The organism is Nocardia anaemiae NBRC 100462 (assembly GCF_001612725.1).
Lineage (GTDB): Bacteria > Actinomycetota > Actinomycetes > Mycobacteriales > Mycobacteriaceae > Nocardia > Nocardia anaemiae.
Window position 1 is genome coordinate 1 of record NZ_BDAZ01000067.1, and the last position, 87,878, is coordinate 87,878.

General features: G+C 65.6%; 73 protein-coding genes and 7 pseudogenes. 40 read left to right on the plus strand and 40 right to left on the minus strand.

Annotation, left to right across the window (positions count from 1 at the left end; translation table 11 throughout):
* Positions 1–334 precede the first annotated feature (334 nt).
* A complete protein-coding gene (locus NA5_RS31430; RefSeq protein WP_063813708.1) occupies positions 335–2,011 on the minus strand; it encodes an ISL3 family transposase in 1,677 nt (558 codons plus the stop codon).
* A gap of 461 nt (positions 2,012–2,472) precedes the next feature.
* Between NA5_RS31430 and NA5_RS31435 the strand changes: the two genes are divergently transcribed.
* Both NA5_RS31435 and NA5_RS31445 read left to right on the plus strand, forming a co-directional pair.
* Positions 2,473–3,729 (plus strand): tetratricopeptide repeat protein, encoded by a 1,257-nt coding sequence (locus NA5_RS31435; protein ID WP_062992638.1) that lies wholly within the window; start codon positions 2,473–2,475, stop codon positions 3,727–3,729.
* Between the two features lie 757 nt (positions 3,730–4,486).
* Positions 4,487–6,292: an IS481 family transposase gene (locus NA5_RS31445; protein WP_084484565.1), complete on the plus strand. Its 1,806-nt coding sequence runs from the start codon at positions 4,487–4,489 to the stop codon at positions 6,290–6,292.
* Between the two features lie 485 nt (positions 6,293–6,777).
* On the opposite strand, the gene NA5_RS31450 is transcribed toward NA5_RS31445, so the two are convergent.
* Positions 6,778–7,167, minus strand: a complete 390-nt coding sequence (locus NA5_RS31450) for a MerR family transcriptional regulator (RefSeq protein WP_062992717.1) — start codon at positions 7,165–7,167, stop codon at positions 6,778–6,780.
* Between the two features lie 114 nt (positions 7,168–7,281).
* On the opposite strand from NA5_RS31450, the gene NA5_RS31455 reads away from it, so the two are divergent.
* Positions 7,282–7,941 (plus strand): class II aldolase/adducin family protein, encoded by a 660-nt coding sequence (locus NA5_RS31455; protein ID WP_062992718.1) that lies wholly within the window; start codon positions 7,282–7,284, stop codon positions 7,939–7,941.
* On the plus strand, positions 7,941–8,327 hold the full coding sequence (locus tag NA5_RS31460) for a carboxymuconolactone decarboxylase family protein (RefSeq protein WP_062992642.1): 387 nt from the start codon (positions 7,941–7,943) through the stop codon (positions 8,325–8,327). The genes NA5_RS31455 and NA5_RS31460 overlap by 1 nt, the downstream gene beginning before the upstream one ends.
* 473 nt (positions 8,328–8,800) lie before the next feature.
* On the opposite strand, the pseudogene NA5_RS40825 reads toward NA5_RS31460, so the two are convergent.
* A pseudogene (locus tag NA5_RS40825) lies at positions 8,801–8,941 on the minus strand (IS256 family transposase); the annotation flags it as partial.
* Positions 8,942–9,368: 427 nt separating this feature from the next.
* On the opposite strand from NA5_RS40825, the gene NA5_RS31465 reads away from it, so the two are divergent.
* On the plus strand, positions 9,369–9,608 hold the full coding sequence (locus tag NA5_RS31465) for a hypothetical protein (protein WP_157110737.1): 240 nt from the start codon (positions 9,369–9,371) through the stop codon (positions 9,606–9,608).
* 323 nt (positions 9,609–9,931) lie between these two features.
* On the opposite strand, the pseudogene NA5_RS31470 reads toward NA5_RS31465, so the two are convergent.
* A pseudogene (locus tag NA5_RS31470) lies at positions 9,932–10,511 on the minus strand (three-helix bundle dimerization domain-containing protein); the annotation flags it as partial.
* A 449-nt stretch (positions 10,512–10,960) separates the two neighbouring features.
* On the opposite strand from NA5_RS31470, the gene NA5_RS31475 reads away from it, so the two are divergent.
* Complete coding sequence (locus tag NA5_RS31475; RefSeq protein ID WP_084484567.1) at positions 10,961–12,421, plus strand: cytochrome P450; 1,461 nt, start codon at positions 10,961–10,963, stop codon at positions 12,419–12,421.
* Between the two features lie 15 nt (positions 12,422–12,436).
* Here the strand turns inward: NA5_RS31475 and NA5_RS31480 are convergent, their stop codons facing one another.
* The 12 genes from NA5_RS31480 to NA5_RS31535 form a co-directional block, all read right to left on the minus strand.
* Positions 12,437–13,276, minus strand: a complete 840-nt coding sequence (locus NA5_RS31480; RefSeq protein ID WP_062992648.1) for a hypothetical protein — start codon at positions 13,274–13,276, stop codon at positions 12,437–12,439.
* On the minus strand, positions 13,273–14,010 hold the full coding sequence (locus tag NA5_RS31485) for an ABC transporter ATP-binding protein (protein ID WP_062992650.1): 738 nt from the start codon (positions 14,008–14,010) through the stop codon (positions 13,273–13,275). The genes NA5_RS31480 and NA5_RS31485 overlap by 4 nt, the downstream gene beginning before the upstream one ends.
* A 15-nt stretch (positions 14,011–14,025) precedes the next feature.
* Entirely contained in the window at positions 14,026–14,505 is a 480-nt protein-coding gene (locus NA5_RS31490) for an MTB12 C-terminal domain-containing protein (RefSeq protein ID WP_062992651.1), read from the minus strand.
* Between the two features lie 107 nt (positions 14,506–14,612).
* Positions 14,613–15,356, minus strand: coding sequence for an SAM-dependent methyltransferase (locus NA5_RS31495; protein ID WP_245672484.1), 744 nt, complete (start codon positions 15,354–15,356; stop codon positions 14,613–14,615).
* A gap of 813 nt (positions 15,357–16,169) precedes the next feature.
* The gene (locus tag NA5_RS31500) at positions 16,170–17,237 is read right to left on the minus strand and encodes a hypothetical protein (RefSeq protein WP_157110738.1); all 1,068 of its coding nucleotides are present in this window, start codon (positions 17,235–17,237) and stop codon (positions 16,170–16,172) included.
* An 898-nt stretch (positions 17,238–18,135) separates the two neighbouring features.
* Positions 18,136–19,827 carry a hypothetical protein gene (locus NA5_RS31505; RefSeq protein WP_062992657.1) on the minus strand — a complete coding sequence of 564 codons (1,692 nt, stop codon included), beginning with the start codon at positions 19,825–19,827 and terminating at the stop codon, positions 18,136–18,138.
* 453 nt (positions 19,828–20,280) lie between these two features.
* On the minus strand, positions 20,281–20,577 hold the full coding sequence (locus NA5_RS31510; RefSeq protein ID WP_062992659.1) for a DUF6506 family protein: 297 nt from the start codon (positions 20,575–20,577) through the stop codon (positions 20,281–20,283).
* A 30-nt stretch (positions 20,578–20,607) separates the two neighbouring features.
* Positions 20,608–21,549, minus strand: coding sequence for a LysR family transcriptional regulator (locus NA5_RS31515; RefSeq protein WP_063813712.1), 942 nt, complete (start codon positions 21,547–21,549; stop codon positions 20,608–20,610).
* 38 nt (positions 21,550–21,587) lie between these two features.
* A complete protein-coding gene (locus NA5_RS43335; protein WP_062992661.1) occupies positions 21,588–21,953 on the minus strand; it encodes an aldehyde dehydrogenase family protein in 366 nt (121 codons plus the stop codon).
* Positions 21,954–21,988: 35 nt separating this feature from the next.
* Entirely contained in the window at positions 21,989–22,453 is a 465-nt protein-coding gene (locus NA5_RS40835; RefSeq protein WP_157110739.1) for a glycosyltransferase family protein, read from the minus strand.
* An 826-nt stretch (positions 22,454–23,279) separates the two neighbouring features.
* Positions 23,280–24,896 carry an outer membrane protein assembly factor BamB family protein gene (locus NA5_RS31530; RefSeq protein ID WP_218020200.1) on the minus strand — a complete coding sequence of 539 codons (1,617 nt, stop codon included), beginning with the start codon at positions 24,894–24,896 and terminating at the stop codon, positions 23,280–23,282.
* 517 nt (positions 24,897–25,413) lie between these two features.
* Positions 25,414–26,346 (minus strand): NADP-dependent oxidoreductase, encoded by a 933-nt coding sequence (locus NA5_RS31535; protein WP_062992666.1) that lies wholly within the window; start codon positions 26,344–26,346, stop codon positions 25,414–25,416.
* A 206-nt stretch (positions 26,347–26,552) separates the two neighbouring features.
* Here NA5_RS31535 and NA5_RS31540 point away from each other — a divergent pair, with 206 nt between their 5' ends.
* The gene (locus tag NA5_RS31540; protein ID WP_307188890.1) at positions 26,553–26,888 is read left to right on the plus strand and encodes a winged helix-turn-helix transcriptional regulator; all 336 of its coding nucleotides are present in this window, start codon (positions 26,553–26,555) and stop codon (positions 26,886–26,888) included.
* Between the two features lie 595 nt (positions 26,889–27,483).
* On the opposite strand, the gene NA5_RS31545 is transcribed toward NA5_RS31540, so the two are convergent.
* The gene (locus tag NA5_RS31545) at positions 27,484–28,275 is read right to left on the minus strand and encodes an IclR family transcriptional regulator (RefSeq protein ID WP_062992669.1); all 792 of its coding nucleotides are present in this window, start codon (positions 28,273–28,275) and stop codon (positions 27,484–27,486) included.
* Positions 28,276–28,343: 68 nt separating this feature from the next.
* Between NA5_RS31545 and NA5_RS31550 the strand changes: the two genes are divergently transcribed.
* From NA5_RS31550 to NA5_RS31605, 12 genes are all read left to right on the plus strand, one after another.
* The gene (locus NA5_RS31550) at positions 28,344–29,156 is read left to right on the plus strand and encodes a 2-keto-4-pentenoate hydratase (protein ID WP_062992670.1); all 813 of its coding nucleotides are present in this window, start codon (positions 28,344–28,346) and stop codon (positions 29,154–29,156) included.
* On the plus strand, positions 29,157–30,071 hold the full coding sequence (locus tag NA5_RS31555; RefSeq protein WP_062992671.1) for an acetaldehyde dehydrogenase (acetylating): 915 nt from the start codon (positions 29,157–29,159) through the stop codon (positions 30,069–30,071).
* The gene (gene dmpG / locus NA5_RS31560; protein ID WP_062992672.1) at positions 30,068–31,093 is read left to right on the plus strand and encodes a 4-hydroxy-2-oxovalerate aldolase; all 1,026 of its coding nucleotides are present in this window, start codon (positions 30,068–30,070) and stop codon (positions 31,091–31,093) included. Before NA5_RS31555 ends, dmpG begins: the two co-directional genes overlap by 4 nt.
* On the plus strand, positions 31,090–31,869 hold the full coding sequence (locus tag NA5_RS31565) for a 2-keto-4-pentenoate hydratase (RefSeq protein ID WP_062992673.1): 780 nt from the start codon (positions 31,090–31,092) through the stop codon (positions 31,867–31,869). The genes dmpG and NA5_RS31565 overlap by 4 nt, the downstream gene beginning before the upstream one ends.
* 152 nt (positions 31,870–32,021) lie before the next feature.
* The gene (locus NA5_RS31570) at positions 32,022–32,765 is read left to right on the plus strand and encodes an IclR family transcriptional regulator (RefSeq protein WP_245672485.1); all 744 of its coding nucleotides are present in this window, start codon (positions 32,022–32,024) and stop codon (positions 32,763–32,765) included.
* Between the two features lie 95 nt (positions 32,766–32,860).
* A complete protein-coding gene (locus NA5_RS31575) occupies positions 32,861–33,298 on the plus strand; it encodes a carboxymuconolactone decarboxylase family protein (protein ID WP_062992675.1) in 438 nt (145 codons plus the stop codon).
* On the plus strand, positions 33,295–34,275 hold the full coding sequence (locus NA5_RS31580; protein WP_084484570.1) for a VOC family protein: 981 nt from the start codon (positions 33,295–33,297) through the stop codon (positions 34,273–34,275). The genes NA5_RS31575 and NA5_RS31580 overlap by 4 nt, the downstream gene beginning before the upstream one ends.
* On the plus strand, positions 34,272–35,087 hold the full coding sequence (locus NA5_RS31585) for a sugar phosphate isomerase/epimerase family protein (RefSeq protein ID WP_062992676.1): 816 nt from the start codon (positions 34,272–34,274) through the stop codon (positions 35,085–35,087). Before NA5_RS31580 ends, NA5_RS31585 begins: the two co-directional genes overlap by 4 nt.
* 45 nt (positions 35,088–35,132) lie before the next feature.
* Entirely contained in the window at positions 35,133–36,497 is a 1,365-nt protein-coding gene (locus tag NA5_RS31590) for an MFS transporter (RefSeq protein WP_062992677.1), read from the plus strand.
* Positions 36,498–36,518: 21 nt separating this feature from the next.
* Entirely contained in the window at positions 36,519–36,983 is a 465-nt protein-coding gene (aroQ, locus tag NA5_RS31595) for a type II 3-dehydroquinate dehydratase (RefSeq protein ID WP_062992678.1), read from the plus strand.
* Positions 36,980–37,837 carry a shikimate dehydrogenase gene (locus tag NA5_RS31600; RefSeq protein WP_062992679.1) on the plus strand — a complete coding sequence of 286 codons (858 nt, stop codon included), beginning with the start codon at positions 36,980–36,982 and terminating at the stop codon, positions 37,835–37,837. The genes aroQ and NA5_RS31600 overlap by 4 nt, the downstream gene beginning before the upstream one ends.
* 251 nt (positions 37,838–38,088) lie before the next feature.
* Entirely contained in the window at positions 38,089–38,691 is a 603-nt protein-coding gene (locus NA5_RS31605) for a phospholipid scramblase-related protein (protein WP_062992680.1), read from the plus strand.
* Positions 38,692–39,063: 372 nt separating this feature from the next.
* Here the strand turns inward: NA5_RS31605 and fxsT are convergent, their stop codons facing one another.
* Positions 39,064–41,199, minus strand: coding sequence for an FxSxx-COOH system tetratricopeptide repeat protein (gene fxsT, locus NA5_RS31610; protein ID WP_157110740.1), 2,136 nt, complete (start codon positions 41,197–41,199; stop codon positions 39,064–39,066).
* Between the two features lie 56 nt (positions 41,200–41,255).
* Positions 41,256–41,702: a Het-E N-terminal domain-containing protein gene (locus NA5_RS31615; protein WP_157110741.1), complete on the minus strand. Its 447-nt coding sequence runs from the start codon at positions 41,700–41,702 to the stop codon at positions 41,256–41,258.
* A gap of 360 nt (positions 41,703–42,062) precedes the next feature.
* Here NA5_RS31615 and NA5_RS31620 point away from each other — a divergent pair.
* From NA5_RS31620 to NA5_RS31630, 3 genes and pseudogenes are all read left to right on the plus strand, one after another.
* Positions 42,063–42,503 (plus strand): annotated as a pseudogene (locus NA5_RS31620) (transposase); the annotation flags it as partial.
* 286 nt (positions 42,504–42,789) lie between these two features.
* Complete coding sequence (locus NA5_RS31625; RefSeq protein WP_443093752.1) at positions 42,790–43,971, plus strand: IS110 family RNA-guided transposase; 1,182 nt, start codon at positions 42,790–42,792, stop codon at positions 43,969–43,971.
* 16 nt (positions 43,972–43,987) lie between these two features.
* Positions 43,988–44,533 (plus strand): annotated as a pseudogene (locus tag NA5_RS31630) (IS256 family transposase); the annotation flags it as partial.
* Positions 44,534–44,626: 93 nt separating this feature from the next.
* Here NA5_RS31630 and NA5_RS31635 read toward each other — a convergent pair.
* Complete coding sequence (locus tag NA5_RS31635) at positions 44,627–46,141, minus strand: transposase (protein ID WP_218020201.1); 1,515 nt, start codon at positions 46,139–46,141, stop codon at positions 44,627–44,629.
* 123 nt (positions 46,142–46,264) lie between these two features.
* On the opposite strand from NA5_RS31635, the pseudogene NA5_RS40840 reads away from it, so the two are divergent.
* From NA5_RS40840 to NA5_RS31645, 3 genes and pseudogenes are all read left to right on the plus strand, one after another.
* Positions 46,265–46,519: pseudogene (locus NA5_RS40840) on the plus strand (transposase); the annotation flags it as partial.
* A 475-nt stretch (positions 46,520–46,994) separates the two neighbouring features.
* Complete coding sequence (locus NA5_RS40845; RefSeq protein WP_157110742.1) at positions 46,995–47,162, plus strand: hypothetical protein; 168 nt, start codon at positions 46,995–46,997, stop codon at positions 47,160–47,162.
* Positions 47,162–48,271 carry a glycosyltransferase gene (locus tag NA5_RS31645; RefSeq protein ID WP_169811390.1) on the plus strand — a complete coding sequence of 370 codons (1,110 nt, stop codon included), beginning with the start codon at positions 47,162–47,164 and terminating at the stop codon, positions 48,269–48,271. The genes NA5_RS40845 and NA5_RS31645 overlap by 1 nt, the downstream gene beginning before the upstream one ends.
* A gap of 206 nt (positions 48,272–48,477) precedes the next feature.
* Here the strand turns inward: NA5_RS31645 and NA5_RS31650 are convergent, their stop codons facing one another.
* Together NA5_RS31650 and NA5_RS31655 are read right to left on the minus strand one after the other, a co-directional pair.
* Positions 48,478–49,335 carry a fumarylacetoacetate hydrolase family protein gene (locus NA5_RS31650; RefSeq protein WP_062992686.1) on the minus strand — a complete coding sequence of 286 codons (858 nt, stop codon included), beginning with the start codon at positions 49,333–49,335 and terminating at the stop codon, positions 48,478–48,480.
* Positions 49,332–50,213, minus strand: a complete 882-nt coding sequence (locus NA5_RS31655; RefSeq protein ID WP_063813714.1) for an amidohydrolase family protein — start codon at positions 50,211–50,213, stop codon at positions 49,332–49,334. Before NA5_RS31655 ends, NA5_RS31650 begins: the two co-directional genes overlap by 4 nt.
* A 41-nt stretch (positions 50,214–50,254) precedes the next feature.
* Between NA5_RS31655 and NA5_RS31660 the strand changes: the two genes are divergently transcribed.
* Complete coding sequence (locus tag NA5_RS31660; RefSeq protein WP_062992687.1) at positions 50,255–50,923, plus strand: FadR/GntR family transcriptional regulator; 669 nt, start codon at positions 50,255–50,257, stop codon at positions 50,921–50,923.
* Between the two features lie 22 nt (positions 50,924–50,945).
* Here NA5_RS31660 and NA5_RS31665 read toward each other — a convergent pair whose 3' ends face one another.
* The 5 genes from NA5_RS31665 to NA5_RS31685 are packed head-to-tail and all read right to left on the minus strand — an operon-like array spanning position 50,946 to position 57,186.
* Positions 50,946–52,178 (minus strand): aldo/keto reductase, encoded by a 1,233-nt coding sequence (locus NA5_RS31665; RefSeq protein WP_169811391.1) that lies wholly within the window; start codon positions 52,176–52,178, stop codon positions 50,946–50,948.
* 2 nt (positions 52,179–52,180) lie between these two features.
* Complete coding sequence (locus tag NA5_RS31670) at positions 52,181–53,206, minus strand: ABC transporter permease (RefSeq protein ID WP_062992688.1); 1,026 nt, start codon at positions 53,204–53,206, stop codon at positions 52,181–52,183.
* Positions 53,203–54,723: a sugar ABC transporter ATP-binding protein gene (locus tag NA5_RS31675; protein WP_245672487.1), complete on the minus strand. Its 1,521-nt coding sequence runs from the start codon at positions 54,721–54,723 to the stop codon at positions 53,203–53,205. Before NA5_RS31675 ends, NA5_RS31670 begins: the two co-directional genes overlap by 4 nt.
* 31 nt (positions 54,724–54,754) lie before the next feature.
* Entirely contained in the window at positions 54,755–55,837 is a 1,083-nt protein-coding gene (locus tag NA5_RS31680) for a sugar ABC transporter substrate-binding protein (RefSeq protein WP_062992690.1), read from the minus strand.
* Positions 55,834–57,186: an enolase C-terminal domain-like protein gene (locus tag NA5_RS31685; protein ID WP_062992691.1), complete on the minus strand. Its 1,353-nt coding sequence runs from the start codon at positions 57,184–57,186 to the stop codon at positions 55,834–55,836. The genes NA5_RS31680 and NA5_RS31685 overlap by 4 nt, the downstream gene beginning before the upstream one ends.
* Before the next feature lie 179 nt (positions 57,187–57,365).
* On the opposite strand from NA5_RS31685, the gene NA5_RS31690 reads away from it, so the two are divergent.
* Both NA5_RS31690 and NA5_RS31695 read left to right on the plus strand, forming a co-directional pair.
* A complete protein-coding gene (locus NA5_RS31690) occupies positions 57,366–58,169 on the plus strand; it encodes an SDR family NAD(P)-dependent oxidoreductase (protein WP_062992692.1) in 804 nt (267 codons plus the stop codon).
* Entirely contained in the window at positions 58,166–59,410 is a 1,245-nt protein-coding gene (locus NA5_RS31695) for an alpha-hydroxy acid oxidase (RefSeq protein ID WP_062992693.1), read from the plus strand. Before NA5_RS31690 ends, NA5_RS31695 begins: the two co-directional genes overlap by 4 nt.
* A 124-nt stretch (positions 59,411–59,534) precedes the next feature.
* Here the strand turns inward: NA5_RS31695 and NA5_RS42935 are convergent, their stop codons facing one another.
* Both NA5_RS42935 and NA5_RS31705 read right to left on the minus strand, forming a co-directional pair.
* On the minus strand, positions 59,535–63,392 hold the full coding sequence (locus tag NA5_RS42935) for an ATP-binding protein (RefSeq protein ID WP_062992694.1): 3,858 nt from the start codon (positions 63,390–63,392) through the stop codon (positions 59,535–59,537).
* A 153-nt stretch (positions 63,393–63,545) separates the two neighbouring features.
* The gene (locus tag NA5_RS31705) at positions 63,546–64,247 is read right to left on the minus strand and encodes a hypothetical protein (RefSeq protein WP_062992695.1); all 702 of its coding nucleotides are present in this window, start codon (positions 64,245–64,247) and stop codon (positions 63,546–63,548) included.
* Positions 64,248–64,544: 297 nt separating this feature from the next.
* Here NA5_RS31705 and NA5_RS31710 point away from each other — a divergent pair, with 297 nt between their 5' ends.
* Both NA5_RS31710 and NA5_RS31715 read left to right on the plus strand, forming a co-directional pair.
* The gene (locus tag NA5_RS31710) at positions 64,545–67,103 is read left to right on the plus strand and encodes an ATP-binding protein (protein ID WP_084484573.1); all 2,559 of its coding nucleotides are present in this window, start codon (positions 64,545–64,547) and stop codon (positions 67,101–67,103) included.
* 432 nt (positions 67,104–67,535) lie between these two features.
* Positions 67,536–67,862, plus strand: coding sequence for a hypothetical protein (locus tag NA5_RS31715; RefSeq protein ID WP_157110743.1), 327 nt, complete (start codon positions 67,536–67,538; stop codon positions 67,860–67,862).
* Between the two features lie 125 nt (positions 67,863–67,987).
* Here the strand turns inward: NA5_RS31715 and NA5_RS31720 are convergent, their stop codons facing one another.
* From NA5_RS31720 to NA5_RS31735, 4 genes are all read right to left on the minus strand, one after another.
* The gene (locus NA5_RS31720; protein ID WP_062992698.1) at positions 67,988–69,091 is read right to left on the minus strand and encodes an ABC transporter substrate-binding protein; all 1,104 of its coding nucleotides are present in this window, start codon (positions 69,089–69,091) and stop codon (positions 67,988–67,990) included.
* Positions 69,091–70,869 carry an ABC transporter permease gene (locus tag NA5_RS31725; RefSeq protein WP_169811392.1) on the minus strand — a complete coding sequence of 593 codons (1,779 nt, stop codon included), beginning with the start codon at positions 70,867–70,869 and terminating at the stop codon, positions 69,091–69,093. Before NA5_RS31725 ends, NA5_RS31720 begins: the two co-directional genes overlap by 1 nt.
* Positions 70,866–71,981: an ABC transporter ATP-binding protein gene (locus tag NA5_RS31730; RefSeq protein WP_062992699.1), complete on the minus strand. Its 1,116-nt coding sequence runs from the start codon at positions 71,979–71,981 to the stop codon at positions 70,866–70,868. Before NA5_RS31730 ends, NA5_RS31725 begins: the two co-directional genes overlap by 4 nt.
* 178 nt (positions 71,982–72,159) lie before the next feature.
* Entirely contained in the window at positions 72,160–73,266 is a 1,107-nt protein-coding gene (locus tag NA5_RS31735) for a PrpF domain-containing protein (protein ID WP_174555295.1), read from the minus strand.
* Positions 73,267–73,460: 194 nt separating this feature from the next.
* Here NA5_RS31735 and NA5_RS31740 point away from each other — a divergent pair, with 194 nt between their 5' ends.
* Positions 73,461–74,423, plus strand: coding sequence for a LysR family transcriptional regulator (locus NA5_RS31740; protein WP_084484574.1), 963 nt, complete (start codon positions 73,461–73,463; stop codon positions 74,421–74,423).
* A 190-nt stretch (positions 74,424–74,613) separates the two neighbouring features.
* On the opposite strand, the gene NA5_RS31745 is transcribed toward NA5_RS31740, so the two are convergent.
* Positions 74,614–75,534: a helix-turn-helix transcriptional regulator gene (locus NA5_RS31745; RefSeq protein WP_062992700.1), complete on the minus strand. Its 921-nt coding sequence runs from the start codon at positions 75,532–75,534 to the stop codon at positions 74,614–74,616.
* Between the two features lie 160 nt (positions 75,535–75,694).
* Here NA5_RS31745 and NA5_RS31750 point away from each other — a divergent pair, with 160 nt between their 5' ends.
* The 4 genes from NA5_RS31750 (at position 75,695) to NA5_RS31770 (ending at position 80,224) form a co-directional block, all read left to right on the plus strand.
* Entirely contained in the window at positions 75,695–76,288 is a 594-nt protein-coding gene (locus NA5_RS31750) for a short chain dehydrogenase (RefSeq protein ID WP_062992701.1), read from the plus strand.
* A gap of 472 nt (positions 76,289–76,760) precedes the next feature.
* Entirely contained in the window at positions 76,761–77,624 is an 864-nt protein-coding gene (locus tag NA5_RS31755) for a DUF8832 domain-containing protein (RefSeq protein WP_062992702.1), read from the plus strand.
* A gap of 137 nt (positions 77,625–77,761) precedes the next feature.
* Positions 77,762–79,141 carry an MFS transporter gene (locus tag NA5_RS31760; RefSeq protein ID WP_062992703.1) on the plus strand — a complete coding sequence of 460 codons (1,380 nt, stop codon included), beginning with the start codon at positions 77,762–77,764 and terminating at the stop codon, positions 79,139–79,141.
* Positions 79,142–79,735: 594 nt separating this feature from the next.
* On the plus strand, positions 79,736–80,224 hold the full coding sequence (locus NA5_RS31770) for a PaaI family thioesterase (protein ID WP_062992725.1): 489 nt from the start codon (positions 79,736–79,738) through the stop codon (positions 80,222–80,224).
* Positions 80,225–80,327: 103 nt separating this feature from the next.
* On the opposite strand, the gene NA5_RS31775 is transcribed toward NA5_RS31770, so the two are convergent.
* From NA5_RS31775 to NA5_RS43340, 3 genes and pseudogenes are all read right to left on the minus strand, one after another.
* Complete coding sequence (locus NA5_RS31775) at positions 80,328–80,561, minus strand: DUF3263 domain-containing protein (RefSeq protein WP_062992705.1); 234 nt, start codon at positions 80,559–80,561, stop codon at positions 80,328–80,330.
* A 29-nt stretch (positions 80,562–80,590) separates the two neighbouring features.
* On the minus strand, positions 80,591–80,782 hold the full coding sequence (locus NA5_RS42565; RefSeq protein ID WP_062992706.1) for a transposase: 192 nt from the start codon (positions 80,780–80,782) through the stop codon (positions 80,591–80,593).
* Between the two features lie 79 nt (positions 80,783–80,861).
* A pseudogene (locus NA5_RS43340) lies at positions 80,862–81,134 on the minus strand (transposase); the annotation flags it as partial.
* Between the two features lie 272 nt (positions 81,135–81,406).
* Here NA5_RS43340 and NA5_RS31785 point away from each other — a divergent pair.
* The 3 genes from NA5_RS31785 (at position 81,407) to NA5_RS31795 (ending at position 83,347) form a co-directional block, all read left to right on the plus strand.
* Positions 81,407–81,835, plus strand: coding sequence for a hypothetical protein (locus NA5_RS31785; protein ID WP_157110745.1), 429 nt, complete (start codon positions 81,407–81,409; stop codon positions 81,833–81,835).
* A gap of 45 nt (positions 81,836–81,880) precedes the next feature.
* Entirely contained in the window at positions 81,881–82,606 is a 726-nt protein-coding gene (locus NA5_RS31790; protein WP_062992708.1) for a hypothetical protein, read from the plus strand.
* Between the two features lie 69 nt (positions 82,607–82,675).
* Positions 82,676–83,347: a tetratricopeptide repeat protein gene (locus tag NA5_RS31795; protein WP_062992709.1), complete on the plus strand. Its 672-nt coding sequence runs from the start codon at positions 82,676–82,678 to the stop codon at positions 83,345–83,347.
* A gap of 665 nt (positions 83,348–84,012) precedes the next feature.
* Here NA5_RS31795 and NA5_RS31805 read toward each other — a convergent pair.
* Positions 84,013–84,311: pseudogene (locus NA5_RS31805) on the minus strand (AMP-binding enzyme); the annotation flags it as partial.
* A gap of 62 nt (positions 84,312–84,373) precedes the next feature.
* Complete coding sequence (locus NA5_RS31810) at positions 84,374–84,757, minus strand: winged helix-turn-helix transcriptional regulator (protein ID WP_062992726.1); 384 nt, start codon at positions 84,755–84,757, stop codon at positions 84,374–84,376.
* An 87-nt stretch (positions 84,758–84,844) separates the two neighbouring features.
* Here NA5_RS31810 and NA5_RS31815 point away from each other — a divergent pair, with 87 nt between their 5' ends.
* Positions 84,845–85,825 (plus strand): zinc-dependent alcohol dehydrogenase family protein, encoded by a 981-nt coding sequence (locus tag NA5_RS31815; RefSeq protein WP_062992712.1) that lies wholly within the window; start codon positions 84,845–84,847, stop codon positions 85,823–85,825.
* Between the two features lie 83 nt (positions 85,826–85,908).
* Here the strand turns inward: NA5_RS31815 and NA5_RS31820 are convergent, their stop codons facing one another.
* On the minus strand, positions 85,909–86,703 hold the full coding sequence (locus NA5_RS31820) for an SDR family NAD(P)-dependent oxidoreductase (RefSeq protein WP_062992713.1): 795 nt from the start codon (positions 86,701–86,703) through the stop codon (positions 85,909–85,911).
* Between the two features lie 143 nt (positions 86,704–86,846).
* On the opposite strand from NA5_RS31820, the gene NA5_RS31825 reads away from it, so the two are divergent.
* Entirely contained in the window at positions 86,847–87,737 is an 891-nt protein-coding gene (locus tag NA5_RS31825; protein ID WP_062992714.1) for a manganese catalase family protein, read from the plus strand.
* Positions 87,738–87,878: the final 141 nt, after the last annotated feature.

The following is an 87,878-nucleotide window of genomic DNA, read 5'->3' on the forward strand; positions in this document are numbered from 1 at the left end:
TCACTGCACCGAAAGTGCGCCAGAGCCACTTTCTCATGGCCACGCACAAGCGAGAAGGTAAGCAGCAAAACCTGGCATCGGCTAACCAACCGAGTCTGGCGGCGACACCTGTGGTTCCTCACGGACGTCGGATCTTCTATCAATGGGCTCGCCGACACGCCCCGCCAGCTCGAGAGACTCTGGGGACCCCACTTCGACCACGAGGTATTCAAGACACAACTGGACGGCCTGCGGGGGTTGGCAACTCTGTGATGCTCACACGCTTCGCTGCATATTTGGTGATCTCATGGCAAACCAGTGGTCCCTTCACGCGGTTCTGACGCGGTTAGCGTGATCACTTCGAAGGCCGCCGAATTTCCGAGGTAGATCCGAACTCGTTGTGGCTGAGCAGTATTCGCTTCCGGAGCAGGTCCAGGTTTGATCTACCAAAGCACTGCCTCTTGAGTGCCTTGACCTTGTTCACGGTGCCCTCAGTTGGGCCATTGCTCCAGTGCAAGGTGAGTCCGGCAGTGACAGCGGCGAAGTCGTGCTCGAGGCCGATAGCGAAGGAGTGCATTGCGGGCAGGTCATCGGCACGGACGCTTGCGATCCACTCCGGGAGGCGGTCGCCGCGCCGGTCGCGCATGAGGACCGCGAACGCACCGACGTGACGGCGGGTGGCGGCAAGTTCGGGACAGCAGGTCAGGATCGTGGTGAGTTGGCGTGTTTCGGCATCGGGCAGGGTGTCGGGGTCACGGGTGATCCAGCTGGTCACTGCACGGATTCTCGGTTTCGGTGGCGAGAGGGCCGGTCGAGCCGATGGTTTGCTGGCCTGGTAAGGCCGCAGGAAGCGGTAGACGTTGTTGGGGCTGCCGCGGTAGCCGAGCTCGCGCAGTTCGGTGATCAAGGCGGCGATATTGGTGTGTCCGGCATTCCAGCGGGTGAGCAGATGCGGCACGAACTCGTCGATCATGCTGGCGCGAGATGTCACGGTGGCGATGACGTCCTCCGGGCTGGCGGCGAGAGCGTACCGGCGAGCGGTTTTCCGATCGATATCGAGTTCTTTGGCGATGGTGCGCAACCCTTTCCCCTGCGCGCGCAGCCGTTGCACCGCTTCGAACCGTTCGGCGGTGCGCGCATGCAATCCCGCGTATCCGCCACCGCGCGGGCTCTCGGGCAGCAGCGCCGTGTCTTCGGTGGTCTCGCTCGTGGTGGCCTTGCCCGTGTCGGTTCCAGGAGTATGGTGGGTAGCGTCGATGGGATCCGGACTGGCAGTTGATGATTCGGTGAGACAACCACGATGCGCCACAACTGTCTTCTCCACGGCTTGGCACAAGTTCTGCCACAAGTGCCAGCGGTCCGCGCATTGAGTGGCCTGCGGTGCGCCGCGGCGCGCCGCCTCGCTGTAGGCTCCGGACCGGTCACGGGTGATCACCTCGACTTCCGGGTGCCGCGACAGCCATGCCGCCAGCGGGTTGGCCTCGCGCCCGTCTAGCACGTCGATGGGCCGGTGGGTGGCCATGTCCAGCAGGATGGTGGCGTACCTGCGGGAGCGTTTGACGGCGAAATCGTCGACCCCAAGCACGGTGATCGCACCGACCGGCGGATCGGGTTGTGCCCGGATCAGCCGCAAAAGGGTGTCCCGGCTGCCCGGCAACCCCAGCTGAGCTGCCAGCCGAGCCCCGGCGCGTCCGGCCAGCGCTACCGCGATCCTGGTGAGCATCGCGGTCAGCTGGTCGGTGCGCCGTGACCGTTTCACCGTGAGCCCGTCGACTTGTTCAGCGAAAGTCTTTGCCTGACAGTCGGTATTCACGCAGAAGAACCGTCGCGCCATCAGCCGCAGGACCATCTTTCGCCCGGCGACAGCAGCGTCGGCAAGCCGACGGCGATAGCGGGAATGCACACGGGCCGAGGAGGTTCCGCATCCGCTGCACCGGGCCGTCGGGGTGGCAACCACAGCATCCACGAGCACGGTGCCGGCTTCGGTTCGGACATCCAGAATCAGCAGATCGCCCAAGTGCGGCAACAACATTCGAACAACATCAACGCACGCCTCCTACTTTCACCCATGTCGGGCCGGATCTTGGTGTGACGCGCCGAGCAGCAAGATCACGCTAACCGCGTCAGAACCCTTCACGCTGGCAGGCGACAAATCCTGGTGACTTGGCGAGCTCGCTTGTAGCAGCGCAGGGACTGATCAGCGCGCGGATATCGCTGGCAGGTAGCCGTCAACCTGTGATCAGGTAGCGGACTACTCGCGATTCTCGTAGCTCACTGATGTCAGGTGTAGATAGCCTTATTGACGGGGCTCTATACCATTTGCGAAGAGGTTACCAGTTGTGGTCGATCATGCCGTGGAGGCCACAGAGCCACCAAGCGTGGGTATATCGAAGCGCGCCGTAATCCCGCCGGACCCACGCCCGGGCGTTCGTGACGCAGTCCAGTATCTGCAATACCGTATGGAAGCAGTCGAGATATCGAGTGAGGGTGGAAATGGCATCCGGAGACTCGACGCGAGATGCGCTCGAACACCGCGACCCCGTTGATGTGATCGTCAGGCGCGCTCGAACGCTGCTGCATCGGGGCAGACCCAAAGCGGCCGAACATGCACTGCGCGTTGCCCTGATACGCGAGCCCCAGCACGTCGAGTCGCACGCAGTTCTGGCGATCGCCCTATCAAGGCAGAACGAGCACGCCGCGGCGCTTGCAGAGGCGAAGGAGGCGATCCGGCTTGCGCCACATTGGTGGTACCCGCACTACGTCGCGGGCACCGTCCTGCACGGAGCACACCGCAAGGACGACGCGCTACGCGCGGCGCGCGCCGCACAATACTTCGATCCGAGAGTTCCTGCGATTTGGACCTTGCTGGCAAGAATACATATGGCCAGGGAGGAGTGGCGGCTGTCCGCTCAGGCCGCCAGGGCGGGGCTGACCCACGACCCGCACAACGCCGAGCTCGTCAGCCTTATGACGATGGCGCTCTCCGAAATCGGAGCGCCAGGGGCAATGGCCAGTGCGGCGCAGGCGGTGCGACTGGATCCGGAAGACCCGCTCGCGCATTTCGCCTACGGATACGCCGCCATGGCGACCCGCGATATCGACAAGGCCGTAAGTGCCTTCCAGGAAGCGCTGCGCCTCGATCCGTCCATGGACGTGGCACGGCAGCAGCTCGTCGAGGCGCTAAAACGACGAAACCCTGTCTATCGCGGCATGGTCTGGCTGCAAAAAGAAAACATGGGTGAGGCGATAGCTCCGCTTGTCGCCAAGACTCTCCACTGGGGCCTTCTGTGGGCGATCTGCTGGGCGCAGTGGACAGTCGGCGCCCTCCTTACCTGGCGGCTGTCCCGCGACACCGAGCATCGTCAGATTCTGCGCGGCAACGACCTTCACGCCGCGTGGCTCAGCCTTCTTGCTCTTGCCGTCGGCGCGGTGATGCTGGTCGGGGGCATCGCGTACAACCACCCAGAGACCGGGATCGCCGCCGCGGGGCTGGCGACGCTCGCACTCGTCACCCCGATCCAGGAGACCTTCGCCACCCCCACCCAGCCCGCGCGACGTATCCTCGGTTGTTGGACCATCCTCCTCGTGGCGGCGTTGGCAACCTCGTTGGGCATCGCGGTGATACCAGCAAGCCCAGACGAGCTCGGCGCGTCCCCCGTCCTTGTGATGTTGGCAGCGCTGGCGAGCGTATGGGTAGCGCACACGATCCGGCGGGTTTTCAAACGGCGGCATAGACGGCTCACGCTCTGATCGGCATACGAAAATTCGACTGAGTCATGCGCCGACGCCGCGTGCCGCAGCCGGTTCCAGGTCGAGCGCGGTACATTTCGTCGATTTCGTCCATTGGGAGACGCGGCCTAACCCTGCAACGGCAACTGGCCCAGGAAGAGGAGCAACTGCAGCGGCTGCGCACAGCTCTCTGCCGGGAAATTCATCGGCGCGAATTCGAGGTATCGATCTCGGATACAAGCCCACCTTCGAGGCGGTAGGCCGTGTACGCGAATTGCATCGTTACGCCGTCGCGCCAGTGGCCCAGCCAGGCACTTGGGCAAAGTCTCGTGGAGCTTGGGCACATCGTCGGTCAGATCTATGACCGGGATCGGCGGAACGATTGTCCGCACGGTCAGCGTCGGCCACACGTCCAAGTAGTTGTTAGAACTGAGCTCCCAGTCGGTGGTGTAGTCGCCGGTGACGATAACCCACGACGTGCACAGTACTCGACCGCAAACTAGCCGGAGGTAGAAATGTCCCCGCGGATCAGTCGGGTCGTCATCGTAGTCCTTCGCGCCCGCCTGATTCTCCCACTCGAATAGTCCAACTCCGAGGCCACCTTCTCCGCACGGACACCCCAGGTTCGGCCAGTCACCGTCCCGGAAGGGTCGCGCCAGTTTGCGAATGTTCTTCTGCATGTCGTAGAGCATGTCGTGTGAAGGCTCAGGACCCGGTTGTCTTGGCGTGCTCGTGACCTTGTTGACAAGTTCGGGCCGGGTTGCGATGCTTTCGGCTCGTGCTGCTTGGTGAGGGTCCCGAGGATCGGGATTGGTTGGTAGAGCATCGTTTTCGTGCCGTGCTGGAGGTGCAGGAAGGCTCCCCGGTCGCCGAGGTCGCCGTCCGTTATGGGGTGTCTCGGCAGGCTGTTTACAAATGGAAGTCCAAATACCAGGCGGGCGGGGTGGAGGCTCTGCGCACGGCGTCGAGCCGGCCGCGGACGAGCCCGACCCGAATCCCGGCCGAGGTGGAAGCACTGGTGTGCGAGATGCGGCGGGCGCATCCGCGTTGGGGCGCACGGCGGATTGCATTCGAGCTGACCCTGGCCGGAGTGCCTTCGGCGCCGTCACGGGCGACGGTGCATCGGATCCTGGTCCGCAACGGCCTGATCCGGCACCAGCAGCAGCGGCACCGACGCAAGTATCGGCGCTGGCAGCGGGAAGCGCCGATGCATCTGTGGCAGTTGGATCTGGTAGGCGGCATCCACCTTGCCGATGGACGCGAGTGCAAGATGCTCACCGGAATCGACGATCACTCCCGGTTTGTTGTCGTCGCCACTGTGCTTGCGGTGCCCTCCGGGCGGGCGGTAGCCGACGCATTTCTGAAGGCGATGCGTGTCCATGGCGTGCCGTCGGAAGTGTTGACCGACAACGGCAAACAGTTCACCGGACGGTTCACCCGGCCGCGGCCGGCGGAGGTGTTGTTCGAACGGGTCTGCCGTGAGAACGGCATCACGACCCGGTTGACCAAGCCGTCGTCTCCGACCACGACCGGGAAAATTGAGCGGTGGCATCAAACCTTGCGGCGCGAACTTCTCGATCCCGCAGGGGTTTTCACGGACTTGCCGACCGCGCAGGCGGCGATTGCCGCCTGGGTTCACACCTATAACCACGCCCGGCCCCACCAGGCACTGGACATGGCCACACCCGCCAGCCTGTTCCGGCCTAGCGCCCAACCCGAACAGCGGGACGTCGACACCGTGCTGCCACCGATCGCGGAGCTTGCCGCCTACCCAATCTCACCCGATCTCGTTGCCCGCGAACCGAAGCCGACCCTGGTGCTGGCCCCCTCGGCGGGTGCGGTCGAGTTCGACACGGTGATCGCCGCCAGCGGCATGCTGCCGCTGATTCCGAATATCCAGCGCATCCGGATGGGCGCCGATCGGGCCGGGCAACGCGCTCACGTCTGGGTCGACGAACACACCGTCCACATCCTTATCGACGGACAGCTGGTAAAGACTGCAGCATCCAATCTCGACGCCGACCACATCCGTCAGTTGCGCATGCGCGGAGCCCGCCCTGCCGGTCCACCGCCGGCAGGGCGATCGCTGGAACGCGAAGGCACCCTGGCCGCGGGCGACGTCGTCGAGGTCGATCGCACCGTGGACGTCAACGGCGCGATCGATCTCGCCAAACGCCGACTCAAGGTCGGCACCGAGCTTGCGGGCCGGAAGGTGACCCTGCGCCTGGACGGCCACCTCGTCCACGTCGTCGACAACGGCGTGCTCGCGAAACCGCTGCCCTCGCCGATCCCCGCCGAGGACCGCACCAATATCCGTGGCGCGCGGCTCGCGACCTCGCAACTTCCGCCACCAGCCCAGGGGTCCATCAGCGTCGAACGGATGGTTCCCGCTGACGGGGTGGTCATGGTCGCCCGCCAACGACTGCGCATCGGCCGCACCTACGCCGGGCAGATCGCCACCATCCATGTCGAAGACACCCATTTCCGGATCACCTGCGGCGCCGCCGAAGTGGCATTGCACCCACGCACCACCGAATACCCCGTCAGGCGCTGGAAAGCCAAAATCCATTCCGCCCGAATCTAATCCGCACGTCCACCACGTCCTGAGACCTTCAACCAGGTCCTGAGCGCCCTGCGTCACCGAGGTCTTGAGCCCTCACACAACCCGGGAATTACGTGAACGAAAACCAGCTCAACCTGCGGATTTCCGTGAACGCCGACACGCTCGTACGCTGACCATCGCACACATAGGGTCGTGGGCTGGTTTGAATGATCCGGAGACCGCTGGCTGAGCCGACGACGCGATAGACGACATCGCCGTGTTCGCTCCTTCGGATGAAGCGGGCCCTGCCTAGTTGGACTGTATCTCACGTCGATGCGATTTCGTTTCCCGTGTGTCGGGATGGGTAGTGCTGCATGATGTTTCGTCGTTGCTGGCTTGTCGTCCAGGCGGTTGGTGCCCGACGAGTTGTGAGAGTTGACCGAACCGCTGCTGCCGAAGTTCACCCCTCGAGCCCACACCGACGGCGGCACAGTGGCGCGACTCGCACTGGCAGAACACTCCGCGGACTACGTCGAATCGTGCTGCGGAGACTGCCACGTCGCTATCTGTGCTCGGAACGTCGGGCACGTCACGATGTCCAGCTTGCTGCACTGGACGGCGTGGGCCAGGAGTTCATGGGCGTGCTGGAGCTCGACGATGCGGCGCTCGATCTCGACGAGCTTGGCGGTGAGCATCGTCTTGCGCTGCGGCCGGTCCTGCTGGAACTCGCGAATCTCGTCCAGGCTGAGCCCGGCCGTTTGGCACTTGCGCAACAGCACGATCCGGTCCGCGGCCTCGGCCGGATAGCGTCGCTGCCCACCGCGCCGTTCGGGCTCCGGCAAGAGGCCGTGCCGCTCCCAGTACCGGATCGCCGAGGCCGGGACTCCGGTGCTCTCGGCGAGCTGACCGATGGTCATCACGGCCTGTTCCTCCTCGTCCGACCCGACGCTTGACTTGAACCCAAGTTTAAGGCGCACGGTGGTTCACCGGTGGCAACCGACCGCCGACAACCGAATCAGGAAGGTCCGATCATGACGGGAACACCGGAAATGACACCCCAGGCCCAGCAGATCGCCGAGACCGCCGCGCAGCTGTTCGTGGCCGGGGTGATGTCACACTCCGGCCACGCCAACATCAGCGCGCGGGTGGATAGCGAACGCTTCGCCATGACCCCGGGTTTCATCCGCGATCTGCGGCGCGAACAGGTGGCGATCGTGCATCAGGACGGTCGCGTCCTCGAGGGGAAGCTGCGGTCTTCCAGCGCCGAGATCATCACCATGCACGGCATCGTCTATCGCAAGCGCCCCGAGGTGGGGGCGGTCATTCACACGCACTCGCCCGCCGCGACCGCGTTCGCCGTGGCCAATCGGCCGCTCCCCTGCCGCACCGAGCCGATGCTGCGCTTCGGCCAGGCCGAGGACGTGCCGGTCGTCGCGTGGGGACCGCGCGGGTCGGACGTGTCGGTCCGCAGCATCGCGCGGATCCTCGACGAACGCCCGACCACGCAGGCCGTGCTGTTGGCCAATCACGGCCTGATGGTCTTCGGCCCGGACCCGGCGGCGGCGGCCGAACTCGTGTACGCGATCGAGGAAAGCGCCGAAGCAGAAATCGCCGCACGGGCGATCGGCGGGGCCGTGGACTTCCCGGAGGGCGCCCTCGAGGCCGTCCGCGCGTCGATGGCTCGGGTGTGATGAGCGACATCACATCCCGCACCGAAGCGATCCGCGACCGCTACCGCTCGACCCTCGGCACCGTCCCGCATGGCGCTGAGGATCGCCTGCGCCTGGCCGAACAATACGATCGGCTGGACACCGAGGAAGCGATCACGTCGCTGCGGCACATCGTGCTGACCGACAACCCGCTGGGACCGCGCGTGCAGCAGCTCGTCCACTTCGGCCAACTGCTGGCCCTCGGCCGCTCCGGCCCCGCCCGGATCCACGCCCGCGGCGCACTCCACGCCGGCGCGACCACCGCCGACCTCATCGGCGTGGCCGAAACCGCCGTCCTGACCGCAGGCGTACCCGCCTACGCCCTCGGCATCGAGATCATCGCCGAGCTCACCCGGCAACCCGGCTGAGATCCCAGCCCTACAGCCACCCGTTCATCCGAAAGGTCCGGTCCCGTCCGGACCGTTCGCAATTCCGCCGCCACACACCAGCCCAGGTCAACACCATGAACCTGCGACTCCGGCGAGGTCACCCTGCCGCTACGGCATGTCGAAAAACCATGGTCTGTAACAACATGCATTACGGCGCGACGACAGCGACTTCCGTGAACGCATGGAGAAGTCGAGTTCTTTTAGTGTGTGGGTCATTTCATCTCCTTTCCTGTGTCGATGTTGTTTCCTTCGTGCCCCGAATGCGGGTCCATGAACGCTCCCTACAACCGGCCGTGTCGAGCGGATCCGGAATTGCCCGCGCCACCATGCGGGTTCCTGCGTGATGTTCGGCCGCGACTCGCGTCAGGCCGTGATGCCGCTGATTCCGGGTCGGGCACATAGGAATCCGAACGCGCCGTCCACGCCACCGGTCGGCGCCCGCAGCGCGCACACGGGAGCACCTCGCTTATCTTCGGAGACTTGCGGCACCACGGCGGCACGATCGCCGAGGAGAACCGCCTGCGCTCGCCTGTCTCCGCATCGACACGCTTGTCGTCAACCCGCAGGGCCCTGACCTCAACCGCCCCGTTTGCGTGGCCCGGTGGCGCGACAATCGCAACATCGACCGCATCGTGCAGTCCTTCTGGTTCGCTACCTCCCAGCGCGTCGCCGACGGCCTGTTGGGGTCATCCAGGATGAGAGCGACGTCCCGTTTATCTACTGGCCCGGTGGGCCCTTCCGCCCTGGATCGTATCCATGCGCGCGGCACGGATTGCAGCTGACATAGGTCCCCTGCGATATGGGCCGAATTGCCCTGGCCTGCACGTTTGCCGTCGGACAGGCTGTGCATATGCGGTAGCTGAATCAGTGTTCTGGTGCGGCTCTGCATTCGGGTGTCAGTTGAGACATCTGCCAGTTTCGAAGTTCCCTTCAGCGATTGCTAGGAATGCGATGACCTCTGCGACTCTCTCCCCGCCCGCCATCCATCGATCCGCCGGGACCCGACCGGGTGAGGCCGGTGTGATCACCCCGGTGCCGGCTGCGGTGGGCGCGCTGCCTGCCCCGCTCCTCCCGGGGGACACCGTCCGGGCCGCCACGGTGGGCGATCTGGCTTCCATCCACGTCATCGATTCGCGCACGGTCGCCGTCGTGGCCCGCCGCGATCGCCATATTCAGCCGATCGTCGCGATGATTGCCCAGCATCTGCCCGGTCTCATCGTCACCGTCATCCACAGCGCGATCATCGTCTCCATCGCCTGACCCACCCGGCCACCAGCCTCGATGTGCTTGGAGCGTAAACCGAGCAACTATGACTGACTACGACAGTTGTCACAGATAGCCTCGGTTGAGCTGTCCCAAGGCCCCACAACCCCCAATAATCAAGGAAGCTGCAGGTCAGACGCGTAAACAAGGTTGGGGATATGGGTTAGTTCCCCCTCCGGACACTTACCATAACCCCACCTGTGCGGGTCGAGAGATGTCTCGGCCCGCACAGCTCGTTTTGCGGGCGGTACGCCATCTGCAGGTTGAGGTACCGGTACCTCGGCTTTGTCCACCGGGATCCGCCGCAGACAGCACGTTCCAGGTATATCCGAGTTCCTTGACGAGGCAGCCGTACCCTCCAGCACCCAATCGCGGTAGCTGACGCCGGGGAGCACCGGGCAGGTGTCGCCGCAGCCTATGGTGATGATGGCGTCGGCGGCTTGCAGGATTGCTTCGGTCCAGGTTTGGGGAATTCACCGGTGATGTCGATGCCGACTTCGCGCATGGCTTCAATGGCGGCGAGGTGGATTTCATCGCCGGGTTCGGAGCCGCGGGACCAGGCTACGGCGTGGTCTCTGGCGAGGTGGGTGAAGCATCCGAGGGCCATCTGCGGGCGTCCGGAGTTGTGGGTGCACAGGAACGGCACGGTCGGCTTGCCGGTGTGGGCTTTGCCTTCAACCCTGGCCAGGGCGTTGAGGCGTTGGCGGGCGAAGCGGTCGGCCAGCAGCGTGACGACCGTTGCGCGACCTGCGAATTGGTTGTAGGAGGAGTGCAGGAATCGTTCGATGGTTTCGATCCGAAGGTGCCATCGAACTCGCGTTGCAGGCGGGTCCCCACAGTTTTGAGCGCGAGCGGTTCGGCAGAAAAGTCGGGGCCGGGCCAACGTCCGGCTAATGTAATGTATTGATGGACAACAGGCCTCAGTGTTCCCAGCTCGGTTGTCACCTATTCGTGCAGGAGTCCCTGTGTGGATGATCGGAGAAGTCAGGGACAGGGGCAGGCTTGTCGAGAGTTGCGAGGAGATCGTTGCCCGACACGCTGATCCAGGAGCTGGCCATGACTGACCTAGTCGGAAGGACCGCTTCTCGTAGCCGGGGCGTCCAGCGGCATCGGCCGGGCGATCGCCCAGCGCCGTGCCGCCGATTGGGGTGGTGGTGCATGGCAACAGCTGTGACGTGGCGGTGAAGGGGACGGTCGTCGTGATAGAACAAGCAGGGTACATGCTTTTTCGGCACGAGCCGACCCCACCACAGTCGACGGCGTGGACCGGTTGTTCCGCGACCTCGCCGACGGGCATCAGGGAAGGAGTGGATCGCTGCTGCCTGGGTTGTGATCCGATCACCTGAAGCATGGCCTCGAACCTGCCGATAGAAAGGCAACCTGCAGTGGATCTTCGTGACGTCCCATGTGGGCCAGGACGTTTGCCGGTCCTCGGACACGGTTGGAAATTGTTCCGTGACCCCGTCCAGTTCATGGAGGGACTGGTCGGCGTCGGGAGGATAGTGCGCGTCGACATCGGCAGTCGCATTGTCTACGTCATTACCGATTTCGAATTACTCCACCGGATGTTGGTGGATAGCTCCGATGCCTACGAGCGAGGGCTCCTCTTCGAGCGCATCCGTCTCATATTCGGGGATTCGTTCATCGTCGCGGATGGTCAGGTACACAGGGACCTTCGTCGGCTGCTGCAACCAAATTTCCATCGGACACAGTTGGAAGCCTACGCGCCCAACATAAAGCGTCATGCGGATGTGTTGGCGAGTTCGTGGCGGCCGGGACAGGTTATCGAGGCCCGTTCCGAGTTGTTGGGCCTGGTGATCGCCGACCTGCTCGGATCCATGTTCTCGCACGAACCCGATACCGAAGAACTGCAACACATCTCGGGTCTGATCGAGGCCATCGGCGCAGGTGCCATCGTTGGCAGTGTGCTACCGAAGCGTCTTGCGCGCCTGCCATTGCCGGTGAACAGCAAATTCCTGTCGGCAGGCACGCAACTGCGGGACTACGTCCAGCAGTTGCTCGTCGCGCGCCGGGGTAGCGGTGAGCGCAGGAACGACTTGATCGACCTCTTGCTGTATTCGTTCGGTGATGAACACCGTAGTGACAAGTTCCTCGCAGAGCAGGCCGTGACCATTCTCTTCGGCGGGATCGACGCCTCGACCGCCATGCTGACCTGGTGTCTGTACGAGGTGGCCCAGCGTCCCGAGGTGGGTGCGCAACTGCGACAAGAGATCTGCGCCGCAGCAGATCTCAGTCCACGAAGCCTCGACGAACTCGACTACCTGAACCGGTTCCTGAACGAGGTCACGCGGATCCATTCGCCACTACTGCAGACGAGACGCAGCGTTACCGCGGTAGAACTCGACGGTTTCACCTTTCCCGCCGGGACCGATATCGGATACAGCATTACCGCTATGCACCGCAACCCGCACATTTTCCCGGAGCCGAACACTTTCGACCCCGATCGGTGGCCGACTCCGGGCTCGGGGTCGAAATGCAAGGGCTTCGCTCCGTTCAGCACGGGCAATCAGATGTGTATCGGTAACAACTATGCCTGGATATTGTTGCAAACGACGCTGCACAGCCTGCTGTCGAAGTGGGAGTTCCGGCCGGTCACCTTCAAGAAGCTCGGGCGTGCGATGGGGCCGATCCCCGGGCCGAGGAGGCTTCCGCTCGAGGTTCATCCAGTGTCTCTGAGTAATCGCGCGGCCAAAGGCCGCGACGACCCCGCTGCGGATTTCCGGACCTCGCCATCAGAGGCTCATTCGTCGCCGCGCCGCGCGCCCTCGGGTAAACAATCGGCACCATAGCGTCGGGCTCGCGGCTCAGCGCGTGCCGGATTTAGCGAGCGTCGTTCTGCGATATCCGGACAACCGGCGAAGGAGGATCGGCAGGACGGCTGTGGCGACGAAGAGGATGACGGCGACGAGGACGAAGTAGAGCAGAGATCCGTTGCGGCCGAAGCGAGGAAGGAAGGCGACTTCCTGGCCGGTCGCGGCGACCGCGTTGAGGAACGGAGCGTAGGCCTGCAGGGCCGATCCGTGGGGCAGCAGATTGATGGAGATCTCGGCGACATAGACCCAGAACAAGAGGACGGCGACAGCAGCGGACGGGGTGCGAATCAGTGACCCGACCGCGACGCCTACTCCGCATGCGGCGAACGCGTAACACGGGACGGTCCAGAGGAACCGGATACCAGCGGCGTCGGTAATGTCAACGGCCCCATAGATTTGCGGGAACAGGTGTGGCAGCGAGACCATGACGACGACGAGAAGCACGACCGTCGATATCGCTGTGATGGTGCCGTAGTAGATCCACCGGGCCAATGCGACCGTCCAAGACCGGGGAAACAGGAAAGCATTGAGATCGCTTGTCTGACCGCGCCATTGGGTGGCGTGGGCGTAGGCGGCGGTGACCATCATGACCGCAACGGACATGGTGATCACCCAGTACACGGAGTTCGTGGTGGAGACCGTGGCCACGTAACTCTGTCCGGGGAGGCTCGCGAGTCGTTCTGCGACAGCGGCGATTCCGAAGGTGACGACCAGCGGCAGCGCGAACGTGACGGGGAGGGCGACGATCCACAGGAAGCTGCGTCCGGTGGTGCGGGTCCATTCGGCGGCGATGCCACGGCGGATCAGGGCGACTGGGCCGGGACTGTTCATGGGGCCACGCTCACCGTGACGTCGGCAGGCAGGCCTGCGATGCGCAGGTAGGCGTCTTCGAGACTGGTCTCGCCGGGACCCAGTGTGTTCATCAGGTGGGCGAACGGCTGATCGGCCAGAATGCGCTGGCTTCCGAGGATGACGATGTGGTCGGCGTTGCGTTCGACCTCATCGAGCAGGTGCGTGGCAACCAGGACACAGGTCCCGGCATCGGCGAGCTGACGCAGCAGACCGCGTATCCAGCGGATGCCCGCGATGTCGAGGCCGTTGAGCGGTTCGTCGAGCAGCAGCGTCCTCGGCTGGGAGAGCAATGCGGCGGCGATGCCGACACGTTGCAGCATGCCGAGCGAATAGTGCCCCAGCCTGCGATCGGCCACCTGGGCGAGGTCGACGATGTCGAGGACCTCGCCGACCCGGCCGGTGGATAGCCCACGGGCGCGGGCGATCCAGCGTAGGTGCCGACGCGCCGTGTGGCGGGGGTTGAACGCTCGGTAGTCGAGGTGCATTCCGAGCGTTGCCGGCGTGGTGTGGTGTGCCCGGACGAGGGTGCCGTCGACCAGGACGGTGCCGCTGGTAGGCGCGATGACGCCACAGATACACCGCAGCAGCGTGGTTTTGCCGGTGCCGTTGAGACCGATCAGGTAAGTGAGTGCCCCGTCTGCCATGGTCAATTCGGGGACTTCGAGGACGGTGACGCCTGAATAGCTCAGCGTGAGGTCACGAATATCGATCACGGCGCTTCGAGCCGGTCAGAAGTCGCAGCCCATGGCCAAACCCACGGCTTTGACGCCCTCGCAGACGGAGCTGTTGGACAGCTTCCAGACACCGTCGATGCGCTTCCAGACCACGCGCGCAACCAGATCCGGTTGTCCCGCTGACTTGCTGCGCAGCATGGCGGTATGCACGTTGCCGTCGTGGGTTTCCGGACCGGTGATCTCGTTCGACCCGCGCGGAGCCCGGTACCAGCCGATGTTGTAGAGGGTGCGAGCGACCACGACGGCCCGCATGCCGCCTTCCATATGGGCGGCCTTGGCCTCGTCGGAGCCGGGTAATTCGATCAGGAACGCGACCTGGTCGTCGAGTTCCTGCAAGGTGGGGACATCTGAGGTGATGAGATCTCCGGGAGCGGCGGAGGCAGCAGGGGCGGTGATTACCGAAGCGCCGGTCGTGACCGCGGCGACCGTCATGATCGCCGACACGACACCAGCGACATTCTCGAGGGTCTTCACTATTTCATCCTCTGATCGACTGGGACAGCACCTGCTGCACGCTCAAATGTGCAGGTGGCCAACAACAAATCTGCGAGTTCGAGATTACTCCTGTTCATGTCGGATCCTCAGGGTTTGCGGCCGATGGCACCGAGCATGACCATTCGAGTGTCCGGCAAGTCGGGGCGCAGCCACTGCTGTACCGGCACCACACCAGGTTCGAGCAACTCGAAGCCGGCGAGGAATGCCTCCGTCTGTGCTGTGGACCGAAAGGCGACTTGGGCTGCAGTGTCATTGGTGCCGGCGAGCACCTGGAGTACCTCTGGGTCGGAATCAATGGAGCCATGACTGATCGCCAGGTAACTGCCTGGTGCCAACTGATCGCGGAAGGCGGCGATGATCTCGGCAGGGTGTTCGTCGTCCATCACGTAATGCAGCACACTGATGAGCGTGATAGCCACTGGCTCGTTGAAATCGATCAAGGTGTGGTTCTTCAGCTGATCGAGGATTTCGTGGGGACGACGAACGTCGCCCAGAAGTGCTGTTACATCGCGTGGTTTGGCCAGCAGCGCGTCGCAATGGGCCTGTACGACCGGGTCGTAGTCGACATACACCACCCGCGCCGACGGCTCGATCTCCCGAGCCACCTCGTGCACGTTGGGCGAGTTCGGGATACCCGAGCCGAGATCGAGGAACTGACGGATACCGGCTTCCGCGGCCATCTCGATGGCTTTGAGCATGAAACTCCGAGTGAACCAGGCCAAAGCCTTGATTTCGGGTGCGCGAGACAGCATTTGATCGGCCATGTCCTGGTCGATCTCGCGATTGTCCTTTCCGCCCAACAGGTAGTCATACACCCGGGCCGAGTTCACCAGACCGGGGTTGAACGGTTGCGGCGTTCGGTTGTTCTCCAACGCAGGCCCTTCAGTTCCTTCGACCACAGGTGTAACCGTAGCCTGTAACCGCAGCCGATCGGTACTCCTCAGACGGGTGCTTCTCCAGAGATCTGTCGGCTGGATGTGGTGAAAGTATGCGTTGCCCGAACGAGGCGCTGCTCCGCCCGACCGAACCGCCCCCGTTCCGAGCCGTCGACGAACCATGCTCCGACACAACATGATCCAAGAATCCAGGACAGGTCTACCAGCACTCACTCCCAACCGCCGTCGCTGGTCGGGTGTGCGCAGCACCGCCGAAGAGTGCGTCGCCGCCGGTGTTCGTGCCACTGCCGACAGCCCGATTGACGACGATCTTGCAGAGCTGATAATCGGGGTTGGAGTACAGCTCTCGCTTGCGCCGCAGTTGCGGTCTTCTCCCCCGACCGTCACGGTGAGGACCGTGCTTTCCGCCCGTTCACCTCGGTTTCGGCGATTGTCACCTGCGGGTCGATCATTAGCTTGCCCCCGGGTGTACTGCCAGTACCAGTATCGGGGCCCTTGCTGCGGGCCGAGGGCATCGGCGACCTTGCCCGGCGCACCGTCGGCTCCGCGACCGCTCTGACCGACGACGACGGCGACGGTCTCCGCCGTGACCACTGGGTGAGTCCAAATAGCCTACGGCTCACACTGTTTCGAGTCCGTATGGTTGTTCTGCAACTCCTTGAACGGTGTCGGCGGACCAACAATGCGGACGGAAGAATGGGGACAAACCTTCGGTTGCAGCACAATTCACGGCTCGTTCCGGCCGCTTCACAGATCTGTTCCAGCCAAGGCGACTGCGTGTGCTACCGCGGACCGCGCCCGTTCGACGGTCGTATAGCGGCCCAGACCGCAGGGGGCCGCGACGTCCAACAGGCCGCCGTAGGCCGACTCCGCCGCCGCCAACCCCTGTCGTGCTTGCGCGAGCGGCTGCGTCGGATGCGCAAGTCCAGCGATAACACGCGTAGTGGCAGGCAATTCGAGGCGTGCCAGGGGCGCGTAGTACCGCGGCCGAACCGGCGCCTGTCTGCCGTCGCCGATGGGCAGGTGGACGAAATCCAGACGCCTACCCGCAGGCCAGTATCGCGCTATCGCGTTGGCCAGCGCGACGACCGGGGCCGTAGATCTCGGCGCCACGACCGGCTTGTCGTCGAGGCTCCCATAGCACAAGTGCACACCGAAACGAGAATTATGGGGCGCCCGTGCGACGAGGCGTGCGATCGCTCGACCCGCCACGGCGGCCGGACCCTGCCGCAGGCCCGCAGGTGTCCCCGCGCAGAGGAGCGTCTCCGCGGGCAGTTCGAGTTGGAATACGACGTTGTCCCGCAACGCCTCATGGATACGGATGATCTCCCTGACAGTGGCGTCGACAATCGGGCGGTAATAGGGGAAGCCTCGATCATCACGGCCAGCCGAGCCTCGACGCCACATGAGCATCCGCGCCTCGAAGGCGATGAAACCGATGACAAAGGGCGTCGGTATGCCTACCTGCAAACGAAGTCCGGGATCGGTTCGGCGCATGTCGACCAACGCGTCCATGGCACGCCCGGCCTCCTCCGCATAGCCGAGCGCGGCGTCGATATCGGCTTCGCCCAGCGATCGGCCTGCCCGGAGCCGAAAGGTGTCGCGGGAACGCAGCGTCGACCAATCACCGCGGCGCACAGGCGCCAGCGCCGGGAACTTGCCGAGCCGGTCGATGATGGGTCTGACGTACCACTGGGCGCGATATGGATCCGCTTCACCGCCCGGAACCATGCCGTCCAGGAATTCACCGGCTGTGTCGACGGCGAACGCCATTGCCTTCTCTGGACTGTCCAACTGTGTGGGCAAGCTGCCCACGAAGTGAATCCTACGCTTGGGCTGCACAGCGTCAGTGTCGCATATCGACCGTCCCCGAGACGTGGGCGTTCCCCGCTATTCCGGCGGCCACCGGAACGACGCAGCATCGCGCCGGGATATCGCCATGGATTGGGAACCTTCGGACCTGCGGAGGACCGCCGAAAAACCTTCGGCAGCCGACGGATATCGAAAAGGCAACGGCCCCAACCCGTCTCGGGCTGGTGGAGCTCCGTCGTATTCAGATCAGCGGTAGCCGATGCTCACTCCGTCGCCGAACTGACGCTCGGCTTCAACGGACTCGACCTCCATCGACGTCGAACAGCTCAGCCGCCGGGAGCCCGCCGGCGAACGAGATCACGTCCTGACGTTCCGTCAGTGCACGTGAGTCACGGACGATGGAACTCGAGCCGGGCTCGGCCCGGCCGGATACGGCAGCGGGGGCGGTGATTCGATCGTGCATGAGCTGCCTTGGCTCAGGAGGTGGCGGCGGGTTCATTCGCCCGGTCGGACTTGTCGTTGGTGATTCGCGCACCGAGCCGATGGGTGGCCGTTAACGACCTGGACCGCCTGCGATGTGAAAACAAATCTCCACTGGGACTATCGGTTCCGCACATCGAGGGCGGTTTGCCGGTCGGGTAAAGGTCTTGCGCACATGCCCGTTCGGAAGTCGTCGGGCTGAGGGCGAAGGTATCGCGACAAGGGAAACGAGCGGCCACGGGAGCCGGATGTGGTTGCGGCCAAGCTGATCTACAACGGTGTGCTGCTGGCCGCGTTCGTCGCGAAGCTATCTGGTGTGGGACATTTTCGTCGTCACGATCGTCCTGGTGGCCGGAGTCAGCCTCGAGGTGCTGACACCTTGATCGTGCGCCGACGCGCGACGCGGATCCAATGGATCGGCCTAGTCCTCGTCGGGAAGTTCGGGTACCGCCGATCTCGGTTGTGACAGTACGGTTTCTACCGCAACTGCGACGAAACCGCCGCCGATGGCCACTATTCGGTTGGTCGATCGGCTCCAGTAGAGGGCCGAGTAGCTGGATTTGTCGTCGAACATTTCTGGGGGGAGGGGGATATGGGTACGGTCGTTCGGGAAGTAGAGGGCGCCGACGTTGCCTTCGTCGTTGCCGCCGAATTTGAGAAGGAGGCTGTCGTCCGGGCCCGGGCGGACGTCCATGACGTTGGTCCAGGCTTCGGCGTGCCGGATTGGCGTGCCGCCTCGATGGATCTCGTGCAGGTTGCGGCCGGACTGGTAGAAGAATCCGTCGGTGCCCGCGGGCGCCGAGGTGAAGTCGACGAAGGAGCGTTGTGCGGCCATCTCGAAGGTGCGCACGCAGCCGGTGCCCGCGGGGTCGAGTTCGTAGCCGTTGCCGTCCCAGATCAGGACGGTGCTACCGTCAGCCAGTCGCGCGGCCCCGGTGACCGGGCGGGCGGCGTCGCCGAGTGAACTCTTCACCACGGTGCCCGGTGTGATGCCCGGAATCTGTTCCCAGGCACCGGATTCCGTGAGCCACAGCGGGCCGGGCAGCGGGTCGCCGAGCTGCATGCCGCCGAATCTCAGCAGGTGACTCTTCACCTCGTGCAAGACCACGGGGTGCGTGCCGAGGAAGTAGCACTCGTGGGAGTAGAGGTCGGCCTCGTCCGGTCCCTTGGCCGGTAGTACCCGCGGTGCATCCGTGTCGCCGTCCACCAGGATCGGCCCGAACACGCGTGGACGTGCCTTGGTATCGACGGTGGAGTACGCCAGCCATCCGCCCTCGGGGGCCCGTGCGGCCGCGACCCAGAATTCTTTGCGCTGCAACGCCAATCGCGGCGGCCACGACTCGAGATCCCACAGTTCCACCTGCGGTGAGTTGCCGTCGCTGTGCGACATCAGGAAGCCGTCGACAATGTTGTCGAGCACACTCGCGATGGGCGATGCGGGTGCCGTCTCCACCGCTGCGGCAGTCGTGCCGTCGTTGCCGAGGTACTGCGCCCACATCAGTTCCGGATCGCCGGGGAACTCACCCGCCGCGGGCACCGCGAGATCCGTTGCCTCCCAGTATCCGAGCTTGCGATCCACCGCCGCGCGCAGCGTCGCCACGATCCCTCGGTACTTCCGCTGGGCCCCCTTCGGCAACGGCGCGAGCTGCTCCTGCACCCAGGCCAGCACCTCGGCGACATATTCGGCGGGCACATAGAGCCCCGTCGTATAGTTCCCGCCGAACCAGCCCGAGGAGAACCGTCCCCGCACCTGCGGATGCGCCGCAACCACATCGGCGAACAGCGCGTCCGGGGTGTACTCGACCTTCGGCTCGAACACCGCGTCCGGAAACACCCGTCCCGCTTCGAATGCCAGGCTCAGCGCCAACCCCCGCTCGTAGCGGTACGGCAGCATCGAGGCGCTGAACATGACCGCTGCCACCGACACGGCCTCCGCCGCCGCGTGCCCATCCGTCCCGAGCAGCAGCTCGCATACCTGCCGCCACACCTCCGCCGCTTTCGGATGCACTCGATCCAATGCGGTCGGCTCGGTCGAACTCCCGAGCAAGCGGGGCACGAACTGCTCCCTGATCGCGTCCTCGTCCACCAGGTGCAACGTGCAGTCGTATCCCATATGCCCTCCATCTCGTCCGCCGCCCCCATGCAACCACGCCGGTGCCCGAGCACCCAGAATTGGTGGCAGTCGCGGGCTGAGAATGGACTGTTGAAACGGTTCACCAAGACCGTCCTGGAGACGGCATCGAACGAGGAGATCACCGAGCATCTGGGCTTCGAGAAGGGCTAGGCCCCGACCGAGCCGCGACCAGTTCGGGTACCCGAAAAGTGCAGTCCAGCACCAGCATCGGTCGCATACAGTCGGTGAAGGTGCCCGACGCGATCAGCCGATGCGTCTGCTCACGCCGAGCGTCGTAATGCACCACATTGGCGAAGGAAGAAACCAAGACCATCATGGAACGGGCGCACGTCGCCGAACGAGTCGGTGGTACCCCCGGTGAGCCAGCGTCGATACTGCCGCACCAATTCACCTGGGTTGTACGGTCATTCGGTGGCTACGCCCACTCCTGGACTAGGCGAAGATCGCGTGCACTTGGTGGACGGCTTCCGCACCATAGGCCACCGCACCCACCGGAACAGCCCTGTCGATCGCCTCGATCACCAGCGCCGTCCACAGCGGACCGAAACCACCACACAGTTCGATCAACTGCACCCCCGACACCACCAACCGGCGGGCCACATCGAGCGCCTGCTCCGGTTGGTCTACACCCACGAAGACCGTCCTACAGCTCGCTGTCTCCACGACGGTCTCGCGGCTCGGATCACTGCCGGGCGCGGTGTATACGAAGCCCCATACGGTAAGTGCCATGCGCGGTCTCCTGTCGTGTGCGGCGGCGCCTCATCTGGACGCGGCTTGTCCGGTATCCAGCACAGCGGATGCGGCGGCACGCTGTCCACGAGGCAACTCCGCACGGGTCTGCGGCACAGGCGCACACGCCAGGTCAGCGGCCCATTCCCGGAAGCGCGCGGCCCGGAAATCACCGGCGTTCCAGGCCAGCGCATGCCGGATTCGCGGCGCGCCCTGCGCCAACGGCAACCAGACCAGCCCCGCTCCGACGGGCACATCCCAGGCGGGCCGCAGCCCGATCACATCACCGCCGTGCCGTAGTTCGGCCTCGAACAGCGCCCGCCTGGGCGCACCCTCCCGCACCGCCGCCGGACGCCAACCCGCGCGGGTCCACGCATCGCGCACCGCGTCGTGATAGCCCGGGGCCGACGCACGCGCGAACCACAGCAACGCACTGCCGTCCAGATCCGGCCACCGCACGGAATCCTGTCCTGCCAGATGATGGCCGACCGCTGCCACCACACCGAGTTCGGCATCCGCAACGGTGACGCAATCCAGGTCCGGCGAGTCGACCGGCAACAACAGCAACCCCGCATCCAGCACGCCGCCGCGAAGCCCCGTCACCTGCTCCGCCGTCTGCATATCAGCGACCTCGACCGCGCGTTCTCCGGCCACCCGCCACAGCATCGCCACGACATCCGGCGATACCCCAGGCGTGACTGCCAGGCGCAGCAGCCGCCTGCCACGCACCGACTCCTCCGCCCGCCGAGCCTCCGCGACGACCGCGCGCGCCCGATCGAACAGCCGTTCACCGGCGGGGGTCGGCGTCATCCCCGCCGATGTCCGCACGAACAGCCGCGTATCGAGATGCCGCTCGAGGCCGATAATCTGCTGACTCAACGAGGTCGGCCGGATCCCCAGCGCCTCAGCAGCGCGCGTCAGATTCCGCGCCTCGGCGACCGCCAGGAAGTACCGCAACTGACGCAATTCCATTTCCCGACGTTAGCCCACCGCCCGACTCGGAGTCGTAATCACCAGATCGATGTAACCGACCGATTGCCTCGATCGATAATCCCAGCGATCGCGTCGTCTCCAGCAGTGGCGCAGATTTGGGTAGTGCGCTGCCGTGGGTCGACGTCTATGACGAGTTGCCCCGGCTGAAGCACCATGCGAAGGCGGTCTTGGATGACCACACCCCGCCGCCGCGGACTGACTGAACTGGCCGCCGACACCGCGATATTGCCCACGCCCGTCATGGCCGAGAACACCGACCGCGCACCGATCTCCGCCCAGCCCCGGGCCAGCTCCACGCCAGAAAGCGGAGTGATCTCCGAGGGTTTCAGCAGCACGGCGGCACCAGCCAGCAGCGCCGGAGGCACATCGAAACCGGCGGTCATGATCGGGAAGTTCCAGGGATGATCACGCCGACCACCTAACCGAATTCGCGAAGCAGTCGATTGGCCATCTCGACTCGGGGACGTTTTTCAACCATCTTCTGTCGGATCTTTTCTGCGATGGCGAAAGAATTCTCTGGATCGCTCATTATCGTCGCAATCTCATGTCCCCAACGCTGTTTGGCCACCGTGAGGTTGCCGGTAACCGGAATCACGACCCTTTTCGCCAATTTTCCGGGAAGTAGTTCTTCGAGCAGTCGTCCCAATCCGCTCGAACGGCTGACCAGTGTCGGGGTTCCCTCGGCGATAGCCTCCAGACCAACGAAGCCGAAGTCCTCGAGGCTGGAGGGCATGACCACGAGAACTGGACGGCGCAAGTCGACTTGGAGTTTGTGAGTATCGGGGGTGAACGCACGTTGCTGGTCGACGGCTCGCGGTCGACAGCCCCACATGGCTGCGGCCCTCTGCACCGTAGGCGTCGAGAAAGATTCGGGCGCGGGCACCTTGGATGTCCTGTGATGACGAGACGTTGTTTTCTCGAGCGGCGGTGAGAGACACGAAACGGCAGAGCGCGTACGTCAAGGTCCCATGAGCGCGCGAAACCGTTGTGGCACACGACTTCCAGCGGTTCACGAGCAGGCCAGCGCCACCCGTCCTGCCACTGGGTTGCCACGTCGGCAGTGCCGTCATGGCAGCGCCTGAGCAGGCGGCCGGCCGTCACAAGTGCAGTCTCACTGGCAACATCGGGTGTCCACGGATAGTGCCCGACCTCGCCGTACAGGTAGGTGAAAACATCGCGGCCTCGGCCGTCGATCCCGAGCGGGTACGGTGCCCCATCTAATCCAGCGGCGTGGAGGTGGACCAGCAGATCATGAACGCGGCGGCTCCACGGCTGGTGTATTCGGCGGACGGTGTCCCCTATCCGTACCACGGGATCAGTGCTTTCCCCCATTCACGTGTTCCGCGTCCGATTCTTCAATCACGGTGTCCCCATCGGTCGACCGCGAGCCGCCCATGGAGGTAGCGAGCTGTGATGGCGATGCAATTGTGCAGCGGGTAGCGATTGCCATACGCGTCAACCAGGTTGGGCGCTACGACCGGCACGGGAGCTGCAGGGCCCCATGGCTGACGATCGCGATACCCTTGTCGGGATCGCCTGCAAGGCCAGGCCAGTCAGCGTTCACACACCCAGGACCGCAGAGACCACGGGCTACACGGATCCTAAGATCTGCGCGCTACGCCGGTCGACGATCTCGAATGGAAGTAGATCCACCTCGGCCCGGTCGTCGCCCGTGGGCCCGGCTCCGCCTCGAGCCGACCGGTGCGACATCAGGGCAGACCGTAGGCCAGCAGGACGTTGCCCGGTGCGCCCTGGGTGATCGGGTGCAAGTAGCCGGAGTTGGTGTATAACATGCCGTTCGAAATGACTGCGCCGTTGCCGTTGAGCGAGCCGCCGGTGCCCGGCACCAGGTTCACGGTCGTGTAGGCACCCAACGTATTCAGGTCCTCGAGGATCGCGCCGGTGTCGGCCGAGAAGACCCGCAGATGGCCGTCCACACTGCCCTCATAGACCAGACCGGGCGTCACGGATACCGCATTCGGCATGGCCCGACACTGCTGATCGACCAACTTGATGCCGGGCGGGCACAAGGTGGGCGGGTTCGGGGTGCTCCAGATGTGTGTGCCGTCGGCCGGGTTCAGGGCGAACAGAGTGCCCGGACCGGCCTGGTAAGTGGCCACGTACAGGCGTTTGCCGTCGTAGGCTGCACCCCACTGGATACCTTGCAGCGACTCGGCGCCCTGCACCGGCAGGGGCGTGGCTGGAGACGACAGCTGGGATTGCCAGATGATCGCGCCGTCCGTGGCGTCGAGCAGGTGGTAGATGCCGCTCTTCTGACCCGCGCCGACGACTCTGCGACCGTTGATGGTGAAGATGTTCGGCTGAGTGCCGAAGTCGTAGTCGTGACCGGGATTCGGGCAGTTCCCTCCTGCCGGTGGCGTCAGGCAGCGGACGTTCCATGTGTCGTTCGGGGTCATCTGATGGTTCCAACGAACCGCCCCGCTCCCCAGGTCCAGCGCGGTGATCGCTTCCGCCCCGTCGGGCGTGCCGGTGTAGGGGTTGCCGGAGGTGTAATACAGCGTGTTGCTCGCCGGGTCGATGGTGGGTGAGGACCAGACCGCCCCACCGCTGGGCGCTAATGCCGGCGTGCCCCCGGTCGGCTGCGGCTGCGGAATCGTGTAGTGCTGCCACTTGATACCGCCGGTCGTGGCATCGAGCGCTACCATGCTGCCTCGAAACGAGCAGCACTGGTAGGCGAGGTTGACCGCCTGGCCCTCCTCCTGACTCGCGGTGCCCACGTAGACCGTGCCGTTGTACACCATCGGCGAGCTGGTAGTGATCGCCCATCGGTGCTGGTCGAGTTTGGTGCTCCAGCGTTTGGCGCCCGTCGCGGCGTCGAGCGCCCACAGGTTAGCGGAGTTGTCACCGAAGTAGACGGTGCCGTCCACGACCGCGATCCCGTCGCGCAACCCGTACGTGGGAAGATTCCCGAGGGTGGTGTGGGCGTCGAACGACCACTTGGTGGTGCCGGTCTTGGCGTCGAGAGCGTACAGCTTCCCGTCTCGCCCGCCGACGTAGAGGACTCCGCCGACCACTGCGGGCTGACTGGATGCGGCTTCAGCGCCGGGGAAGGCGAACGCCCACTCGAGTTTCAACGAACCGACGTTGATGGGCGTAATTGCGGTTTCGTTCGGGTTGTATCGCGAACCGGTCGGGTCGAACTGCCACATGGGCCAGTCCCCAGCAGGTGCGGCCTGAGACTGCGCGGAGGCGACAGAGGTGAACAATAGGACTACCGCGGCGAGTGGAAAGGAAGCGCGAAGTCGTAGCTTTCGGAGCCCGGCTGGGAATGCGGCGAGAATGGCGGCGATTGCCTTGCTGTTCACGGTCGTACATCCGTTCACTAGCTGAATCCTCATTGACCCGCAGTAGATTTCGTCGCCACAGGTGCACCGATATCGTCTACTCGGGTCCTGACCGGTGTTCGGGAGCAGTGTATGAATGTTGTTGCTGTGCGGCAACTTTCTGGTTGCCGCCGCGGCCGGTCGGCACCTGGTTGTTGCGGTCAGGACGTTGTTGATGGCGGCCGGGGCGACCGTGTCGCGGTAGCGGTTGGGATTAACTCCGGTTGCTCAACGGAATTGCTTTCGGAAGTTGGCCGGGTCGCTGAGACCAATCAGGTGCGTTCGAGATGGACCTGCCCGGGAGCTGACGCAAAAGCCCACGCGGGTTGGGTCCGATCACAGTTCGCAGAACCGCCGTCTCCTGGCGATAGTGCTCACCCAGTCCGCGTCCGACAAGCCCGATAGCGTCGACAAGGGCTGTGACAACGGAATACAACGAATATCCCAGCACGATGCGTCTTTCGACGAGACTGTCGACTTGCCGATCAAGGGGACGTGGTCACGCCGTCAGGACGATTTTGCCTTGCACGTTGCCTTGCTCGACCAGTTCGTGTGCCTTGGCGGCGTTTTCGATTGGCAGCGTCTGCTGCACGTAGGGATGCAGTTTGCCGGACTCGACCAGCTGAGTGAGCGCCTCGAGCCCGACGACGTCGGGTTCGACGGAGATTCCGGCGAATCGAACACCGGCTGCCGCAGCCAGTTTCGGTAGGGCAGTGCTGGCCTTCTCTACCGCGGTCACGAGGATGCCGCCCTTGCGTAGGGTCGACAGCGAGCGTTCGGCTGTGCCACCGCCGATGGTCTCCAGTACGACGTCGACATCGCGCACCACATCGACGAAATCGGCGGTGCGATAGTCGATTAGCTTGTCGGCGCCCAATCCGCGCAGGAACTCGTGTTTGCCTGCGCTGGCGGTTCCGATCACGAAGGCGCCGCGGGCCTTGGCGATCTGAACGGCCAGGTGTCCCACACCCCCACCGGCTCCGTGGATCAGAACCCGCTGCCCCGCCTGTAGTTCCGCGATATCGACCAGCATCTGCCATGCGGTGAGCCCGGCCAACGGGAGCGCGGCGGCCTCAGCATGAGTCAGACCCCTCGGTTTACGCACCAGCTGCCGTGACGGAGCGACCACGTACTCTGCGTATCCACCTGCCGCCTTGGGGAAGTACGGCATCCCGTACACCTCGTCCCCCACCCGGAACCGGTTGACGCCGGGATCGGCTTCTTCCACAACGCCGGAGAGGTCCCAGCCCAGGGTGAACGGTGGCTGCCCGATCAACGGGAAGGCACCGGAACGGATGATCGGCTCCACCGGGTTGATGCTCACCGCCTGCACCCGCACCAGCACCTCGGTCGCACCCGGCACCGGCCGGGGAACCTCGGCGACCTGGAGCACCTCCGGACCTCCGAACGACTGTTGCGCGATCGCGCGCATTGCCAAACCTCTTCTGCATCAACGACTCTTGCTTCCGGACCCGGATTTCCCGGCCCGGAGACAATCTTGGGCGCTGACGAACTTGTTGAACAGTACGCACTCTGATGGTATATACGCACCTTATGGGTACTACCTCTGATCTGCGATTTTATGGTGGAGCTGACGCGTATCTGGCGAAGTGTCCATCGCGCACCATTCTCGACGTCTTGGCCAACAAGTGGACGATGCTGGTGATGGGTGCGCTGGCCGACGGGCCTGTGCGTTTCGGTCAACTACGGCGACGCCTGGATGGAATCACCCAAAAGATGCTCACCCAGACATTGCGCAACCTGGAGCGCGACGGCTTGATCACCCGCGCGCTCTATCCGACAGTGCCGCCGCGGGTCGAATACTCCGTAACCGAGCTGGGTCGCAGCGTTCTCGGGCTGCTGACCTCGATCCGGGTGTGGTCGGAGGTGAACATCAACGAGGTACTCGCCGCCCGATACGCCTACGACGAACGAGTAGAACACGACCCCGAACCAATCACCACAGCCTCCTGAATCACCAAGCCGGCCACGGACCATGCGGCGGATCCCCGAACATTCGAGGCGATTCGGCTCGGGCTGGTCGATATCGGCGTCGTGCAGTACGCCGACCCAATCGACGGCCTCGTACTACGACCGGTAGGGACAACACCGCGGGTCGCGGTCGTGCCAGCCCTGGTCGCGCAAGTCGGCGAGGTTGGAAGTGCCGGTCGGCCACTGGTATTCGTGCTGGGCATCGCGAATCAGCCGCCCGTGGCGCCCGTCGTCTCCAGCTTCGAAGCCGACACCATCTGGTCGGCAATGCGTTCTGCGCCGACCAGTTGGCGCGTGACGCGCGTCGATCATCAACGATCCACCGACCCCGCAGGTCATGTCTTGGATGTCACCTGCCGCGCACCAACCGGCTTGGTGCGCCGCTGGGGCCCTTCGGCCGTGGGATGGATTGGATCGGTTAGCGTTGGGCCCACCGATTCAGTCATTGTCCGAACCATTCCTTATAGGGCCGTTTCCGCTGGTAGGGCGGTTGCGGCCCCGTTGTTGTCGGGTCGGGGCAGGCCAAAGACCGGGCGGAGCCGGCCGGGCAACCAGTGGCCTGCGGGCAGCCCAACGCCTACCCCAGTGCCGCCCAAGCGCTCCCGGGCAGGCTCGGCATCCGCGCGGCCTGGCGGCCCAGCGTGATCGCCGCGGTCCGCACCGCCGAGCCGAGCGTGGAGACGTCCACCTCGCCCAGCTTCGTGCTGATCGATAACCCGGCGATCGGCTTGCCGGTACGGTACGCGACCGGCGCGGCCGCGCAGGCGACGCCCGGCCCGGATTCCTCGGCCTCGTAAGCGATTCCGGTTTCGCGGATGGTGTCCAGTTCCTCGCGTAGCCGCCCCGCGTCGGTGATCGTGCGCGGCCCCAGCGGCCGCAGCCCGGCCGCGACAACCCGGTCGATGGCCTCGTTGCCTGCGAAGGCCAGCAGCGCCTTGCCGACAGCTGTGGCGTGCGCAGGCAGTCGGCCACCGACCCGCGAACCCAGCGGCGGGGCGGTGCGGCTGCGCAGCTTGGTCACGTAGACCACGTCGGTCCCGTCGAGCACGGCGAGATGCACGGTCTGCCGGGTCGCGCTGCGCAGGTCGGACATGCTGGCCAGGGTCAGCCTGCGCAGTTGCTGCGGTCGGGCGGCCCGCTCGCCCAGTTCGAAGAATCGCAATCCGATCCGGACGTCCTGCCCGGCGGGCTCGAGGAACTTGTACTCGACGAGTTCCCGGACGATGCGCGAGACGGTCGACGCGGCCAACCCGGTCCGGCGGGCGAGTTCACGGACGCCGAGCCCGTCGTCGTCCGGCTCGAACGCCTCGAAGATCAGCGACACCCGCCCGATCATGGACGGCGGGGTGTTCCGCTCACTGGCACACATGCTGGTAACTCTGGAGGTCAGGACCGCAGGATGTCAACCGACCACCAGCCATCCCAGGGAGATCTCACGTGAGCGCACAGCTCGGCCCCGGCGAGCGCGCCGATGCCGCCCGCCTACTGTTGAAGGCCTACGAATCCAGGGTGCCGGTCCGTCCGCTGACCGCCATCCATCCCGGCCTGACCGTCGAGGACGCCTACGACGTGCAGCTTCGCCAGGTCGCGGGGTGGACTGCGGCGGGGCGGAAGATCGCTGGGCACAAGGTCGGACTGACCTCTGCGGCGATCCAACGGCAACTCGGGGTCGACTCCCCCGACTACGGCCACCTGTTCGCCGACATGTTCTACCTGGACTCGCAGCCGATCACTGCGGGCACGTTCCTCAGCCCGCGGATCGAGCCGGAGATCGGCTTCGTGCTGGGTAAGCCGCTGACCGGTCCGGGCGTGACCGTCGCCGACGCGCTCGACGCGATCGCGTACGCGGTCGCGTCCCTGGAGATCATCGACTCGCGGATCGCGGACTGGAAGATCACCCTGCCCGACACGATCGCCGACAACGCGTCGTCCGGCGGGGTTGTCCTCGGTACGACGCCGGTCCCGCTCTCCGGGCTAGACCTGCGCACCACCGGGATCGTGCTGCGGCGCAACGGGCGGATCGTGCAGACCGGCGCGGGTGCCGCAGTTCTCGGCTCGCCGATCAATGCCCTCGTCTGGCTGGCCAACACCGTCGGTGCGCTCGGCGTGCGGCTGGAAGCCGGTTCGATCGTGCTGCCCGGTGCGCTGACAGCCGCCGTCGATGTCGAGCCCGGCGACACCGTCACCGCCACCTTCGCCCAGCTCGGCAGCGTCACCGCGACGTTCGCCGCACCGTCCGAGGAGGACTGAATGTCCCGACCCACCGCCGCGATCGTCGGTCCAGGCAACATCGGCACCGACCTGCTGGTCAAGCTCCAGCGCAGCGGGGTATTCGACGTCCGGTACATGGTCGGAGTCGACCCCGCCTCCGACGGCCTGGCCCGCGCCCGCAAACTCGGCGTCGAGGCCACCGCCGACGGCGTCGACTGGCTGCTCGCCCGCCCGAAGCTGCCCGACGTGGTCTTCGAGGCGACGGCCGCGAAACCGCATCTGGCCAACGCCCCGCGCTACGCCGAGGCGGGCATCCGCGCGATCGATCTGACCCCCGCAGCCGTGGGCCCGTTCGTGTGCCCCGCGGTCAATCTCGGCGCGCACGCGGATGCGCCGAACATCAACATGATCACCTGCGGCGGCCAGGCCACGATTCCCATCGTGCACGCGGTCGCCCGGGTCACCGAGGTGCCTTACGCCGAGATCGTCGCGTCGATCTCATCCCGCTCGGCCGGGCCGGGCACCCGCGCGAACATCGACGAGTTCACCGAGACCACATCGCACGCCATCGAGTCCGTCGGCGGAGCGGCCAAGGGCAAGGCGATCATCATCCTGAACCCCGTCGAGCCACCGCTCATTATGCGGGACACAGTGTTCTGCGCGATCTCGCCGGACGCGGACCAGAACGCGATCACCGAGTCCATCCACGCGATGGTTGCCGAGGTCCAGGCCTACGTGCCTGGCTACCGCCTCAAGTCCGACCCGCAGTTCGACGACGCCCGGGAGCTGTGGCACGGCCAAGCCCGGGTCGCCGTGTTCCTCGAGGTCGAGGGAAACGGCGACTACCTCCCGCCGTGGGCAGGCAACCTCGACATCATGACCGCCGCCGCAGCCAGGGCGGGCGAGCTGCTCGCCACCGGCGCGGCCCAGACGATGGAAGTGATGCCGCGATGACCGCCGTGCACCTCACCGACACCACCTTGCGCGACGGCAGTCACGCCGTCCGCCACCAGTTCACAATTCCCCAGGTCCGCGCGATCGCCGGGGCGCTCGACCGGGCCGGGATCGAGGTCATCGAGGTGACCCACGGCGACGGGCTCGCGGGGTCCTCGTTCAACTACGGGTTCTCCAGGGTGCCCGACATCGAACTGGTCGCCGCCGCGGCCGACGAGGTCACCCGCGCGAAGATCGCCGTCCTGCTGCTGCCCGGGGTCGGGACGGTCGCGGACCTGCGTGCGGCCGTCGACGCCGGTGCGAAGGTCGCCCGCATCGCGACGCACTGCACCGAGGCCGACGTCAGCATCCAGCACTTCGGCGCGGCCCGCGAGCTGGGCCTGGAGACCGTCGGGTTCCTGATGCTGTCGCACCGGAACTCGCCCGAGGGCCTCGCCGAGCAGGCCCGGATCATGGCCGACGCGGGCTGCCAGTGCGTCTACGTGGTCGACTCCGCCGGCGCCCTGCTCCCCGACGGTGTCACCGACCGCGTCACCGCACTGGTGCGCGAACTCGGCGACGACGCCCAGGTCGGCTTCCACGGCCACCAGAACCTGTCCCTGGGGGTGGCGAATTCGATCGCCGCGTACCGGGCCGGCGCCCGCCGGATCGACGGGACGCTGCGCGCGCTCGGCGCCGGCGCGGGCAACTCGCCCACCGAAATCCTGGTTCCCGCGTTCGACGCGCTCGGCGTGCACACCGGTGTGGACAGTGAGCTGATCCTCGCCGCCGCGGAAGAGGTGCTTGCGCCGATCGTCCCGCGGATGCCCGTCGCCGATCGTGCCGCGATCGTGCAAGGCCGCTACGGCGTCTACAACTCGTTCCTGCTGCATGCCGAGCACGCGGCCGAGCGGTACGGTGTGCCCGCGTACCAGATCCTCCGGCGGGTCGGCGAGCGCGGTTACGTCGGCGGGCAGGAGGACATGATCATCGACGTGGCGATCGGGCTGCGGGACGAGCTCGGCATCAAGGAGAACGCATGACCTGGGACATCGACACCGCCGCGGCCGCACTGCTCGAGGCGGAGCGGCAACGGCGCGACCGCGGCCCGCTGACCGACGAGTGGCCGGAGCTCGACCTCGACACCGCTTACCGCGTGCAGAAACGGCTGATCGAGAAGAAGGTCGAGGCGGGCGAGAAGGTCGTCGGCGTCAAGCTGGGCCTCACCTCCCGTGCCAAGCAGGAGCGAATGGGCATCACCTCGCCGCTTACCGCGGTGCTCACAGACGGCTACGTCCTTGCAGCCGACGTTCCCATCCCGCTCGACGAACTCATCCACCCGCGGGTGGAGCCGGAGATCGTGTTCGTCATGGGCAAGCGCCTCGAAGGGCCCGGCATCACGGCGGCCACCGCGCTCGACGCCGTCGAGAGTGTCCACGCCGGGCTCGAGGTCATCGATTCCCGGTACATCGACTTCAAGTTCACTCTGCCCGATGTCGTCGCGGACAACGCGTCCTCCGCGCGCTTCCTGGTCGGTGGGAAGGCGCTGTCGCCGAAGAACCTCGACCTCGCACTGGAGGCCTGCGTGCTCACGGTCAACGGCACCGTCGTCGACAGCGCCACGGGCGCGGCCGTGCAGGGCCACCCAGCGGAGGCGCTCGCACTGGCGGCCAACGCGCTGGCCGCACGCGGCGAGGTGATCGAAGCCGGGCAGCTCGTGCTGACCGGCGGCCTGACCGACGCGGTGTTCGTCCACGCAGGCGACCAGATCGGCGCGGAGTTCACCAGCCTCGGCTCGGTTTTCGTCACCGCCGCCTGAGCAGGCGCCTCGATCACGGGACCCGGCCTGTCGCGCGTGGAGGTCCTGGCCGGAACAGCTCTGGCCTGGGCGCGCAACACGGTGGTTTGATGTTTGCGACCTGACCGGACCAGAGGAGCGCGATGGTGGATGGGCGGGCACATGCACGTTCGGTGACCAGCAAGGTGGTCGCTCTTCTCGACGCGTTCGGCCCGGGTTCGCCGCAGCTGACCCTCAACGAGCTCAGCGCGCGCACGGGGCTGCCGCTGTCGACCGCGCACCGGCTGGTCACCGAGCTTGTGGAGTGGGGCGGGCTCGAACGGTGCGAGGGGGCCGGGTACCGGATCGGGCTGCGGATGTGGGAGATCGGCTCGCTCGCTCCGCGCGGCGAGTCCTTGCGCGATGTCGCCCTTCCTGTGATGCAGGACCTCTACGAGGGCACCAAGGAGAACGTGCATCTCGCGGTCCGGCAGGACACCCAGGCGCTCTACCTCGACAAGATTCACGGCCCCGCCGCACTCCCGGTCAAGTCCCGGCGCGGCGGCCGACTTCCCTTGCACGCCACCGGCGTCGGCAAGGTGCTGCTCGCCTACGCGCCGGAAGAGCTGCGCGCCCGGGTGCTGGCCGGGGAATTGCCCCGGTACACCCGGCACACCATCGTCGAGCCCGGCCGCGTCGTCCGCATGCTCGACGAAGTACGGAACACCGGTATCGCGTTCGCCTATGAGGAGCTCACGGTCGGTTCACTGTCGGTGGCCGCACCCATCCGCGACGCCTCGGGTGAGGTCGTGGCCGCACTGGATGTCGTGCTGCACACCGCGGGCGGGCACCCCGACCGGCTGGCACTCGCGGTCCGGACCGCGGCCATCTCCATCTCCCGGGCTCTGCGTGACCGGCAGGTCGGCCAGCGCGGGTAAAGATGAGGGTGCGTTCCCGTTCAACGGGAACGCGGCCTTTTCCCGGAACGGTGTCGGCTGTGACAGTAGCCACACCAACGAAGGGAAGGTCAGCGATGACAAGCACTGCCACCCCCGGGCCCTCGGCGGAACAGCAGGCGGAGATCGACCGTTACCTGGACACATACCGCGAGATGGCCGGATTCGTCCCGCCCCGGATCCAGGCCCGGTTCGAGCGGCTGGGCCGGACGAACCCGGAGCTCCTGCTGGCGCAGGAGAAGGTCCGGAACCTGATCACCTACACCGACGCGCTGGACCAGAAAACGGCGCAGCTCATCCTGTTCGCGGTGCTCTCGGTCCAGTTGCGGGACGCGGCGAAGATCCACGGCCACGCCGCGCGGCGGGCCGGTGCGAGCTGGGAGGAGCTGCAGGCGACGATCGACCTCGCCTACCTGTTCGGTGGCGTGTCGATCGCGAATCACGCACCGTCGATCCTCGACGGCGTCGCGGAGCTGGAGGCCAAGGCGGCGGCCGAGGAGGGGGCGAACCGGTGATCGACCACCCGGAACCGGTCTACGACATCGCGCAGCTCGGGCATGCCGAGATCCGCACCCCGGACCTCGAGGCATCGGTTGCGTTCTTCACCGAGATCTACGGGCTCACTCTCGTCGGCGAGACTCCCGGGTCCGCGCATCTGCGGGCCTGGAATGACGACGTGCTGTCCTCGCTGACCCTCACCGCCCACGACGAACCAGGTCTGGGCCACCTCGGCTGGCGGGCGACAAGCCCGCAGGCGCTGCGCAGGCGGGTCGCGGCGCTGGAGGACCACGGTGTGCGGGGTGAGTGGCACGACGGCGACTTCGGGCACGGTGCGGCGTACCGGTTCGTGGGCGTCGGCGGGCATCTCCAGGAGGTCTACTTCGATACCGAGAAGTACGTGCCGACCCCGGACACCACACCGGCGCTGCCCAACCAGCCGCAGAAGTTCGACCCGCGCGGTGCCGCGGCCGCCCACATCGACCACATCAACCTGCTGGTCCCCGACGTCGCCGCGGCATCTCGCTTCCAGCAGGAGACACTCGGGTTCAAACTGCGCGAGCGGCTCACCCCGGCGGGCCGGGACGAGGTCGGCGCCTGGCTGTCGGTCATGACCAAGGCCCACGACCTGGCCCTGACCAAGGAGCCCGCGCCCACGCAGGGCCGCCTGCACCACCTCGCCTACGCGGTCCCGGAGACCTCGGACGTGATCCGCGCGGCGGACGTTTTCCTCGAGAACGATGTCTTCATCGAGTTCGGCCCCGCCAAGCACTCGCGCACCCAGGGCTTCTTCCTCTACGTCTACGAGCCGGGCGGCAACCGCGTCGAGGTCTTCACCGGAGGGATCCACATCTTCTCGCCGGACTTCGAGACGGTCACCTGGGAGACGGAGTCACAGGGCCGGGGTACCGCGTGGGGAATGCCGGTGCCCGAGTCCTTCCACCACCACGCCACACCCCCGTACGTGAAGGCCGATGCCGAGGTGTCGGCGTGACCGGGCTGACGGCAAGTTACGTCACCCTGCACGGGGGCGGGTTCACCGATCCCGCCCGCACCTCGTTCGCCGATCGTGCGGCCGCGGCCGCGAAAGCCGGGTTCACCGGGATCGGTGTGCAGCTCGCGGATCTGGCAGCCACCGGTGGCGCCGCAGTGATCGGTGATCCGGCCGTGGCCGTCACCGAGGCCGAGTTCCTCGGCGGCTGGGTTTTCGCCGAGGACCCGGATGTGCGGTCGCCGTCGGAGGAGCTACTGATCGAGGTCGCCCGGGTCGCGGGGCCGCTGCGGGTCACCTCTGGGGAATTCGCGGCCGGGCCCGCCGATCCGGGCCGCGCGGCGGACGCTCTCGCGGCACTCGCGAACAGGCTTGCGCCGCACGGCATCACCCTTGCCGTCGAGGCCTTCGCCTGGGGCGCGATCCCCGACTATCCGACGGCGCTGGAGATCATGCGGCGCAGCGGTGCCGCCAACACCGGGCTCATGATCGATGTCTGGCACTGGTTCGCCACCGGCGCGCAGGTCGCGCTGCTCCGCGATGTCGACCCGCATGAAATCGCCGGCGTCCAGCTCAACGACGGTCCCCGGACGCGCCCGGATGATCCCGAAATACTGCACCGGGCCCGCACCACCCGGTGGCTGCCCGGCGCAGGCGAGCTTCCGGTGCGAGAGCTGGTCGGCGCCCTCCGCACGGCGGGCTACTCGGGCCCGTACTCGGTGGAGGTCAACTATCCCGGATTCCGGGAGCTGCCCGTCGAGGAGGCCGCGCGCGCGGCCTACGACGCCTCGATCGCAATCCTCAACAGCCGCTGAGCGGCGTCCCCAACCCCCGTCACCTCGAACACAAAGGAGTGTCTCGTGTCGCATACCCAGGAGACCGGAACACCAAGACAGACACCAGGTAAGGCCGCGCTGGCGTCCTTCCTCGGCAGCCTGGTCGAGTACTATGACTTCTTCATCTACGGGTCGGCCTCGGCGCTGGTGTTCGGCCACGTCTTCTTCCCCCGCGCCAGCACCGCGGCAGGTACGCTGGCCGCACTCGCGACCTTCGCCGTGGCCTACGTCGCCCGCCCGATCGGATCGTTCTTCCTCGGTCACTTCGGCGACCGGATCGGCCGCAAACGAGTCCTGATCTTCACCCTCGCGCTGATGGGCGGCTCGACCTTCGCCATCGGCTGCGTGCCCGGTTACGACACCATCGGCGTGGCCGCGCCGATCCTGCTCGTGGTTCTGCGGATCGCACAGGGGCTGTCCGCCGCAGGCGAGCAGAGCGGCGCGAGCTCGATGACGCTGGAGCACTCGCCCGAAGGCAGGAGGGCGTTCTTCACCAGCTTCACCCTCTCCGGAACACAGGCCGGTCTGGTCGTCGCCACACTCGTGTTCATCCCGGTCGCCGCGCTGCCCGAGTCCGCCCTCTACAGCTGGGGCTGGCGGATTCCGTTCTGGGCCAGCGCGATCGCGGTGTTCGCCGCGATGCTCGTCCGCCGGACCCTCGACGAACCACCCGCTTTCGAGCAGCTCAAAGAGGAGCAGGAGATCGTCAGGTTTCCGCTGGGAGTCTTCATCCGGTCCTACTGGCGGTCGTTCCTGCGGATCGTGCTCTGCCACCTCTACGGCACCATCTCCACTGCCGTGACCGTGTTCGGGCTCGCCTACGCGGTGAACGAGTGGCACATCGCGCGCTCGTCGATGCTGTGGACGATCGTGATCGCCAACGTCGTCCAGGTCGTGACGATCCCGATGTGGGCGAAGCTGTCCGACCGGGTCGGGCGTCGCCCTGTGTTCGCGGTCGGAGCGGTCGGCTGCGCGGTGTCGGTCTTCGCCTACTTCGTTGCGATCACCACCGGGAACTGGATGCTTGTCGCCGCGGCGTCGGTGCTGCTCGTCTCGGTCTGCTATGCGGCGCCGAACGCCGTCTGGCCTGCCATGTACGCGGAGATGTTCGACGCCCGGGTTCGCTACACCGGCCTGGCCGTCTCGACGCAGTTCGCCAATCTCGCCCTCGGTTTCCTGCCGACGATCGCCGCGATCCTGATCGGCACCGGAAGCTTAGGCTGGCTGTCGATCGCGGTGCTGCTCTCCACGCTCTGCCTGATCGCCGCCGCGGCCGCGTTCGCCGGCCGGGAGACAGCGCACGTTCCGCTGCGGGAGCTCGGGCATTCTTCCCGGGCCCACGGCCCGACCATGCCCGAGCGGGCCGAGGCCGCGCCCAGCGCCTTCTGAATCCCCTTGAAAGGAACCAACATGCGGCACGGTCGCCTCCTGATCATGAACGGTCCGAACCTCAACCTGCTCGGTACCCGGCAGCCCGAGCTATACGGCACCGACACCCTCGCCGACGTCGAGCGGATCGCCGGTGCCAGGGCCGAGGAACTCGGGTACAAGGCCGACTTCTTCCAGAGCAACTCGGAGGGCGCGCTGATCGACCGCCTGCACGAGGCGCGTGGCAGCACCGACGGCGTCGTCCTCAACCCCGCAGCGTTCACACACACCTCGGTGGCGCTGCGGGACGCGCTGCTCGCCGCTGAACTGCCGGTCGTCGAGGTGCACATCAGCAACGTGCACAAGCGCGAGGAGTTCCGGCACCGTTCCTATGTCTCCGACATCGCCGAAGCCGTGATCGTCGGGGCGGGGATCCGGGGTTATGTGTATGGGATCGAATGTCTCGACCGGGCGCTCCAGCTCCACGAACGAAGGAGCGCGGTGTGAACGACCCGCTGCAAGTCGGCCTGATCGGCGCCGGCATCGGACCGTCCTTTTCCCCCGCCCTCCACGAACGCGAGGCCGCCGCCCTCGGTATCTCCTATCGGTACCGGCTCTGGGACCTCGATGTCCTCGGCATTGCGCCCGAAGACATTGCGAAGCTGCTCCAGCGTGCCCGCGACGAGGGGTATCGCGGGCTCAACATCACTCACCCCTGCAAACAGCTCGTGATCCCGCACCTCGACCGGCTCTCGCCCGACGCCAAGGCCATCGGCGCGGTGAACACCGTCGTCCTCGACGACACCGGGATGACCGGACACAACACCGACTGGCAAGGCTTCCGCGCGGGTTTCCTCGAGGGCCTCCCAGATGTCGCGTGCGAGCACGTCGTGCTCCTCGGCGCCGGTGGTGCGGGTGCGGCCGCCGCGCATGCCCTCCTTTCGCTCGGCACACCCCGCCTCGACGTGCTCGACGTCGATCCGGGCAAGGCGGATGATCTCGCCGCCGCGCTCACTGCGCGCTTCGGGAACGGACGAGCCATGGCTGGGCACCCGCATGACGTCGCCGAGCGCCTCCGTTCGGCGGACGGCCTGGTACACGCAACCCCGACCGGCATGGCGGCACACCCCGGACTGCCACTCGACGCGCGCCTGCTCCGCCCGGACCTGTGGGTCGCCGAGATCGTCTACATGCCGATGGAAACCGAACTCCTCCGCAACGCCCGCGCCGTCGGCGCGCGGCACCTCAGCGGCGGCCGCATGGTCGTCCACCAAGCCGCGGAGGCGATGCGCCTGTTCACCGGTCTGACACCGGACGCGAGCCGGATGCTTCGTCACCTGGCCGAACTGGTGAGCCCCTGAACTGTGCCGTGCGGGGCGTGGCTTGAAAGGCATTTGCCCAGCACGAAGTAGCGGTGCCTGCCCGCACGGAGACCTTATCCGTCGATCTTCGGCTGGGCGGGTGTCGCCGCACCCTCGGGTGCCTGGAGTGCACCGCGACGAGCGCTGATCCTGGCTGTGGAGACCCGGACGGTCCGGACAGCAAGGAGACACAAGCGGTGACGACATCGGCAGTTCCGGGGCAATCCAGTGGCTCGCTATATACCGAGCGGGTGCTGATCATCGACCAGCAGCCCAAGCTTGTCGAAATCAACACCGAGTACGCCTTACTGGACCGTCACGGTCGTCGGCTTGGGGCCGTCGTGCAGGTCGGTCAGAGCCGTTTGAAGAAGTTTGCGCGTTTCTTCGGCGATTTCAGCAACTTCTTCACCCACCAGCTCGAGGTTCGCGATGCCTCCGAGAATCTTCTCCTTTCGCTGGTCCGCCCTCGTAAGGTGTTCAAGTCGAGGGTTGTCGTCGAAGGCTCGGCGGGCCAGTCGATCGGCCTGATCATCCAGGAAAACTGGTGGGGCGCAAAGCGATTCGCGATGCTCGTCGATGGCGAACGGGTGGGAACCATTCACGCGGATGGGCTACTCGGACCACGGATTTTCAGCATTGTCGACGCCGGTGGCGGCGAGATCGCGCGAATCACCAGAACCACCCAGGGCTTGCACCGGGCGATCACCAGTGCCGAAAAATACGTCGTGGAGATCCATGATCACCTGCGCGAGCCCATCGCGAGTCTGGTGCTTGCCTCCGCCCTGTCGATCAACACCGCTCTGATGCAGGTGAAGTCGACAACCGTAGGCGATCTGGTCACCGTGATCCCATGAGCCCCACTGTGGGAGCGACGCAAACCGGTTGACGAGAGCGGGAACCCTGACGGCGAGCCCCGTCGATCGACCCAGTCGGATTCGGCTGTGACCGAAAGGTCTTCGGACATGCGCTGAGACCGAAGCCGTGCCACAACGAGATGTTGACGACGGGACCAATTGTAGTGGAAGCGATTCCGACGACGGGGATGGCCAACAGTACCGCCGATACGCCCAGGTCCTGCCCACCCGTCGCGTGTGGCTTCCACAGGAAATCACCCAACATATGCAGTTTGGTGGTTCACTCGCCAGGTGAACGCCCGAGCGCGTGGTCGTCGGTCGCGGTACGCGACAACGGCACTAGACATCAATGGAATTTGAGCCCTCGATTACTCAGACCGGCCGATTGCCCGCAGCGGCCAGTCGCTCGCGCACTCCGCAAACAATATGAGCATCGTGGTCGAACACCCGCTCCACAACAGGGAGCAACTGTTCGAAGAGGGTGATCGCCTCACCCGTGCGTCCCACCGACTCATAGGCGTAGGCGAGGTGGTAGCGGATGCTCAAGGTACCGACGTGCTCGGTGCCCATCATGCGCTCCCACTCAGGGAGCACCTGTTCGTAGAGAGTGACCGCCTCACCCGTGCGCCCCACCGACTCATAGGCGTAGGCGAGGTTGTAGCGGGTGCTCAAGGTACTGGGGTGCTCAGCGCCCAGCACCCGCTTCCGGTCGGGGAGCACCTGTTCGTAGAGGGTGATCGCCTCACTCGTGCGCCCTAGCGACAGATAGGCGCGAGCCAGGTTGTGGCAGGTGCTCAAGGTGTCGGGGTGCTCGGCGCCCAGCACCCGCTTCCGGTCGGGGAGCACCTGTTCGTAGAGGGTGATCGCGTCGTCCGCGCGCCCCACCGCCCGATAGGCGCCAGCCAGATTGTGGCGGGTGGTCAAGCTACCCGGGTGCTCGGCGCCCAGCACTCGCTCCCGATCGGGGAGCAACCGCTCGAGCAGGGCTATCGCCTCACTCGGTCGGCCCGCCGTCCGATAGGCGCCAGCCAGGTTGTAGCGGGTGCTCAAGGTGTCGGGGTGCTCGGCGCCCAGCACTCGCTCCCGATCGGGGAGCAACCGCTCGAGCAGGGCTATCGCCTCACCCGGCCGCCCCGCACTCCGATAGGCGTCGGCGAGGTTGTGGCGGATACTCAAAATGTGGCGGTGCTCGGCACCGAGGTGGGTTTCGGCGTCGAGGAGTGTTCGGCGGGTGTAATCGATCGCTCGGGCGAGGTCCGCGGCCGCGGTCAGCTGATTGCCAGCCCAGATCCGCGCGTTGACCACACGGGCTGTGTTGTCGGGGTCGAGGCCGGTCAGCCCGGTGACGGTAATGGCGTCGATGTGGTCGATGAGCCCGGCGCCTTCGATCCGGCGCTGCCAAGCCTGACCACGGTCGAACAGGCAGGGTTCGATCACGTCGAGGGCATTGCCCAGCAACCGAGCCCGGTCCTGGTCACTGTCGGCGCGGTCGCGTATGACGCGGGCGACGAGCCGGTGCATCACGACCGCGGTCCGATCAACCGAGCGAGTGAGCAAACTAGCTTGTACGCAACGGGCCACGGCTTCATCGCGGCGCCCGCCATAATCGGGCAGCAGGTCGCGGACCACACCTGCAGGCGAAAGCATCGCAACGAGCTCAAGGACGCCTCGGACCGCGGTATCCAAGGTGGGGTCACCACTGGAAGCTTCGGTAGTAGCGATCGACAGTAGAATCGCCCGATGTACCTGCAAGGGGTATTCATGCCCCGCTATCCGGGTAAACGCCTGGTCCCCGAATCCGGCAAGCAACCCCAAATACGTCTCGTAGTCGATACCCAGACGGTCGATCGTGGCCGCGGCCTGGGTCAACGCCAAGGGCAGATCACCTAGTTCCCTGCCCACCCGATCCGCACCGTCGGTGTCGGCGAGCTTGGTGGCTTTCTTCAGATAGCGCAGGGATTCACGGCGGGTGTAGACCGTGAGATCCAGTGCGGCACCCAGGGTGGCGAAGGCGTGTTCGGTGCTGGTGATCACAACCTTGATCCCGGTCGCGGCCGGTAGGAACGCTTTGACTTCATCGGGTGCGGTGGCATTGTCCAGCACCAGCAATCCCGCCACCGGGCGTCCGGTCCAGAACTCGCGCAACCGGTGCGCCGAGATCTCCGAATCACCATTGGGGTCATCCACACCCAGACGCTGCGCGATCGCTGCCAGCCCTTCCAACAACACACCCCGGGATTCGGCGTTGACCCACCCCACCAATCCCTCACCATCGCCGGTCAACACCTCGCGGGCATAGGCGGCGGCAAGCTCGGTTTTACCGACACCCCGCATCCCTGTCACCACCACGACGACCGGCGAACGGTGCACCAGCTTGCGTAACCGGTCCAACGGCGCACGAGTGATGAAGTCGACCGGCTGCTGCGGAACCATCCCCACCACCCGCCCCGACACAAGACCCGGTGCGGGAGCCGGGGTTGCGCCGATAGCGATGGTGTGAGCGATCACCCCCGCGAGATTGATGCCCCCCGCTTGCTGGTGTGGTGACGCGGCCGGGGTGGGGGTTACCGGCGCGCCGAAGGAGGGTCCTGATCACGGCGCCCCGCCTGCACCGAACCGATCTCGATGTCCCCGTCGAACGTGCCCCCGACCACCCGCACACCGGTCCCGGTCGCCTCCACTTCGCGGATCCGCAACGCCGCCGCCGACACCCGCTCCAAATCCACACCCACCGCCACACCCGCAGCGGCCTCGTGCGCGCGGACCGCCGCGATCAACGCTTGCGCCGCTGCCAGCAACTCCTCATCACCTTCAGCGCCCGCGCGCTGCAGGTCCTCGGCTAACACCGCGCGGCGTGCGACCGAATCGGGTTGCTGCTCCACCGATTCGACACCAACCCGCCCGACACGACCCGACACCAGAGCCTTCAACTTCTCATAAGCATCGAGCACCACCTGCTTGGCGGTATCGCTCATCCCCGCCACCGCACCCACGGCTACCGCCTCAGCCACAATCGCCGGCACCGTCTCCAACACGAGATCCCCTCCCAACTTCCCGCACCCCCATACCGCGCGAGGCTACCGATGTTCTGAGTTCTGACTGCCGGATCCTACGCCGCCCACGCACGCCACTCCAGCGATACCGAAACCAGCGTTGATGCTTGAAAAATGCGACAGGCCAACGCCATCCGTATCGCGCTGAGCATGCACCAGATCCGGTGCAGCCGACTTCGAAGTCGGACACTGTGTCTTCCTGACGCGTCTTCTCGACACCACCAAACCGCCATCACTCCAGGTGATTCGCACGGGGGACTGTGGATCTAACGGTGTTTCCGGCCTGATTCGCTGAGCGATGTTCAGCGGGAAGGTGCCGTGATGACGACACTTGATGCCGTGGCGAGGAAGAAGGCCGAGGCTTCGGCTGAGAAGCTGGCAGCGGCGGAGCTGGTCCGGATGGCCAAGGAACAGGGGTTGTCCCTGACCGGGCCCGGTGGGCTGCTCAAACAGTTCACCAAGACGGTTCTCGAGACCGCGTTGAACGAGGAGATGACCAAGCATTTGGGCTTTGAGCCGAACCAGGCCCGGCCAGAGCGGGACTCGTCGAATGTGCGCAATGGGACCAGACCGAAAACGGTGCTGACCGAGACGACCGGGCCGGTGCCGATCGATGTGCCCCGCGACCGTGACGGCAGTTTCGAACCGCAGATCGTCAAGAAACGCCAACGCCGGTTGAACGGGGTGGATGAGATCGTGTTGTCGTTGTATGCGAAAGGGCTTACCACTGGCGAGATTTCGGCGCAATTCGCTGAGATCTAGGGGGCGTCGGTGTCGAAGGAGACGGTGTCGCGGATCACCGATATTGATGATGTGATGCGTTCCCGTTCGGGTCGTTGCTCTATCATTGACTGACGCCCTGCTGGGTTGTCCTGACTTTGGTCCGTCGGCTCGGGCGGGAACGCTTCGAGCATGTCGGCCGCGTGGAGATGACCTAATAGGGGCTTGGTTTCGCCTCGTCAATGTCTTGTCTGTCCGCGCGGCCGGTGTGCTGTCACCGTCATTTAGGAAGGCAGGACCAGCAAGCACGACCGACCCGTGCGAGATCATCGGCGGCGCCGACACCCACGTCGACACAATCCATCTCGCCGTAATCTCGGTGACCGGTCAGCCGATGGCGGATCGGGAGTTCCCGACGACCGAATCGGGCTATCGGGCAGCCATCGAGTTCCTCAGCGGTCACGGCGTTCCTCGTGTGGTCGGGGTGGAAGGCACCAGCAGCTATGGCGCTGGATTGACAAGAGCCCTTGCTGCAGAGGGGATTCCGGTTGTCGAGGTCTGCCGTCCGGATCGCGCGGCGCGACGATGCATAGGTAAGACCGACACGCTCGACTCCTATGCTGCAGCGCGAGCCGCCTTGTCCGGGCATGGTGTGTCAGAACCCAAGGACGAGCGGACCAGCGTGGTCCGAGCACTGCTTGGTGCGCGGCGCTCGGCGGTCAAAGCCCGCACCGCCTCGATCAACCAGATCAAGGCCCTGCTCGTCAGCGCACCGGAATCGGTGCGCGCCAGATTCCGCGGACACACCACCAAAGAGCTCATCGCCGAGCTCACCCGCACCCGCCCCAGCGCTCATGCCGAACCGATGATCTCTGGAATACTCACTGCCGCAAAGGCCCTCGCCGATCGGGTCGCCTTCCTCAACGAGCAGGTTGACACCCTCACCGCCGAACTCAACGAATTGACCGCGGTTCTGTGTCCTGCTCTGCGTTCAGCTCTCGGCGTCGGTCCTGACACCGCTGCCCAGTTGTTCGTCACCGCTGGCGACAACCCCGAAAGGCTGCGGGGTGAGAGTTCATTCGCCGCTCTGTGCGGCGCCGCTCCAGTGCCAGCCTCCTCCGGAAAGACCACGCGGCACCGACTTTCGCGCGGTGGTGATCGTGGAGCCAACAATGCGCTGCACCGCATCGCCTTGGTCCGCATGTCCAGGCACGAGCCGACAAAGTCATATGTGGCCCGGCAGACGCAAGCGGGCCGATCCAAACCGGAGATTCTGCGCCTACTCAAACGCGCGATCGCCCGCGAGATCTATCGGCTGCTGACCCGCGCCATCTCAATCCCGGACTACGCCGACCTGCGTCCCGCACGCCAGAGACTCAACATCACTCTCACCGCTGCCGCAAGGCATCTCGGTGTCTGGCCAGGAACCCTGTCACGCATCGAACGCGGCCAAGCCCGCGACGACGAACTCGCCAATACCTACCGAGCATGGCTCGCCACCGCTTGACAAGAATAGGAGCATCAAAGTGGTCGCCGAGATGCAGGAGTGGTCGTGCCGGCCGCTGGATGAGATCTATGTGGCCGTGTTCATCGATGCCATCGTGGTCAAGGTTCGCGATGGTCAGGTCGCCAACCGGCCGATCTATGCCGCGATCGGTGTCACGGTCAACGGGGAGAAGGACATCTTGGGATTGTGGGCTGGCACCGGTGGTGAGGGCGCCAAATTCTGGATGAGTGTGCTCACCGATATCCGTAACCGCGGGGTCCGCGACGTGTTCTTCCTGGTCTGCGACGGATTGAAAGGGCTGCCCGACGCGGTCGGGAATGTGTGGCCGCTGGCCACGGTCCAGACCTGCATCATTCATTTGATCCGCAACACCTTCCGGTTGGCCGGACGTCAGCACTGGGACGCGCTGCGCCGGGATGTGAAACCGATATACACCGCTGTCAACGCCGTCGCGGCACGGGCAGCGCTGGATGAGCTCACCGAGCGGTGGGGCATGAAATACGGTGCGATTGTGCGTCTTTGGGAGAACTCATGGCAGGAGTTCATCCCGTTCCTGGACTACGGAGGCTGTTGCAGAATTGCAGCAGAGTTAGATGTGGACGCAGCGAACCACGTTCGGCGACATGATGTTGGCATCGGCGGAGGGGCGAGGGCGTCACGCTGCGATGGTCGCTCGATGGATCTTCATGAGATTGAATGCGGTTGCCGCCAAGTGCAATTCACTGGTGGCGTTGTCCAGGCCGCGGCGTGAGAATCGGTCGAGGATCTTCTTGAGGTTGCCGATGCCGGGCTCGACGGTTGCGCCGCGTCGCTTGTAGAGGGCTCGGCCCTGCGTGGTTCGCAGTCGGTGCCTGTTGACCTCTCGTGGAGTCGCGTCCCGCGGCGGCGGCCCCGCGGCGGGCTCCGTGGTCGCGGCGAGGGCCTGGTCGCGGTCCTTGCCCAGAGCTATGAGCCGGTCAGGTCCTGCCGCGTTCAGGTTCGCGTCGCTGCTGTAACCGGCATCAGCCAGCACGGTGCCGATCACATGGTCGACGTTCGCGGTGACGGCGAACATTCTGGCCGCGACGTCCTGCGCAGCCTGCATCATCGGGAGGAAGCAGGCTTGATCGTTGGTCGACTGCCCGATCTGAGCGGCGATGATGAATTGGTCACCGGTAACGGCGACTTGGGCGTTGTAACCCTGCAGGAATCCTTTGCGGGTCGGCATGACCCGCGACTGTGGATCGGTGGTGTTGGCGACCACTTTCGGCAGCGTTTTGCCTTCAGCAACCCGTCGACCGGCGGCCGCCGCAGCGGCTCGTTCTGCGTTGGCCACCACTTTTCGTGCTCGCTGAACGCGTGTGCTGTCTTCCATCGGTACTGGTGGGCGGCCCATCGGCTTCTTCCCGGCCGCGATCAATGCGGCATGGCGGTCCAGTTTCTCCTGGTGCGCGGCGATCTCGCGGGCCAAATGGGCCCGCGCTTCGGGCAGCCGGTGCGGTCCCTCGGGAATCCGTCCGACAACCGGCATGCCCTGTTCCGATCGCCGGCGACGAGCGATCGCTGCTGCCTCACGCTGCTCGGCGGCCTTGTCCAGCCGCTGATGCCGCTCCTGCAACTCCTGGGCAGCTTGGCGGATTCGTAGCGCTCGGTGAGTCCGATCACCCAGAGCTGCCGGAACACGGTCCACTCCGCTGCCGGAATCCTGTTTGTCGGCGTCCTCGGCCTGGTCGGTGGTCTCCGACTCGGCGACGATAGCGCCGACTTGGCGGTCGAACCATTCCCGGCCCCGGTTGGCGTCGATCGACGCATTTGCAGCGATCTTCGTCCCGTCGATCGCCACCGTCCCGAACCTACACAATCCTGCCCGGCCGGCGACCATCAACACCTGAGAGAACAAGTCGCTGAACACCTCTCGTGCCTCGGCACGGAATCTGGCGATCGTGGTGTGGTCCGGGCCATCTTGAGCGCACAACACCCGGAATGCGACATCGGTCGTGCACATCCGCTCGATCTGCCGAGACGAACGCACTCCCTGGCAATACGCATACACCATCAGCGCCAACAACATTCGAGGGTCATAACCCGCCGCGCCAGCGCCGCCGCGCCGACGGGTGGCCCGCTCCAACCCGGTGGTGTCGAGAGCCTCCACAGTGTCGAGCACGAACCACGCCAGATGATCCTGTGGCAACCACTCGTGCATATCGGCCGGCAGCAACATCGGCTGATCACGCAGCACGGGACGATAGGACTTGGCCACGCCACATACTCCCAGCCAAACCCCATCCGCAGCAATCGATTCTGCAACAGCCTCTACGACATCGAGATACGCCGGGTGATCTGCTCCACCAACGCCATCGAGTCGCTCAACGCCCGCTACCGGCGCGCGATCAAAGCCCGAGGGCATTTCCCCACCGAGCAAGCCGCCCTGAAATGCCTCTACCTCGTCACCCGATCACTCGACCCGACCGGGCAGGGACGGGCACGATGGACCACACGCTGGAAACCCGCGGTCAACGCCTTCGCGATCACCTTCGCCGACCGCTGGCCCAACGCCCAAACCTACTGAGAGAAACCGCCGGAAACACCGTTAGCGAGATAGACCCTCGCACGGTAATCGCCATGAGCGGACGGGGGGGCCAGGTACCCCTTACTCTCGCCGTAGTAGTCGAACAGACAGGACCAGTAGTTTTCGGTGTTGCAGGAGGTTGACGTACTGGTCGATACCCCTACGGACACGACCACTACGCCTACGGGCGGTTCGGGTTGGCCTCGGCCAACACCGTCCGTGTTCGATGGTCGTAGGTCAACTTCGAGCCCAGCTGTTGATAGAGTTCCAGCTTGTCGTCCGGATCGGTGGATCTTGTTGGGTTCACACTTGTGTCGAACGAGGTGTTTGCGGCGTAGCTGACGCCCAGATAGAAACGTTGCTCAGTTGCGCATTGGTGGTGATTTCCCGCATTTCGACGTGGCGGTGTTGTCGGTGGCTCGGGTCGAACGCGTCGCCCTGTGGCGCCTCTTCGGAACTGCTCAGCGCACCGTCGGTGCCGGTTCTCACGCCGCTGGGAATAGGCAAGCACCATGATCATCTGGAGGTCGCCGTGGCGGCGATGCACGCGGTGATCGATCACGAGGCCGCCGACAGCATGGCGCCCGAACCACGCCCCGCCGACACGGTCGGCCCCGCAGTGGCGGTATTCCGATGCGGGTGATGTTCGTAGCGACACCGCTGATCGGGCATCTGTTCCCGATGATGCCTCTTGCTATGCATCTGCGTGCCGAGGGGCACCAGGTACTGGTAGCAACCGGTGGCGATGCCGCGACGGCGGTTTCCGCCGATGTCCCGGTTGTCGATGTCGCACCGCGCATCGGACACATCCGTGCGATCGCGCAGGGGTTGGGCTTGCACCCCGTCCTCGCACTGCGATCCGCGGCGGGAATGGCCGACGCTCGCGGCGGCGCCCAGGTGTTCGCCGTCACCAACAAACCGATGATCGACAGGCTCATTCGAGTGGCGGCCCGATTCGCGCCCGACATCGTGGTGCACGAACCCTTCGCGTCTGCCGCGGCCATCGCCGCGGCCCGCCTCGGCGTCCCCACAGTGCTGCACAATATCGCGCTGGACGACGGCACCGTTATTCGACGGGAACTGTTGCGGCTGCTCGGCGGTGCCGACATTCCCGCGCCCGCGGCCACCCTGTCGATCGCGCCGCCCAGCATCGTCTCTGTCCCGGGTTGGCCCCTGCGATACATCCCGTATTCGACATCGGGCGCATCCACGCCACGATTCCTCCTCGACTCCCCCCGCCGACCACGCATCGTCGTAACCCGAAGCACCATGCTCGGCGACGGCCCCGACGCGATGCTGCGATCGGTGCTACGGGCCGCGCCCGACGTCGACGCCGATATCGTGATCGTCCGCCCGAACCGAACAGTCATGCGCGCCACCAACCTTCCAGGCAACGTCCGAACAGTCGGGTGGATCGCGCTGCACGCCGTGCTCCCGACCTGCACCGCGATGGTCAACCACGGCGGCGCAGGCTCCGTGTATGCGGCTCTGCGCGCCGGAATCCCACAGCTGGCGACCCCCGCCCCCGGCGACCGCAGGTGGAACGCGGTATCGGTGCAGCGGCGCGGAGCGGGTATCGCGGTGCGGGGAAGCACGATCACCGCGACACACCTGCACACCTTGATCACCGACACGCGCCTCGCCGACGCTGCTCGCGCCGTCGCGGCCGAGGTGGCCACCATGCCTGCCATCGACGAGGTCGCAGCACAAGTCCTCGCATTGGGCCACAACAGGCCACCCCTCCGACACTGACGACGAAATCCCCTTGTGCCCAAAGGAACTCACCGCATGACAGGTGCGACCGCGATCATGGCATGCGGACTGACCAGCCCAGAAGCAGTGGTCATTGTTCGTCGTCGGGGATGGTCAGGATGTTCGACGGCCAGGACACCGAGCGTGGATCCACTGAACCCGCAACGGCCGGACAGTGCTCGCTGTGCCTCACATGCCATCGACGATCACAGGATATCTGCCGAATCCCGGCAGGTTTGGCGCATGCGCCCGATGCCGTCGATCTCGAGATCGATCACATCGCCGGGGCGCAGGTAGGGGAAACGGCCGGAGAGGGCTACGCCCTCGGGGGTTCCAGTATTGATGAGGTCGCCGGGTTCTAGGACCGCATACTGGGACAAATGCCAGACCAGGTACGCGACGTCGAAGATGAGGTCGGCCGTCGAAGAGTCCTGGCGCGGTTCGCCATTGACCCAGGAGCGCAGGCGCAGGTCCTTCGGGTCGAGGCGATCGGCGGGGATCAGGGCGGGGCCGAGGGGGTTGAAGGTCGCGCAGCACTTGCCCTTCGACCATTGGCCGCCGGATTCCTCGAGCTGGAAGCGGCGTTCGGAGACGTCGTTCGAAATGGTGTAGCCCGCAACGTGTTTCATGGCGGCGTCGGGCGAATCCAGGTAGCTCGCCCGGCGGCTGATCACCACCGCAAGCTCGACCTCCCAGTCGGTCCGGTCGGACCCGCGCGGGATCATCACGTCGTCGTACGGCCCGACCACGGTATTGGGTGTCTTGAAGAAGACCACCGGCGTACGGGGCGGTTCCGCTCCCGATTCGGCGGCGTGCGCGGCATAGTTCATGCCGATGCACCAGACGGCCTGCGGGCGCGCGATCGGTGCGCCGATACGTTGTCCGGTGAGGTCGATGGGCGACAGCAGGCCCTGTGACAGCGCTGCCGCGGTCTTCGAGATACCGCCTGCGGCGAGGAACGCACCATCGATATCCGGTGTCAGCGTGGACAGATCATAGGTTTGATCACCGTCGACCACGACCGGTCGTTCCGAGCCGACGGCGCCGATCCGCTGCAATTTCACGCACTAGCTCCTTCATTGGTGGATTCCGCCTGATCGACGGACAGCCGATACACGCGCCGCGCCGTCGTGGACAGCACCTTGACGCGGTCGTCCGGGGCAAGTCCGCCGAGGACCTGGACAGTGGCACGCCAGACCTGCGCATAGGAGGCGGCGGTCAGCGTGAACGGCCAATCCCCGCCCACCATCAGCCGATCCGGCCCGAACACCGCCAGCGCGTGATCGACGTACGACTGCCAATCGGCGGCGGTGAATCCGGGCTTGGACACCGTGGCCAGGCCGGAGATCTTCGCCACCACATTGGGTTGCTCGGCCGCGGCGGCCAGCAGATCCGCCCACGGCTGCCAGTCGCCGGTCGCGATCGGCGGTTTACCCAGATGGTCGAGAACCACTGTGAGCGTGGGGTGTTCGGCCGCCACCACCGGCACCTGCGCCAGCAGATCGGAACGTTCGGCCACCGCGTCGAAACTCAGACCGGCCTCGGCGAGCATGGCCAGGCTGTCCGAAACCTCGGCTCGCAGTAGCCAGGTCGGATCCGGGTCACGGTGGATCATGTGCCGCACTCCGACGTACTCGGGCCGCCGCAGCCGGGCCAGCTCGAACGCGGCCCGCTCGGGTTCGTGCAGCGGCAGCCAGCCGACCACGACCGCCGGGCGCGGGGCATGGGCCGCCGCGTCCAGTAGCGCGTGATTCTCCGCCAGTGAATCGGCCGCCTGGACCAGCACCAGCCCCGCGATATCGTGCTCGGGCAGCTGCGGCTTGAGGTCGTGCAGGGTATAGGTGCGGTACAAGACATCGGATGTATTTGTCAGCCAGTCGTATTCGACATGGAATTTTCCACCGCGAATGTCCCAGACATGCGCATGGGCGTCTACAGTCATCGGAGGCATATGTTCACATTCTCGAAAGTGAAGGAACCGGTTTGTCGGTCACCGACGATGCGATTGCGAAGATCAAGGCGATGATCGTCTCGGGCGATTTGACGCCCGGATCGAGGTTGCCGCGCGAGGCCGATCTGGCCGCCGAGATCGGGGTGTCGCGCAATTCGCTGCGGGAGGCGGTGCGCGCGCTGTCGCTGGTGCGGATCCTGGACGTGCGCCAGGGCGACGGCACCTTCGTGGCGAGTCTGGAGCCGAATTCGCTGCTGGACGCCATGAGCTTCCTGCTGGAGTTCCATCAAGACGACTCGGTGCTCGACATCCTTGGCGTGCGGCGGATTCTGGAGCCCGCCGCGACCGCGCTGGCGGCGCAGCACATGACCGACGAGCAGATCACCCACCTGCGCACGCTGGTCGAGCCCGCCAGTGCGTCGGTGACCGATCTGGTCGCGCTCGACCTGAGCTTCCACGCCGCCATCGCCACCGCATCCGGCAATAAAGTCCTTGCCTCGCTGCTGGATTCGCTGTCCATGCCGACCACCCGCGCACGGATCTGGCGTGGCGTCACCGAGGAGGGCGCGTTCGAGCGCACGGTCGCCGAGCATCGCGGCATCTGCGACGCGATCGCCGCGCGTGACCCGCAACTGGCGCAGGCGCGCGCGCTGGCGCATGTGGCCGGGGTGATGGAATGGCTGGGCCGGGCGGTGGAGTGAGCGGCTCATCGTAGCGCTCGATTCACCACAGCGCCTGATCCTCGAGCTCGCACCAGAGTTCTTCCGGCACAGGCAGATCGAGCATGGCAATGCTGTCGTCGATCTCCGCGCGAGTACCGGATCCGAGCACGATCGCCGTCACGGCCGGATGCCGCTGCGGGAACTGCACGGCCGCCGCCCGCAGTGGCACACCGTATTTCGCGCACCGCCGCTCCAGCTCCCCCGCGCGGGCGACGACGGCGGGATCCGCCGGGCCGTAATCGAAGGTGGCCTGCCGCAAGGGATCCGCCAGCACTCCGCTATTGAGCACCCCGGCGACGAGCACCTGGATCCCGCGTTTCGCGCACTCGGGCAGCAGTTCCCGCTCGGCTCGGCGGTCCAGCAACGAGTACCGCCCGGCAATCATGACGGTGTCGACGGCCGACTCCCGCACGAACCGCAATGCGGTCTCGACGTGGTTGACGCCGATACCGATTCCAGCGGTCAGCCCTTCGGCCCGCATCCGTTCCAACTCCGGCAGCGCCTCGCCAAGGGCTTGGTCCATATGCGCCTCGGGATCGTGCACGAGCAGCCGATCCACCCGATCCAGCCCGAGCCGAACCAGCGATTGCTCCAGCGACAGCCGTACGCCTTTCGCCGAATAGTCGAGCCGCCGTGACCTTTTGGGTGCGCCGTAGAATTCATCGGCCCCGTCGGGCGCGTCCGGGTCGTCGTACAGCAACCGCCCCACCTTCGTGGAAACCGTGAATTCCGAACGGTTTCGTCCACGCAGGAACCGGCCGAGGCGCTCCTCGCCGAGCCCGCCGCCGTAGTGCGGCGCCGTATCGAAACTCCGAATCCCGGCCGCCCACGCCGCTTCCAGCGCCTGCTGTCCCGCGTCCTCATCGACAGCGCGGTACAGCCCGGCATACCCCGCACCACCGAGCACCACCTCGGCGCGCGGTCGCGGGTTGAGCTCCCAGACCACCGGCAAACCGGCCTCCGGCTCGGAATAGTCGTGGGGGATATCGGTGAACCCGCTCATGCGAGCCTGCCAGGCGATATTCACCGGCAAACCGGCCAGTTCGGCCAGCAGCCTGTCATAGCTGTCGCAGTCGATCACATGGAACAGATCCAACCCGCTGCGCCAGATGGTCCAGTCGGTCGCACCGGCGGCGCGAATGGCCGCGACGAGTTCGGCCGGTACCGCGCGATGGGCGGCCTCGTACTCGGCCTCCGCGCCCGGTTTCAGCCTGGTGTGCAAGGCGATCCGCATGCTCACTCCTGCCGCCGTCCGCTGGCGATGCGGGTGATGACCAGGGCGACGAGGATGAGCGCACCGTTGATGAACTTCAGCGAATCCGCGCTCACCCCGCCGTAGGACAGCAGTTTCTGGATCAGCGTGAGAATCAGGATCCCGAAGAACGCGCCAAGCACCGATCCGCGCCCGCCGTTGAGTGACACGCCGCCGATGACGCAGGCGGCGAACACATTGAAGATCATTCCGTCGCCCTGGCTGACCTGGACGCTGGCGAACTGTCCTGAGTAGATGAGCCCGCCGATCGCGGCCAGCACCCCGGCGATCACCAGCACGGCGATGACCACCCGATCGGTGCGAATACCGGCGGCTCGGGCGGCGGCCTCATTGCCGCCGACCGCGTACAGTGCCCGCCCGGCCGTGGTGTAGTTCAACGCCAGATATCCGATCACGAACAATGCCAGGGCGATGATCACATTCACCGGAAGGCCCAGAACTCGTGCATTGCCGAGCCATTCGACCGACTCCGGAATCTTGGTGAGGGTGAACCCGGACGTGAGGAAGGTCAGCAGCCCGCGCAGGGCGATGAGCATCGCCAGCGTCACAATGAACCCGTTGAGCCCGAAGCGCACGATCAGCAGGCCGTTCGCCACACCGACCGCCGCGCCCACCAGCAGCGCGACCGGAATGGTCATCCACGGCGACGCCCAGGTGAAGGCGCCGACCTTGGTGGTGCCCATGGTCACCCAGATCGCCACCCCCGTCGCGAGGCCGAAGGTGGATTCCAGCGAGAGGTCCATCCGGCCGACCACCAGCACCAGCACCTCGGCCAGCACCAGCAGCGAAATACCGCTCATGGTGCTCAGCACATTGGTGAGATTGGCTGTCGAGACGAAATTGGTATTGATGAAGTATCCGACCACCAGCGCCAGCAGGATCGGCGGCACCAGTAGCAGATCGCGGAATGCGCCCCAGCGCACCTGGATTCGCGGCCGGTGCGGCGGGGCCGCGGTAGGCGCACCGGTGTCGATCGCGGTCCGGGTCATAGCAGTCCTTCCATGGCGGTGACGAGTTCGCGGTCGTCCCAGCCCTTGTCGAAGCGGGCGGTGAGCCGTCCCTGCACCAGGACCAGCACGCGGTCGGCGTCGCGCAGATCGTCGAGTTCGTCGGAGGCGACGAGGACGGCGGTGCCGCGATCGGCGGCGGCGCGCACCACCGCGCGCAGCGTTTCCTTGGAGCGCACGTCGACGCCCGCGGTGGGGGTGATCAGCACCAGCACTCGCGGTTCGGTGGCCAGGGCCCGGGCGAACACCACCTTCTGTTGATTGCCGCCGGACAGTTCGGCGACGCTCTGCCGGGGGTTTTCGGCTTTGATATCCAGTTCCGCAATGGCGTTGCCCACCAGCGCATCTCGGCTGCGCCGCGACAGCAGTCCGAACCGGCCGAGCTTGTGCGGCACGGTGAGAGTGGCATTGTCGGCCACGCTCATGGACAGGATCAGCCCTTCCTCGTGACGATCACGCGGCACGAATCCGATCCCGGCATCGCGCGCAGCCCGCACCCCGCCGCCGCGCAGCGGGCTGCCCGCCACCAGCATCGATCCGCCTGCCGCCCTGCGCAATCCGACAATGGTCTCGGCCACCTCGATGCGCCCGCTGCTGCCGCCGCCCGCCAGTCCGACGATCTCACCCGGGCGCACGTCGATGTCGATCTCGTCGAATTCGCCGATGCGCGTGAGCTTCTCGATCTTCAATGCCGGTGTGCGGGCGGTGTCGGGGGCCTGTCGTGGCACGGCGACTTCCAAGGCCGTCGAATCGCCGGTCATGGCGGCGATGAGCGCGGGCTTGGCCAGTTCGGCAACCGGAGCCGTGACGATATGGCGGGCATCCCGGAAAACCGTGACATCGGAGCAGATTTCGTAGGTCTCGTCGAGATGATGGGAGATGAACAGGAAGGTCACGCCCTGTTCCTGGAGGTCCCGGATCCGCGCGAACAGGCGCTTGATGGCGGGACCGTCCAGCTGTGCGGTCGGCTCATCGAGAATGATGAACCGCGCGCCGTGCGAGAGCGAGCGCGCGATCTCCACCAATTGCCGATGCTCCACCGACAGCTCGCGGGCGAGGGTATCGACCGACACCGGCACCGACCAGGTATCCAGCAGCTCCCGCGCCCGCGTCCGCAGTGTGCGCCAATTGACCAGGCGCCCACCGAAGCCCTGCCGATTGACGAACAGATTCTCCGCCACCGACAGATCGGGAATGATCGTGGAGTGCTGGTAGACGCACGCCACGCGGGACCGCCAGGCATCCCTATCGGCGGGCGCAGGCGCCGGGTGACCTTGGAAGCGCACCTCCCCCTCATCAGGAGCTGCGAGTCCGGTCAGAATCGACACCAGGGTCGACTTCCCGGCGCCGTTCCGCCCCACCAGCGCATGCGTGCGGCCCGCGGTGACGCGCAATCCGACGCGATCGAGCGCGATATTGCGGCCGAACCGCTTGGTCACCCCGATCGCCTCGGCCACCGGTGGACGATCGGGTTGTTGCTGTGAAACTGTCTCGGGCACGGCGGTTTCCATCGCTAGGCTGTCGATCCGTTCAGTGCCCGCGGCCCCACAGCGTGGGATCGGTGCTCGCCACCGTGTCCATATCGCCGACCTTGCCTCCAGCCCGGGTCACGACCGGCGCCGGGAGCTGATCCTCGAGCTGGCCGCCGCCGGTGTCGACAACGGTCGAGCCGTGATCGGTCGGACCGGGCGTGAACTTTTTACCGTCCACGGCCGCTTTCGCGTACATCGCGGCGTACTGCGCGTACAGATCGGCGGGTTGCGAGACGGTGGCATCGATATAGCCCGCATCGATGGCGTCGAGCTCGGCCTTGATGCCGTCATTGGACACGATCGAAATATGGCCCGGCTGACCGGCTTTGACGAGTTTGCCGGTGCGCTCGAGCAATGCCAGCGTCGACTGGAGGAACGCACCGCCCGCCTGCATATAGATGCCGTTGATATCCGGATCGGTGAGCAGCTTGTCCTGTAGGCCCGACGTGGCCCTGTCGGCCTTCCACTCGGTGGGGATTTCGATCACCTTGATATTCGGGTATTTCGACCGCATGCACTCGGCGAACGCCTGGGAGCGGTCGCGCCCGTTGATCGAGGCCAGATCACCCTGGAATTCCACGACTTTCCCGGTGCCGTGCAGGGTTTCGCCGAGGTAGGTGCAGGCGTTCGTGCCGTAGGCCCGGTTGTCGGCCCGCACCACCATGTAGGCACCGCCACTGTCGGGGCGAGTGTCGACGCTGATCACCGGCACGTTCTTTCCGGCCGCGGCGGTGATCGCCGGTTTCGCGGCGGCGGTGTCCTGCGGCGCCATGATGATCGCCTTGACGTCCTTCGAAAGCAACGTATCCACATTGGATTTCAGCCGGTTGGAGTCATTGTCGGAGGAGGTGTTCTCCAACTTCACCCCGGCCGCGGCGGCCTTCGGGCCGAGGTACCCGGCGTAGGCGCTCCAGAAGTCGGTGTCGGAGCGTGGCTGGTCCGCGCCGACCAGGACACCGTTCTCGGCACCCTTCCCGACGGCCACGGCGGGACCGCCGCCGGAAGTCTGTTCGCGGGAACAGGCCGCCACCGCGACGACCAGTACGGCGGCTACTGCCGCGCCGATGATCCTGGTGTTCATGAGAGTTCGTGCTCCTTTGCCGAAACCTGGTGTACTGCTGAGAAAGTGGTCGGCTCCATCCATGCCGCGCCAGTGGGAAAGGTGTAATCGCGGAGCGAGTCGGGGAGCATCTCGGCGCTGAAACCCGGTGCGCGCGGCGTGAGATAGCGCCCACCCGCCACTCGGACCGGATCGCGAAAATGCTCGTGCAAATGGTCGACGTATTCGATGGCGCGGCCTTGCATGGTGCCGGAGATGGCGATGTAGTCGATCATCGCCAGGTGCTGCACCAGCTCGCACAGCCCGACCCCGCCCGCGTGCGGGATGACCGGCACCCCGAACTTGGCCGCCAGCAACAGGATTGCGAGATTCTCGTTGACACCGGCGACGCGGGCGGCATCTATTTGCAAGACATCGACCGCGCCCGCCTGTAGCAGCTGTTTGAACAGGATGCGGTTCTGGCCGTGCTCGCCGGTGGAGATCGGCACCCCCGCGACACGGCGGCGAATCTCGGCGTGGCCCAGGATGTCATCGGGACTGGTGGGTTCCTCGACCCAGGACAGCCCGGCCGGAGCCAGCCGCGAAATCCATTCCGCTGCTTCATCGACGCCCCAGCGTTGGTTGGCGTCCACGGCCAGGCCGATATCGGGTCCGATGGCGTGCCGCGCGAGCATGACCCGGCGCACGTCCTCGTCCGGATCGCGGCCGACCTTGATCTTGATGGTGCCGAATCCGTCGGCCACCGCCTGCTGGGCGAGGCGGGTCAGCTTGGCGTCGGAGTAGCCGAGCCAGCCGGCGGAGGTGGTGTAGGCGGGATATCCCGTGGCCAGCAGGCGCTCGGTGCGTTCGGCCCGGCCCGGTTCGGCCGCGCGCAGGATGGCCAGGGCCTCGTCGGGAGTGAGGGCGTCGGTCAGGTAGCGGAAGTCCACCTGCGCCACCAGCTCTTCCGGACTCATCTCCGAAACCAACTGCCACACCGGCTTTCCCGCGCGTTTCGCGGCGAGGTCCCACGCCGCATTGACGACCGCGCCGATCGCCATGTGCATGACGCCCTTTTCCGGGCCCAGCCAGCGCAGCTGCGAATCATCGGTCAGGCTGCGTGCGAAGCCGCCCAGATCGCCGGTGATCTCGTCGACCGAGCGGCCCACCACCAGATGGTCGAGGGCCTGGATAGCGGCCTGCTGCACGTCATTGCCGCGCCCGATGGTGAACGCGAAGCCGTGGCCGTCCGGGACCGCCGCATCGTCGGTGCGCAGGATCACGTAGGCCGCCGAATAGTCGGGGTCGGGGTTCATGGCATCCGAGCCGTCCAATTGGGCCGATGTCGGGAACCGAATATCCAGCGTGTCCAGCGCCGTAATGAAAGCCATGCGTGATCCTCGCTGCCAGAAGTGATCTGGGTCACGACTATACATCCGATGTCTAGGAACGCAAGGGTTGTGGGTTCGGGCTGATTCCCGGCAAATAGTCCGAATTCGGCGTTGCGTTCGGTGAGTGGTGTTATCTTCCGAAGCTGTAAACATCGGATCAGTGCGCGGATGAGGTCGGTATGACTTATGGGGAGTTGGACGGGCTGACGGCCGTGGTGACGGGCGGCGGATCCGGTATCGGCCGGGCGATCGCGACCGCATTCGGCCTCGCTGGTGCACGGGTGGCCGTGCTGGATCTGCGGCCGGGCCCACCGGTCGGACGCGATGGCCTGGCGCTGACATGCAATGTGTGCGAGGACGATTCGGTGCGCGCGGCCATCGAGAGCGCCGCCGACGCATTCGGCCGCTTGGACATCGTGGTCAACAATGCGGGCATCGGTGCGCAGGGAACCGTCGAGGATAATACCGACGACGAGTGGCGACGCGTCTTGGACGTGAATGTGCTCGGTGCCGTGCGGGTTTCTCGCGCCGCTCTACCTCACCTGCGCCGCTCCCCCGCCGCCGCGATCGTGAACACCTGCTCGATCGCCGCCACCACCGGCCTGCCGAACCGCGCGGCCTACAGCGCCAGCAAGGGCGCGATCCTCGCACTGACGCGCGCCATGGCGGCCGATCACCTCTCCGAAGGAATTCGAGTCAACTGCGTGAATCCGGGCACGGTCGACACCCCCTGGGTGCAACGCCTGCTCGCCGCTGCCCCTGATCCCGCCGCGGAACTCGTTGCGCTCCAAGCCCGCCAGCCGCACGGCAGGCTGGTCAGCCCCGAAGAAGTCGCGGCCGCCGTGCTGTACCTCGCCGGACCACACGCGGCTTCGACCGCAGGCGTCATGCTGGAAGTAGACGGCGGCATGCACTCACTCCGGCTGCGTGCGCCCAATGGCCGCCCGAATAAGGCAGAGCAACAGGAGAATTCGATCCAGTGACCGAACGCCGCATCCCGCGATACCGCGACCTCGCGCCGTTGGTGAGGTTCGAGCGTCCCTTCGGCGGCCTCGACCACAAACTCGCTCGCGCCCAAACCATCTGGGACCTGCGCGAGTTGGCCCGCAAACGCACACCCAAGGTCGCCTTCGACTACACCGACGGCGCCGCCGACGCCGAAATCAGCCTCCAGCGGGCCCGACAAGCGTTCCAAGACATCGAATTCCGCCCAGCCATCCTCCGCGACGTCGCCGACATCGACACCACCACAACCGTCCTCGGCAAACCCTCCCAGCTGCCCTTCGGCATCGCTCCCACCGGCTTCACCCGCATGATGCACACCGCGGGCGAAGTCGCCGGAGCCCGAGCCGCCGCCCGAGCTGGAATCCCGTTCACCCTCTCCACCATGGGCACCACAGCCATCGAAGACTTGGCCGCCGCCACCGATCCCCAGGCCCGCAACTGGTTCCAGCTCTACATGTGGAAAGACCGGGACCGCTCCCTGGCCTTGGTCGACCGCGCCGCCACGGCGGGCTTCGACACCCTGGTAATCACAGTCGACGTCCCAGTAGCCGGAGCCCGCCTCCGCGACGCGCGCAACGGCATGACCGTCCCACCCTCGATAACCCTCACGGGCGCCTTGGACGCGATCCGGAAACCCCGGTGGTGGTTCGATTTCCTCACCACCGAACCCCTGGCCTTCGCCTCCCTGGACCGCTGGTCCGGCACCGTCGCCGACCTCCTCGACGCCATGTTCGACCCCACGGTCGACTTCGACGACCTGACCTGGATCCGCGACCGCTGGCCCGGGCGAATCCTCGTCAAGGGCGTCCAAACGGTAGACGATGCCAAACGCCTCGCCGCCCTAGGCGTAGACGGCATAATCCTGTCCAACCACGGTGGCCGCCAACTGGATCGAGCCCCGGTCCCCCTACACTTGCTCCCCTCGGTGGTCCATGAGGTGGGCGACGACCTCGAAATCCACCTGGACACAGGCATAATGCACGGCGCCGATATAGTCGCCGCCCTAGCCCTGGGCGCCCACTTCACCCTGATCGGCCGCGCCTACCTCTACGGCCTGATGGCCGGGGGCGAATCAGGCGTAGACCGCGCCATCGACATCCTCCGCACTCAGCTCACCCGCACGATGAAACTCCTCGGCGTCGGCTCCATACAAGAACTCGAACCCGCCCACGTCCGCCTGCTTACCAGCACGCGAGGTAATCGGCACCGCTACCGGTAACAGAGGTGATCTGTCGGTTCATCGCCGAGCACCGAGGGCCATTGGGGAATGTCCGGCAGGACGGACCAAACGAGCGGCGGCTCGCCACCTCATGAGCACAGCGGCGGGCACTCGCGGTCGCCGATCAATCCTGAAGTCGGTCCAGCTGAGCGGTGATGCGAGCCGACAGTGCCGCGGCGTTGGCGCGGTGGTCGGCGGCCGCGGCCGGATCACCGAGGGCGTCGGTGAGTTCGGCGAGCACGGTGTCCATGGGGCCGTAGACCACCGAACCGGTATCCAGGCCCGCCATGGTGCCCGTGCGCGACAGCATGTCGCGGTAGCACTCGGTCATGGCGGCGGAGTCGTTCAACCGGATCGCGGCCCGAGCGCGGAACACCACCATGACCGACCAGTAGTGGTCACGCTTGATCGGCGCAGCCTTGACGAAAACCTCACGGGCCCTGTCGATCTCACCCGCATCGCAGAGCGCCAGTACATACGGGAACACCATGGCCTCTGGCGCGACCGCGTACACCATGGACATCGGCTCCACCAACGCCGACAGATCCCCGCGCGCCCAGCCCAGCACCATGTCGGACACGATCAAGAGTTCGGCGCCGTTCGCGGTGCCGGAAGCGACCATCGCCGCACTGCATTCGGCATAGATGCGCCCGGCGACGGCCAGATCGCCGCGCAGGACCGACAGCACCGCCGAGAACGTCGACAGTACGGTCAGCATCTGACGCAGCTGCCCACCGGTCGCGCACTCCAATCCCCGTTCGGCCTCCGCGCGCGCCGCCGCCAAATCATTCGCGCTGCACGCGATCAGACAACCCAGGAAATGCGCGACCGCCTGGAACTCCACCAGCCCCGCCGCCGTGGACACCGCGAGCAACTCGGCCGCCAATGGTGCGCGCTCCGACCACAGATCCGGCCCCAAGGCCAGGAAGGCCCGTGCATTCACTGCGGCACAAAGCAATTCGGCATCACCGAACTCCCGCGCCAGCGCCACCGCCTCCGCCGACGCCGCGAAAGCCAGCCGATCGTCGTCCCCCTCCACCTCGAACACCAGCGTCACCAGCAACCGCACCCGATCCCCCCGCGCCAAAGGGCGATCCAGCGCCGACCGCAACGCACCGATCATGCGTTCATCCGGCAACCGCTTGTCCCGCGTCGCCCAGATCAGTGGTGCGCGCCAGCAGCCGAGCGCGAACGCGACCGGATCCGCTGCGGCACTGGGACTCCGGGTGTTCGAGATATCGAGACCCGATGGGTTCACCGCGCCGATTCCGGCTTTGCCAGGAGTCGGCGCGGTAGCAGCAGCAAGGTCCCGAGCACTACCGGCACCAAGGTTCTGCGCGCCTTGGGCACCGATGTTCCGCGCGCTGTCGATTTCGGGCTCATGTTCTTGCGGGCCGCCGACTAGTGGCGTCGCCGAGTCGCCGGAAGCTCCTGACCTCATCATTGTCGTCGCGGGCCCAGCGGCGCGCAGTTGTGGGTCGGACGAGCCTGCCAAGTGTTCGGCGAGGTCGAGGGCCTGGGCGCGTAACAGGCGGGCAGCGGCGTCGTTTCCGCCGTAGGCGAGGGCGGCGACGCGGGCGCAGCGGGCTTCCAGGATGGCGATGCCGGTATCGCGATGGGCGCCGTCGTCCGGGTGACCGGCCAGGGTGTGCAGGTCCAGCACGGCGCGCCAGAGCGATTCGGATTCGGCGAACGCGCGGCGCGCGGTGCGGTGACGGGCCGCCGCGAGCACATGCGCGAGCGCCTGTTCGGCATTGCCGGCGTGCGCGCCGACCAAAGCGTGATGGGCCAGTACGTCCAGGTCGGGTGCGGGTGCGCGCTCGGCTACTCCGAGAGCCGTCCAATGCATGCGGGCGCGGCGCAGCGCAGGTATTCCGTCGTACACGGCATCACGAGTCAAGGCGTGTCCGAAGCGGATTCGCCCACCGTCGATCCGCAGCAGCCCCGCCACCACCGCCATATCGACCAGATCGATCAGCGTCTCCTCGCTCTCCCCCGCCAGTTGCAGCAGCGAATCGATATCGGCCTCGTCACCCCACACCGACAGCAGTCGCAGCAGTCGGGCCGCCTCTGCAGGCAATCGGGCGATCCTGCGGTGCAGCACATCCCGCACACCCGCTGGCAAACCCAGCAGATTCCCTTCCGCCGCAGCCAGTTTCGCCAACTCGACCACGAACAGCGGATTACCCCCGGTCCGCTGCCGCACCAATTCCACGGCGCCGTCCTCGATTTCGGTGACCCCGGCCGCCGCCAGCACCACCCGCACCGCCGCCGCATCCAACCCGCCGAGTTCCAACCGGCCCGACGTCACCGCCGCCAGCGCCGCCGACGTGGCCCGCACCTCCTCCCCCGCCTCCGACCCGCGCAGCGTCACCGCGAACAACACCGGCTCGCCCGCCGTCCACGCCACCACCTGCCGCAGAATCTGCAAGGTCGCTCCATCCGCCCGATGTGCGTCCTCCAGCACCATCAGCAGCGGGCCCACCCCCACACACCGCCGCGCCACGGCCCGCGCCAACTCGAACGGGGTCGAATCCCCCTCTGCCACCGGCGAAACCCGCAGCGCCGCAGTTCGCACCGCCACTGGCGTATCCGCCACACCCCGCAGCGAGATCCGCGGCGGCTCGGCCCCCACCGCCGCGGCCGAACCTGCTTCCACCTCCTGCATCACCTCTGACGCCACCGCCTCCACCTCCGGCAGCACCCCAGAAGCCGCCACTCTCGCCGCCGTCGACACGCCCGCCTCGGCTCCGGCCACCTCCGCTCGCCACCCATCGATCGGATCATCGAATTCCCTTGCGACAGCGCCTAATTCCGCGTGAGCCTGCCGCCAGGCCCAGGCCGAGGGCGCGCCGTCAACCTCCGGGCATCGACCGGTGACCACATTCCAGCCGTGCCCGGTCAGCTCTGCGGCAACTGCTGCGACCAGAGTCGATTTCCCGGCACCGGCTTCACCCTCGACCCACACCAGTCGCGCCCGGCCCTCCGATGCCTCCCGCGCCGCTGTCAGCAGTACGGCCCGCTGCTCGGTGTAGCCGACGACCTCCGGCATCACGCGCGGCCCTGGGCTGGTCGAGCCGCTGCCATGGGAATCGGTGCCGTCAGCTTCGAGGCGGGTGCCGAGCCAAGGCATCTCGGCTGACCGCCGAGCTGATCCGAGGTCGGGAGTGAAGGTCAGGGCCGGGTCGTGGGTGAGGATCGCGGATTCCAGATCGCGAAGGGGCGGACTGGATTCGACGCCGAATTCGCTGGCGAGATGGGTGCGGATGCGGCGGAGGGTGGCGAGTGCTTCGAGGGGGCGGCCCAGGCGGTAAAGGGCCAGCGCCAGCAGTCGGGCGGCTGTTTCGCGTTCGGGATGGTCGTCGACGAGGCGGTGCAGTGTGGTGGCGGCCTCGGCGGGACGGTCCAGGCGCAGGGCGGCGTCGGCGCGTTGCTCCATCGCGGTCCAGCGCATATCGGTGAGGCGGGTGATTTCCGGTGCGGCCCAGTCGGAGTCGGCGTAGGCGGCTAGGACGGGGCCGCGCCAGAGGGACAATGCGGTGTCCAGGGTTCGGTAGCGGATCGATAGGTCGGGTTCGGTGGCGGCGGCGGCGAGCAGACGCTCGAAATGCCAGGCATCCACGGCGGTGGGATCGGCGCGCAAAGCGTAGCCGGGGGCTTGGGATATCACCACGCGGGCGGGGGCTCGTGGCCGTCGGCGGGGTTCGAGGGCGCGGCGGAGGTAGGAAATATGAGCTTGCAATGCGCCAGCGGCTTTGGGTGGCGGTTCGCCCTGCCACAGGTCCTCGATCAGCCGATCGGCCGACACCACTGCACCGGCGGCCATGACCAGCCGCGCCAGCACCGCGCCCTGCATGGGCCCGCGCAAGGCCGCTGGGCGGCCGTCCACCGTCACGCGCAGCGCGCCGAGTACGTCCACAGTCACCACGGGTGGTACATCGCCTGCGACAACCGGTTCGGTAACTCCACGGCCGGATCGCATTGCCCCAGCCTAAGTCCCGACCGGTCGCCACACCCACCGATCCGGGGCAGCGCTACCCCGCAAGAACAGCTCGACCGACAGATCGGTGACCGTCGCGCGCGGCGAACGCTGAAACGACGCGGACCGGGTCCGATGAGACCTGGTCCGCGAGGTTCACTCGCGCAGGGCGCGCACTCCGGCGGCGGCGAGGACCAGGCCCACCACGATGGTGCCGGGAATGATCCACAGGCCCTCCGCGCCGGGCAGACCTTCCGCCCCGGCCATGGCCAGGACCGCGAGCACGATCAGGGCTCCGGCGGCGCGGCCCATCCTGGGACGCGGCGCGATCAGGGCGCAGACCGCGATCAACAACATACCCAGCAGGAAGGCGGCGGCAAGCGGACCGGTCACGGGCAGCGCGGCGTCCTCGATTCGATGTTGCTCGTGGGGCGATAGCTGCGGGGCCACGTAGATCTCGTGGTAGGCACCGATCGGAATGGCCAGGGTGAGACCGAGATACAACAGGACCCCGGCGGCGGCAGCGACCTTCGCGATCCCGCCGCGTGTGTTCGGCGGCGAGGCAGTGACATCCGATCCGACGCCTTCCGACATTCGGCGGTCGGCGGTCGGCGCTCGTTGCTCGGCCGCGCCGGTCCAGCTCGAGGTCACCACTCCGAGCCCGACCGCCAGCAGCACCGCACCGACGGTGAAGGTCAGGTGTGCACCCGCCCAGGTGCTCGCCTGTTCGGCGGCTTCGGAATGTTCCAACGGGTGCAGCGCATTGCCCACCGCGAACAGCGCACCCCCGGCGATCAGCGCGTAGGCCCGCCACCGTATGTCTCGATCGGCCGCGAGCGGTACTTCAATCCTTGTCATGGAACGTACTCTCCGCCATCGACATTCACCACGACTTGCCACCGACTTGCGAACCCTGTGGCACCGCCTGCCACCAATCCGCGGCACCCACGGTCGCATGGCCGCCGTCCCATGCCGCCCGCTCATGCACCGGGTGATGGCACATTGACATCCGAACCCGGTGGTGGCTTCGGCCTGTGCACTCGGAGTCCGCTCAGCAGGTACGGGACTGGTGGCTGGTCTGTAGCGTTCGAGCGCAGTCAGGCGGCGCTGATCACGCCGGATCCAGCCGGGATGCGGGGCCTATAATTGCATGATATGGATGTCGGGCGCCGGGAAGGTGTAGGCAGCCTACCCGCTGTTACCCACAGCTTTGTCGGTCGAGACCGCGAGCTGGAAAAGATCAGCACCCTACTGCTGGGCCCAGCTCGGTTGATTACCCTCACTGGCCCCGGTGGCATCGGGAAGACTCGTCTGGCCGTCGAAGCGTTGCGCCGCTGTGGTAAAGCCGAAGCCAGGAAAACACGAGCGTGTTGGGTGCGATTGGCTCGATTGGCTCCAGATTCGGATTCGACCGCGGTGGCCGAAGAAGTCGCCCATGCGGTGATCGAGGCGGATTTCTCCGGCCGATCGGCGTGGGACGCCTTGGTCGACACGCTCACCCCAACCGACACCACCGGACGTGCCGCGCGCACCGTGCTGGTGCTCGACAACTGCGAGCACGTACTCTCCGGCGTCCGGCCGGTGATCGTCGACCTCATCGAGACGGTACCGGGGCTGAGCATCGTGGCCACCAGCCGCGAACCCATCGGCTGGATCGACGAACACCTGATCACCGTTCCGCCGCTATCGCAGCGCGAGGCATTGGCCCTATTTCGGCAACGCGCCGAACTCACCGAACATCCCGTCACCGGCAAGGACCAGACCACTACCGCCGCCGAGATCTGCCGCCACGTCCACAACCATCCCCTCTACATCCAGTTGGCGGCCGCACGCCTGCTTCGCCAACCTTTGTCCGCCATCCTGCACGGGCTCACCGGCCACGCTGACGACGCTCGTCTGAGTTGGTCGCATGGCCCTCGCGTGGGCGTCGACCCGCGTCATCGAGGTGTCGTCGACGTCATCTCCTGGTCCTATGAGCTGTGCAGCGACAAGGAACGTCTGCTCTTCGACCGCATGTCGGTGTTCGCCGCCGGCTACGCCACCAATCCCGACGACACCACAGACGCTGCACCGGATGTGGGTGCCGAGCTGGACGCCATCGAGGCAATCTGCTGCGACGACGAAACCAGCGACACGCAAGCCACCCTGACCCGGCAGGAGATCGAGGGCCTGCTCGAGCGCCTTGTCGATCAATCGTTGGTCACGACGCACAGGACAGTGACCACGGTGCGGTATTCACTGGTGGAGAGCCTGCGGGTATTCGCCCAGCAGCGACTGCGCCAGCGCTCCACCGCCGCGGTGGACGAACCCGCTCGGTTGGCCCAGCGGCACTGCAGCTACTACCACGACAGGATCGCCTATGCCGCGGCCAACTGGTTCAGTCCCGAAGGGCAAGTCCTAGTGGACTGGGCTCGGACGGTCTGGGCCAACACCCTCACCGCGATCGAAACCAGCATCAGCACCCCGGGCCGGGCCGGAGACGGTCTGGAGATCTGTCTCGGGCTGATCACCCTGCAGGTGTGCTTCACCAGCGGCTCGGTACGAGAAATACGCCAATGGACCCTACGATGCCTGGACGCCACCCGGGCGGCGATCCCGCAGCCCACGGAACTCCAGATCGGGGCCATGGCCACCATCGCATGGCTCGCCACGCTCCAAGGCACCATCGAGGACGCCGAACAGCTGCTCGAGGACTGCGTCGCCGCCTGTATCCCCGACCCAGACACCAGGCGGCACTGGCGAGATACCGCCGAGACGGATATCGGCCTGCCCGCTCCAGTCGAATTCGCGTGGGGGGCGGAGCTGATCTTCGCGCGCCGTGACGCCCGCGCCATCACCGTCCTGAGCCGAGCCCGGGATAAGTTCGAAGCCTACGGCGACCACGGCGCTTCCTCAATGAGCGAGCTGTTCGCTGCCTTGGCCGCGGGCATGCTGGGAACCGCACAGCAAGCCCACGAGATCACGCAGCGTTACCTCGATCGCGCGACCCGCTCCGGAATTCCATGGGAAAAGGCTTGCGCCGAACTCACCAGGTCGACAGCCTTGACCCGACACGGCAACCCGACCGAAGCATTGGCCCTCGAACGATCCTCGCTGGCATATCACCTCACCACCAACGAGCAATGGGCCGCGGTGTGGTTGGTGCAGTACCGGACCTGGTCATTGGCGCACATCATCACCGACTCGATCGTCGCAGGAAAATCCGACCGCAAGAGACTGATTGCGCTCGCCACCGAAATCGCCCACCTGGCCGGCGGCACCACAACCCTGCGAGCCAAGCTCGGCATCGACATCAAGGCGTCGGGCCCCCTGCTCGACGAATCCGAAAAGGCTATCGCTGTCGCCCGCCGAGTGCTCGGACCCGACGCCTTCGCTGCGGCAGAAGCCAGAGGCATGCGTCTGCGTCCGGAACGAAACGAAGTGCTACGGCTGGCACTGGGAACACTGACCATCGATACTCCAGCGGACGTGGCCACTACATCGCATTGGTACGAATTGACCCGGACCGAACAACAGGTCGCGATCCTGGCCGCGGCCGGGTGGACCAACACCGACATTGCCTTCCGCCGTGGAAAGTCGTCTCGAACTGTCGACGCCCAAATCGCGGCTATTTTCAATAAACTGGCCATCACTTCACGTGCGGACATATCCGAGCACATCCCCAGTAGATTCACCGACCAGGTCCGCGGCGAAATCGCCCGACGGCCGCGCTGACGTACGCGATCAGCTCGTCCAGCCAACGGCATGTGGTGTCATTCCCGGAGGCCATGTCGGCGAAGGTTTGTTCGACGTCTAGGTAGTCGACGGACCCGGGTTCTGAATGACCCGGCTCCCCTGACATATCAGCATTCTTCGAGGTCAGACTCCCGCGCACCCCAGTGGTACCTGCGTTCGCGAGCCCGGGCGGCGCCTTTCCTTAGGTATAAACCACGCCTACTACCGATGCGGAGTCTGTACCTACCGGCCATGCTGGTTGCCGTGCAGAAGACGAAGGTCTGCGTGACGCCGTCATAAGACCTTCAACCACACAATGTTGCGACGGCCGAACTGACTTCATTGCCGAGTCGACGGCGAACAGGTGCGTATTGCCGCCCTGCGATGACAAATCCACCTCTCGTGGCCAACCGACCGGAAAACAAACCATCCATGACAACTGCACTACTACCTCTTGCATACGGATACCTGCGCGGCGATCTGCTCCGTGACCGCGACCGGAATTCGAGCGAAGACAGACTGCGCGACACTGCCAGGTCACTCGGCTACGAGCTGGGCGCTGTGTTCTGCGAGCCCCCACCACAGAACGCGACACTGCCCCCGGCGTTCGTCGATCTCGTCCAGGAATGCCGCCGAGCCGAGGCGCACGCAGTGATAACCCCGCGTGGACACATGTCGGATATGTCGGTGTGCCGAATGGTCCTGCTAGCGGTCCTCGAAGTGCGAGCCGGTGCCGCAGTGCACGAAGTCGATTTGTGAACGCGTCCGCCGTGAGGTGCGGCCACGACCTGGTCAGCGGCGGCTGGTGTATCCGGCCGAGTGTCCTCGGCACCGGAACCGCCCACCGCGTCACGTTGTGACGGGTGGGCGGTCGTGGTTCGCGTCTATTGGTTGTAACCGAAGATCGCGTTCCAGGCCCGCTGGTCGGTGGTGGCGTTGCTGATGGACTCGGCGGGGGTGATGCGATGCACCTTGGGGTCGGTGAAATCGGGCAGTTGAACGCCGCGCACATTGGGCGCGGCGACGTCGGTGCGGACCGAATACTCACCGATATCGGCGAAGACTTGCTGGCCACGTTTGGAGAGGTTCCAGTTGAGGAACAGTTTCGCGGCAGCGGTATTGGTTGCTGTTGAGGCGACGCCGGTGTAGTAGTCGTATGCGGTGACGCCTTCGGCCGGGACGACGAAATTCACTGGCGCGTTCGCGTTGTTCGCGATATTGACGGCGCTGACGACAACGGTGCCCACGTCGACCTGTCCGCGGGCCAGCGCGTCGAGCTGAGCGCCGATCGAATCGAAAACCCTTGCCCCGGAAGCATATTGACGTAGGTAGTCGTCACCGAGCACCTCGCGCTGGAATCGGGTCAGCGCGAGGGCGCTGCCGCCAGCGCCGGCTTGGGCGATTCCCCGCTTGTTAGACCACTGGTCGCCCAGTAGTGATCGCCAACTGGTCGGCGCCGCATCGGCGCGGACCAGCGCGGTGTTATAGCCGAAGGTGTAGATGGGGTCGAACGTGCGATAGTAACTGCCGCCGTCGAAGATGACGTCGTCGTGCAAATTCGTCGCCGTCGTTGCGCGGTAGGGCTGGAAGACGCCCCGCTCGGCGAGGCCGTGCACGAATCCGGCATCGGAGATGCGCACGATGTCGGCCTTGAGTTTGCCAGCGCCGTGTTCGGCGACGATTCGCTCGTAGAGGCGGTTGGGTGTGAGCCGGATTTGTTTGACCTGGATGCCGGTGTCGGCTTCGAATTGGTGCAGGAGTGTGGCTTCGCTGGCTTGGGTGTAGCCACTGTAGAGGGTGAGCTTGCCCTCGGCTCTGGCCTGTGCCCACAGGTTCTTGTCGGCGATTTGCTCGCCGTTGATGATCAGAGCGTCGTCTCGCTGGATACTCTGGGCCGGTGCGGCCAATGGCGGGCCTGCCGGGGGTGGTGCACAGGCGGTGAGGCCGGCCACGAGGAGGGCGCCCAGGCCGATCACGATCTTCTTCATCAGACGGTTTCCTTGGATCCGAGTCGGCGCGACAGCATCGCGAGGGTGGCGATGACGACGCAATACAGCAGGCTGAGCTCGGCCGCGGCTTGGAAGGAGCCGTTGTCGTAGGCGTCGAAGATCGCGATCGACAGCAATCGGGTGTCGGAGGTGAACAAGAACAGCGCCGCGGTGAGTTCTCGCATGGACAGCATCAGCAACAGCAGGAAGGTCGAGGACAGTCCGACCCGCAGTAGTGGTGCGGTGACGAAGCTGATCGCACGGTGTCGACGGGCGCCGAGCATGACGGCGCTGTCTTCGAGGTCCTTGTCGAGCTGGATGATCGAGGCCGACACGCCGCGGTATCCCTGGGGGATGAAGACCGCGACGAAGGCGATGATCAGCACGGCGAGGGTGCCGTAGACCGGTACCGGCATGGCCAGCCAGGTCCACAGCAGTCCGAGTCCGAGCACGATGGCGGGTACGGCCAGCGGGAGCATCGCGAGGTATTCGAGTAGCTTGCGGCCGGGTGCGTTGGTGCGATACCGGGTGTAGGCGAGGGCGAAGCAGAGTGTGGTTCCGATCGCGGCCGTCGCGATGCCGACGGTGACGCTGTTGAGCACGACGTGGTGAAAATCGGGACTCTTCAGTGTCTGTCCCATGCCCCAGAACGACAGCGCGCCGGGGCGGCCCAACTGCGCGAGGTCAGCGACGTAGGGACTTGTCTGCAAGCTGGCGAGGATGAGCGCGAGCACCGGTAGGGCCACCGCCAGTGCGAAGTACACCCAGGCGAAGATGGCGCCGGGGATGCGCCAGCCGCGCAGCGGCACCTTGCGGGCTCGCACACCTTTGCCGGTGACAGTGGTGTACTGCTTGCCGCGCATCGCCCGTTGTTGAAATGCGACCACCGCGACGAGGAGCACCGTGAGGACGACAGCGACGGCGGCCGCGTCGTTGGAGCGCGCGGGCGAGGCGTTCATCAGCCGGAAGATCATCGTCGGCAGGGTGTCGATACCGCCTGCTACACCGATGACCTGCGCGACCGGAAAGTTCTCCACCGACAGGGCGAATACCAGGATGCCCGAGCCGACGACGGCAGGCATGACCAGCGGGAAAGTGACCTTGCTCAGCATCTGGGTCAGCTTGGCCCCGTGCAGGCTGGCCGCGTCCTCGAGATCGGGGTTCATCAGCGACAGCGCCGAGTGCACCATGAGAAACGGGTACGGCGCATAGTAGAGGCCGAGGACGAAGATCATTCCGCCGAAGCTGTAGATATTGATCGCATTCGGCAGGCCGATGCTGTTCAAAGCCAGATTGAGGTAGCCGGTGGCCGGCCCCGCCAGCAGTACCCACGCCAGCGAGCCGACGAGTGCGGGCAGGAACAGCGGAGCGATTCCGATGCCGTAGATGAGTTTGCGGCCCGGGATGTCGGTGCGGGCGGCCAAGAAGGCGAGTGTGCAACCGATCACCAGCGCCAGCAGTGATGCGCCGATGCCGACCGCGGCCGAACTCAGCATTGCCGACCGTGCCGTCGCGGAACCGAGCACACGGAAATTGTCCAGGGTGAAGTCGCCGAAGTCGAACAGCGAGGTGCGTTCGGACTTGTCGGTGAACGCGCCCATGACGATGAAGAACATCGGGCACAACACAATGAGCGCCAGCAGGGCCAGTTGCAGCAGCACCGGGAACCAGCGACGCAGCCCGGGCCGCCGATAGTGGGGCGCTGCGGTTTTCGCCTCGACCTGTTCGGAGTGCGGGTGATCGGTCGTCGTCACCGCGTGGAGGGTTTGCTCACTCATGCTGGCACCGCTGTCGTCTCGACGCGGTCGTCGCGCAGGATTTGGGCCCCGCCGGGGACGGCGGCGACCCTTGCGCGCTCGCCGATTCCCAGCACCCGACTCGAGTGGCCGGTGGCGATGGCTTCTACTTCGGGTCCATCGTCCAGTGTCACCCGGTAGCGGATCGAGGCGCCCTGATAACTGGCGACTTCGACGCGGCCGCTCCAGAACTGTCCGGTCGGTGTGCTCTCGTCTGCCGCCGTGACCAGCAGATCCTCCGGGCGCAGGCAGACAATGATCGGGCCGGCCTCGGCTGGTGTGGCGTCCACCCGGACCGCGATGGACGGGTAGTCGGTGAGCTGCACCGCGCCGCGTTGTCCGGTGCTGGGTGTGCAGCGGAAGATATTGCCGACGCCGAGGAAGTCCGCGATCGATGCGCAGGTCGGCTTGGTGTAGATCTCCTCCGGGGTACCGATCTGCACGATGCGCCCCTGCTGCATCAGTGCGATGCGATCGGCCAGGGCGAACGCCTCGACTTGGTCATGGGTGACGTAGACGGTGGTCAGTCCGAGTCGCAGTTGCAGCTCACGCAATTCCATCCGGAGGCGTTCACGCAGTCGGGCGTCGAGGTTCGACAGCGGCTCGTCGAGCAGTAACACGCTCGGTCGCATGACCAGGCTTCGCGCGAGCGCAACCCGCTGCATCTGCCCGCCGCTGAGCAGGCTGGCGCCGCGGTCGGCCTGTTCCCGCAGACCAACCAGATCCAACGCCTCGAGCACGCGTGTGCGGATCTCCTGCTTTCCGACCTTCTGCATCTTCAACGAGAACGCGACATTCTCGAAGACGGTGCGGTGCGGCCAAACCGCGTACGACTGGAACACCATCCCGACATTGCGCCGGTGCGGCGGAACGGCGCGGCCTTTCGCCGAGTCGTAGACGACGCGATCCCCGATGGCGATGCGTCCGGCGTCGGGGGTTTCGAGGCCTGCGATGCAGCGCATCGCACTGGTCTTACCGCATCCGGATTGCCCGAGTAGCACCAGTGATTCGCCGTCGGCGATGTCGAGGTCGAGGTCGCGCACCACGGTGTTACCGGCATAGGAGAGGGTCAGGTTGTCGATCGTGACTTTCATGTGTTTCCTTCATCCTGGACATCGATGTCCATGAGTTCGCCGACCATTCGCCCGGGGGTGATGGATCTGCCCGGGCAATGCGGGCGGTCTGGGGCCGATTGTCGTCGACCACCTCGTCGAGCTGTGGTGATTCGGCAGTTCACATCGGAATTCCCGGCGGCTCGCCGGAGCGTGACCGTCATGCGGATCCGGCCAGGACCGCTGGCGGCGTGACGAAGAGCTCTGCAGTAGCGATGCGCCGCGCGGCTCGGTGCAAGGTGACGGATTCCAGGCCTGCCTCCGGTGTCGCGGCGATGTCGAGGTGCAGGACACCGGCCGCGGTGCCAAGTCGCAGGGACCCGGGCCACCCGGTGCGGGCATTGTCGGCGACAACGCTGCCGGGCACGGTCACCGCGGCCGCCACCGCAACAGCCGAGGTGAGCCCGATCGCGGGGTGCGGTGCGAGCATGGAGACCATCCGGACCGAAATGTCGTATTCCTCGGCGCTGATATCCAGCCCCGCACTGGTGCGGTAGTCGCGTGGTGGGCCGACGATGCCGACCTTCGGGATCGCGTGCGAAACGGGAGCCCCGGCTCGGCTGAGCCCCATCCGCAGCGCGGATTCTCCGCGTAGCGCGATGAGCAGGGGTACGTGCTCGGCGATCACCTGGTTGTCCTCGGCGCCGGTCAGTCCCAGGTCGGCGGCATCGAGCAGCGCGGCGGGAGCACCGGCACTCACCAGGGTGGCTCGGTAGTTGTTGTCACCGACCGTGACCCGGTCCCACGCCGCACCGGTCGGCAGCAGTGATCGGTCGTCGGCGGCCAAATCGGTGAAGGTCAGCGAGACCGGGACGCCGAGTGCGCTGGTGCCTGGGACCGCAGCAGTGCCCTCGGCGGGGACGATCCCACCCGGGGTGGCGATCTCCGCGGTGAGGATCGCTCCGGTGTTCTCATTGCGCATGCGCACCGTCGTGGTCTCGGCGTCGACCGGGACGAGCCCTGCTTGCAGCGCGTACAGACCGATCGCTGTCGCGCAGTTTCCGCAGTTGCTGCCCCATTCGACTCGCCGGTCCCCGATCGCCACCTGGGCGAACAGGTAGTCGATGTCGATGCCGCGCGTGTTGGAGCGCCGGACGATCGCGGCCTTCGATGTGGTGGAACTGCCGCCGCCCACACCGTCGAGTTGGCGGGGGTCGCCGGAACCGAAGGCCGATGTCAGGATCGCGTCCACCCCGCCCGCCGGAACAATCAAGGGGTCTACATCCACCGCGTTGAAGAGCCAGCATTTGCTGGTCCCCCCACGCATCCAGGTCCCGCGGAGTGTGAACACCGGTCCGGCCGCCTTTCGCTCGTGAAGAGGATTTGTGAAGCACCGCACAGTCCGAACTCGTTCGTGGGCTGGGTCACGGTGACAGGGACAAGCGTGCGCGATCAGAGGCTGGAGTACAATTTCGAAAACATCGATGAGGCTTAACTTCTACTAAACACTGGAGCCGCGCCGTGCTCGATACTCGTCGCCTGTTGCTATTGATCGAGGTGGTGCGCGCAGGCTCCATCACGGCCGCCGCGGCCAGACTCAGCTACACCACCTCGGCGGTCTCCCAGCAAATCGCCAAGCTCGAGAACGAGGCCGGTCAACCACTGCTGGAACGGCATGCGCGCGGAATCCGGTTGACCGAGGCAGGGGCAACGCTGGCCCGCCGCGCCGAGCGCATCGAGACTCAACTGCTTGCCGCGCGCAGAGAACTCGACGACATCGCCGGACTCCGCTCGGGCACCGTGCGGATCGGAACATTTCCCACGGCCGGATCCAGCCTGTTGCCGTCGGTGGTCAAACTGTTCAAGGCTCGTCATCCCGCCGTGGCGTTGACCGTGCGCAGCTCCCGGTTCGCGCAATTGCGCGCCATGCTCGATACGCGTGAGGTCGAACTGTCGCTGCTCTGGGACTATGCGTGGGATCGCGTCGACGATGATGAGCTCGCGGTGCATGAACTCCTCATCGATCCACCGACACTGGTCGTATCGGTCAACCATCGCTTCGCGGATCGGAAATCGATCGCGATGCGCGAACTCGCCGACGAGCAATGGATTATTCGTGCGGACCAGCATCCGGTCGGGCTTGCCCTGGAAAGGGCTTGCAACGCAGCAGGATTCAGCCCTGTCGTCGCATTCGCGGCCAACGATTATCAGGAAGCACAGGCGATGGTGGCGGTCGACCTCGGCGTTTCGCTGGCACCCCGACTGGCGCTGTCGAATCTGCGAGAAGACGTCCGCGTGATTCCGTTGACCGACGGAGCCCCGTCCCGGCGAGTTCTGCTGGCGCACTTGGCCGAACAGCGTCTCACCCCCGCTGCCAACACGCTCCTCGCGACGTTCGAGGAAGTCGCCAAGGACTTTGTCGAACGATCCCTCGCGGGCCGTCGCTACCAGCGCATTCCACGGAGGTCATCTGTCTCCACTTGATCGATTCGGGTTGTCGGGGCGGATTCCGCCGAAGATTCTGGTTGCGCGGGATGTCTTGGAGGAGTGCAAGTTTCGCAAGTTCGCCTCCCTTTGCGCCGCTGACACCAAATAGCACGTCACGCTTGCGTAGGTCGGTGAGGATTTCCGGCTTCGGCCATGTTTCGGGCGAATCAGTCGAACTTGGTCGTGGTCAAGACGACCTGCCGCTCGGTGACGGCTGCCGCGGCGCCGGGATGCACGATGTCCCTGTGGCAGGCGTAGTGGTGGCTGTCAGATCGGAGAGAAGTCGTAGGGCGGATTCGGAGGGTGAGCCTGGTTCGGCGTTGAACACGGCCACACGTTGTCCCTCGTCGTTCGGGAGGGTCATGAACTCGGTCATGAGTGCCATGGTGCCCACGGTGGGATGGTGGTAGGTGCGGGTGTTACCGCCGCAGTCTCCGACCGTGTGTGCGGCCCACAGTTTCGCGAATTCGGCGCTTCCGAGGGTTAGTTCGCCGATCAGGTTGCTCAGAGCGGGGGCACCGGGGTGCTGACCGGCGATGAGCCGCAGGTCGGCGACGGTAGAACGGGCCTTGCGGGGCCAGTCGTCATAGAGTTCACGCGTGTGGGGGTCGAGGAACATCATGCGACCGATGTTGGGGCGGTCGTAGGCGCGGTTCGGCGCATCGAAGTCGAGGTGGCCTGCCAGTAGAGCGTGCGCCATCGGATTCCATGCAAGAACGTCGAGGAAACGTCCCATGACCAGGGCGGGCACCTCCCCGAACGACTCGATCATGAGCCGTACTCCCGGCCGCACCAGTTCGGGCTTGACGGTACGGCGGCGAGTTTTCGGCTTCGGTCGGGCCAGGGAATACAGGTGCGCACGCTCGGCCTCGTCCAACCGCAGCACGCGGGCGACAGCATCGAGCACGGCGTCCGAGGCATTGGGGCTTTGTCCCTGTTCGAGACGGGTGTAGTAGCCAGCGCTCACCCCGGCCAGCTGTGCAAGCTCCTCTCGTCGCAGGCCAGGCACCCGTCGCCGTCCGCCGTAGGCGGGAAGTCCGGCCTCGTCCGGCTGGAGCCGTGCCCGCCGCGATCGCAGGAACTCACCCAGCTCCGTGCTTGTGCTCATGTGTACCAGTGTCGCGGTTCCGCGGGCGCCGAACCTATACCTGCCAGATGTACCCAGCACAGGTGTACATCCACCAGCGATCTGGGTCCGGGATGCCAATCGTTGCAGGCTGGTTTCCGACAGACCAGCCACGACCTGGATCAGACGAAGAGGACACGCAATGAAGATTCTTGTGATCGGTGCGACGGGGACGATCGGCAGCGCTGTCGCCGATGCCTTGGCGGTGCGCCATGAGGTCGTGCGTGCCTCACGCCGTGGACCGGTGCGGGTGGACATGGCAGATACCGCGACGATCGACGCCTTGTTCGCGGAAGTGGGAGAGGTGGACGCGGTGGTGTGCTGTGCCGCGAGCGGCGGCTTGACACCTCTGGATACCCTGTCGGACAAGGAATTTTGGAGCGGTCTCGACGGAAAACTCGTCGGGCAGGTGAACTTGGTCCGGCGAGCGCTCGCTCACGTACGGGACGGCGGATCGGTGACGCTCACCAGCGGCCGGTTCGCAGAGCCCGTCCCGGGAAGTTCGCTCGGCTATCTGGTCAATGCGGGCTTGGAGGCGTTCGTGCACGCTGCGGCGACCGAGATGCCGCGTGGCGTTCGCCTGAATACGGTCAGCCCCGGTTGGGTGCGCGAAACCCTGCTCAGCCTGGGCATGGATGCGGCTGACGGTGCTCCGGTCGCCGATGTCGCCCAGGTATATCTGGATGCCGTGGAAGGCGCCGCCCACGGTCGTACGCTATTTGTGAGCATGCCCTGACCGCACCTGCCTCTCGACCGCGGGCCCACCCGACCTCGAGGCAGGGGACTTCACGAGCCCACCCGTGCGCCCAGCCGGGGCAGAAGAGGGTGTCGTGGACCCGTAGCGGTCGGCCGAGCCGGGCCAGCTCAGCGTCGATGTCGACCTCGATCGCGCCGAAGAAGTTGATGTTCTCGCTGTGCGCCGGGGAGATGGGCGGTCTCACCACGACCATCCCCTTTCTCGATGCCTCCTTCACACGCTCGTGTGCCCTTCGGCTTGCGCGCCATCCCCGAAATCGACGCGGCCATCGATGAGATGACCCGGGTTCGCCGCTAGTTGCTGCGGTGGACGCTCGAACTCGCCATCGCATTCCACGGCACCGGCGACAGGCCGAGCGTGAGGCGCATCACTCACCCCCAGATTGCATATACCCCCGGGAGGTATTAATTTCGTTGGTGTAGAACAAAGCAAGATCGGAAAGGCCGAAGCGATGACCACGCACACTCACACCAATCTCCATGGCACACACGGCGATAACACCACCCACGCCCAGCCTGCTGCGCACGCGGGTCATACCGGACACGGCAACCACGAAGGGCATGACGCCCACGCCGGACACGGAGACCATGCCGCGCACGGCGGACTTCCAGGAGGCCTGCAGATCACCCAGGACGGCTACACCCTCGCGCTGACCAAGTCGATTGTTGCTGCGGGCGAGATCGACTTCCGGTTCCGGATCCTGGGACCGGACGGCGAGCCGGTCACCGACTACACCGCAATCCATGACCGCGAACTGCACCTGATCGTGGCGCGGCGGGAACTGACCGGATTCTGGCACGTACACCCCGAACTCACCGCGGACGGCGTGTGGACGGTGAAGCTGAATCTGCCGGAGGCCGGTGCGTACCGCGTGTTCACCGATATCGCCCCACGCGCACTCGGTAACACCATCACCCTCGGTGCGGATTTGGCCGTCGCTGGCACGTATGAACCGCGCCCCACTCCGGCGGCCGCGCGCATCGCGCTGGTGGACGGCTACGAGGTAGTCCTCGACGGTGACCTCGTGCCCGGCGAGGGCCGCCTGCTCACCCTGACCGTGCACAAGGACGGTGCCCCGGTCACCGATCTGCAGCCCTACCTGGCCGCCTACGGACATCTGGTGATTCTGCGGGCGGGCGATCTGGCCTACGTCCACGTCCACCCGAACGGCGAACCCGGCGACGGGATTACCGCACCCGGCCCGGACGTCACCTTCCACACCGCCGTTCCCGGCCCTGGAACCTACCGCCTGTTCCTCGACTTCAAGCACGGTGATGCTGTCCGCACCGCCGCATTCACCCTGCCCACAGTCTGAAAACCACTGAGCGAGTGGATGTTCCGCTTACTCGCGAGCATCTGGAAAGAAATACGAGATGTGCGAATGCCACTGTCCCAGCACCCGCGACCCTCCCCACCCATTTCCAGGATGTGATTCCGATGCGTTCGGCGCCCATGCTCAACTCACTATTGCGCAACCACGACTACCTGCGACTGTTCACCGCCCAGGTCTCCGGTCTGTTCGGCACCGGATTGACCACTGTCGCACTGGGATTGCTCGCCTACGAACTCGCCGGTGGTGCGGCCGCCGCGGTCCTCGGCACCGCGCTCACCATCAAGATGCTGGTCTACGTCACGGTCGCGCCGATCGTTGCTGCGTATGCCGACCGCTTCCCCCGCCGCAGCTTCCTGACCTTGCTGCATCTCGTACGTGCCGCGGTCGTGCTGGCGCTTCCGTTCATCGATCAGGTCTGGCACATCTACGTGCTGATCGCTGTCCTCCAAACCGCTTCCGCCGCATACACTCCCACCTACCAAGCGGTCATCCCCGACATCCTGCCCGACGAACGCGAATACACTCGCGCGCTATCGGCCGCGCAACTGGCCGCCACCATGGAAACACTGCTCAGCCCCATGCTTGCCGCCGCCGCATTGACGGTCATGAGTTTCCACTGGCTGTTCGTCGGAACCGCCATCGGATTCGCCGTCTCGGCCGCGCTGGTCGTCACCGCCAAGGTCCCGAACCCGACCATTACCAGCGACGAATCGTTCCGCGAACGCATCACCGTCGGCATGCGTATCTTCGCCGCTACCCCGCGGCTGCGCGGCCTGCTCGGCCTGAACATGGTGGTAGCCGCCGCCGGATCGGTGATCATGGTCAACACCGTCAACTACGTCCGCGACACCCTCGGCGGCACCCAGGCAGGAGTCGCTATGCTGTTGGCCGCCAATGGCTTCGGCACCATGCTCGTCGCGCTGTCCCTGCCCCGAGTGCTCGACCGCACCGGCGCTCGCCCGGTGATGCTCACCGGCGCGGCCACCCTGCTCACCGGACTGGGCGCCGCCATCGCCCTGTCACTCACCGACACCGGTGACTGGCGCTGGGCTGCGGCCACCACGGTATGGGCCATCATCGGCGCGGGCACCGCCGCCATCCTGACACCCACCGGACAGGTCCTGCGCCGCTCGTCACAGGCCGCGGACCGGCCCGCCATCTTCGCAGCCCAATTCTCACTGTCACACCTGGCCTGGCTGCTCACCTACCCGGTCACCGGATGGCTCACCACCACAGCGGGATTCACCACCACCTGGGTGACACTGGCCGTATTCGCCACAGCGGGAATCACAGTGGCCCTCCGGATGTGGCCACGCAAGGATCCGGAAATGATCACCCACCTGCACGCGGTCGGCACCATCGCCCCGGAACGGCTGGGTCACGCCGAACTGGTGAACGAGCGGTTCTACCGCCACACTCACCCTTACGTCATCGACTCCGACCACCGGCGATGGCCGACCCGAACCCAACACGGGCTCGAAACCGCCACCGCAGCCTGAAGATCAAATCCGGTCGAGCCGAAACCACCAGGCGGGCAACCGGTTCCGGGTGCCCGCCTCCGAACATCCGGCGGGTGTCACCGCGGTTAGGGTGAGCGCGACGCGCCCGCCGATCGGCTCCTCGCCGGAACCATTCGCGCGACGGGCGCGGATCCGGGGGCGCTGTCGGAGTCGCCGCTGGTGGCGCGGGGCGGCAATGGCGGCTTGGTATTCCAGTTCTGCGGGCTGCGAAGTCAGGCCCGAGGGTGCTCGCCCCCGGGCGCGCAGGGGTCTTCCCTCGGCACTGTCATCGGTGTTGCTGCCGTGAATTGGCTGGCGCATTGACGGTAGCTGGGCTACCGGGGTGGCACCGACACCGAACTTTGCGGAGGCGTTCAACAACCACTACGCGAGTAACCGCGTGGCAGCGCACCCTCCGGCATCGGTGCGCCAATGGGTCTCCGTGCCGCGCAGCATCGGATCGACCTTCGACCGAAAAACATCGACTTGAAACTGACGTCGAGTTCATATTAGATGGCAGTAATCGAGTTGTGGGGCACCATCTCTCCGGATTTCAGCCGCAGAGCGTCGGTGGAGCCCCGAGAGGAGCCGGTGATGAGCGGGCGGCAGGCGGAGAATCCGGAATTCGCACAAATCGTGCAGGCTGTCGTCCTCAGCATGCCTGCGGCGCGACATCTGGGGTTCTCGTTCAGCCGGGTGAATCGGGGCGAGGTGGAGATCGTACAGCCATATCGCACGGAGTTGACCGAGCACAACGGCAACTTCCAGGGCGGCGTGATCGGGTCGCTTGCAGACTTCGCCGGTGGATCCGCGGCGGGCACGCTACTTCCGGTCGGATGGGTGAACATGACGCTCGACTACACGGTCAAACTTCTCGCACCGGCGCGAGGCGAGCATCTAGTGGCCCGCGGACGCGTCGTGAAGCCCGGCAAGGCGATCACCGTCGCGGCCGCCGACGTCTACGGCGTCGATCAGGGTATCGAAACATTGTGCGCGACAGCGTTGGTCACGATGCGAAATATAGACCTGCGCACCGAACGGAATAAGCCCCCGGTTTCCGCCGCAAGTCACCGGGATGCCTGATACCGAGGCTTGACTCGCCGGGTTCTCTGTATTTCGGCGTACGAATCCGTCGTGGATTTGATCGGACGGCTGTGGCCGAATCGAACGGCTGCGGGATCCGGTATCAAGCCGCACCTGGTGTCGGCTTGTCCAGCCGTTCCCGGCATTGCTCGCGCAGTGCGCTCATCGTCGCCCCGCTCAGCGCGCGGCCAGCCGGAGATTGGAGCAACCGCGGGAGCCGGGTGTGGAATTCTTTCGAGCGCAGCCCGAACCGTACGAACGCCTCGTCGTCGTCGTTACCGCCGTAAGGTGCCCACTCGGTAGCGAATTCCAGCATGCCGACCTCGAATCGACTCATTGCTATAGAGGCTGTTTGAGAAGGTTTGATCAGTTCCAGGCGGCGTCACGGTCCTGCACGTAGGCGGGGGTGACCACGACCGATATCAGTAGGCCAAGGGTGTCGGTGATGATATGGCGTTTGCGGCCGTTGACTTTCTTGTAGTGGTCGAATCCGCTGGTGTCGCGGCTCACGACGCCTTCGGCGGACTTGTGCACCGACTGCGAGTCGATGCACCACACGCTCGGATAAAGCGTTGCGTCCCAACGCGATACAGAGGTCGCCGCGCAGCCTGTCGACCAGGTCGCCGGTCGCGCCGTCGTCGGTCCAGCGCCGCATCAGCGCGTAGACGGTCTGCCAGGGCCCGCCATTTGATGCCATTGTCGACCAGGTAGAAGTCGCGTCGACGATCGCGCGGCGGTGGTGTTTCTCCGGCCTGCCGCCCAGTGCTAGCGGCGCCGGCAGTAGTGGGGCCAGCGCGGCCCATTCGGTATCGGTGGTGTCGGATGGGTAGCGGCGGGTGCGGTCACCGCAGCCGCAGGTGCAGCCAGCACCCGGCGTCCGGCGCGCCGGATCGGCAAGGTTCAATGACATCGCGGTTTGTTGTAGTCGTGAGCGTAGGCAACTCAGCGCTATAGGCAACCTGCCGCCAATGCTGCCGCAACACACCGAAACATGTTGCTGCCGATAAATTCTCGCTGCATCAGCGAGCACGAGCCCGGCCTGGTGAGCGTCACGGGCCGACAGCCGGTCGATACCTCTATCACATGCCCGAGCAGACTTATAGTTTTCATAGACGTCGAGACTTTCGCGTCGTTTTCCGAAGTCTGATGGTTTGCCGGTACGCGAGCAGACGGAAGGTGGTCATGGGTCGGGTCGAGGTGCCGGGTCCAGAGCCTGATTGGGAACCGGCAGGGCAATATCATGGCGGGAAGCGGAACCCGGCAAGCCAGTACAGCCTGTGGCAATGGGTTGTGGGAGGTTTCCGCCTGGCGGGGGGTTTGCCGGCATCGTTGGAATCGCTCGCGGCGCGGTTGCGACTCGATGTCGAGCACAGCTGGGAGGATCCAGGACCGGTCGACGTCGCGTTGTTTCGTGTCGGCGCTGCCGCGATTGCTCTGAGCGCCAAGTCGAACAGTCCAGAGGCCGATACATTGGTCTGGGTCGCCAGCTCCGTCGAGAACATCGATGAGGTAGTGGATTCTCTCCTGAGAGCTCTCGGCCTGGCGCATGCAGTGCTCGACACCTATTCCGGCACCAGACCCGGGTATGCCGATGACCATTCGCAGGACTGAAAAATTGCTCGTCCATGCTGGTAGGCGCTGATAGCCTCTGTGCGCATGGGGGTTTCGGTCTTCTATGACATCTTGTTGCCGCGGGAGAGCATCGCGCGTGCCCTCCGGTTTCTCGCGGAGCGCGCACCGCGGCCGGACCGAGGGCTGACGACGGTTGCCCTGCCCAACGGTGAGCAGCTGGTGTTGCCATTCTCCACCGAGTGGGATGAAGCGCAACGCTTTGTCGACTGCGCCGGGGAGAAGGACTTGTATCTGTGGCTCGACCTGAAGGTTGACATCGATGACGAGGTCGCACAACAACTCCGGGTCTTCGAACCGCACACATACGTCACTGAGATCGATGGAAAGTTCTATCGATACAAAGACGACCTGAGTGAGGACGACTTCAACGACATGGCGTGTTTCGATGAAGAGCAACTACGCGACCATGGCGTACTCGTTTCGACGGGCACGACCGAAGTAGGTGTCAACCTATTCGTCTCGTTCACCGCCGAGCTGGATCCGAACTACGCCCAGCTGCATATCAGCTCGTGGACCCGCACAACCCACAGCTTGTTCTACTCGTCACCGTCCTTCGAACAATTGTTCACCGATCTTGTGGCCGCCGTCGAAGCGGTGTGCTGGGTACAAGGCACCGATCTCGACAATGACCTGATTGTCAATTCGCTGCACGGTAAACCCGTGCCGGGCCTCGAAATACCGGGCGAGAAGGCGGTAACCCTGGACGAACTAGCAGCGGCAGTAGCCGGGGCACAGTCCGATGCTTCGTAACCCAAGACGCACACCGCGTTGGGATGGGGCGAGTAGAAATCGCAGCGGTTTCGTCGACGGAGGGTGCGGGTGAAAGATTCAGCGTTCCAAGCGATCAAGGACGCGATCGCGGCGTCGATCAGGTGGATCATCGGCGGAAATCGGGAAGAACACGAGCGGGCACGCTTCATGCGAGCGCTGGACGCCGTGAGCCGTGAGGCCGCGGAGGGCGGGTCCCCCTACGCAATGGTCAGCTGGGGTGGCACCTTGGCCGCGCGTGGTCAGACCGACGATGCGAAGTCGTGGTACCGCAAAGCCGCCGACACCGGCTACGCCGCTGGGATGTACATGCTGGGCAGATTGCACCTCTCGCTCGGCGAGACCGAACAAGCCGAGTTCTGGTTCCGCAGAGCCGCTGTCACCGGCAACCCCATGCTTGACGCCGCCGCCGCTGGTCACCCCGGTGCGATGTACGAGCTCGGCCTGATGCTCATCAAGCGTGGTGATACCGGCGAAGCCGAACTGTGGTTCCGCAAATCAGCTGATAGCGGCATCCCCGAAGCGATGTACCAGCTCGGCGAATTGTCCCTCGAGAGACGGAAGAAAAGGGAAGCCGAATCCTGGTTCCGAAAGGCAGCAGAGATCGGCGACCCCGGCGCCATGGTCAAACTGGGTATCTTACTCTTCGCCCGCGGTAAATCCGAAGAGGCGCAGTCCTGGACGCAGAAAGCCACCGGTACGATCTTCGACAGGTACAGGTAGCTGCGCCTGCTTGACATCATGCCAGGCATCTCGTCCCGTCTGATCCCAAGAGCATGACTCTGTCGGTTGTAGTCGTGAGCGCAGGCACTCAGCGATATCAGCAACCCGCAGCCAATGCTGCCGCAACACGCCGAAACATGTTGCTGCCGGCAATTCCCACTGCATCAGCGAGCACGAGCACAGCCTGGTGTGCGTCACGGGCCGACAACCGGTCGATACCTCTATCACAAGCCCGAGCAGACCTTCTCAAACAGCCTCTATAGACCTTCGATCCGGGGCAGCCAAGTGACCACATGCGTGTAGATTTCCTCGAATCCGCTATCTCCCAAGCCTTCTCGACGAGCATGTCGATCCGCTCGGCAGCGGTGGTGCCCGCCAATGGCGGAATCGCACGCACCATGTCGTGCGCACGTGCCAGCAGATGCCCGATCGGCGGGCGTCGCAGCACCCTGGACGAGCCACCGGCGTCGGTGACGCGATAGGTGAGATCGGGCGTCCCAGGCCGATCCGCTGAAAGTGCAGGGGCGCTGCGTATTCGGTGCCGATGCGGGCGAACCATCGAGCTATCGCGTCGGCGTCCACAGCGGCACCGATCCATAGACGCCCGTCTACGCTGGAGGTAGTTGTGCGAACCGGGTGCGGGTTCAGCCATGTCTCCACAATGGTCAGCGGTCGCTACCGCAGCGGGGCACCCAGCGCACCTGCCGCCGCAGCTGGTTCTTCAGGATCTTGCCACCGGCATTGCGCGGCAGGACTTCGGTGATGACGTCGCGTACTGCGGAACTTTGAAGTCGGCGAGGTGTTGTCGGCAGTGCGCGAGCACGGCGGCAATATCGATCGGACGATCGTCGGAGAACAGGACCGCGCCGACCTTCTCGCCCATCACATCGTCGGGGATGCCGAGCACCGCCGCATCCACAATGCCGGGAGCCGACAGCAGCACCCCCTCGCCCTCCGCGCGGGAATCGGTGCGAAAGTTCCGCTCTCACGTTTCGGCGCCCCGCCTGCGAGGCCGCCCCGCCGAGATCAACCCGCGGCGCGTGTCCGAGCAGAAGTGGCGGCTTCCGCCGCCTCCTGGAAGTCGATGATGGCCCCGCCGTAGTTCCTCGCCCAGTTCGTCAGGACCTCGATCGGCTCGACGAGGGTTCGGCCGAGGTCGGTGAGGCTGTACTCGACTCGCCGTGGCGCTTCGGCATGGCGTTCGACCAGACCGTACCGCTGGAGCCGACGCAGCGTCTGGGTGAGGACCTTGCGCGAGATGCCGCCGATGAGGTCGACGAGCTCACCGTGCCTGCGCGGCTGATGGCTGAGACCGAAGAGCACGAGCACGGCCCATTTGTCGGAGATGATCTCGACCGCCAGGCGCGTGGGGCAGTCGGCCAGGAAGGCAGGTCCAGCCGCGTTCTGCATGAAAATCAAAGGTACCAGGAGGTAACTCACGCCTCCGTAACGTCTTCCGCGAGCAACGAAAACAGCACCAGATGCGGAGGAGTCACCATGCCACGAGTCGTCGTGTTCAACGAGTTCGGCGGGCCGGATGTCATGCACATCGTCGAGGAACCGGTCGTCGAGCCGGTAGTCGGCGAGGTACGGGTCAGGATCGAAGCGTTTGCGGTCAATCCGCTCGACCAGATGATGCGTTCCGGCACCTCGCCCGCAACCGTCCCCCTGCCACACGCTCGCCTCGGCGTCGAAGGAACCGGCGTCGTTGATGCGCTGGGCCCGGAGATCACCGGGCTGAAGGTCGGAGATCCGGTCATCCTCACGGCCATTCCGGACGCGAGCGTCAGGGGCAGCTATGCCGAATACACCACAGTCCCCGCGGACCGGGTCCTCGCCCGGCCAGCCGGGCTCGCAATCACCGAGGCGGCGGCGATCTGGGTCGCGTACTCCACCGCCTACGGCGCGCTCGTCGAGAAGGCGAGGATGCGGCCCGGCGACCACGTCCTCATCACTGCCGCGTCCGGCAGCGTCGGCCGCGCGGCGATCCAGATCGCCAATCAGATCGGCGCCGTGCCCATCGCCATCACTCGGCACTCTGCAAACACGGACGACCTGCTCGCCGCAGGCGCCGCCGCGGTCATCGCCACCGACCATGTAGACGTCGTCGAAGCCGTCCGCCACCACACCGGCGGTACCGGCGCCGACATCGTCCTCGACGTTGTCATGGGCCCCGGCCAACAGGACCTCGTGAAGGCGGCCCGCCCCGGCGGAACACTGGTCGCCGCAGGCTTTCTGGACCCACGGCCCACACCCTTCCCGACAAGCACGCCGCTCACGATCTTCAGCTACCGGAGCTTCGAGCACACCCTCGACACCGTCGTGGTGAAGCGCATGGCGGCCTTCCTGAACGCCGGTGTACGCCTCGGTGCGCTACGGCCCGCGATCGACAAGGTTTTCGCCCTCGACGACGTCGTCGACGCACACCGCCACCTCGAGAAGGGGCTTCACGCTGGCAAGATCGTCGTTACGGTCTAGCAGCGGACCGAACACGGAAGGGACACAGGCGTTTTCGGCTGATCTCGCCGTAGGGCCTACTCCGACACAGCCGCACGAAAGTTTCAATTCCGGTGGGGCAGCGGCGTGGACATGACTCGATTGGCGACGGCCTTCACCGAATCCGGCAGGATGTGGCCGACCGTCGCCATCGCCTTGGTTCTCATGGAAGCCGCGGCTACCTTCTGCTTGTCGCTCAGCAGGGCGTCGACACCTTGGCGAGCCACATCGGCAGGGTCGTCCTTGGGGCCGCGACCAATCGCGGTGCCGAGCATTTTGGCGCGGCGGAAGAAGTCGGTGTCCGTCGGTCCCGGCATCAGCGCCGTCACCGTGACTCCCGTGTCACGAACTTCCTCACGCAATGCCTCGGCGAAGGACTGCACAAAGGATTTCGACGCGTTGTACACCGCCTGCCGAGCGCCCGGCATCAACGACGCGATCGAGGAGGTGAACAACAGTCCACCGGTATCGCGGCGCACCATATCGCCGAGGACGAGCTTGGCCAGATGCACCGTGGAACGCACGTTGAGGTCGATGATGGCGAACTCGTCATCGAGATCGGTATCGGCGAACGCGCCACCGCGCCCGACTCCGGCATTGAGGGCGACCACATCGAGCGGCCGCTCGCCCTCGGTCGCCGCCGAGTACAGCTGCCGCACGCCCTCGTACGTCCGTAGGTCCACCTGTACCGCGCGCACCTGCACTCCGGGGCGGCGCACGATATCCGCCGCTATCTCTATGGCGGTGTCCTCGGCGGCGATCACCACGTCGTAGTCGCGCTCTGCGAACTGTTTGGCCAGTTCCAGGCCGATTCCGCTGGACGCTCCGGTAACCAGGGCAAGGGGACGCGTATCAGTCATACCGTCCGCATACCCGCCACAAGCGACTCAATCAGCGCTGCAGCCCTCGCCCACAGGTGGGATTTTCATCGGCAATGTTTTTGGTAGGGCTTGCGGGGTAGACGCCGGTCATCCGAGTGTGACGACGACCATCGAGGAGCGCGATGTTCATTCATAACAAGGATCTGCAGTTCGAGGTACGGGTGGATCGGCCGGATCCGCGGTTCGCGACGCTGCTGCAGGAGCAGTTCGGCGGCGCCAATGGTGAGCTCAAGGCGGCGATGCAGTATTTCAGTCAGGCGTTCGTGCTGCGTCGGAAAAATCCGAAGATGTACGACTTGTTCATGGATATCGCCACCGAGGAGTTCAGCCACCTCGAGATCGTCGGCTCCATGATCACGATGCTGCTGGACGGGCTCAACGATGATCTGAAGCAGGCGAACGAGCGGTGCGACTGGATGCCGGTGATCGCCGACTCGGCCGGGCGCGAGCAGGCCATTCACCAGGTCGCGGCGAACCCTCTGTATTTCGCGCTCACCGGCGGCGGACCCGATGTCAGTAATTCCACGGGCGTGCCATGGCAAGGGTCCTACGTCAATTCCAATGGGGAACCGTCGGTAGATCTGCGCAGCAATCTCGCTGCGGAGTCTCGGGCGAAAATCGTCTACGAATATCTCAAGCAGTTCACCGACGATCCAGGCGTACAGGACACATTGTCGTTCCTGATGACGCGAGAGGTCGCGCATTTCCAGCAGTTCACCGCTGCCTTGAACGAGTTGCCGGTGAACTTCCCTCCCGGAGCACTGCCCGGTGACGATCGTTTCCAGAATGTCGCGTTCAACATGTCGAATGGTGCGCAAAGCGCTCGCGGTCCGTGGAACGAGGGACAGGGGCCGTGGCCGCAAGGCATGCAGTGGCGGTACGTCGACGACCCGGCCACCGAATGGCTCGGCTCAGATGACCGGTCGAACCACGGTGCCCAAGACAATCCGCAGGGCGAACCCGCAGTGCACGGCACCAAGCCGTTCACCCACGAACAACACATGCCGGGCTGAGCCCACACCGCAGGTGAATCGTTGGACGCCTTCGCGGCTGCTGCGGCAGACTCGCGTTGGGCATCCTCTGGCGCGAGCTGGCCAAGCGCGCCGAGGCACAGGCGGCGCTGATGGGGCGAGCCGACAGAAAGCTGTGAGTCT

Coding starts and splice junctions, on each gene's coding strand:
- NA5_RS31575 (WP_062992675.1), top strand. CDS start 32,861: ATGACAAGCACTGCCACCCCCGGGCCCTCGGCGGAACAGCAGGCGGAG.
- NA5_RS31690 (WP_062992692.1), top strand. CDS start 57,366: ATGACTTATGGGGAGTTGGACGGGCTGACGGCCGTGGTGACGGGCGGC.
- NA5_RS31645 (WP_169811390.1), top strand. CDS start 47,162: ATGTTCGTAGCGACACCGCTGATCGGGCATCTGTTCCCGATGATGCCT.
- NA5_RS31760 (WP_062992703.1), top strand. CDS start 77,762: ATGCTCAACTCACTATTGCGCAACCACGACTACCTGCGACTGTTCACC.
- NA5_RS31770 (WP_062992725.1), top strand. CDS start 79,736: ATGAGCGGGCGGCAGGCGGAGAATCCGGAATTCGCACAAATCGTGCAG.
- NA5_RS31535 (WP_062992666.1), bottom strand. CDS start 26,346: ATGCGCGCGATCGCGCAACAGTCGTTCGGAGGTCCGGAGGTGCTCCAG.
- NA5_RS31430 (WP_063813708.1), bottom strand. CDS start 2,011: ATGTTGTTGCCGCACTTGGGCGATCTGCTGATTCTGGATGTCCGAACC.
- NA5_RS31715 (WP_157110743.1), top strand. CDS start 67,536: ATGACAACTGCACTACTACCTCTTGCATACGGATACCTGCGCGGCGAT.
- NA5_RS31665 (WP_169811391.1), bottom strand. CDS start 52,178: ATGCGGATCGCCTTGCACACCAGGCTGAAACCGGGCGCGGAGGCCGAG.
- NA5_RS31820 (WP_062992713.1), bottom strand. CDS start 86,703: ATGACTGATACGCGTCCCCTTGCCCTGGTTACCGGAGCGTCCAGCGGA.
- NA5_RS31480 (WP_062992648.1), bottom strand. CDS start 13,276: ATGAACAGTCCCGGCCCAGTCGCCCTGATCCGCCGTGGCATCGCCGCC.
- NA5_RS31655 (WP_063813714.1), bottom strand. CDS start 50,213: ATGACTGTAGACGCCCATGCGCATGTCTGGGACATTCGCGGTGGAAAA.
- dmpG (WP_062992672.1), top strand. CDS start 30,068: ATGACCGCCGTGCACCTCACCGACACCACCTTGCGCGACGGCAGTCAC.
- NA5_RS31460 (WP_062992642.1), top strand. CDS start 7,941: ATGAGCGACATCACATCCCGCACCGAAGCGATCCGCGACCGCTACCGC.
- NA5_RS31825 (WP_062992714.1), top strand. CDS start 86,847: ATGTTCATTCATAACAAGGATCTGCAGTTCGAGGTACGGGTGGATCGG.
- NA5_RS31750 (WP_062992701.1), top strand. CDS start 75,695: ATGAAGATTCTTGTGATCGGTGCGACGGGGACGATCGGCAGCGCTGTC.
- NA5_RS31510 (WP_062992659.1), bottom strand. CDS start 20,577: ATGGCACTTACCGTATGGGGCTTCGTATACACCGCGCCCGGCAGTGAT.
- NA5_RS31505 (WP_062992657.1), bottom strand. CDS start 19,827: ATGGGATACGACTGCACGTTGCACCTGGTGGACGAGGACGCGATCAGG.
- NA5_RS31755 (WP_062992702.1), top strand. CDS start 76,761: ATGACCACGCACACTCACACCAATCTCCATGGCACACACGGCGATAAC.
- NA5_RS31435 (WP_062992638.1), top strand. CDS start 2,473: ATGGCATCCGGAGACTCGACGCGAGATGCGCTCGAACACCGCGACCCC.
- NA5_RS43335 (WP_062992661.1), bottom strand. CDS start 21,953: ATGACCGCCGGTTTCGATGTGCCTCCGGCGCTGCTGGCTGGTGCCGCC.
- NA5_RS31670 (WP_062992688.1), bottom strand. CDS start 53,206: ATGACCCGGACCGCGATCGACACCGGTGCGCCTACCGCGGCCCCGCCG.
- NA5_RS31730 (WP_062992699.1), bottom strand. CDS start 71,981: ATGAAAGTCACGATCGACAACCTGACCCTCTCCTATGCCGGTAACACC.
- NA5_RS31775 (WP_062992705.1), bottom strand. CDS start 80,561: ATGAGTCGATTCGAGGTCGGCATGCTGGAATTCGCTACCGAGTGGGCA.
- NA5_RS31680 (WP_062992690.1), bottom strand. CDS start 55,837: ATGAACACCAGGATCATCGGCGCGGCAGTAGCCGCCGTACTGGTCGTC.
- NA5_RS42935 (WP_062992694.1), bottom strand. CDS start 63,392: ATGCGATCCGGCCGTGGAGTTACCGAACCGGTTGTCGCAGGCGATGTA.
- NA5_RS31720 (WP_062992698.1), bottom strand. CDS start 69,091: ATGAAGAAGATCGTGATCGGCCTGGGCGCCCTCCTCGTGGCCGGCCTC.
- NA5_RS31545 (WP_062992669.1), bottom strand. CDS start 28,275: ATGTGTGCCAGTGAGCGGAACACCCCGCCGTCCATGATCGGGCGGGTG.
- NA5_RS31450 (WP_062992717.1), bottom strand. CDS start 7,167: ATGACCATCGGTCAGCTCGCCGAGAGCACCGGAGTCCCGGCCTCGGCG.
- aroQ (WP_062992678.1), top strand. CDS start 36,519: ATGCGGCACGGTCGCCTCCTGATCATGAACGGTCCGAACCTCAACCTG.
- NA5_RS31455 (WP_062992718.1), top strand. CDS start 7,282: ATGACGGGAACACCGGAAATGACACCCCAGGCCCAGCAGATCGCCGAG.
- NA5_RS31790 (WP_062992708.1), top strand. CDS start 81,881: ATGGGGGTTTCGGTCTTCTATGACATCTTGTTGCCGCGGGAGAGCATC.
- NA5_RS31815 (WP_062992712.1), top strand. CDS start 84,845: ATGCCACGAGTCGTCGTGTTCAACGAGTTCGGCGGGCCGGATGTCATG.
- NA5_RS31810 (WP_062992726.1), bottom strand. CDS start 84,757: ATGCAGAACGCGGCTGGACCTGCCTTCCTGGCCGACTGCCCCACGCGC.
- NA5_RS31685 (WP_062992691.1), bottom strand. CDS start 57,186: ATGGCTTTCATTACGGCGCTGGACACGCTGGATATTCGGTTCCCGACA.
- NA5_RS31705 (WP_062992695.1), bottom strand. CDS start 64,247: ATGACAAGGATTGAAGTACCGCTCGCGGCCGATCGAGACATACGGTGG.
- NA5_RS31785 (WP_157110745.1), top strand. CDS start 81,407: ATGGGTCGGGTCGAGGTGCCGGGTCCAGAGCCTGATTGGGAACCGGCA.
- NA5_RS31565 (WP_062992673.1), top strand. CDS start 31,090: ATGACCTGGGACATCGACACCGCCGCGGCCGCACTGCTCGAGGCGGAG.
- NA5_RS31475 (WP_084484567.1), top strand. CDS start 10,961: ATGGCCTCGAACCTGCCGATAGAAAGGCAACCTGCAGTGGATCTTCGT.
- NA5_RS31725 (WP_169811392.1), bottom strand. CDS start 70,869: ATGAGTGAGCAAACCCTCCACGCGGTGACGACGACCGATCACCCGCAC.
- NA5_RS31710 (WP_084484573.1), top strand. CDS start 64,545: ATGGATGTCGGGCGCCGGGAAGGTGTAGGCAGCCTACCCGCTGTTACC.
- NA5_RS31745 (WP_062992700.1), bottom strand. CDS start 75,534: ATGAGCACAAGCACGGAGCTGGGTGAGTTCCTGCGATCGCGGCGGGCA.
- NA5_RS31735 (WP_174555295.1), bottom strand. CDS start 73,266: ATGCGTGGGGGGACCAGCAAATGCTGGCTCTTCAACGCGGTGGATGTA.
- NA5_RS31515 (WP_063813712.1), bottom strand. CDS start 21,549: ATGGAATTGCGTCAGTTGCGGTACTTCCTGGCGGTCGCCGAGGCGCGG.
- NA5_RS31555 (WP_062992671.1), top strand. CDS start 29,157: ATGTCCCGACCCACCGCCGCGATCGTCGGTCCAGGCAACATCGGCACC.